We start from the raw sequence: 110,509 nt of genomic DNA, 5'->3' as shown, positions 1-110,509 counted from the left end.
CCCTGCACCTGGGAGTGCCGGTGCTGGAAATCGACCGTGCCCGGCGCCAGGTGATCACCGCCCAGGGCAGCGTCGCCTACGACACCCTGGTCCTGGCCACGGGTTCCTATCCCTTTGTACCGGACATCGACGGCGCCGAAGGCGACTCGCGCCTGGTCTACCGCACCCTCGAGGACCTCGATGCCATCCGGCGCGCCGCCAGCAATGCGCGGCGCGGTGTGGTGGTGGGGGGGGGGCTGCTGGGCCTGGAGGCGGCCAATGCCCTGAAAAGCCTCGGCCTGGAAGCCCATGTGGTGGAATTTGCCCCGCGCCTGATGCCGGTGCAACTGGACGAACTGGGTGGCCTGGCGCTGAAGTCGCAAATCGAACGGCTGGGCGTCGGCGTGCACCTGTCCCGCGCCACGCAATCGATCAGTGCCGGGGAGCAGTACCGCTACCGGATGAACTTTGCCAACGAAGAAAGCCTGGAGACCGACCTGATCGTGTTCTCCGCCGGGATCCGTGCCCAGGATGCCCTGGCTCGCCAATGCGCGCTGCACATCGGCCCGCGCGGTGGGGTGGTGATTGACGACCGGTGCCTGAGCAGCGACCCGCACATTTATGCCATTGGCGAGTGTGCCTCGTGGAATGGCAGCCTGTTCGGCCTGGTCGCGCCGGGCTACCAGATGGCCCGCAGTGTCGCGGCGCAGCTGTGCAATCAGGACGCTGAGCCCTTTATCGGCGCGGACATGTCGACCAAGCTCAAGCTGCTGGGCGTCGACGTCGGTTCCATCGGCGATGCCCATGCCCACACCCCGGGTGCGCGCAGCTTCCAGTTCATCGACGAAGCCAGCGCCAGCTACCGCCGGCTGGTGGTCGACGCCACCGGCAAGCAGGTGCTGGGGGCGGTGCTGGTGGGCGATAACAGCTACTACGACACCTTGCTGCAATACGCCCAGAACGGCATTGCCCTGCCGGCCGAACCGGCCAGCCTGATCCTGCCATCCTCGACCGGCGCGCCCACTCTGGGCCCGGGCGCCTTGCCCGAGTCGGCCATGGTCTGCTCGTGCCACAACGTCAGCAAGGGCGCGATCTGTTCGGCCATCGACGGAGGTTGCAGCGATCTGGCCCAGCTCAAGACGCAAACCAAGGCCTGCACCGGCTGTGGCGGTTGTGCCGGCCTGCTCAAGCAGGTGTTCGAGCACGAGTTGATCGCCCGTGGCGTCAGTGTCGACAAGAGCCTGTGCGAGCACTTCGCCTTCACCCGGCAGGAGCTATACGCCCTGGTGCGGGTTGAAGGGCTGCACAGCTTCGAAGAACTATTGGCCCGTCATGGCCGTGGGCACACCGGCTGTGATGTGTGCAAGCCGGCCGTGGGCTCGATCCTCGCCTCGTGCTGGAACCAGCCGATCATGGATGCCCCGCTGGTGCCGTTGCAGGACACCAACGACACCTTCATGGCCAACATGCAGAAAAACGGCACCTATTCGGTGGTGCCACGTATCGCCGGGGGCGAGATCAGCGCCGAGAAACTGATCGTGATCGGCCAGGTGGCGAAGAAGTACCAGCTGTACACCAAGATCACCGGTGGCCAGCGCATCGACCTGTTCGGCGCCCAGTTGCACCAGTTGCCGCAGATCTGGGGCGAGCTGATTGAAGCCGGATTTGAAACCGGGCATGCCTACGGCAAGTCGACCCGCACGGTGAAGTCCTGCGTCGGCAGTACCTGGTGCCGCTACGGGGTGCAGGACAGCGTGGCCATGGCCTTGGTGATCGAGGACCGCTACAAGGGCCTGCGCGCGCCGCACAAACTCAAGTTCGCGGTCTCCGGCTGCACCCGTGAGTGCGCCGAGGCCCAGAGCAAGGACGTCGGGGTGATTGCCACCGAGAAGGGCTGGAACCTGTACCTGTGTGGCAACGGCGGCATGCGCCCGCGGCACGCCGAGCTGTTTGCCACTGACCTGGATGACGCGACCCTGATCCGCTACATCGATCGCTTCCTGATGTTCTACATCCGCACCGCCGACAAATTGCAGCGTACCTCGGTCTGGCGCGAGAGCCTGGAAGGCGGTCTGGATTACCTCAAACAGGTGATCATTGACGACAGCCTGGGGCTGGGCGAGGAGCTGGAGTCGCAGATGCAACTGGTGGTCGATCGTTATGAGTGCGAGTGGGCCAACGCCCTCAAGGACCCGGACAAACTCAAGCGTTTCCGCACCTTCGTCAACGACGAACGTCCCGACCCGAGCATTCATTTTGTCGAGGAGCGTGGGCAACGCCGGCCGATCATGGCCGCCGAACTCAACCTTATTCCCGTCACCGAGGAGCTTGCCTGATGAACCTGTCCAATTCCCAGCGCGCCGACGCCCATTCCCCCCGCTGGCAGTCGGTGTGCAGCGAGCACGATCTGGTCTGCAACTCGGGGGTGGTGGTGTGGCTGGACGGCGCACAAGTGGCCCTGTTCTACCTGCCGCAGGCCGAGGGCAAGACGCTCTACGCCATCGACAACCACGATCCGCAATCGGGGGCCAATGTCATCGGTCGCGGGCTGGTGGGCAGTCTCAAAGGTCAACTGGTGGTGGCGTCGCCCCTGTACAAGCAGCACTTTCGACTCGAAGACGGGTGCTGCCTGGAGTATCCGCAGCAGCGTCTGCGCGTCTGGCCCGTGCGCCTTAACGATGGGCAAGTGCAAGTGGGCGTGGCCAACGAGCACTGACCTGTATGGGCCAATGGCTGTGGTTGGCTGGCAGACTCAGAAGCGTCCGTTGAGGGGGTACTCGACGGCCAGGCGAATCTGCTCGGTGTCGAGCTCTGCCTGGGCGGTATTGCCGCGGTGCAGGTTGTGCCGCAGTGACAGGGCCAGGTCCTTGGCCGGGCCGCTTTGCACCACATAGCGGGCTTCCAGGTCGCGCTCCCAATGCTTGCCGCCCGCGCCGTAACCCAGGTAGGCATAACCACCTGCCGGGTCGACGTGGCGCCCATCAATATTGCTACCGCGCACATAGGCGGCGCTGAGCACCAGGCCGGGCCAGCCGAACGCCTGCATGCCCAGGTCGTAACGAGCCTGCCAGGATTGTTCGTGGGGGGCGTTGAAATCCGACAGTTGCATGGCGTTGGTCAGGTAGATCGCGCCCCGGGTCACGTAGTCGAAGGGGGTGTCGCCATCGACCTTCTGGTAACCCAGGCTGAAGGTGTGGGCGCCATTGCGGTAACTGGAGAGCAGGCTCCAGGTGGTGTTGTCGATCGTGCCCGACCAGGCCTGGCCGGTGTCGAGGGTGCGGTACAGGTTGAGGTTCAGCGTCAGCGTCTGGTCGAGCCCCAGGGCATGGCTATAGGTGCTGCCCAGGTAATGCTGGCGCCAGTTGTCTTCGTAGCGCGCGCTGTACAGGCTGGTGGAGAGCCCTTCAATGCCGTCGAAGACCAGGCCGGCGAGGTCGAAGTTGTTGCCTTGCCTGGCGTTGGAGTAATTCACCACAAACCCCTGGTCGTGGCTGCTGGCATTGCGGTCGGTGCTTTCGTTGAAGTGGCCGCCGAGTATTTTGAACCCGGCGAACTCCTGGCTGTTGAGATAGAAGCCGGTGGCGGTTTCCGGCAGCAGGCGACTGTCGGATGAACTGAAGACCGGGGTCTTGACCCGTTGCTCACCGTAACTGAGGGTGGTCGAGGAGGCGCGCAGCTTGAGCGCCGCGCCGCCGCGGCCGAACTGATCCTTGGGATGACCGTCGTTGTCGAGCCCCAGCAACCGCGCCTTGCCGGCCCGACCGCCGCCGCTGTCCAGTTGCCAGGCGGCATAGGCATGGGCATCGACGCCCACCCCAACCAGACCCTGGGTAAACCCGGACTGCAGGCTGCCCATCAACCCGTATCCCCACTCCTGGGCGTTGCCGCTGCGTTCGTTGCGCGGCTTGTAGGCATTGCGTGCAGCGTTGTTGCGCGCGCCGTGCTGGTACTCGCGGTGATCCAGGACACTGCGGTTGAGCAGGCTCCAGCGGCTGTCCTCGACCAGCCCGCGAGACTGTTCCTGGGCCGAGCCGGCCAGCAGCGTGGTGGACTGCGCGGCCAGGGCGAAGGGCAGGGCGAGGCGCTTGAATCTGATCATGTATGGGGTCCTTGCATACACCTTGGGCAGGCTGACAACGCCTGCCTGTGCAACGGGGTTTTGAATGGGCTGTGTAATGTAATACTATTACATTAAATATCAAGCCCAATGGCTTGAGACAGGCCGTTTCCTCCCACCCTCTGCGTTGCGAACCCCTCCATGACAAATGCTGTTCTCCGACCCTCCGGCACTGGCCGGTTGCTTTCCATCGATGCCCTGCGGGGCTTGGTGATTCTGTTTATGTTGCTCGACCACGTGCGTGAAACGTTTCTGCTGCACCGCCAGGTCAGCGACCCCATGGACATTGCCACCACCGAACCCGCGCTGTTCCTGAGCCGCACCCTGGCCCATCTGTGTGCACCGATCTTTGTGCTGCTCACGGGCCTGTCCGCCTACCTGTATGGCGAAAAATACGCGGGCAAGGCCGATGTCTGCAGCTTCCTGTTCAAGCGCGGGTTGTTCCTGGTACTGCTGGAAATCACCCTGGTGAATTTCGCCTGGACCTTCCAGATCCCACCGACAGTGATCTACCTGCAGGTGATCTGGGCCATCGGCCTGAGCATGCTGGCCCTGTCGGCGCTGGTCTGGCTGCCACGCCCGCTGTTGCTGGGTTTGAGTGTGCTGATCATTGCCGGGCACAACCTGCTGGACGGCCTGCATTTCGCGCTGGAGTCGGCGCTGCATGTGCCTTGGGCGGTGTTGCATGACCGCGGCTGGATCGAGTTCTCCGACGGCCTGCGCCTGCGCACCTCCTACCCGGTGCTGCCGTGGATCGGCGTGATCGGCCTGGGATATGCCATCGGCCCCTGGTTCGCCCAGGCCAGCGACGCCGCCTGGCGCCAACGTGCACTCTTGATCGGCGGTATCGCCGGGCTGGTGGGCTTCGTCGGGTTGCGCTTGCTCAACGGCTACGGCGACAGACCCTGGGTCCAGGGTGACAGTGCCCTGCAGACGCTGATGAGCTTTTTCAACATCACCAAGTACCCGCCGTCCCTGCTGTTCATCACCCTGACCCTGAGCCTCGGCCTGCTGCTGTTGCGCGGCTTCGAATGGCGCCAGGGCAGTCGCTGGATTCTGGCATTGAGCGTGTTCGGCTCGGCACCGATGTTTTTCTATCTGCTGCACCTGTACGTTCTGAAGTTCGCCTACCTGTTGGCAGTGGTGTGCTTTGGCCTGAATCAGGGCAGCTACTACGGGTTTGATTCAGTGTGGGCGGTGTGGTTGGCGGCGGGGCTGTTGGCGTTGGCCTTGTACCTGCCGGTGCGCTGGTTCTCTCGGCTCAAGAGCCGCCGCCGTGACCTTGCCTGGCTCAAGTATTTCTAGGCGCAATCGCTGATTCTCTGCTTGGGGGCCGTCCGGGGCGTGCAAGTCTGCGGGCGGCTTCACAAGCCAGTACCTGTCAACTCTGACAGTAGACGCGTCCTGTCAATTGGCGCTTTCATAAAAGCGTTTGTAGCACGTGCTCCAACAATTGATTGCAGCGCCCGTACCCACGGGTGGTTGTGCAAGGACGAGTGTCTGTCAGTTCCTGTCTCTATGGCTGTCCAGCCATGTTGTGGTCATGCAGTGGAACCGCATTGGAAGACATTCCAATAACTACACCGGGCTAGGCTCGCCATACGGCGGCAGCCCAGGGTCAGGTGGTTCGCAACGCTCGATCAGCAGTTCTTGCGGGGCGACGAAGCGCTTGGCTGACGCATGAGGCCTGAGTCATGGAAAAGTCCGTCGGTGTGTGTCGCGTGCTGCTGAATTTGGGACTGGTCGCGTTGTGCGTGATCATCGGTGTGGTGTTTTTTCCCCTGTCGGCTGAGTCCGCGCCTGTTCCCCGCGAGTCCTGTTCGGCGCCGGCCTATGTCGCCAACACCGAGTACCAGCAGGGCCAGCAGGTGACTCACCACGAGCATGCGTACGAATGCTGGAAAGATGCCGAGGCCCCTTTGGGGGTTGGCAGTTGGGCCTGGTGTAAACAGCCGTCTTATGAACCGGGAAAACCCAATGATCACTGGTCTCATGCCTGGAAAGACCTGGGCGCGTGCGGTGGCTTCGAGGGCAATCAACTGACGCTGAGCTTCGCCACCCTGAGCGGCAAGGCGCCTCTGAAACCGGCGGTGCCTGGTGTGGCGCGGGCCGATCAAGTGTTGACCGGGGTGCTGCGCTGCAAGGCCGAGGACATCCCCATCAGTGTCAAGGCCAATGAAACCCTGCGCCTGGACCAGCTCAAGGCGTGTGACTATCAACTGGTGATGAATGTCGCCGACGGTTTCGTCCCGCTGAACACGCCGCGCATCGTTTCGTTCAAGCAGGACGCGGGCGAAGAACAGGTCGTGGAGGTCAAGTACCGGCCGCCGGTGGACGTCGCCAAGCTCAACGGCCTGCCCGGAATCAAGATCGAATTGTTTGCCCAGGGCCTGATTCAGCCTCGGCAGATGGCCATGGGCAAGAAGGTGCTCTATGTCGGCTCCAGCGCAATTCCGTCGTATGTCTATGACGGCAAGATTGCCGACATGATCTACGCCTTGCCACTGGATGCCGCCGGCCGACCGACCGCGATCCATGTGATCGCCAGTGGCCTGGAAGAACCCCATGGCGTGGCCTGGCGCGACGGTGATCTGTATTACTCGACCACGGGCGGACTGTATCGCCTGCGCGATGCCGATAACCACTACAAGGACCCCAGGCCTGAGCGAGTACTCGACTTCCCCGCCGATGACAAACTGTTTCCCCTGCCGCCCCTGGCCAGCGGTTCCAACACCCGTATCTGGCACATGAAACACCCGTTGCGCTTCAGCCCGGTGACTACGGACAAGTGGCTGTACACCGCCGTCGGCATTCCCTGCAACCTGTGCATGATCCCCGCCGATCAACGCTACGGCACGCTGTTGCGTTACTCGCTGGAGACCGGTGAGTCGCAAATCCTCGCCAGGGGCGTGCGCAATTCGGTGGGTTTTGACTTCAACCCCGATAACGGCAAGCTGTGGTTCAGTGACAACAATCGCCAGGGCTTTCCCAACCCCGATGAAGTCAACGTGATCAGCGACCCCGACTTGCACTTCGGCGTGCCCTATTTGTTCGGCAAGGGCACACCCGGTTTCACGCAGGAGGAGTACCAGAACCCCGGCGTGATCCAGCCACCGCTGGTGCCGGGCGCGATTGTCTCGGACAAGGCGCCAGCCCAGGTCAACCCGGCCGACTACGTGCCAGCGGCTTTCGAGTTGGGAACCAACACCGCGCCACTGGGGGTCAAGTTCTGGAGCGGCTATCCCGGCGCCAGTAATACCCGACGCCTGTTGGTGGCCGTGCACGGTGCCGGCTCAAGTGCAAACCCCGGCATGAATGTGCAGATGCTGACGATTCAGGACGCCAAGCAGGTGGTCAATCAGATCCCGCTGATCAATGGCTTTGTCCAGGATCCCGACCGCTTCGACGTGTATTGCCTGGACAATTCCTGCATTGGCCGGCCCGCCGAGTTTCTGGGCCTGGCCGACGGCAGCCTGTTGATCAGTGACGATGTGGCCGGGGTGATTTATCGCGTGCGCTATGACGCCAGCGGTTTGCCGCCCACCCAATTGACGTTGCGCCCGTCGTTGCCGCCAGCAGGCTACGAGCAAGAGATGATCAGTGGTTACCTGACCGCTGCGGATGGCAATCGCCGCCTGGTCCATGTGTCATGGAACCCGGCGAACAGCGCGGCCAGCCTGGTCCTCGACGGTCTGCCCTATGGTGAATATCAATTGCGCCTCAATGATGTGAGGGATTGGATTCCGCAAGTGCGAAACACCGTCTTTACCCTGTCGGCGAGCCACAAGAGCCAGGAGATAGTCCTTAATTACCGCGAGCGGCCGGTCCAGCTCGAGGTCGAGGTGACAATCAAGGCCCCGGCCAAGCCGGCTTCTGTGACGGATGCGCAATGGCACGTCAGCCTGGTCGACGAGGCCCGGCCTGATGGCGAAGCGCGGGTGATCCAGGTGCCGTGGGGCGCGAGCACCACGCAGATTTTCAACTATGGCAAGTACAAGGTGGTCTACCCGTTCTACGCCAAGGCCAAGCCTGAACCTGAACTGCAGTTGCTGGAAATTGATGAGTCCAGCGAGAACAGCCAGTTGCCGGCGGTGGTGTACCGTGCCGTGGACAACCTGGGCGAAACGGTCATGGCCCAGGCCTGCACCAAATGTCACGCGGTCGAGTACTTCGACAGCTTGCGCATGGCCCTGGCCTGGAGTGTCGCGGGGCAGGATGCGTTGGTCCGGCAGATCAAGAGCATGCCGGTGTCCGGGCATTGTGATACCACCTGCGCCACGGAAATCAGCAAGCATCTGTACAACGTGGTCTGGAAACCGTATCTGGACCCGGGCGAGTCTCACGGGGTACGGCAGGTGCGCCTGCTGACGCCCGATGAGTACGCTGCCAGCGTCAAGGATGTCCTGGCGGTCGAGATCAACCCCGAGAAGCTGCCGGCGGACAAGTCGGAGAAAGACTTCAAGTACCCGGGCGAGGCGAGCCTGGGCATTCTGCAGGTCGAAGACGTCAAGGCGTTCTACGACATGGCCTTGTGGGTAGCCGAGCGTGTGACGCCGGCGCGCTTGCTGACCCTGACCTCTTCCAAGGCGGGATCGGACCTGGTGACGTCGTTGGGCTACCAGTTGTTCCGGCGTCCGGTCAGTGATGCCGAGCGTGTGCGCTATCAAGCGCTGTTCGACGAGGAGGGCGCGCCGGGGCTGATCGCCGCGTTGCTGCTGTCGCCGAACTTCCTCTATCGCTTCGAACTGGGGTCGCCCCCCGCCGAGGGCGGTAACGTCTATCAACTGACCCCGTTCGAAGTCGCCACCGCACTCTCTTATGGCTTCCTCGGCACCACGCCGGATGTCGAACTGCTGGCCAAGGCGCAGCGTAACGAACTGCAGACCGAGCAACAGCTCGGTGCCGAGATCGAGCGCATGATGCGCACGGAGCGGGGCATCGAGCAGTTCAACCGGTTTGTCAGCTACTACGTCAAGACCAACCGTGGCGTGCAGGAAAAACCCGGGCTGAGTGGGCCGATGATTCAGCTCATGGCCCAGGAACAGTACCTGTTGAGTCGCAACCTGATGTTGAACAACGGCACTTTCGAGGAGATGTTCACCCCACGCTACACCTACCTCAACCAGGCCCTGGCCGCGCACTACGGGATCGGCGGCGTGTCGGGCAGCGAGATGCGCAAGGTCGCGGTCGATGACAAGCGCGGCGGGCTGCTGCACCTGGGAATGACCCAGGCTGCCACCTCGGACTACCAGGCCACGTCGCTGGTCAAGCGCGGCATCATGATTCGCGAACAGATGTTCTGCCGTGAGTTCGGCGCGCCAGTGGAGGCCGACCCTACCGATCCAACGTATCCGCCACGCGCCATCACGACCCGCGAGTACTGGGACTCGGTCAACGGTGAGCAGGCTTCCGGCGGACGTTGCTGGCAGTGCCACCAATACATGAACGACACCGGGTCCTCGATGGAGCACTACGACGCGGCCGGACGCTATCGACTCGAGGAGCAAGCCCACAACTACGCTCAGTACCCGCAGATGCTGCCGATCAAGGCGTCCGGTCCGTTCCTCATGGCTACCGGAACCGAACCGATCAACGATGTTCGCGACATCGCCAACATCGTTCCGCGCAACCCGGCTTCGCAGTTCTGCATGGCTGACAGTTACTTCCGGTTTGTCTTTGGCAACAAGTCCGACGCCTCGACATCGGGCACGGTCAAGGCGATCGCCGATGGTTTGAAATCGACGGGCTCGCTGGCCGAGATGCTCAAGGCATTGGGGACGTCCAAGGCGTTCATCTACAAGACCGAGAGGAATTGATCATGGATATTCTGAAAAGTCGGCGGCGTTTTCTGCAGGGTCTGGCGGCGGCGAGTGTCTATGGTCCGCTGAGCCAATTCGGCCTGGCGCGCATGGCGTTGGCCGGGCAAGCCGAGCAATCCAAGTTGAAGGTGGTGTTGGTGGTGGTGCCCGATGGCCTGGCGGTGGACTCCTACACCGGGGGCGGTTTTGGTGATGGGCGCGGGTTGTGGCATCCCACGGCACAGGGCATGGACACCACGACCTTTACCTTGAACGAAATCAGTGCAGAGCTTGAGGCCTATCGCAACCAATCGCTGTACTTGCGCGGGATAATCCTGGGGCCGGGAAACGTGGGTCATAGCGGTTGGAACTGGGTCTTGCGCGACAGCGGTTCGAGCCAGTCGTCGATCGATATCCTGTTGGGTCAGGCCTTGCCGGGCACCGAGCCCTCCCATCGCAGTCTGTTTGCCGGGCCGCATGCCGGTGTGGATGGCACGCCTTGGTTCGTCTCCTTCCAGGGCGGGGTCATTCGCACCCCTTACCGCGACCCGGTGTTGATGGCTGAGGCGTTGTTCAAGGAGCCTGTGCGGCTTGCCACAGGTCCGCAGCCCAGGAGCCGTGCGCTACTGGAAACGGCCCTGGCGGATATCCAGGAAATCAAGGGCAAGCTGTCCGGTGCCGAGCGACAGAAGCTCGATACTCATCTGGACTCCGTGGAACAGGTGATCAAGGACCTGGATATGACCCAACCGCCAGTGGGTGAATGCAAGCCAGTGACCCTGGAGCCGCTGGACTTCCGGTCCGCGCGGGACCGCACGCGTGTCCAGGCCAACCATCATCAGGTGGTCGCCACTGCCTTGAGCTGCGGGATCACCCGGGTTGCAACGATTCAGATCGGGCGTTCGGCGGAGTCGCTGAACATCATCGACGTCAGTACCTCCAGCAATCCCCATGATTGTGCCCATCGGTATTCCGGGGAGGCCTTCTGGAAGGGCACACGGCAATGGTATGCCCGTCAGGTCAAACTGTTCATGGATGAACTGGCGCGCTATCAGGACCCCCATGTACCCGGTGACAGCCTGCTCGACCATACCCTGGTGGTGCTGACCAGCGAGATGGCCGACGGTGCACCTGAACATATGATCGACATGCCCCTGGTGCTCATGGGGGGCGCGAGTGGGCTGCTTAAAAGTGGAGAGGGCGCCGGACGCTATTTCAACATCACCGCGCAGGCTGATCGACAGCATCATTCGGGAAACCCGGTCATTGGGAAGCACTTCGTCGATATGCAGCGGATCTGGGCAACCCTCGCCAAAGCCGCCGGAACCACTGTGCCCTATGGTGGCAATATCGAGCCGGTCACCGGGATTTTCAGCAACGTGTGAATGAGCGTCCGGCGGTTTTGAACGTGATTCAAACCGCCGGATAAGGCGCACGGGCGGGCATGAACCAGGGTTTTCATTCGGGGGGAATACCTGTACCTGCCGGTGCGCGGGTTCTCCCGCCCCGCCCGGCCTTCTCGATGGACCGTGGAAACTTCGGCTCATAACACAGCAGCAACGACACCCAGTGGGCGCAGGCATGGATGATGACTGCTCACATTCGGTTCTTGGTTGGTTCTGCGCAGGCCCTAACTTCAACTTGAAGTCAGATTGCCGAGCAAGTTGGAGGTGTATTCATCAAGGCGCCGTCCGTGATTCCAGGTCCATCTCCGCAGGCCATTGCACCTTAGGCGCCAGGCGTCGAGCGAGGTTGAATTGGACGTCCTCGTTGTTCCAATCGCGGGGAGGGTTGGGAAAGGTTGGCAGGGCCTGTGGGCCTTGCTGCATAAAAAGTTGGGCCATGGCCCAGTACATCTCACCTTCCTGGAGCCCATGAGCGAAATGAAAGCGCTCGATCACCTTGTTGGTACCTGGCTTCACTACGGCCAGGGTGACGGTTTGGATCAGGCCACCGGTACCCATGGGGCCATAGATGCTGCAGGCTTCAGCTCGTAGGTCGTCCCAGTCGTAGACTTCGGCGCGTACACCCCAGGTAGTGCGGCTGAAAGGATGAAGTCCGTCGTGGTGGAAGCGATAGACGTAGACTTTGCGACGTAGACGGTTGAAGCGGATGGGTTCATCGCGTGGGGCTTCGGTGTCCAATCGCCAGAAGTAGATTCCTCCCCATAGGCCGACAGTAAGCGCAATGAGAAAGGCTATGCATATTATGAGAGGAGGAAATGCCTTCACCACTACAATAAAGCCGAGCAGGAGTAGCGGAGCAACGAGGGCCGCTAGGAAACAAACTCCAGCTACCCAAATACCCACGCCACGAACTCTCATGGTGGAGCAAGCAAGGTCAAGGTACACATCGCTAATGTAATTCGGAGGGTTTGTAAGTGCCGGGGGATAGGGTTCCGTGTCCGGTGCCTGATTGGGTCCTGGCAGGTCATGTTTCCAGCATGGGGCTGGTTCGTCGAGTAGCGGTTCTGTGAATAGCATCAAGGCGCCGTCCGTGATTCCAGGTCCATCTCCGCAGGCCATTGCACCTTGGGCGCCAGGCGTCGAGCGAGGTTAAATTGGACGTTCTCGTTGTTCCAATCGCGGGGCGGGTTGGGAAAGGTCGGCAGGGCGTGTGGACCTTGCTGCATGAAAAGTTGAGCCATGGCCCAGTAGGTCTCGCCCTGCTGGATGCCATGGGCGAAATGAAAGCGCTCGATCACCTTGTTGGTACCTGGCTTTACTACGGCAAGGGTGACGGTTTGGATCAGGCCGCCAGTGCCCATGGGGCCATAGATGCTGCAGGCTTCGGCCCGCAGGTCGTCCCAATCATAGACTTCGGCCCGTACACCCCAGGTAGTGCGGCTGAAAGGATGAAGTCCGTCGTGGTGGAAGCGATAGACGTAGACTTTGCGACGTAGACGGTTGAAACGGATGGGTTCGTCGCGTGGGGCCTCGGTGTCCATTCGCCAGTAATATACTCCTAACCATAAAGGAACGATAAATGCGATTAAACCGACCAAGTTAATAGTTGGCGTGGATATGCCCCGTCCTGCTAATGCTGCAACAATCATAATCATTAGGGCCAGAACAGAAGCAATAAAAAAAACAACCGCGCCCCACACACTAACGCCCCTCATTCTGAATGTTGCTCGCGGCAGTTCAAGATAGATCTCGTCTACGTGATTGGGAGAGTATGGAAGTACAGGCGGATATCGGCCAGTGTCGTGGTGGTGGTCATTCCGTTGCTGTTCTGGGCATGGGCGGTACGTGGCCGTTACCGGCGCTTGCAACAAGAGCGTCAGCACGAGGCCGCGGTGCAGTGCGATCCGTGCCTGGACTTGCGCACCGAGGTCGGGCCGGCCTTCGACATCGTGTATCGCCCGCTGCTCGAGACCCAGGAGGGCGAGGGCAGTGGCCTGCAACTGGCGCCGCTGCTCACCGCCAAGGGCTTCAAGGACTACTTCGAGCCGGGTACGCAGAACATCATCGACCTGGCAATGATTGACCAGTGGGTGCTCGGCGAGCGCCAGCGGCTGGACTACTCGGAAGAAGACCGCAAGGTACTGACTCAGCGCCTGCGCGCCCTGTACAGCGCCGATTACGTGGACAGCTGGCGGCGGGCGTTGAACCAGTTTGCGGTCACCGACTTCCAGGACCTCAGCCATGGCGTGGCGGTGCTGGAGCAAGTCACCGGCCCGGCCGCGCCGCTGCGGCGGCTGCTGGAAACCCTGCGTGACAACACCGTGATCTATCCTGCCTTGCCGTTGGTGGACGGGCAGCCAGCCACCACCCTGGAGCCGGTGTCGGATGCGCAGCAACAGGCCGCCGGTATTCGCCGGGCTTTCGTCAGCCTGGCGGAGCTGATCACCCCCCAGGGCGAGCGACCGTCCTACTACGAAGAAGCCCTGCGCTCCGTCACCGCGGTGTATGACTATGCCAAGGCGGTCCACGATAATCCGGACCCTGGCAAGGCGGCCCTGAAAACCGTGCTCAGCCGCTTTGCCCTGGACGGTGCCGACCCGATCGCCAACTTGCAGCGCGTCGCGGTAGGCCTGCCTGAACCGTTGAATCAGCAGGTCAGAAAACTCGCTGATCAAACTTCCCAAGTGCTGGTGATTGCCGCCCTGCGGGAGTTGGAGAAACGCTGGGACAGCGACATCTACAGCTTCTACCAAGAGCGCCTGGCCGGTCGCTACCCGTTCAAGGCCAGTGGTGAAGATGCTTCGCTGGAAGACTTCGAAGCCTTCTTCGGTCCGCAAGGAAGGCTGCAACAGTTCCACGATCAGTACTTGAAGGTGTTCCTCAAGGACAATCTGGACGCCCTCTACTCTGACAGCCACGGCGGCTACCTGGTGCGGCGCGACGTGCTGGAGCAACTGCAAAAATCCGAGCGTATCCGCGACACCTTCTTCAACCATCGCGGCCATCTCGCGGTGCAACTGACCGTCGAGCCCCTGGCCTTGAGTGCCACGCGCCTGAGCAGCCTACTCAGCGTCGACGGCCAACTGATCCCCTATCAGCACGGCGCTCCCCAGCGTACTGGCCTGGTCTGGCCGAACAACCTGGGCAGCGTCAGTGGCAGCCAACTGACCCTCGTCCACAGCACCGGCAATACCGCCAGCCTGAGCTATCGCGGGCCCTGGTCGCTGTTTCGCCTGCTCAGTCGGGGCCACCTCAACGCACGCACCGACACCAGCGTGGACCTGACCTTCGCCATTGCCGATGGACTGATGCGTTATCGCATCGGGGCCCAGAAGGCCAACAACCCGATCACCCAGCGCAGCTTCGAAGGGTTCGCCTTGCCCAGGACGCTGCTCGAAGCGCGTCGGGACAACAAACCCGCCGACAAACTCAGCCAGCGCTGAGCCAGGAGGCCTAAACGTTACACCTGTGCAGAAGAAAAAGCCGGTTGTCGCAGAATTACCTTTACGTTAACGTAAGCCTGCGTAACACCCGGCTCGGGTCCTGATGTTCGTTGTGCGCCTGAGTCTTTCGCTCACCGTGGTCATCGATCAAGGACGTCCCATGTCTTCTGGCATCAGTCATTTCCCGGTTCCCCATACCCTCGAGCAACTCCCCGCCGACCTGCGCGAGCGTATCCTCGCGGTGCAGGACAAGGCCGGTTTTGTCCCTAACGTGTTCCTGATGCTGGCCCACCGGCCGGCGGAGTTTCGCGCGTTTTTTGCCTACCACGATGCCTTGATGGACCGTGAGTCCGAGAGCCTGACGGCGGCAGAGAAGGAGATGATCGTGGTCGCCACCAGCGCGCGCCACGGTTGCCTGTATTGCGTGGTGGCCCATGGCGCGATCCTGCGCATCTACAGCAAGGACCCGCTGTTGGCCGATCAACTGGCGATCAACCACCGCACTGCGCCGATTGGCGAGCGCCAGCGGTTGATGCTCGATTTTGCCTTCCACCTGGGCGCCGCTGGCGGCGCGCTCGACGATGCCTGGCGCGAGCGCCTGCAGGCGGTGGGCTTCAGTGACGAGGACATTTGGGACATCGGCGCGGTGACGGCCTTTTTCAGTCTCTCCAACCGCCTGGTGTCCTTGGCCGGCACGCCGCCCAACCCGGAGTTCTACCTGATGGGCCGTGTGCCAAGAGCTGCGAAATGAACGGCGTGCAAGGCCTTTATAAACGCGTTTATACGGCCTCGATCAGCCCGCCGATGCCCGTGCTTGAGCCACTGGCCAGTATTTGTTGCAGCTCTGATACATTTGCTCACAAGTTGTTTCTGTAGTCCCTGTAGGACTTTTGTATATTCCATAACGTTTACGTAAGCGTAAACAGGAAGTACAGTGTGCCAGCAGCGCCATAACCAATAAAAACAATCAAGGTTAGAGGGCTCCACATGTCACCAGAGTTTGTCTTGGAAACACGCGGCCTGACCAAGGAGTTTCGCGGTTTTACCGCCGTAGACTCGGTTGATCTGCGTGTGCAGAAGGGCCACATCCACGCCTTGATCGGTCCCAACGGGGCCGGTAAAACCACCGTGTTTAATCTGCTCACCAAGTTTCTCCCGCCGACCCGCGGCGAGATCCTCTACCTGGGCCAACCCATCACCCGCCTCAAGCCCAACGAGATTGCGCGCCTGGGCCTGGTGCGCTCGTTCCAGATATCCGCCGTGTTCGGCCACATGAGTGTGGTGGAAAACGTGCGCGTGGCTCTGCAGCGCAAGCGTGGCGATTCCTACCATTTCTGGAAGCCAGAAAGCAGCCTCGATTCCCTCAATGAGCGAGCCATGCAGATGCTCGACGAGGTGGGCCTGCTCGACTACGCCCACACCCAGACCATCGAACTGCCTTACGGCCGTAAACGCGCGCTGGAACTGGCGACCACCCTGGCGCTGGACCCCAGTGTGCTGTTGCTCGATGAACCGACCCAGGGCATGGGGCACGAGGATGTGAACATGGTGATTGAGCTGGTGCGGCGCGCAGCGGTGGGGCGCACGGTGTTGATGGTCGAGCACAACCTGAGCGTGGTCAGTGAGCTGTCCGACCGCATTACCGTGCTGGCCCGTGGCGCGATTCTGGCCGAGGGCGACTACGCCAGTGTCTCCGCCAACCCGCAGGTGCGCGAGGCATACCTGGGCAGTGAAGCGGTGGTTGAGGGAGCGCAAGCATGAACGCGCTGCACAGCCCTGAATTCGAACAACTGCGGGTCAATGACCTGCATGCCTTCTACGGCGAGTCGCACATCCTGCACGGTATCGACCTGCAAGTGCGCCGTGGCGAGTTGGTCACGCTGCTGGGGCGCAACGGCTCCGGCCGCTCGACCACGCTGCGGGCGATCATGAACATGGTCGGTCGCCGTACCGGCTCCATCGTGGTCAACGGCACCGAGACCATCGGCCTGCCGGCCCACCTGATCCCGCGCCTGGGCGTCGGCTTCTGCCCGGAGGAGCGGGGCATTTTCGCCAGTCTCAATGTCGAGGAAAACCTGCTGTTGCCGCCGACCGTGCGCAGCGACGGCATGAGCCTCGATGAAATCTACGAGATGTTCCCCAACCTGTATGAGCGCCGATTCAGCCAGGGCACGCGCCTGTCTGGCGGCGAACAGCAGATGCTGGCCATGGCGCGCATCCTGCGCACCGGCGCCAACCTGTTGCTGTTGGACGAGATCACCGAAGGCCTGGCCCCGGTGATCGTGCAGAAGCTCGCCGAGGTGTTGATCAAGCTCAAGCACAAGGGCCTGACCATTGTCCTGGTGGAACAGAATTTCCGTTTTGCTGCGCCGTTGGCTGACCGCCATTACTTGATGGAGCACGGTCAGATCGTCGAGCAGATCAGTGCCGCTGAACTGGACGCCAAACAGGAACTGCTGCACCGCTGCCTGGGCGTCTGAACCCGTTTTACCCCGCGCATCACGCAGGTCGCCGAGTCTTGAGGCTCGACGGCACGGGGCCGCTTTGCCTGGAACAATAAAAATAACTTCGGACAGTGGGTGAACTACATGAAGGTTTTTCAGCACACAGCAAGCGCCATCCTGATTTCCAGCCTGATTGCCGGTGCGGCGCAGGCGCAGATCAGTGACGACGAAATTCGCATCGGCTACCTGGCGGACATGTCGGGCACCTATCGCGACCTGTCCGGCCCCGGTGGCCTGGAAGCCCTGAACATGGCCATCGAGGATTTCGGTGGGCAGGTCAACGGCAAGAAGATCGTGGTGTTCAGCGCCGATGACCTGAACAAGCCGGACGTCGGCGCCAACACCGTGCGCCAGTGGGTCGATGAGCGCAACGTCGACATGGTCACCGGCATGGTGGCGTCCTCGGTGGTACTGGCCGCCAGCAAGGTGGTCGAGCAGTCCGGCAAGCTGGCGCTGATTTCCGGCGCCGCGGCGTCGAGCCTGACCAACGAGTACTGTTCGCCGAACCACATCCACTGGACCTATGACTCCTACGCGCTGGCCAACGGTACGGCCAAGTCGGTGCTGGCCGAAGGCGGCAAGAAGTGGTTCATCCTCACCGCCGACTATGCCTTCGGCCATGCAATGGAAGCGGACATCACCAAGGTGGTCGAAGCCGATGGCGGCCAGGTGGTCGGCAAAGTGCGCCACCCGTTCCCCAGCAGCGACTTTTCTTCCTACATCCTCCAGGCCCAGGGCTCCGGTGCGGACGTGATCGCCTTCGCCAACGCCGGCTCCGACACCGTCAACTCGCTGATGACCGCCAGCCAGTTCGGCGTGGCCCAGTCCGGGCAGAAACTGGCCGGCATGGTGGTGTTTCTCAACGATATCCATGCCATGGGGCTGGATGTCACCAAGGGCCTGATGCTGACCACCGGCTGGTATTGGGACATGAACGACGAGAGCCGTGCCTGGGCCCAGCGCTACCACAAACGCTTCGGCAAAATGCCGGGCATGGTGCCGGCGGGCATCTATTCGGCAACCACCAACTACCTCAACGCGATCAAGGCCACCGGCAGCGACGAAGCCCAGGCCGTGCGTGCGCAGATGATGGCGACGCCGGTCAACGACATGTTCGCCAAGAACGGCAAGGTCCGCGCCGATGGCCGCATGGTCCACGACATGTACCTGGCCCAGGTCAAGACCCCGGCCGAGTCCAAGGGTGAGTGGGACCTGTACAAAATCGTGCGCACTATTCCTGGCGCCGAGGCCTACCGCCCGGAATCCGAAAGCAAGTGCAAGCTGCTGACCAAAGGCTGATCGCGGCGCTGCAAACGCTTGTTGCCCGGCTGCTGGCAGCCGGGTGTCACGGATTTCCTGCGAGTGGTGAATCATGACTTTGATTTTTGGTATCCCCCTGAGCGTCATGTCCGGGCAGTTGCTCCTGGGCCTGATCAACGGTGCGTTCTACGCCTTGCTCAGCCTTGGCCTGGCGATCATTTTTGGTCTGCTGCGCATCATCAACTTCGCCCACGGCGCGCAATACATGCTCGGCGCTTTCGCCGCGGTGATGGGGCTCAACTACCTGGGCGTCAACTACTGGATGGCGCTGGTGCTGGCGCCGCTGCTGGTGGGTGTGGTCGGAGTGCTCATCGAGCGCTTTCTGCTGCGGCGCATCGCCGGTGAGGACCACCTCTACGGCCTGCTCCTGACCTTCGGCCTGGCGCTGATCTTCGAAGGTTCTTTCGTCAAGCTGTTCGGGGTGTCCGGTTCGTCCTACCCGATGCCGGAGCAACTCAAGGGCGGCTACAACCTGGGCTTCATGTTCCTGCCGACCTACCGCGCCTGGGTGATCGTCGCGGCGCTGGCGGTGTGCCTGGTGACCTGGTTCATGATCGAGCGCACGCGTTTGGGTTCCTACCTGCGCGCTGGCACCGAGAACCCCAAGCTGATGCAGGCGTTCGGGATCAACGTGCCGCTGCTGATCACCCTGACCTATGGCTACGGCGCGGCCCTGGCGGCGTTTGCCGGGGTGCTGGCGGCGCCGATCTACTCGGTGACCCCGACCATGGGCGCCAACCTGTTGATCGTGGTGTTTGCCGTGGTGGTGATCGGCGGGATGGGCTCAATCATGGGCGCCATCGTCACGGGTCTGGCCATGGGCCTGATCGAAGGGCTGACCAAGGTGTTTTATCCCGAGGCGGCCAACACCGTGGTGTTCCTGGTGATGGTACTGGTACTGCTGGTGCGTCCGGCAGGACTGTTCGGTAAGGAGGCGTGAAGATGACGAGTCTGCAGATCAAGACGGGCGCTGCGCGCCTGCAACCCCAGGCAGTGCTGGAACGACAGCAGGCGGCCACGCGCCGCAAGCGCTGGTTCTACCTGGCCCTGTTCGCCGTGGCACTGGTGGCGCCGATGGCGATCTACCCGGTGTTCCTGATGAAGCTGCTGTGTTTTGCCCTGTTCGCCTGTGCCTTCAACCTGCTGCTGGGCTATGCCGGCCTGCTGTCCTTCGGGCATGCGGCGTTTCTCGCCACGGGGGGGTATGTCACCGGCTTTTTGCTCAGCCACTACAGTGGCCTGGGCACCGAACTGGGGATTCTCGCCGGCACCCTGACCTCGGCGGTGCTGGGGCTGCTGTTCGGTCTGCTGGCGATCCGCCGACAGGGGATCTACTTCGCAATGATCACCCTGGCGTTGGCCCAGCTGGTGTTCTTCATCTACGTCCAGGCGCCGTTCACCGGCGGTGAGAATGGCCTGCACGGGGTGCCGCGCGGCCAGTTGTTCGGGCTGTTTGACCTGAACAACAACCTGACCCTGTACTACTTCGTGCTGGCGGTGTTCGTGTTCGGCTACGCGGTGATCCAGCGCACCATTCACTCGCCCTACGGCCAGGTGCTCAAGGCGATCCGCGAGAACGAGCCACGGGCGATTTCCCTGGGCTACAACGTCGATGCCCACAAGCTATTGGCGTTCGTCATCTCGGCGGCGTTGACCGGCCTGGCGGGCTCGACCAAGACCGTGGTGTTCCAGTTGGCGTCGTTGACCGATGCCCACTGGCACATGTCCGGCGAGGTGATCCTGATGACTTTGCTGGGGGGTGTCGGCACGGTACTCGGACCGTTGGTGGGCGCCACGGTGGTGGTGACCCTGCAAAGCTATCTGTCCAACGGCCCGCTGGGGGAATGGGTACACGTGATCCTGGGGCTGATTTTTGTCATCTGCGTGCTGTTGTTCCGGGTCGGCATTGTCGGCTGGGTACTCAAGCTCAGCCGCCGCAACTTCTAATCGTCGATTCGCTGCGATTGCTGTCTGGAGCCCGCGCAGGGTTGCGCGGGTGCGCTTCACAACAACAATAAAAAAGAGAGCCTTATGTACGTCAAACGTTCTGTCCGTATTGTTCAGTTGTCTGGTATCGCCGGGGTCATCGGGGTGTGCGCGCCGGCGTCGGCGGCCTTTGTCGACGACAGCAAGGCCAGTGTGGAAACCCGCAACTTCTACATGAACCGGGATTTCCGCCAATCCGGCGCTGCGCAAAGCAAAGGCGAGGAGTGGGCCCAGGGGTTCATCCTGCGTATGGAGTCGGGGTACACCGAGGGGCCGGTGGGGGTCGGGATCGATGCCCTCGGGCAGTTGGGGATCAAGCTTGATTCCAGCCCGGATCGCGCTGGTGTCACCGGGCTGCTGCCCCAGGGGCCGGTCTCCAAACGGGCCCCGGATGACTACAGCGAGCTGGGCCTGACTGGCAAACTCAAAGTCTCGCAAACCACCCTCAAGCTCGGCACCCTGATGCCCAAGTTGCCGGTGCTGGTACCCAACGAATCGCGCTTGTTGCCCCAGACCTTCCAGGGCGGGCAGTTGAACTCGCTGGATCTGGAGAACCTGTCGTTCAACGCCGGCCGCCTGACCCAGGTCAGCCAGCGCAACTCCAGCAACCGTGAAGACATGACGTTGATGAAGGGGCCGCGGCGCAACATCGTCACCAGTGCCAACCCCTTGACTGACCAGTTCGACTTCATCGGCGGCGACTACAAATGGAACAGCGCGCTGACCACCGGGTACCACTATGCGCACCTGGACGATCTGTACAAACAGCACTACCTGACGCTGACCCACACCTTGCCGGTGACCGAAGGACAGTCGTTGAAGTCCGACCTGCGCTGGTCCAGCGCCACCGATGACGGCAACAGCAACGTCGACAACCGCATGCTGGGGGCCATGTTCACCTACTCGCTGGGGGCCCATGCGTTTGGCATCTCCTATCAGGACATGAGTGGCGACACCGGCTTTGCCAACGTCAACGGCACCGACCCTTACCTGGTCAACCTGCTGCAGATCAACGACTTCGCCAACCAGGACGAACAGTCGTGGCAGGCGCGTTATGACTTCAACTTCGCCGGCCTTGGCATTCCCGGGCTGACTTTCATGACCCGTTACGTCAAGGGTGATGAAATCAACCTGGGCGCCGCCCCAGGACAAGGCAAGGAGTGGGAGCGCAACACCGACATCGGTTATGTGATCCAGAGTGGCGCACTGAAGAACGTCGGGCTCAAATGGCGTAATGCGACCTACCGGTCCAGCTTCGCCAGCGACATCGATGAGAACCGTTTGATCGTCAGCTATACCTTGGCGCTTTGGTAGCAGAGGCTAGCTGTGCCTGCAGGGCCTTGCGTACATTTGGCCCTGTAGGAGGTTCATGCTTGGATTTGTGGGTGGATCCGTTGCTGCGGTAGTGGCGGGTTAGGGTTCCGCCCTGACGTACGGCCCCTCGCTACGGTATCCATCCGGGGGCATCGCCTCCGGTTTGCTTCGCTGCACCTGCTCTCGATGCATGCGGCTTCGCCGCACGGCGCTACGCGCCTCCCCCCGGATGAATACCTTCGCTCAGCCTGCCGATGGGGCTTACCGGCCGGCCTGCTTTCCCTGACTGGAATATTTCTGTGGGATGTCTTTGTGGGAGCGGGCTTGCCCGCGATGGTCTTCCAGGCACCGCATATATCCAGGCAATACGCGTCATTGTTGACGCCCATCGCGAGCAAGCCGCAAGCGGGCGCCGCAAGCGGGCGCCCGCTCCCACATTAATCCAGGTTGTTCGCAGATTGTCCGTACACCCGCCAAACCTGTGGAGCCGTCAGGCGACGTTGGCTTGCAGCGGCGCGTTGTCGGCCAGGATGCGTTCGATGGCGCCGACCAGCAAGCTGTGCAGCAGGCGGTCGCGTTCCCGCGGGGGCAGGGGGTGTTGGCTCAGCCAGCCGGGGGCGCTGTTGAGCAGGGAGGCGATGGTGTGTCCGGCGGCCAGCAGGGCTTGGTCACCGAGTCGGATGGCCGGGCAGAGCATGCGCATCAGCTGTTGCTCGTAGCGTTGCTGTAGCTGACGGACGCGCACTTGCTGGTCGTCGTTCAGGCAACTGCTGTCGCGTTCCACCAGGCGAAAGTGCCAGGGCATGTCCTGATGCAGTTTCAGGTGCGCCTGGATCAGCGGCAACAGGCTGCCCTGGGAGGTGCGCGAGCGTCGTTCGATGCGGGTGAGGGTGGCCAGCAGTTCTTCGTAGAATTCTTCGATCAAATCCAGCAGCAGGTGCTGTTTGCTCGGGTAGTGGTGATACAGCGAACCTGGGGTAAGCCCCAGGTACGCCGCCAGTTCACGCATCCCGACCTGGCCAAAGCCCTTGCTGGCGAACAGCTCCAGGGCCTTGTCCCGGCTTTGGGCAAAGCGCGAGCAGCGCTCAGTCGTAGACATGAAAGCCGCGTCCGGTCTTGCGACCCAGGTAGCCGGCCGCGACCATTTCCTTGAGCAGCGGGGCCGGGCGGTACTTGCTGTCGTTGAAGCCGTCGTAGAAGGCTTGCATGATCGCCAGCAAGGTATCCAGGCCAATCAGGTCGGCCAGGGCCAGCGGGCCGATCGGCTGGTTGCAGCCCAGGCGCATGCCGGCGTCGATGTCTTCGGCACTGGCCAGGCCTTCCTGCAGTACCAGCACCGCTTCGTTGATCATCGGCACCAGGATCCGGTTGACCACAAACCCCGGGCGGTTGCCCGCGGTGATCGCGGTCTTGCCCAGGCGCTGGGCCATGTCCAGGGCCAGGGCGTGGGTCGCGTCGCTGGTCTGCAGGCCACGAATCACTTCGATCAACGCCATCACCGGCACCGGGTTGAAGAAATGCAGGCCGATGAACCGTTCTGGGTGACTGACGCTCGCCGCCAACTGGGTGATCGACAACGACGAGGTGTTGGAGGCAATCACGCACTCGGCACTCACCTGGGCTGCGGCTTGTTGCAGCAGGCGCAGTTTCAGCTCGAGGTTCTCGGTCGCGGCCTCGATCACCAGTTGCACGCCGTGCAGGCTGGCGTAGTCGGTGCTGGTGTTGATCTTGTCCAGGGCCGCGAGTTTCTGCTCCTGGCTCAGGCTGCCCTTGGCCACCTGGCGATCAAGGTTCTTGCCGACGGTGGCCAGGGCCTTTTGCAAGGCGCTCTGGGCGATGTCGATCAGGGTCACCTGGAAGCCGGCCACCGCGCAGACCTGCGCGATGCCGTTGCCCATGGTGCCGGCGCCAATCACGCCGATGTGTTGCAGAGTCATGTGGGTATCCTTGCTCATACGCGTTCGAACAGCACGGCGATGCCTTGGCCGCCACCGATGCACATGGTTGCCAGGGCGTAACGGCCCTGCACGCGATGCAGTTCGTGAATGGCCTTGGTGGCGATGATCGCGCCGGTAGCGCCCACCGGGTGACCGAGGGAAATCCCGGAACCGTTAGGGTTGACCTTGGCGGGATCGAAGCCCAGCTCCTGGGCCACGGCGCAGGCCTGGGCGGCGAACGCTTCGTTGGACTCGATCACATCCAGGTCAGCCACGGTCAGGCCGGCGCGCTCAAGCACCAGGCGGGTGGCGGGAATCGGACCCAGGCCCATCATCGACGGCTCGACACCGGCGTGGGCGTAACCCACCAGGCGTGCCATCGGCTTGAGACCTTGCTCCTGCACCACTTTGCCGGTGGCCATGATCAGTGCACCGGCACCGTCGTTGAGGCCCGAGGCGTTGCCGGCGGTGACGCTGCCGTCTTTCTTGAATGCCGGCTTCATGCGTTCCAGCTGTTCGCTGCTGACGTCGCCGCGCACGTGTTCATCGGTGGCAAAGGTCACGGTGCCTTTGCGGGTGGCGATTTCGATCGGCACGATCTGCCCCTCGAAACGCCCTTCGGCGATGGCCCGGGCAGCGCGCTGCTGGCTGAGCAGGGCCAGTTGGTCCTGGGCCTGGCGGCTGATACCGAAATGCTCAGCGATGTTCTCCGCGGTGATGCCCATGTGGATCCCGGCGAACGGGTCGTGCAGGGCGCCGAGCATGTAGTCGATGCCCTGGATGTCGCCCATGCGCGCGCCCCAGCGTGCCTGCGGCAACAGGTAGGCGCCACGGCTCATGGATTCCACGCCACCGGCCATTGCCGCGCCGGCGTCACCGAGCATCAGGCTCTGGGCGGCGCTGACGATCGCCTGCAGGCCGGAACCGCACAGGCGGTTGACGTTGAAGGCCGGGGTTTCCTTGGGCAGGCCGGCGTTCATCGAGATCACCCGGGAGATGTAAGCGTCGCGGGCTTCAGTCGGGATCACATGGCCCATCACGGTGTGGCCGATGTGCTCGGGGGCCAGGCCCGAACGCTCGATGGCGGCGCGGCACACGGCGGTGCCCAGGTCGATCGGCGAGACGTCCTTGAGGGAACCACCAAAACCACCAATGGCGGAGCGAACGGCGCTGAGGACAAAAATATCGGAATGCTTCATGAATATTCCCTGGGTATCGTGGGCAGCGCGCGGCTCACGTAGTATGGGCGCGCTGGGGGAGGCTGGTTTATGGCGCTGAGTCTAGAGTCAGCCGCGCCACGGCGCCTATGCCAAAACTGCGCAAGGGTGGTGGCGTTTTTTGCCATGTTCAGATGATCGGGAGCCAGGGAAATACATGCGGGAGACGGATTCGGTAGCGGTGTACTTCGTGTACCCGATGATCCAGGCCTTGCGCGCGGACCCACAGCGTTTGCACGCGGTGTTGCGGCAAGTGGGGATCGATCCGCAACTGCTGGAGCAACCGGCGGCACGGGTTCCGGCCTCGGCGTTTGCCGCGTTGTGGCTGGCGCAGATCGGTGAGTTGCAGGACGAATTCTTTGGCCTCGATTCCCACGGCATGCCACCTGGCAGCTTCGCCCTGATCTGCCGGGCGCTGATCCAGGAGCCGACCCTGGAAAAAGCCATGCGCCAGTGCCTGGCCAACTTTGCCCTGTTTCTGCGGGACTTTCGCGGCACCCTGACCGTGCGCGGCAAACGCGCGGTGATCAGCCTGCAGACCCAGGCGCAAAGCGTTGAGCTGGCGCGTTTTGGGGAAGAGACCTTTCTGGTGCTGATGATCAGCCTGCTGTGCTGGCTGGGCGGACGACGGATTGCCATCGACCGCGCCGACTTCCAGCACCCGCGTCTGTCCCTGGCGGACGATGCCTTGCTCTGGGGCGCCAACCTGACCTTTGGCGCGGCACGCACGCAAATCGAGTTCGACAGCCGCTTCCTGCAACTGCCGGTGACCCAGGACCTGGCGTCGCTCAAGGCCTTTTTGCGCAGTGCCCCGCAATGGCTGGTGATCCGCTTTCGCAATCAGCACGGCTTGGCGGCGCAGGTTCACCAGCGGCTGCGCAACAGTGATTACAGCCAGTGGCCGACCCTGGAAGCCTTTGCTCGCGAGCAGCACCTGAGCCCCAGCACTGTGCGGCGCAAGCTCGAGCGCGAAGGCTGTGCGTTCCAGGAGATCAAGGACGAAGTGCGCCGCGCGGTGGCGATTGAGCAATTGCGCCGCACCCAGGCCAGCGTCACCACGATTGCCGAGCAGATCGGCTTCCAGGAGCCCAGCGCCTTTCACCGCGCGTTCAAGAAGTGGACGGGGGAAAGCCCGGGGCGTTATCGGGCACGGTTCCAGGGCGCGCAGGCGTTGCCGACGGTGGATGGGCACGACCGGTGATCGTCTGGGCTGAGTAATCCAGCATGCCCGGGGTGTTGTTCAACTATCGTTGAAAGTCGCCGAGACCGGGGAGTGCCAGTGATGAATGTCGAACTGTCCGACGGGGTGGTCACCCTGCTAGTGCGCCACACCATCAAGAAGGGCCAGGACCAGGCCTACGAGCACTGGTTGCGCCGCACCATCGCCATGGCGCGCAGTTACCCCGGGCACCTGGGGATCGACGTGATGCGCGGCCATCGCCAGGGCCTGGCGCAGTTCACCAGCGTCCTGCGCTTTGCCAGCACCGAGCAACTGCAGCACTGGCTCGACTCCACGGACCGTCGCAGCCTGGTCGCAGAAGCACAGCCGATGCTTGCCGATGGCGACCAGACCGAAATCAACGCCGATCGCGAGTTCTGGTTCACTCCGGTCGAGGCCGGTGCGCCGGCGCCGCCACCGCGCTGGAAGCAGGCGTGCGTGACCTTTCTGGTGATCCTGCCGCTGAGTTTCCTGGTGCCGATGCTGTTCAAGCCGCTGTTCAATCGTGTGCCGTGGTTGGGCGGTCATGTGCAGGCCAACGTGCTGATCACCGCAAGCATCGTGTTGCTGGTGGTCTACGTCTTCATGCCGCGGGTGACGCGGCTGTTCAGCAAATGGCTGCAAGCCCCCAGCGCCTGACACGCGGCGGTTGTTTGCCTATTCCATCGACCCAGGACGCCTGTGATGAATAACGTGATTGCCGATCTGATTCTGCACAACGGTCGCCTGCACACAGTGGATCGGGCAAAGCCCCGGGCCAGCGCGGTGGCGATCAAGGACGGGCGCTTTGTGGTGGTGGGTAACGACGCCCAGGCCATGGCCCTGCGCGGCGCGGGCACCCAGGTGATCGACCTGCTGGGACGCACGGTGATCCCCGGGCTCAACGACTCGCACTTGCACTTGATCCGCGGCGGCCTGAACTACAACCTGGAATTACGGTGGGAAGGGGTGCCGTCGCTGGTGGATGCCTTGCGCCTGCTCAAGGACCAGGCCGAACGCACACCGGCCCCGCAGTGGGTGCGGGTGGTGGGCGGCTGGAACGAATTCCAGTTCGCCGAAAAACGCCTGCCGACCCTCGACGAACTGAACAAGGCCGCCCCCGATACGCCGGTGTTTGTCCTGCACCTCTATGACCGCGCCTTGCTCAACCGCGCGGCCCTGCGGGTGGTGGGCTACGACCGTCATACGCCGAACCCGCCCGGTGGCGAGATCGTGCATGACGCCAATGGCGAGCCGACGGGGATGCTGGTGGCACGGCCCAATGCGATGATCCTCTATTCGACCCTGGCCAAGGGACCGAAGCTGCCGCTGGAGTACCAGCTCAACTCGACCCGCCAATTCATGCGTGAACTCAATCGCCTCGGGGTCACCAGCGTGATCGATGCCGGCGGTGGTTTCCAGAACTACCCGGACGACTACGCGGTGATCAACGCGTTGGCGGCCAAGGACCAACTGACGATCCGCATCGCCTACAACCTGTTCACCCAGAAACCCAAGGAAGAGCTCAACGACTTCAAGCACTGGACCGGCAGCGTTGCCCTGCACCAGGGTGATGATTACCTGCGCCACAACGGCGCCGGGGAAATGCTGGTGTTCTCAGCGGCGGATTTCGAAGACTTCCTCGAACCGCGCCCGGACCTGCCCTTGACCATGGAACAGGAACTGGAGCCAGTGGTGCGACACCTGGTGGAGCAGCGCTGGCCGTTTCGCCTGCACGCCACTTATGACGAATCGATATCGCGCATGCTCGACGTGTTCGAGAAGGTCGACCGGGATATCCCGTTCAATGGCTTGCCGTGGTTCTTCGATCACGCCGAAACCATCAGCCCGAACAACATCGAGCGGGTGAGGGCGCTTGGCGGAGGTATCGCGATCCAGGATCGAATGGCGTTCCAGGGCGAGTACTTCGTCGAACGCTACGGCGCCAAGGCGGCCGAGCTGACCCCACCGATCCAGCGCATGCTCGCCGAGGGCGTGCCGGTGGGGGCTGGCACCGATGCCACGCGGGTGTCGAGCTACAACCCCTGGACCTCGCTGTACTGGATGGTCAGTGGGCGCACCGTGGGCGGGCTGGCGCTGTATCCGCAGGGGCTGCCCCGGGACACCGCGCTGCAGCTGTTCACCCACGGCAGCGCCTGGTTCTCCTCGGAGCAGGGCAAGAAAGGGCAGATCAAGGTCGGGCAACTGGCGGACCTGGTGGCGCTGTCGGCGGACTATTTCAGTGTCGAAGATGAGGCGATCAAGTGGATCGAGTCGCTGCTGACGGTGGTTGGCGGCAAGGTGGTACACGCGGCGGGGGATTTTCAGCGGCTGGCGCCGCCGACTTTGCCGGTGGCCCCGGACTGGTCGCCGGTGGTCAAGGTTCCGGGGCATTGGCGTCCCGCTGCGCCGTTGCAGACCCAGGTGCACCAGTGCAGCGGGCCCTGTGGCGTGCATGGCCACGGTCACCAGCGCGCGCGTCTGTCGAACGTCCCGGTGAGCGACTTCCAGGGATTCTGGGGGGCCTTCGGTTGTTCGTGCTTTGCCTTTTGAGGTGAGGGCAGCGATTGCGTCGATGAAAATTATGCTGTAGTTTTTCATGAAATTATAAAAGCATAATTTCATGGTGTTCGAATGTTTCAGCAATCCAAGCAGCACGTCGACAGCTACTACGCCCACAGTTGCGCCGATCGATTGCTGGAACGTCCGGTGTTTTCGGGCGAGCAGGACACCGAGGTGGTGATCATCGGTGCCGGTTTCAGCGGCCTGCACACCGCGTTGCGCCTGGCTCTGGCCGGCAAGCGCGTAACGGTGCTGGAAGCCAGTCGGGTGGCCTGGGCTGCGTCCGGACGCAACGGCGGCCAGGCGATTCTCGGCTGGTCCTGTGACATGCCACCCCTGGAGGCGGCGCTCGGCCATGAGCGCGCACGCCGCCTGTGGGACAGCATGCGCTGGGCCGCCCGGGAGTTGCGTGAACTGCCGGCGCGCCACGGCTTTGATTGCGATTATCGCCCCGGGCATTTGTGGACTTCCGTCATGCCGCGGCGGGTCAGTCTGTTGACCGAGTGGCAGCATGAGGCCAGCCACAAATGGGGCCACGATGGCCTGCAATTCATCCCCCGCGAACAGTTGCCGGAATGGGTCGCCAGCGAGCGTTACCAGGCCGGGCTGTTCGATCCCGAAGGCGGGCACCTCAACCCATTGAAACTGGCCCTGGGCCTGGCCGCCGCCATCGAAAGCGCAGGCGGGCGTATCTACGAGCAATCCAAGGCCCTGAGCTACCACTCAGTGGGTGACCGGTACGTGGTCGAGACCGAGCAGGGCCGCCTGCGCGCCGATGTGCTGGTGCTGGCCTGCAATGCCTACCTCGATCAGCTCGACCCGCAGTTGGCCAGTTGTGTGTTACCGGTGGGCACCTACCAGGTCGCCACCGCGCCGCTGGCGCCCGCCCTGGCCAGAGCATTGCTGCCCAGTAATGTGTGCGTCACCGACAACCAATTCGTACTCGATTACTTCCGCCGTACCCCGGACCACCGCCTGCTGTTCGGTGGCGGCTGCACCTACCTGGGCGGCATGCCCCGGGACATTGGCGCGGCAACCCGGCCGTTCCTCGAGCGGGTGTTCCCGCAACTGCAAGGCGTCGAGCTGGAGTACGCCTGGGGCGGGCACATCGACCTGACGCTCAAGCGCACCCCAGACATCGGCCGCCGCGGCGATCTCTACTGGCTGCAGGGCTACTCGGGACACGGTGTGTTGCCGACCCTGGCCGCCGCGCGCGCGGTATCGGCGGCCATCCTCGGCCAGACCGACGAGTTGGCCCTGTACCAGGGCCTGCAAAACGAGCGCTTTCCCGGCGGCAAATACCTGGCCGCGCCGCTGGAAGCCATCGGCAAGGCCTGGTACCGACTGCGCGACAGCATTTGATCAATCCTCTTCCGGAATTTCAGGCATGAACAAGCAAGAAGAAATTGCCGCGCTGGCGATCCTGATCCACGACCTGCGCAAGCACAAGAAATTCACCCTCAAGGAACTGGCGGACAAGATCGAGCGCTCCGTGGGCTTCCTTTCGCAAGTCGAGCGCGGCCTGTCCCGCCCGACCGTGGCCGACCTGACGGCGATCAGCGAGACCCTGGGTGTGCCGACCACCTATTTCTACAGCCTGCCCAAACCCAAGGTCCTGCCGTGGGTCACCCGGCCGGATGAGCGCCGCACCCTGTACTACGCCAACGGCATCACCGACATCCTGGTCTCGCCGAAAATGCGCGCCAGCTTCTCGATGCTCGAAAGCCGCCTGGAGGCCGGGGCCAACAGCGGTGAGCGGCATTTGAGCGACAGCTCGGAGCAGGGCGGCTACGTGCTCGAAGGCGAGCTGACCCTGTGGCTGGACGAGGACGACGAGCCCGTCACCCTGCTGGCCGGCGACAGTTTTCAGCTCGACAGCCACACCCGCTGCCGTTACGGCAACCTCACTGACCAACTCACGCGTGTGCTGTGGGTTTACACCTGATCACTACAACGGGAACTTTGAAGATGGACGCTGCCTGCTCTGATCTGTTGGCCGAAGTACGGGCTTTTCGCCAACGCTACCCTGAGGTGCGGTATGTCGACCTCATCTCCCTGGACATTCCGGGGCACTTCTACGGGAAGCGCTATCCGATCGACATGCTGGAAAAAGTCGCCGCCGGCACGGCCTTAAAGTTGCCGCAGAACTGCGTGCTGCTGGGTGTGCAGGGTGGCTTGTTCAAGATCGGCGACTACTGCTTCCACGACGGCGACCCGGATGCTGTGCGGCGCCTGGTACCGGGCACACTCAAGCCGGTGACCTGGGAGTCCCAACCCCTGGGGCAGATGCTGATCACCTCCGACGGCACCGCCAAGCCCATCGAATTCGAACCCCGGGAAGTCCTGGCCCAAGTGCTGCAGCGCCTGCGCGGCAAAGGCATTCACCCGGTGGTGGCCTTCGAGCTGGAGTTCTACCTGTTCGACAAGCAACTGCGTGATGGTCTGCCGCAGTTCCCCCGCGATGGCCTGACCGACGACACCGACGATCAACCGAACATGCACATCGAGCGCCTGTCGCGGTTTTCCCCGGTGCTCGACGAAATGGTCGAAGCGGCTCGCATCCAGGGCATCGACACCACCGTGATCACCGCCGAACTGGGCCCGGGCCAGTTCGAAATCAACTTCGGCCACCTCAACGACGGCCTGCAAGCCGCCGACTGGGCCGCTCTGTTCTGTCGCAGCACCCGGGGCGTGGCCCTCAAGCACGGCTATCGCGCCAGCTTCATGGCCAAGCCGTACCTGCAGCACCCCGGCAGCGGCATGCATGTGCACGTCAGCCTGTACGACGGCGCCGGCCAGAACCTGCTGGCGGCCAACCAGCAACAGGCCCTGCGCCACGCCGTCGCCGGCTGCCTGGAACTGCTGCCGCACTGCATGCCGATCTTCGCCCCCAACCAGAACGCCTACCGCCGCCTGGGCGGCACCGTCAACGCCGCCACCCGCGCCAGCTGGGGTTTCGAAGATCGCGACGCCTGTGTACGGATCCCCGAATCCGACGCAAAAAACCTGCGCATCGAACACCGCCTGGCTGGCGCCGACGCCAACCCGTACCTGGTCCTGGCCGCGATCCTGGTCGGCCTGGAGCAGGGCCTGGACACCGGCCGCGAACCCATCCCGCCCCTCAACGAAGACCGCAACAGCGGCATCGACTTCCCCCTGGACATGCTCGAGGCCGTACGCCAGATGCAACACCAGCCACAACTGCGCGAAGGGCTGGGCGCCGAGTTCGTCGACGTCTACTGCGAAAACAAACGCCAGGACCACTTGGCCTTCCAACAGGAAATAAGCGCACGGGAATACCGCTGGTATCTATAATCACCCCCTGGCCCGGCTCACCCTGGGCCAGGGAATTGAAAACCTTGAGATTTTTTTACTTTGCGTCCTTGACAGGACATCGGAAGCAGTCCAGAATTGCGTCCATTCCCGCTTAGGGGACGAGAAAAACCCTTTAGATTTCAAAGGGTTGGAAGTAGATGAAAATCTAGTTTCCCTCTCCAGTTTGTTTGCGTTTGGTGTTGTTTTTCAGGCATCCGACGTTTGAGGCCGAGTAGCAAAATGGTTATGCAGTGGATTGCAAATCCACCTACGCCGGTTCGATTCCGACCTCGGCCTCCACTATTGAAAACCCCGTAGCTCAATGAGTTACGGGTTTTTTTTTGGTTCTTCACGGATTACCGGGAAAGACGCTCTTGATCTTCATGAAAAAGAACTCGCTATCCCGGTAACCGTACGCCATTCGCTTGATGACCTTTATTCGATTATTTATTCCTTCCAACTGACCGGTGTGCATCGGCCAGCGAACCCGGCTGACGATGCCCCGCCAGTAAGTCTTTAGCCGTTTGGCGAACTGGATCAGTGCCGGTATTTCGCTTTCATGCGCATGGCGCAGCCATTGCTTCCAGGCCGATCGCCAACCCCAAGCGGTGCTCGGCGTCCAAAGCGTTTTGAGTTCAGTCTTCATCAAATAGACCTTCATCAACGCGTGGTTGGCCGCCAGCAGATCCTCCAAGCGGACCTGTTGCTCCGGTGTTTTCAGGTTCTGCGGGTTGCGCAGGAGCAGCCAACGCGCCTGCTTGATGACCTGTCGGGCCGGCTTGTCATGACGCAGTCGATTGGCTTCGTCGACACGAACCCGATCAATCACCTCTCGGCCATACTTGGCCACCACATGGAAGAGGTCGTAGACCACTCGCGCGTTGGGACAGTGCTGACGAACCTCCAGGTCAAAAGCGGTGTTCATGTCCATTGCCACCGCTTCGATTCGGGCGCATCCCTCTGGCCCCAGCTCTTCGAAAAACGGCCTGACCGCCGCCCGGCTGCGGCCTTCGCCGATCCACAGCACTCGTCGTGTATCCGCATCCAGCACCGTTCGGTTGCTGGAGCGTCGTGCCTTGCAAGCGGCATTGAGCGATCTGCCGAAGGCGCAACCACGGCGTCTGGTGATGGACGAGTTCGCCCTGTTCAAGGGCCATCGTTACGCCAGTGTGGTGTCCCAATGCAGCCCAAACATCTGCGCCACGTGCAGCGTGGGAAGGCGCTCACAGGCTTGAATGACCGCCTCTGCCAGACGCCGCGTCATGCGGGCATAGCGATCCAGCCAACTGACGGCCTCCATGCGTTTACCACAGTCGCGGCAACCAACGCGTCGGAGCAAAACGCTCAGGCGCACCGCACGACCGAGAATGGGCAAATCACGAATGACTCGCTCGCAATACTCATGCGTGGTTGAACAGGGTTTTTGGCACCCGCCACAGGAAGGGAATCGGGTGGCGTGGGGTGTCAGATCGATCTGGAGGGCGTCACCATCAGGCTTGATCGTGACGACAGAAAAGCCCTCCCAAAAAGGAAGGAAAGTATTAATATCGCGCATAAGAACGCCGGTTTGTTAGATGTGTTTGCTCGCACGAACATCATCAATCAAATCGGCGTTCTTGTTTCTGTGTTTCCCGGGATTCCGTGAAGAACCTTTTTTTTGCCTACAGGAAAGTGAAGTGTTCCGCAGTTTTGGGGGGGTGTTCCGCAACTGTGCACGCTAGGAGCGCCAGTGGTCAGGGTGATGACAGGCTGTAGTCGACCCATAGCTGCCCCTCGGGAAAGGCAGCAATCGGCCGATTCTGTTGAAAAAGTCGACCCGGGCTGACGATCCAAGCATTGAGCGGTGAAAACGTCATTTCTGCACACTGCTACGTGAAATCTGAGTCCTGTACCCTCTGCTCAAAACACGGATCTCAATCTCAGACGCGTACTTCTCTGTCGTGAAAACCGAAACCGACTTTTTCAACAGAATCGGCCAGAAGTGATCGTTCAACGTTTCAGAATTGGGCCGAAAGCGGCTATGAATCGGCTAGCCGCTCGAATCGAAGGTAACCATGGGAATCAGTCCCGACGCGCACGAAGCCTGCTTGCTCATACATGAACCGGGCAGGGTTATCGGGGCGTACGCTTAAACCCAGATGGGTAAAGCCACTTTGCTTGGCTGTAGTCGCATAAGCGTTCAGTAGTGCTCGACCAATACCGTTGCGCCTGCAACCCCGGCTGACGTTGATAGTGCAAAGCTGCGCGTACCCCTGCTCTGGCATCCATAACGAGTAACCCGCGAACTGCTCTTCATGAATTGCCACCGTCAAACGATCAAAGTTCTCTACCCAACGAGTGAGATGTCGCTCTAACTGCAGTCGCCATGCGTCTTCGTGATCAGGCTCCCAGCATCGTATGTAGTCCTGCTCGCCCCGGTATATCGAAGGAATATCGGTCACGCAGGCTTGCCTTAGTATGAGCGTCATCCTGATGCCTCATGGGTGATGAATTAGGAAAACTACCAAATCGCTCAGCTTCAGCCAACGGCGACATGAGCCAGACTTCCGGCATCACTCCTCCAGTAAGACCGGTTGAAACCCCTGCGCTCAACTCAGGCTGAACGCTGAGCGATTGTCAGCAGAACCCCGAAGCTCACGAGTAGGCCGCCAAAAATTCGATCAATCCATTGTCGTGACGCCACTAATTTCTCGCGCACCGTCCCGGCCGAGAAACACAGGGCGATGAGGCTGAACCACACCGCGTGGGCGCCCGCGATGAACAGTCCATACGCGACTTGCACTGTCACGGCGGTGTCCGGTCGTACCACACCCATGAACAAGCTAACGATGAAGATCGACGTTTTCGGGTTCAGCGCGTTTGTGAGAAATCCCGTACGTAGAGCTGCCAGGTCCGATAAAGCAGGTGACGGTGCGTCTAGCTGTTCAATCGCCGGTTTGGAGCGAAGCATTTTGATGCCTAGGTAGACGAGGTATGCAGCGCCGGCCAGCTTGAGCGCATTGAACAACCAAGGCGATTGTTGAAGCACCAACCCCAGTCCGAGCAGCGTATAGCAGACGTGGACAAGTACCCCAAATCCAATTCCCACCGCGGTGAGGACGCCCGCCCGTCGAGACAGCAGTAATCCGTTGCGAGACACCATGGCGAAATCCGGCCCGGGACTGATGCAGGCAAGTAGTGTAATGGTGATTACTGCTATCCATTCGCTCATGGGGTACCCTTCACATTGGTGCTGTTAAAAGCCAATGTTTACAGATTCTGTGCTCTGGTAATAACGATGATTTCTGAAGGAAATAGTGACTACAACTCACCAATCTCTGAAGCTCGGACACCTTCACTGCTCGCGTTGCGTTGCTTCGAATCGGCAGGAAGGTTCGAAAATTTCGCCCGTGCGGCTGAAGAACTGCATCTGACACCCGGCGCCATAAGCCGGGCAGTGCGCTTGCTTGAAGAGGATCTGGGGGTTGAACTGTTCGAGCGGCGCAGCCGAAGGGTCTTTTTAACGGACGCCGGAAGACGCCTGGCCAAAGCCGTGAGTGAAGGGCTTGGAGTGATGAGCCAGGCAGTGCGCGAGATACGCAGCGATGCCCGTCGTGCTCGTCAGCTTGTCCTATCCTGCGAGCCAACGCTGTTGATGCGGTGGTTGATCCCTCGTTGGAGCGACTTCCAAACACTTCATCGAGGGCCAGGCATTCATTTAGTGGCCGGCGGCGGCAGCTTTTCGTTCGACCATGGCATCGATTTGGCCATTCGGCGGGACGATTTTCCTCGTCCCCCTGGCTATCATGCGCAGAGCCTGTTCCCGGAAAAGGTCGGCCCTGTATGCCGGCCAGATATGGCCGATCAATGGTTCAGCAAAAACAGGAAATTTCTGCGTTCCACGGCACCACTGCTTGAGACGACCAGCCGACCTATGGCTTGGCAGGAGTGGGCTTGTGCAAAAGGGCTGCCCACGCCTTCCATGGAAGTGCAAACTTTTGAACACTTTTACTTCAGCATCCAAGCGGCTGTCGCAGGCCTCGGAGTGGCCATTGGTCCATGGCACTTAGTGCGCGACGATATCCAGAGCGGTGTATTGGTCGCGCCATTGGGATTTGTTGAAGATGGCTCACGCTACTGCCTGCTATCTCCCACCGCACCCAAGCCAGGCAGCTTGGAAATGGATTTACTTGATTGGTTGCGGGCGGTGGGCTGAGGTAGCGGCCTTCGTTGCGGCTTACTCCCAGGTTACATCCCGCCGATCTCTCTGTAGGGTGTAACTCAGTTGCAGTTCCGCCTGATCACGTCATATCGCCCAACGGGGACTTGGTAACATTGACTTTCATGGCCGTAAGGTCTGCCTGGTTTCCTAAGTGATTGATTCTGGTTTTGTTTTAGGGTTAAATCAGCGCCTGCTTTAGCATTTCCCATGCCCCGATGGTGAAATTGGTAGACACATCAGACTTAAAATCTGCCGCCGCAGGGCGTGCCGGTTCGATTCCGGCTCGGGGCACCATTTTCGCTTCTCAGGCCTTACCAAGCCTTCTCAAAAAGCCCCGCTGGCATTGGCCTCCGGGGCTTTTTTGTTCTCAGCTCTTCTCAACTACTCTCACCCCTTCTCATTATTTTTAGTACATTCATCAGCACATCTGAATTCGACTGCTCATGGTGATGTACTAATGCCCCTCACTGACACAGCCGTCAGGCAAACAAAGCCCAAAGACAAAGACTACAGCCTCAGCGATACCGCGGGTCTGTCTTTGTTCGTCGCAGCCAAAGGCACGAAAGCGTGGCACTTCCGTTTCTCATGGCACGGACAGCAGCCGCGGATATCCCTGGGCACCTATCCAGAAATCTCCCTGAAAGAGGCTCGCGAGCGTCGAGACGAGGCCAGATCCCTTATTGCCAGGGGTGTCGACCCTCGATCTCAGCGCCGCGAAGAAAAACGTGCCGCCAGTACCGGTGCCGTCAAAACATTCGAGGTAGTGGCCAAAGAGTGGTACGACTTCAAGCTACCTCGATGGGCCAAGGCCAAGAAGGGCGCTGCCGTGCAGGCTCAGCTCTATTTGGACAAAGACCTAGTTCCAGCACTGGGCAAACTCCCCATTGCAGACGTGAGGCGTGCCGACGTACTTGCGGCCCTGAGGGTTGTCGAGAAGCGGGGAGCGCTCAACGTAGCTCGAAAATGCAGGACCTGGCTCAACGAAATATTCCGCTTTGGCATCGCTTCTGATTATCTGGAGACCAATCCTGCGGCGGATCTGGATATCGTGGCCGCTAAAGAGCCGCCAGAAAAGCATAACCCCATGCTTAGGCAGAAGGAGCTTAAAGAGTTTTTAGAGGCGCTGAATGGTGCTGATGTCACGGAATACACAAAGAGCGCCATCCGGATATTGCTGCTAACAGCAGTGCGCACAGGCGAGCTGCGCAACGCAATGTGGTCACAGTTCGACCTTGATGGAGCGCTTTGGACCATTCCAGCATCAAGCGTGAAGCAATTGCAAAAGGTAATCAGGGCGAAAGGAGGGGATAACGTACCGCCTTATCTGGTGCCGCTATCGCGACAGGCGGTTGCTGAGGTGCGCAAGGTGCATGAGTTGACCGGCCGCTATAAATTGCTGATCGCAGGCCGGAGTGATCCGAGCAAGCCAATCAGTGACGGCACGGTCAACGTTGCATTACGACGAATGGGATATGAAGGCAGACTGACCGGGCACGGTATCCGTGCCACGATTTCAACGGCCTTGAACGAGATGGGTTACAACGAGGACTGGATCGAGGCGCAGCTTTCGCATGCGGGTTCAAGCAAGATCAGAAAGACATACAACCACGCAGAATACGTGGAGCAGCGGCGGGGAATGATGCAGGATTGGGCCGACTATCTGGACGGACTGATGACGGCCTAGGCCTATTGCGCCCTTTGACGGGTAGCAGCCCGGCTTGCTGCCCATGCCTCGACTTCCGAACGAATCCAGGCCACGGCCTGCTCTCCAACCTTGGCCTGGCGTGGAAACTTTCCCCCGACGGCCATCCGGTAAATGGTCGCCGTGCTGAGACCCGAGATGCGGCGGACCTCCGGCAAGCGGATGTATTCGATAAACTCATCGGTATGTGCGGTATTCATTTGATGCTCCATGCCGCGCGTGGCGGCAGAAGGTGGTGGATTAGATGGCCATCTCGGCCTGGGGCTCTCGTTGCCAGATGGGCGAACTGTTGTGCGATTCGATGCGGTCAGCGATGACGTTGGCGCGCTGGCCGGCGGTCGGTGGGGCATACATGCCGAAACGGCTGATGCTCCCGCCGTTCACTGCTGCGTTCGTGGAGTCGGCGGAGGCGAATGGCAGATGCTGGAAGATCGCAGGGTCGAGCATTCGCAGGCCGTGAAGCCTGCAAGCTGGGCGGCCTTGGTCGTCGCAGATTGCGTCCATCGCGGCGCCCATCCGCTTCCACCATGATCCAGTGCCCGGTGTAGCCCATTGCCCAGAACTGCCCAGGGCAACCGTTCGCCAACACCTCGCCAGCCGCTGCAACCGCTCAAGCGATTCGTGCAAGTGCCAGACAGGCACGCCGCGAAGCTCCTCTGGCCACTGCCGAACAAGGTCGTCGTTGGCCTTTTCGTCGCCGTCGATGACGTCCGGAATAAGCGCCCAAGTGAATCCAGGGTGACGGTGCCAGTCTTCGACCCAGCGTGTATAGCCTTCGACGTCTACCTGGCCGCCTTTCTTCCACACTGTGAATGCGCCGTTATCGAAAACAAACGATTTGCATACATCGGCGACAATCCCGAGATCGTCCTTGCGTGGGAACGGCACCAGCGCGTGCCGGCCGACCAGGAACTTAGCGGCGTCCTCGCGCTTACCGCCGACAGGCGTGCCGTGGTAATGAATCATCCGCTGAGCCTCACTGTTTCGATCTCGACGCCCTGGTGTGTGGCAATGATCGTCTGATCACCACCCAGTGCTTCGGACAGGCGATCGGCGATCTGTTCGTGGCAGCCTTTTTTGATGATCGCGGTCGCGGCCTTGATGTGCTCGACGTAGATCATCGCCGGCGACCGAACTTCAAGCCGATAGATGATCAGTTCGCCGTCCGACGGGCAGACGGCTGCGAAGGTGTGTCGGTAGGTATTCATCACCGCGGCCCCTTGTAGCAGTACACGTAGGCGAACCAGGCGAGGGCGATCATGGCGTCACCTCGCCGGACTTTTCAGTCAGCTTCCATTTGGTGTTGTTGCTCTGGATGTGATCGGCCTCGAGCAAGCCGTCGCGCTTCATCCTCTCCAGTTCACGGCGAATCTCGGGAGTGTCACGAGCGCCGGAGACATGGAACTTGAACCACCAGGTGGGAAACCAGCCGGAACCACCGGTGTCGTTCTTTCGCATGTACTGGATGATTCGCTCTCGCAAGGTCGCGGCAGTTTCTTCAGGCATGACTTCGTCCTTGCCGCTATAGCGGCTGACTTTGAAGGGGGAGGGAGTTACAGAGGGGAGATGAGATTTATAGCTGTAGGCTTGCCGATGCGATACCGTATCGGCAGGCGTTTCGAGTCAGTGAGTTGCCTCATGTTATTATAGGGTGGAGGTCCCTGAGGACTTGCAACATACCTTCTTCTTCAGCTACTGGTACGTTTCAACGGGTAGATCTACACCAGCGGATAGTTCCGCAAGAGCATTTGCAATCGTGGAAGTAGCTAGACCAGCGAAAAACAAAGCGTGGGGGTGATCTGGATTATTTCTGTCTTCCGTTACTATCCCAAGAACATGACCGCTACGAGCAATGATGGGTCCTCCACTATTTCCAGGACGCGCAATTGCTGAGTATAAAAATGCCTCCTGTTGTTGATAGTCTAAAATTCTCTCATTGACTACTTCTCCACCCTGTAGAATCAGCGGTGCCTCGCTAGCCATAGGGACGGGAGGATAACCAAGCAAATATAGCTGCTCGCCGATGACCGGATCTCGGAAGCCGATTGCTTTACTGTCGTTCAGGCATGGCTCCTCAAGTTCAATAATTCCCACATCCACGAGAGGATGGACGTAAGTTTGCTTCACTCTGCATGCCTTTCCTTGAAAAGTCTGTTCGGTTCGAACAGTCATCCCGTTAATAACATGAGCACAAGTAAGAATGTGTCGGTCTGAAATGACAAAGCCTGTACCGCCGTGCTCGGCTGCGTTGTTATCGCCAATGATATGTACTGTGAACTTTCCGAAATACCCATACAGAAAGTCAGCTCCTAATGCTGGTGTTAGCCACGCGTAGCCTTTCCGCTCTCTGGAAGTTAGCTCTTTCATGGAGTAATAGAGTTTTGGTGCCAAAACGAAATTGCCGTGACCTACAACTACTAATAGTCCTTCTCTCTCCATTGCCTCTAGCAATGCTGTGATCTGCGACAAAGACTTGAACGCTTCATTTAATACCTCGGTTTTTTCAAGGTACTCAATAAATTGAATTACTGATAGAGGTCTCGTAGTTTTCGAGGGATCTGGGTTTTCGCCCAAAATACGTAGGTTTTCTTCATATTTTGTTGGAGAAAAAAAGGCAAATGCTTGTATAGCAAGTGAGGCCCTTTCGTGCGCAGGTAGAGGTTGAAGACGACTATATCGGGAGTCAGAAGTTGACGTCATATGAGTGACCCTTTGCAGTTCATTTCTAGTGCAGTAGATGAGGCTACGATAGCCACGATTTTTTCAACGTGCCACCGATAGCTTTCGCAAGTGACTCCTGATTTTCAGAATTGAAAGCTCAGGCAACACTCCACGTTGGTGATCTACGCTGCGACCGCGTGACGCGCAGCCACTCGCCATGGGTCATTGGCTCGTGCCAGTGCAGCCATTGGCGGCGGGCTGACGCTGTTTCCGCACATGTGAACTTGCTGGGTCTTGGTGAACGGCTTGCCGTCGGCGCCGTGGCTGATGATGTAGTCGGCGGGAAAGCCCTGGGCCTTGTACAGCTCGGTGGGTTGCAGCATCCGCAGGCAGATGTCGACGATCACGTACGGCGTGCCCTTGATCGTAACGGTGACCAGACCCAGCCGATCCTTGGTGGTGATGGTTGGCGCTGGCTCGCCGGCAGCGCTCACGTTCTCGGTGCCGTAGTAGCTGATCAGAAAGGCCGCGACCCGCAGTGCGCCGGCTTCAACCTCTGGCGAGAGCTGTAGCTCGACCAGCGAGCTCTTGCCGCCGCCACTTGCAGTGATGGTTGGTGCCGGTTCGTTCACTGCCTGGCCGACGCTTGCGCCGAACTGGCGCTCCATGAACGCGGTGACCAGACCGTGGTGGGTGCCGCCGGCGCTGATGGTGTGCAGCGGATCCGCTGCGTCCCGGGCATCACAGTTGCCGCGCAGGTGCACCAGGTTGGCGGTCACCAGCTGCTGCTGGCTGCCGGTGTTGGTCACCGTGGTCATCGGGTCTTCGATGCTCTTGGCAGCCGTGGTGTTGAACCCGCCATTCATCTGGGCCATGAACACCGTTGAGATGCCCATGGCGTGCGCGGCGCCGGCCGGGCGCTGGTAGTTACCGCCACTGGTGATGGTCGGCAGCGGCTCGTCGAGCGCCTTGCCTTCGTCCGAAAACCGGAATTTCACCAGGTGCGCCGCGGCGATAGAGTGTCCGCCACTTGCCGTCACAGTGCCGAGCGGATCGCCGGCAAACTTACTGCCATTGCCCCACCGCTGCACGCCGCCCGGTTTACCTTCGCCGTGCGCCGCGGTGACCATTACAGGGCTGATGAGGGTCAGCTCGCCGCGATTGGCGCAGGTCACCGTCGGCAGCGGGACGTGTGGATCGTTGACGCGGTCACTGCCCTGGTGAGTGGCCGGCGCGATAATAGGGCTAGCCATGGCGAACGAGCCGCCACGTGGCCAAGAGGTCACGGTGCGTAGCGGGTCCTGCGCTGACTGGACGCTCTCACCGGACCAGTTCGCGATCGGCACAATGAATGGATCAGCGGCATCGATGACGAACTTCTTCATGCCCTTGGCGATCCGGCGGAGGGTGGCCGGTGCCAGCGGCTTTGGCCGGTCGAAGATGCTTTTGCTCGGGATTGTCCAGTCGATGCACTCGGCCGCGGTGCGCCACTTCTTCTGTCCCTTGGCCGGGTGCTTAGCGTGGGTCGGTTCAGGCCACACGATGCGCTGGCCGTCGCAGCGGGCGATCATGAACAGGCGTTCACGGCTGGTCGGCGCTCCGAAGTCGCAGGCCTTGATCACACGCCACTCGACGACATAGCCAAGGTGCTGGAGCTCGGCCACGAACACGGCCCAGGTCTGCCCGCGGCGTTTTGGGTCGGGCACCAGGAACTGCTGGTGCACCGGTACAACTTCGCCGGGTTCAGCTATGGCGCCGCCCAGCTTCATAACCCGTCCAGTTGCCTTGCAGCGTTTGGCGATCAGCGGCCCCACTGGAGGATCTGCTTCACGTTCTCCAGGCTGATCACCCGGGGTCGCTTCATGCCTGCCCACTTCAGGCCGATCCACGACAGGTTGCGAATCTCGCGCTTGCGCGGCTGGCCGCCGGCTGCCTGGCTGTGGTGCGTGCAGTCCGGAGACATGTGGAACCAGCCAACCGCCTTGCCACCGCACTCGGTGTCCGGATCACCTTCGAACACGTCGGTGGTGTAGTGCACAGCACCAGGGTGATTCACTGTGTGCATGCTGATCGCCTGAGGGCTGTGGTTCTTCGCGACATTCACCGCGCGGCCCAGGCCCATTTCCAGTCCGGTACCGGCACCGCCACCACCGCAGAAGAAGTCGACAACGATCTCATCGTCCTGAGTGCTGAAGCCGAGTCCGTATTGAGTTTTGAAGTCGAAGGGGTGTTTCTTCTGTTGTGCGGACATAGGGGATCCTCGCCGGCTGGCGTGATTCGTTGAAGTGGGGTATTTGTGTTCTGCCCGGCATGACGCCGGATCAAGGAGCTACAAATGAATCAAGAAGCCCGAATTGACGCCCTGGAGCACTTGTTGGTTGCATTAGTGCTTGAGGCACAGAGGAACGGAACCGATCTGCACCACCTGCTTGCAAGCGTCAGAGGATCGATCATGGGTAGCAACGGCCCTGGTGGGCCAAAGGAGAAGGCTGCGGCTGCCGAAGCTTTGAAAAACTTCGAACACATACTCGGCTGATCACTCATCAAGGCCAATACGCAGCTCTTCTCGCTTATAGGCCAGCTCCAATTTCCGCGACACGTTTTCTGGTATCACGTATTCGTGTCGCGGCGGATCAAGCATCGGCAGGCACTTTTGAGGCCCTAACTCATGCAGCCGGTGAATCATCAGCGTGATGGCCTCGCCCTGTTCCTCGATGCCGCTCCAGGCCATCAGCTCAGCCAGGGCCTGTCGGGTCCCAGTCATGCAATGCAGCCTGATTTCTTCCTCGCCGCGAGTCTTTCGCCTCGCCGCAGTCTTTGCCGATCGTTCTTTCTGTGCGACAGCCATGGGATACCTCTTCAATGCCGCTGGCCGGCAATGCCAGCCAGGTTTGTCGTTTGCGTTGCTGGATGCGGGCTATGCGGCGCATGAAGTGCTGCCTTGATGAGCCTTGGGGTAGTCGATGCCGTGGGCCTTGATGATCCGCTCGAAGGCCTTGTTGCCGATGGCCAGCCTGCCGCAGCACTGGCGGCGGGTGATGCCCAGCTCGAGGAACGCTCTGATCCGTTCGGCAAGCCTCGTGTCCCGGGCTGCAACCTGCTCGAGTCGCGCCGAATCATTGGCGCCGCTACGGGTAGGCGTTTTGTAGGTGAAGCCGTTGTCCTGCGACAGGGTGAGCAGCTTGCGCCGGTTGATCCCGGTCAGCTGTTGCACCTCGGACTGGGTCATCGTCAGCGCCAGCCCCCTGATACGCTCGACCAGGTCGGCCCTTTCCTTGTCGCGTGCCGCCCGCTCGATATCGCGCTGGGTCATCCGGCCGAATTTGTTCGGGTTCGCGGCGCGTCGCTTTGGTGCTACCCGCTTGCTCGGTTCCGGCTCATGCCGGATCGGTGGAGGGGCGTACTTGAACGGGGCCAGCTCCTGAATAGTCCCTCCCGTACTCAAGAAGGCCTCGACATTGCTGGCCAGCTCGGCGCTACGCGGCGCGTTCATTTGGATCATGCTGAGTTCGTGGCTGACGATCATGCTGCCGCCTGCACCAGCCTCACGCCGGCCATGCTGAAGTTTTGACCCTGATCAGCAACCATCGCATCGAGCGCTTCCCAGTTGACGGTCAGTACAGAGATAGGCGCCTGCCCATAGGCCACGGCTTTGACCAGATCCAGCAGGTCGAATACTTCGGCCTGAAGGTTCACCGCCTGGTGCGCTGGCGCGGTCACCGACTTGGGTGCCGACTGTGCCACCGGTGCGGACTTGATCGGGGCCGGCGTCACAACTGGCGCAGGCTCAGTGACAGGCTCGACCACCTGCTTCGCCTTGGCTTCGTCCTCGATCCTTTGCAGCTCCTCCTTGCGGATCTGCTCGCGCTGGGCTTCGGCTTTCTCTTCCTCGGCTTTCTGGTGCTCAGCAATCCGAACCTTGATCAGCGCGACCAGGTCGTCGTTGGCTTTCATGACCAACTGCTGGGCATCGACGAACAGGAAGGCGTGGTCGGCAGCCAGGGTGCGCAGGCTTTCGAGGTTGAGGCGAATGCCGTCGGCCATCTGGCTAGCGTCGATCTTCGCCCGGGCCAGTTCGGTATCAACGGCATCCTGCAGGCTGGCGATGGTGCGCTTGTTCTTCATGGCGCCGGCGAAGTCGGCGGTCACCGCCGGCAGGGTCACTTTGCCCAGGGTCTTGTTGATCGCCGTGATGTGATCAGTCAGTGCCTGCTCGGCCTTCTGCTTGATGTTGGTCTTCACCAGCAGCTCTTGAGCCTTCACCAGCTTGTCGACCTTCAGGCGAGTTTCCCGGGCGTGCTTGCTGATGCGGTCCAGCGAGCAGAAGAGTTCGTCGATGGTCTGGGTTTGTGACAGCGCCTGCTTCTTCGCTGCCGTCACTGCGTCCTCAACGTCTCCGCACCACTTCACAGCCTTTTTCGCGTCCGCGAAGTCCTGGTCGGTGGTCAGCGTGGTTTTCACCGAATCGATGACCGCCAGAGCCGACTCCTCAAACACTTTCAGATTGCTGGCGGTAACCATGCCGGTCAGTTCAATGCGCAGCGTTGGCAGCTCGTCCGGGGCCTTGCCGACAACGATAGACGGGGCATCTGCCAATTCGTGGCCGGCGAGATCCGCCTCGAACTGTTTCCAGCCTTCGACCAACTGCGCGGCGCGGCCGGCAACCGGGCGATATTCCATGCTGACGAAGTTCTCGGCGGTGCCGTCGGAGCACACGAAGATCACACGTTCGGCGCCGCTCACCAGAAGCTGCTGCTCGAGTTGCCAGTAGTAGTGCGGAGCCAGGTCTTCCGCCTTCACCTGGGCGACCAGCGTTTCGTTCCAGAGCTTGTGCTCGAACAGCGTCTCACCGAGCATCGTCGCGCCATCCATCGAGGCAAGCAGGTTGCCCTGGGTACCTACGACCGGATAAAGCTCTTCGCCGATCATCGCTTCCACCAGCGGCCGGGCCAGTGCCTCAGTGGCGTGCCCTCTGTCGAAGATGTGCTGCTGCGCCGGGGTCACGTCAGGAGCAATGCCGGTCTTTTTCAGCGTCAGCAGGTCAGTGCGAGTCTGGTACTTCGAGACCCCCATCATTGCCGGCGCTTCGGATGCGGTGAAGTGCTGGCCGCGCAGGGCGTGCCACTCGGCTGATCCCTGGGCTACGTTATGGATGATCATGCTGCTTCTCCTTCGAGTGGTTTCAGCTGGTTGATGGCGTCGATTTGCTCGGCGGTAAGCGTGTATTTGCTGCTGACGGTGGCGATCAGGTGCTCAGGCGATGACTTGCCGTCTTCGATCGCCTTGCGCCACTTCGGCAGATTCTCGGCCAGCTTCTCATCCGGATATGCTTCAAGCTTGGTCGGCGCAGCGATCTTGGCTACGCTGGCGAGCGGCTGGCCGTTATCCCGCTCTTTCGGCATGTCCTGCAGTTCTTCGGCGACCGGCATGCCGCGCAGCACATCAGGGAACACGTCACGCAGGGCGAAGGCACGGGCGCGCATCTGGCGCATGCGTTTTGGGTGTTGCGTCCATGGGCCAGCCTTACCGACGAGGCCGGCAGTCTTGGCGTCATCCATGGTGTAGATCCGCACCTGCTCGTTCTCGCCGCGGCGCTTCACTCGGCAAGTGGCTGTGTGGCCGTCGTCTTCCTCGTACACGTATTCGCAAAGAGGCGAGCCGCGCACTAGGGCAATAACTGCATCACCCCAGAGCGCCGGGCGCCCGTTAATGACCGCGATGTTCTGCATCGCTTGCAGTGGCTGCAGTCCCAATTCCAAACCCCACTGGATTGCCACCAGGATGTTGCCCGGGTTGCCGAGGAACTCCTTCGGCACAATGGTCGACTTGGCCAGGATCTCAGCGAACTGCATGGCCTCGCTCAGCGACGAAGGGGTAAGGCTGAAGCTTTGCTTGACGGTTAGATCAGACACGGGGATTCCTTCCGCCATGCAGGCGGCGTATGAGTTCGAGTTATTGGGTGAGCTGACCGGAGTAGGCGCTTGCCAGCATCCAGGCAGTGAAGAGGAGAAGGGTGATGGCTGAGCCGCGCCAGAAGCAGTAGCGCTTGGCGCGCTGGTAGGAGGTCATGGCATGCACCATTGGCTTCCGCAGTAGTAGCGACCATCATCAAAGTTGGGAGGTCCAGACTTGCGACCGCAACCACACTGAACCTCTTCCTCGACCTCTTCTTCCTCTTCGGCTTCGGGCTGGTCTGCGCGCTGGCAGTTCGTGCCGCCGCAATGCGGGCATTCGGTATGGGTTAAGTGGCTGAGCGGGCCGACCCAGCGAATTCCTGCCTGGTTGCAGTTGCCGCAAATCATGCTCATGCCTTCACCTCATAGGCGACGGTCCACTCACCGCACATGCAGGCCCGGCCGCTCCAAGCATGCACGTTCGGGATGCCCGCATCGTGAGCCAGCGAAAGGGCGCCCAGCCACTTGGTGTGGGTGAAGGCCAGGATCATGCGGTCGGCGGGCAGATCTTCGAGCTGCTCGTCGATCAGTGTTTTAACCGGTGGCGTACTCATGCGAACTCCTTGCGCTGCCTGCAATGCTTCAGCAGACGCTGGCAGTAGTGGCTGAACTCTTCGAGGGTGATCAACTGGTCGGTCATCAGGTTGGTGATGATCTGCTGGACCAGAATGCTGTTGCCGGGCGGGCAATCGGGATGCTCAAGCCCGGCCAGGGCCTCATCGATGAGGATGTACGGACTCATAGCTCTTCGTCCTCTGCCTGGGCAATCAGTGCATCACCGACAAGGGGCCGAAGTAGGCCCTCTGCAATTTCACCGAGTACGCCCAGCGGGTGGTCGCTGGGGCCGAGCAGTTCGGCGGCGGCAGCCTTGTCATATCGCCCACTCATGGCGGCGATTACCAGGTAACCAAGTGAGGCGGTTACGATCTCGCAATCTTCAAGCCTACCGTTGACGTGCTCATCGACAGCCATGGCGAATTGGTGCGATGTCACTGCTTTGGCGGGACGGGCTCGCCCTTGAAAAGCTACATTCCCGCCGAACCGAACCAATTGCTCGGTCGCGTTGTACAGCCATTCAGCCCGAGCCACTTCCTGCGAGCTCTCGCTCACCATCGGAGGCAACTGCGCGTCGTGCATGGCCTGACAGATATTCAGTGCTGCGTTCATGGTCGCCTCCAGATCGGCGTGTGTTAAACCAACAAAACTCGGCTGCACTCATCCATTCCGCTGGTTGCCGTTGGGCGCGGAGGGGAGTGCATGCGGGTGGTGTCGGGGAGGGGGGGATGCAGGCGGGGAGCGCTTCCTCCCGTGCGTCGAGTCTGGCCAGCTATGCCCTCGGACTCGCCTGCGGTACATCGTCGTCTTTTCGGTTGGCCTACCGGTTTCCCAGTTGATGCGCGGTGACATCGACGACCTACTGTCCGCTGCCTGTCAGGGTATTGGGCGCAGTCTTCAGGCTTGCTGCGCCACGCAGGTGGATCAGTCAGCTATTACATGATGGTCATCCTCCTATGGTTCGCTCACTGGGAAGGCAGTGGCCACCTATCAAGCTGTGATTGCAGGGGGCCGCGTTGCGCGGTGCAGAATCGTCCGCATCGGGGTGTGATCTGGTCGGAGGTGCGGTCTCTTCAACAGCCCGCCGTTCAACTCGCAGCGCTACAAAGGCTCACCGCCAGGGGCTGCCTGATCGCTGGCTTCATCCTCGGTCTGCTGTGACAACTGCAGACCAGATCACACTCCGATGCGGCCTGGTGCTGGGGAGTACCAGGCGCTCGGTGCCGCTTTGCCGGCAAGTCAGTCCTTCACCTCAGTGAGGTGAACTCCATTCGTAATCTGTTGTTCACTCGGCTGTTTTTTCATCCTGAATACGCTGGTAGATCTCTTCGCGATGCACCGCTACATCTTTCGGTGCAGCAATTCCCAGCTTCACCTGTTGCCCTTGGACGCTCAGCACTGTGATGCTGATGTCGTCATTAATGCAGATGGTTTCTCCTGCCTTGCGGGTAAGTATCAACATGGTCCTGCTCCTTGGTTAGCTTCCTAAATGGCCCGCCTTTCAGGCCATTTAGTGAAACTCTCTGCCCCTATCGGTAGCTGCCAGCCAGTCTAGACGACAGCTGTTGATCGGGCTTGAATCGAGACCGAGCTGATGGCATCCGTCTGCACACTCGCTAAACGTGCAGAGGTGATGCTTCAGCCTTCGCAAGACCATTGGTGATGGTTTGCGTGTTCCTCGCTGCAGAACGGCAGGCTCTGCTGCCGAACGTACTTCTTCTTTCGCACCTGGTCGTAGGCCCGATCGATGATGGTTTTGTAAACCACCGGGTCGGCGGGTTCTCCGCAGCGGGTGCATTTCGTTTGCGCTGAAGCTGATTGGTCCATGGCGGTTACTCCGGTTGATTTCCCGTCAACCCCTCGTGATAAGGGTTGTCGGTGAAATCTCACTCCTCGCACGCTTCCACATGCCTGCAAAGGGCCCATAACGAAACGGCCACACAAACCAGAAGCACAACTACAGCGCTGATACAGGTGATTGGTAGCCATCCCATGGGGAACTCCTCGGTGTGTTTTCCCAATGCACCCGGGTAACCAGGTGCATCAGTGAAAAGGCCCATCACACCAAAACGTTGTTGTCGTACTGCCGGGCGCCTGTGTCGCAGTGGCTATGCCCTTGGGCAATGGCGTCGTAGTGGTAAAACAGCGAACCAGTAGCGCGGCACTCTCCACTGTCTTCGTCGGTGATCACCACCGCCGTGATGCGAGTGTTGCGTGCGCTGCTGGTGAAGTGAGCGCTGTATTGACCCAGACGGGCGATGGTCTTTCCGTTTTCTTGAGTGCTGGTGAAATTGAACATTGCATCGCCCTCCAGGGCTCGGTTGTCATCCCAAGCAGCCCTCGCGAGAAGGCTGCTCAGTGATGCTGTCCAGTTGAACCTCCGAGACATCCTCGGTAGTTCGTTTCTCCACCACGCGCATCGCCCGATTCATATCTCTGGCCAGGTCACACATTTCGTGTCCGGTGTTCTTCCTGGCTGGCTTGCGTGGTTTCGCGTACTCACATGAGGGAGCACGGCAGCTATCCAGAGGCTGCATGGGCGGCGGTTTAGCTTCTTCCGACCCAGGTAGTGGCCTGGGTACGTCGCGGTGGTCACGTCAGACTGTTAAAGAGCGGCGGGCCTGTTGAGGCCCTTCGCAGTCCCTGTAGCGCTGCGATGGGTGAACAATACCGCCGGTATTGTGTATTGGTCAATACCTCCGGTCATATTATTTTCGGCGCTCCAAAAAAAGCCCGCACAGCGGCGGGCAAAGAGGGATGGGTGAATTCAGTCTTCCTTGGGTACCGTCCAGAAAATATGCACTGCACCACCATCGCGATGGGCAATGGTCACGTTATCGTTCTCGGCGATCTCTTCCAGGATGCGATCCCAGTCCTCGGGCGAATCGTTAGCCGCTCGCTCCAATAGGGCAGACTTTGATGCTTGGGATCGAGGGGTGTTGATGATCTTGTGGATCCGCATGCCGAGCAGCTCGTAAGAGGTTGGGGGTTTTGGTGCTTGCTTTGCCTTTGCCATCACAGTGCTCCTTTGCTGTATGTACATACAGTATTTTAGCAAGTCGGGATTGGCAACAGCTAGCGGAGTACATTTGTACTCTTGCGATGGGCGAGCAACAAAAAGCCCGCTCAGTGGCGGGCAGCGGAGAACCGTAATGTAAAAACCTTCTGCTAATCTGAATAGGTCCTTCAGCGGTCCCGGTTTGGGGTGCCCAACATGCACAAACTCACAAGAGCGATCACTTCCGGGTGGTCGAATCTCATTGTCTGGTGTAATCGCTCTTTCATTACGGCGATTGCTATCGCGCTCGTTGCGGCGAGCGCGTATGCGGAGGAGGTCATCTGGATTGGGCGACCCACGACAGGGGATTACATGGCCCAGAGTATGAATAGGGCCATTGAGCAGTTTGCAGAGTTGCGTCAAGAGATGACGAAGTTCGAGGCTGATATAGAGCAGGCTCGACGCGCCTATTTTGCTGCTTCAGCATCAGATCGCTCCGCTAGTGGGGAAAAATTTGGCGAATTGCTGTTTCAGAAAGATTTGCTGATTGCTTGGCCTCAAGTGGCCAGTGACGGTGATCCGGGCAAAGCAATGAGCAACCTTATCGCCCTTGCGAGCAAGTCAAATTCTCCGGATGGTGGAATTCCTCCTAGTGCCAGGGAAGCTTTCACCAAGTGGCTCAATGCCTTGCGCTTTAGGGTTGGTGGAGGGCTTGGCATGACCCCGGATCCGATCGCGACCGCGGCGGCTCTTCAGAACAGTGCCAGCCTGAAAGAGTACGAGGCGTACCGACGACTTCGAGATCAGGCAGAATGGGATGAGTGGGAGGCTCATCGCAACGGTGGGAATCGTAGGTTGCTCGCAAGCCATGTTGTCGATCCAAGAACCTATTTTGGTCAAAGCTCGAAGCAGAAAGGCTTTGACCATTTTGTGGCTCAGATAGAAAACAAAGTATTGCAGTGCGAGTACGCAGGTCGCCAAGTGGATGGGTTGATCTTCCATTTTTGGGAGGGGCAGCCGCCTGAAAATATCGCTTTTTTGATTGCTATGAATCCCCAGGGTTTCAATAGGCTGGTGGATCACGCGGTTAGCGAATGCCCGCCGGATAGCAAGAAAGCGATGGCTATAGCGTCGTCTCCTGTTTCAGTTGCAGTTACACCGCGAATTGCTGCGGAGGCCTCTATCAAAGCGTTGTACCTTCCCGGGGTGCTGAGTCCTGCCCAAGAGGAGCAGATGATTCGTGCACAGCTACAGAAGTTTGAGCGTCAGACGGAGCGGATGGAAAGGGGTGCAAAGCTGCTGGCGTGTGAGCAGGAGTTGATTCAAGGCGTCAATGCGGCAAAACAGTCCGAAGACCAAAAAAATGGGATTAAGGAGACCCAGGCCAAGTACCAAAAATGCAAAGCTGCTTTACGATCTGCTGGCTGATGCCTAAATACTGAAAAACGAATTTTGAAAATCTAATCATCGAGCAACAAAAAGCCCACACATGGCGGGGCATAGTGGGCTGTTTGTATTGCAGTGTGCACCGATCCCTCGGCGCGATCGATTTTAGAACAACCCTTGGGCGGCCACCAGATCTCTGTTAGTCCTCTCCGTCAGTCCGTTCTTCCGGCTTCCATCTGGCAATCAAGTCGACTAACAACTCTGCAATGGCGTCACTGTTTTCTGACAGCACTTCAAGATGCTCGCTGACTCGATGGTATGTCTCCGTAGAGCCGCGCTGATCGATCCAAATACCTATTTCTTCGATAGCAGAGCCCAAGGCATTGATGTTCTGGTTCAGGCGGCTGAGCAGTGCAGGAGTTGGATCGTCGGGGAGCTCGGACATAGCGTTTCCTCTGGTTGATGAGGAAAGCGTAGCAGGAGCAAAAAATACTTCAGCGCAGGTCTCTGGCGGGTAGTGCTTTGGTAGACCACTTGTCGCGGCCCCATGGAACGGTCCCAGCAACTTCCTACAATAAAAATGCCTGGGTGATGGTTGTCGACCAGGTTAACCATCAGCCGTCCAGGAGATTCAAATGCGCAAGAAGATTATTGCAGCCGTAATTCTGGCTGCAGCGGCTCATATGCCATATTCGCTCGCTGAGTCGCCAGCTGATTACCCAAATGTTGGCGATGAAGGACTCGCCTTTTCCATTCAGGCAAAGCAGGGCAGCTCTTGGGTTCCAATGAAAAGTCAACTGAACAGCGCTGCCAGGGCATGCATCTTTGGAAACCCGAGGTGCTACCTCAAGAAAGGAGTGGCCTGCGAACCCTTTGCAATGAAGATTGAAGGGCCTGGCGGGGTTCGGGAGTTGAAATGCATGGGATCTCGCACTGATCATGGGGATGCCGACAAGGAGGATATCCAGCGCGCATTTAACCGCGCACAGTATGAGGCGAAGGGCTCCAGCGCACCGATGGTTGGTAAATAGTACTGGCGCGTCGTGAATGGCAGACATGAAAAAGCCCGGCGCTGGGCCGGCTTCACACGATCAAATTACAGGCAACAAAAAGCCCGCTCAATGGCGGGCAATCTGTCGAAGGGGCGCTGATCTGTCAGCTGATCTCAGTGTAGCCATGGATTCTGGATAGGGAAGGGCAGACACGAAAAGCCCGTCCAGACGTATAGACCCGATGAGTTCAGTGAAGCACAGGAGAAAAGAGAACCCTGGCAGTCTCGTCCAGCCGCTTCTCGATCTCAATCAGCTCAGCCTCTTTGACGAGAATCGAGCTTTTATATATGCAGACCATGAGTCGCAGCAGCTCAAAATCTGACATTTCAGCAAGATCATCTTTCAGGTCGGGGCGTTGGCTGAGTAGCAGCGCTCGCATCTCTTCTACGGTTTTCGGCTTGTCCATGCGTAATGCCTCCATAGCTCAACCCGATTTTAGTCCACGGGAGCTTGGAGTAATTGCCGCTGATCGCCAGGCTGCGGATTCCACGACACTTGGACACTCAGCCCACGATCATTTGGACACTCATTCCACGCTCACTTGGACAGGCAGTCGGAGCGCAGCGACGCAGGTTCGCATTGTTAGTCTGAAGTCCCGGTTGCAGTCAATTTCGTTGCGCGCTTGCGCATCGATTCGCCCTTCAGTTCGATGCGGTAAGCGTTGTGCACCAGCCGGTCGAGGATCGCATCGCCCAAGGTCGGATCACCGATCAGCGCATGCCATTTATCCACCGGCATCTGGCTGGTCACCAGCGTCGAGCGGTTTCCGTAACGGTCGTCCAGCAGTTCCAGCATGTCGCGCCGCTGCGCGGCGGTAAACGGTGCAAGGCCCCAGTCGTCCAGGATCAGCAGATCGGTCTTGGCATAACCCGCCATGAGTTTGGCGAAGCGACCGTCGCCGTGGGCCAGGCCCAGTTCTTCCATCAAGCGAGGCAGACGCAGATAACGCACGCTGTAACCGTCCCGGCAAGCCTTATGGGCCAGCGCGCAGGCGAGCCACGTTTTGCCTACGCCTGTCGGGCCGCCGATGATCAGGTTCAGGCCGTCACGCAGCCATTGGCCGCTACCGAGTTGCAGGATCAGGGCCTTGTCCAGGCCGCGTGGGCTGCGGTAATCGATATCTTCCAAGCAGGCGTTGTGGCGTAGTCTCGCGGATTTGAGGCGAGTGGTCAGCCGAGCATCTTCACGCTCGGTCAGTTCGCGGTCGACCATCAGGCCAAGGCGTTCGTTGAAGCTGAGATCGCTGATGTCGGGCGTTGCGTGTTGCTCGCTCAGCGCTTTGATCATGCCGTGCAGCCGCAGGGTTTGCAGCTTGTCCAGAGTCGGGTTGGGTAGCATCTTGATGCTCCTTTTCAGGTCAGTGGTAGTAGTCGGGGCCACGCAGGTTGATGTGCTCTTCGGGCAGCAGTGGCAGGTTTTGCTGGGTCAGCGGCAGCCGTTCCAAGCCTTGGCGCAGGATCGATTCGAGGCTTTTGTAACTGCATGCGCCCAGCGCCAGCGCACGCTGGCAAGCGGCTTCCAGCCGCTCTTCGCCGTGCTGTCTGCTCAGGCGCAGGATGCCCAGGCAGGCGCGGAAACCGTGCTGCGGATGGATTCGGCGTTCGAGGATGTGGGCGATGACGCCAGCCGTGTTCGGGCCGGTCTGCTCGGCCCAGCGGATCAGCCGTTGCGGTGTCCACTCGGCATGTTCGCGGTGGCTCTTGGGCATGTGCTCGGTTTGGGTGGTGTGGCGGCCTTTATGTGCCGAGCGCAGATGGCTGGCCACGCGCTGATTGGCGTGGAAGCATTCAACGGTCTGCGCCGTCAGCCGCACTTCGAGTTGGTGCTTCACCAGCTGATACGGCACCGAGTAGTAATGGCCGTCGACCTCGACGTGGTAGTCGATGTGTACTCGTACCTTTTTCCATTCGGCGTAGACGTACGGGTGTTCCGGCAGCGGTTGCAGCGCGGGTTGGTCGATGGTCTCGAAGACCGACCGGCGTGAGCCGGGCAGCTTCTTGAAGGGTTTCTGATTGAGTCGATCCAGCAGCAGTCCAATTGCCGTGTTGAGTTCGCCCAGCGAGAAGAACTGGCGGTTGCGCAGCACTGCCAGGATCCAGCGCTCGACCACTTGCACGCCGACTTCGACCTTGGCTTTGTCCCGAGGCTTGCGGGATCTGGCAGGCAATACGGCCACGCCGTAATGCTCGGCCAGGTCGCGGTAACTGGGATTGATGTCAGGCTCGTAACGATGCGCTTTGGTAACGCCGCTGCGCAGATTGTCCGGTACCAGGATCTGCGATGTACCGCCGAAAAAGGCGAAGCAGCGCACGTGCGAGCCCAGCCAGTCGGGCAGTTTCTGCGACCAAGTGGCCTCGGCAAAGGTGTAGCTGGACGCGCCGAGGACGGCGACGAAGATCTGCGTTTGGCGGATCTCGCCGGTTCGCCGATCAATGACTGGCACGGTCTGGCCAGCGTAATCGACAAACAGCTTTTCGCCGGCACGGTGTTCCTGGCGCATGACCACGTCGACCTTGGCGGCCCAGAGGCGGTAATGCTCGCAGAACCAGCTGTACTGGAAGCCTTGCGGATGGCTGAGTCGATACTCTTGCCAAAGCAGGGCCAGGGTGACGCCGGGACGGCGCAGTTCGGCATGGACATGAGCCCAGTCCGGCATCGGACGTTGATCGCTGGGAACCGTCGGCGCTGGCGGGAACAGACAGCGTTCCAGTTCGGCATCCGACAACGCCGTCGGCCAGGTCAGCCCGCAAGCGTTGAAGCGATGCAGGTAGTTGCCGGCGCTGCCACTGCTGATGCGAAGGCTGGTGGCGATCTTGCGCACGGACAGGCCGGCGTCGAACTTTAGGCGTAGTACCTCTCGGATTTTACGCATGGATATACGCTCCACGACGACCTCTTCGCTTCGAGAAAAGAGGTCGATGGTAGTGAATAATCCTGCGTCGCTGCCTGCCTGAGCATGGGCTGGGTCAGTGGAAAATCACTGTCCAAATGCTCGTGGAATGAGTGTCCAAGTCAGCGTGGAATCACTGTCCAAGTGTTCGTGGAATGGGTGTCCAACTGCGCGTGGAATCCGCACGCCAGGCTAGAGGAAAGAGGTGGCGCTAGATACGAAAAGCCCGGCGCCAAATTACTCGTCTGCTAGTGGAAGAACGAAAGCCCTGTAAAGCGCTAACGCCCAACCAATACCGGTCCATCCAGCAAGGAGGTTCAGCTTGAAGATCGATATACGGACCTGCTTGGGGTAGCCGATTGCACAGATCGATGGGTAGAAATACAACGCTAAAGCGCTGGAGAAGAACAGAGCGTTGGCGGCTAAGGCGACCTCGTTGTCGCCAGCTCTACCTAAGTAGCTCAATGCGCATAATGGAATCAGAATGCCCAGACCGAAAATCTCCATCAGCCCCCCTATGCATAGATGCACTAATACCTGTAGTGGCTCAATGGCATCACTATACATGGACATTTGGAGCATCGGGAAGCGTGAAAAGCTATCGGCACGACAGAGAGAAACAAGAAGCCCGGCGCTGGGCCGGCTTCACACTATCAAATTACAGGCAAAGAAAAGCCCGCGACGGGGGGTAGCGGGCTTAAAGGTATGTTCATTAGGAGCTGAGATCACCATAAACTTTGAGTTGTGAAAGATATGTGAAATTTCAGTCAGTATATTTTGCCAGCGTTGTCAGTCATCAGCGCGAGGCTGCTCCATCGTTTTCAGGAGTGAATCCCTCAACCCTGGCAGTCTCGACCTCTTCGGGCCATCGAAGCTCCTGTCGCCTGGAGTCGGAGCTTGGCGATCCGGTGACCTTCGCATGAACGTAGGTTACCTCCCGGTTCACTACAATGGCCGCATAGGTCACGCACGCGCAGGCACCCAAGAAAGCAGTGATCTTGATGAGCTTACTTGTGGTGGGCTTCATGCGCTCCCCTCCAGACGGATGCGAGGAACGATCCTAGCTGGTAAGGACAGAAACAAGAAGCCCGGCGCTGGGCCGGGCTTTGTCTTCAGTCTACGTTGCGCTGGAAATTCATAGGCAGCTGAGCCATCGCTTTTCGGTGCTCAAGGACCTTAATAACGGTGTACTCAGTTTTGAACTGTTCGCCAGCCAAGGATTGAACCCTGCGCAGCCTCACCTTCAAAATGTCGCCTTTTGTGAAGCTGGTAGCGCTTGCTGCGACCTGAGAGACAAACGACTCATCAAGCATGTCAGCATAAAAAACGCTCGCCCCATCATTGAATCTCCATTTATTTCCTTCCTGAAAGGAGATGCTCACGATCTGAAGATTTACCTCGAACTCGTCATCCGATAGAGGCTCTGATTCTGGCTCAGGAGTTTTGAAATACGGACGTTCCGCCTTCGTTATTTCGATGAACCTGTCGGTCTGCTTCAAATCTGTAACCGCAAACGTGTCTATGCCATCCGCCTCAAGAGGCTTGAGAACGCCTTCCAAAGCCAGTCGCACGCGAAACTGCCGATACAGTGCAAGTACCTTTTCCTCGGTCTCGATCGCCGCATCATCCATAACCACGCGAACTAGGCCATTGTCGAGCAGGACAACCTGATTGATTCGACGGCCACGGATTTTTTTGATTAGCCAGAGTAAGCCCGCGCCACCGGCGATCAGTTTTCCGCCGTTATCCTGAACAAGACCAATCCACTCAAGAAGCTCCTTAGCATTGGCGACAGACTCGTTAGAAAAGAGATTGTGCGCGTGTTGAAGAAGGGACTGTATAACCTCAAGCTCGATGCCGAAGCACCCAGTCTTGAATGTGGCTTTTACCTGAACAGCAATTTGCGCACGGCCATCATTGATGACTGAATTCGCTTCCTCAAGTAGCGAGCCAAGGGCTAGAAGAGCGGGTGCAAGCTCGCGAACGTCCATCTCGCTGTTGGCGAGGGCCGGCCCATCGTAGAGTACGTTAAAGGATGCTTTGCTCATGTCTTCCATTGTTGCTTCCGTGCGTGATTCTGTCTATTTAAGCCTGAGGTCGCCGGTCTGAAACACTTGCTTCGCGGAGCCTTAACCCGGCCAATCAGATGATCCATAAGCCCTGGTTGAAGGGTCGGTATTCATCTTTTCAGTGGGGCAGGCAAGGCGAGTAGGCGCTCAAGGTGGGGAATCGCCTTTGCATCCTTTTCCTTGAAGTATGAGACGGCTTTTCGTGGAAGCCAAACTGTATGGAAGTGGTTTCTGAAGTCTGCCAGCACGTCGTTCGGGTAAAGCTTTGGGTAAACAATTCGCCCATCTTCGAAAACGTGCTTGTATGTCGGCAGCGCATCGGTATCAATCCCTTTTTCGTCGCGCAGCCACTTGCAAAACATCCGGCCTTCCGAGATGTCTGGCAGCATCCGATCCGGAAGGGTGTAGCCCGAGTCCTCCATGGGAGCAATGAGCACCAGGGCCATTTCGTTCAGCATCGAGAAGTGGGTATATGGCACCTGCTCGCGATTCGCCAAATATCGGCGAAGATGGTATGGAAGAAGATTTTCTGACTTTCCTTTTCCCCCTAGCCATTCGCGCACCCATTGCGATACGGCCACAGCAAACCTAGGTGAGCACCACTGGCCAAGGTTTATCGCAACATCGGGATGAACCCATGTGCCGCGATTTTCGTTCGCGCCGTTCATTATGGTGAAAACAAGTTGGTCCATGGGAATTCCCATGGACCTCGAAAGCTCAGCCATGAACTCGCCAGTTACCCGAAGACGGGCGTAGTCTGCAAAGGCCTTACCCGATGCATTACACATAGACGTCGCGTTCACATAACCATCTGATGCTCGCTGATGGATGAGCGCGCCTTCCACTCGCCTCGGTATTAGCTCTAGCTGAGTCATTCCATGTATCTCCCCAAAGCGCCCAACGGGCAAAACCTCAGCATACCTGCTGACGGCCCAACATTCATTTATTCAACGGCGTGCAGCATTCTTTGGTTACCGCTTGAGTTTCACAATCTTGCAAGCTCTTCCCGCACAATCCTCCCCACCTTCACTTCCTCCGCATACCCCGCCAGCCGATCCTCACCATCATGAAACACGGTGCACATCCTCAGCACAGCCTGGGCGTCTGCCTCATTGCCGGCCAGGCTCAGCCGCTCAGCGATTCGCAGCAGCTCGACGGCGGACCATTTCAGGTCGGAGGCAACACCCTGGAGGTCGCGCTTCAGGTCTTGGTTGGGCTTGGTGAGGGTCATGGTCAACTCCTATAAGTCTCCACCGCGCCAAACCACTCGACCAATAATCCGATGCTCATTGATCTCACTGCGGGACAGGACCTGGTCAGGAAATGTGTCCTTATCCTCGTTGTCGCTACGGATGATCCAGTTGCCCAGGGCCGCTTGAATCAAGCGCTTCACGATGACGCCCTTGTCAGCGCTCGACAGCACATAAATGTGTCCGCTTGTTGGCTCGATCCGTGATTCGTCTACCAGCAGCACGTCATGGTCGCTTACCGTCGGCCACATGCTGTCGCCGTCGGCATAGATAACCTTCAGGCTCTTGGGATTCAGCCCTTTAACGCGTAGCCATTCTTTTTTGAAAGCCAGGGTGCTTCGAATCTCGACGTGCGGATTATCGTGCCCGCCCCCCGCGGCCGCGCGAGCCGTGTACTGAGGGATAAACGCATAACGCTCATCGGTTGGCTCGTGAATATCTTCGCCGGCAGGGAGGGGCGTATTTGCGGCCTCTTTTGACGTGAGAGTCGATGGAGGTACATCTCGACCTCCATCCAGCGAGGACGCCATCTTCTGCACTTGAGTAGCCAGGGTAGGGCTGATCTCTGATACCGGAACCTGAAGCATTCTGGCGAAGACTGTTGCTGCCTTGATGCTCAGAGCAGTTCGCCCGTTCATGAAGTGGCTGACAGCCCCCTGGGTGACGCCGTCACCAAGTTCGGCGGCAATCTTTTCCTGGGTGAGCTTGAGGGCGCCGCGCTTCTCTTGAAAGATCGCCTTGAGCCGCTCGCTGTCTTGCAGCTGCCAATCAGAGAGAGGAAGCCTTCGGGAGTCTTTTTTCATCAGCGGATCATATTACCTGCGGTATTTGCTTAACCAATATCGCCGGTATTGACTATCAACAATACCGGCGGTCATACTTGGCGTGAAAATCTATGTAGAGGACGACGCCATGCGCCGTATCCCGCTTACCGAATTTGCAAAAGAGCACGGCCATACGAAAGCCGCGCAGTTGCTCGGCTGTACGCAAGGCGCCTTGAGTAAGGCGATCCGAGTAGGCCGCGATGTGTACGTGACCCTCGAGGATGATGGCAGCCTGTCGGCCCAAGAGCAGCGTCCGTTCCCCTCCCAAAAATCTGCCGCTTAACCCAATTTCAACAGCCAGGAGCACGACCCGTATGTACATGGACCCCAATCAAAAGCGCGCCATTCCGGTGAAGGTTCGTTTCGAACCTGTGCTGGATCGGATCCTGCGCAAGGCCGCCACAAAAACCCGCATGCAGCACGCGACCTACCTCTACGAAATCATCGAGTGGGCCGTTGCCAACGGCGTGATCGAAGAGCTCATGCAGGACAAACAAGAAGATATCGCGGGCTGAAGGGCCTATGGAGGCCTAAATGCATTTCGACATCGACAGGCTGTCGCCGGAAGCCCGACGGCAGGTGTTGGCGCTTATGGAGGCCAACGGACTGACCCTTGGAGAAAGCCTTAACCAGATCTTGGAAGAGGCGGTATCCGATGGAGCAACTTCAGCAGTAGGGCGGAGGAAGGCAAAAGTCCTCCAGCTAGTGGTGACCCCAAAAAGGGCCTCTTGCAGGGACTCTTCAGGGTAGGTGAGAGGGCCTCTGCCAAATCCGAGACGAAAAAAAGCCGGGGTAGTGACCCGGCTCTCTTAAAACGCTTGTGGAGCAAATCATGCACCATCAAACCGAATCGATCAATACCCCCGCCAATGTCGCGACACGTTTTGTAGATCCTGAAAACGTGTCGCGCGCTACCTTGCCTACACCTTTCAGTTTTCACGGTCTGTTGATCCGCGTCATTGGCGGCGGATCTGGCGAGCCTTGGTTCATCGCCAAGGACGTTGCCGATGCGCTTGGCTATGCCAACACGTCGAAAGCGATCAATGCCCACTGCAAAGCGGTGAGCACCTGCCATACCGAAATGGGAGGGCAGGTCAGGGCTGTGCAGATCATCCCTGAGCGCGACCTTTATCGTCTGGTTATGAAATCCAAGCTACCTGCTGCTGAGCAGTTCGAAGAGTGGGTGGTTGGCCAGGTGCTACCGAGTATCCGCAAGACGGGTACGTTCGCCGCCAAGCCAACGAACAACGCCAAGATCGTCGGCGAATTAGCCATCCTCGAATGCTTCGACCGCCTGCTCAAGCCTGCACCGTCCAGCAAAATGATGATGCTTGCCCAGATCGCCGCGAATAACGGCCTGGATGCCAAGTTCCTCCCTGGCTATGCCGTGGACGCCGCTCCAGACGCCGCTGGCGGTTCTTCGATGCCAACTAAGGCCGTTACCGCCCTGATCAAAGAGCATGGCATCAGCAGCACGGCGCCCGGCTTCAACCGCGCTTTGGCCGCCCACGGCTTCCTCAAGGTACTGCAGCGCAAGAACTCCAAGCAGGAGACGGTCGACTTCTGGTCTGTGACTGAAAAGGGTCTCAAGTACGGCAAGAACCTGACCAGCCCTCAATGCCCCCGCGAAACACAGCCTCACTGGTATGTCGATCGCTTCCTCGAACTGGCCGACCTGATCGGCAAAGGAGCCAGGTAATGGCCCGTGCACGCAATATCAAACCCGGCCTGTTCAGCAACGAAGTTATTGCTGAGCTACCTCCATTCGATCGGCTGTTGTTCATTGGCCTGTGGTGCCTGGCTGACAGGGAAGGGCGACTGGAGGATAGGCCCAAACGCATCAAGATTGAGCTGTTCCCTTGCGACACGTATGACGTCGCCGAAGGGCTTGCCAACCTGATCGCTCACGGCTTCATCCAGCGCTACGAAGTGGCTGGGCAATCCATTATTGAGATCCCTGCCTTCCAGAAGCACCAGCGGCCTCACGGGACGGAAAAGGACAGCACTCTTCCTGACAGAGACGGCTTTTTGTCTGTGAATGACCGCAAGAAGAATGGCGTTGTCACGGGCACGAAAAGGCTAGTTCACGTTAATTCACCACAAAATAACGTTAACCAACCGTTAGATAACAGTGAACATCCGTTAGATAACGCCCTGATACCTGATTCACTGATACCTGAAGAACACAACACACTACGCGCGGAGCCTGAAGTTTCGGCTGACCCAAAGTCACCAACCGAGATGACCCTCGATTGGGTGCCTGACCAGAAGCTGCTGAAGGCCTATGCCATGCGCATGGCAATGCCCGTCGGCTCCTTCACAAACGAAGCCACCGCAGCGTTCGTCTGCCATTACTCGGCGTCCGGCCGCATCGAGACTCAAGCGGCCTGGGTGAGCCTGCTGGTGAAGTGGGTTAAGCGCGACACCGCGTCGACCAACAACGTCCACCAGTTGCCAGTGCGCCGACAATCCGCAGAGCCTGACTTCGAAAGCAACGCCTGGGCTCAGAACCTTGTGGTGAGCCCATGAAGCCTGCCAACCAACTGATGGCGACCATGGGCAACCTGCCGCCAGCCAATCACGCCCAGCCGCTCCACGTGACGCCGCAGACAGCCGAAGTGGTGAACGACCTGTTCCGTCGCCTGCGCGGGATATTCCCGGCCTGGCGCCAAGCGTGGCCGTCTACCGAAGCGCTGGACGCCGCCAAGTCCGAGTGGATCAAGGAGTTCGCCGCCGAGGGCATCCGGACCCTGGAACAGATCGAGTTCGGTATCCAGAAGTGTCGGAAGTCAAAAAAGCCTTTCGCGCCGAGTGTTGGTGAATTCATCGCCATGTGCACTCCAAGCCCTGAGGACTTCGGCATGCCGACAGCGGCCGGCGCGTGGGTGGAAGCTCTGATGGGCGTCTACAGCCACGAAGCGGTGAAGCTCGCCGCCGAGGCTACTGGCCTGTTCGACCTGCGCGCCGCGAAGCAGGAAGACAAGGGTCTGCGAGCCCGGTTCGACCGCAATTACGAGGTGATCCTGCGCCGAGCCCAGGCCGGGCAACCGCTGGGCGGCAAGATCGCCGCCGGCATCGAACACGACAGCGGGAAGAGCGAGTTGGAGCTAGCTGAGGAGTTCGCCAATCAGCGGCAGGTCCGCCTGCTGGAGGTCCAGGCGATCCCATGCAGCGGCTCGGCAGCACGGGCGCAGCTGCTGGCCAGGTTCGGCAAGAAGACTACGGAGCAGCGGACATGACTGACAACACCGAGCTGAAGCGGGTGGCCGAGTCTGCGAATGCAGTGAAAAGCGACGTCAACATCACTATGGCGGCGGGTACCACCCAGGAAGAAGTGAAAGCGGTACAGGACTTCCTGCAGCTTGCCATGCCGAAAACGATTCTAGCCCTGATCACCGAGAACGAGAACTTGGTTGCTTGGAGGGAGGGTTTACTCAAAGAGCGAGCAGCGCACATCCGTCAGCGCGATCAACTCAAGGCCGAGAACGACCGACTGATCGCAGAAAACAAGCAGTTGATCCTGCTGGAGTGCTACGGAGGCACGGCCCAAGCAGCGATAAATCTTCTCGCCGAGCGCGACCAGTTCAAGGCCGAGAACGAGGAGCTGCGCGAAGCCAACGACAAGTTTTCCCGTCGTAACGGAATGCTTGAGGAGAACGTGCAGGCCATGACTGAAACGCACGTGCTCTACACCTGGCTGCGCAAGAAGGTCGACCAGCCGGGCAATGACTTCGTGGCTGTTCAGATGAACATCGGGCACGACTGGGTTCCGGTGCACGATCTTGATCGCGATCTGCGCTCGATGATCGAGAGGGAAGAGCCATGACTGACAAGATCAGCGTCAACTGCCAGGCCAGGCTCTCCGAGGCCATTACCTGCCTGACCACGATGTTCCGCGATAAGAAGTTTGTCGTGGTCTCTCTGCGTCCGGGTAAGGACCGCACGCTCGACCAGAACGCCCTGTGGTTTGCGATGTACGACCGTATCGCCAAATCCACGGAGATGGGTGACGTGGAAGACGTACGCCGGTACTGCAAGCTCCACATCGGCGTGCCGCTCATGCGTGGCGAAGATCCTGAGTTCCGTCAGGGCTGGGCGGAATCGTTCGTGCACTTGGACTACGAGGTAAAGCTGCGCCTGATGGGCCCGTGCGCGATGTTCGGGCCGGACGGCTTCCCCGTGACCCGCTTGTTCAATCGTGCCCAGGGCTGCATGTACACCGACCGGATCGTCGACGAGTTCGGGCCGAAGGGTGTGCACTTTGCCGATCTGCTGAGCGAGGTGGCGGCATGATCCCCAAGCAACCACGTTCGAAGACATGCAAGAACCCAGCGTGCAGGGCCTCATTCGTCCCGCAGCGCCTCGGGCAGGCGGTGTGCAACTACACCTGCGGCCTTGCCATCAAGGACGTGAACCAGGAGAAGGCACGCAAGTCGCTGGACCAGGTTGAGCGCCGGGAGATCAAGGTCCGCAAGGAGAAGCTGAAGAACCGGGCGGATCACCTGAAGGACACGCAGCAGGCCTTCAACGCCTGGGTGCGTGAACGTGACGCCGAGCTTCCATGCATCAGCTGCGGCCGGCACCACCAGGGCAAGTATGACGCTGGCCATTACCGCACCGTCGGTAGCAACCCTGCACTGCGCTTCGAGCCGCTGAATTGCCATCGCCAGTGCTCGCCGTGCAACACCCAGCTGTCCGGCAACATCGTGAACTACCGCATAGCACTGGTGACGCGGATCGGCGCCGAGGCCGTGGATTGGCTGGAAGGCCCTCATGAGGCCAAAAAGTACACCGTCGAAGAGTTGAAGGCGATGACCGCCGACTACCGGGCGAAGACCAGAGACTTGAAAAAGGGAGCAGCAGCATGAAACTGATCAACGCAAGGCAGGTATGGACCGAAGCTCAGCACGAATCGAACGCGTCGATCAGCGCTGTGGCAATCGAGCAGGGCGCCGCGGCGCCGGTCAAGAGTGCGCGCATACGTCGTCATGAGGCGGTGTTCGCCGCCCTGGGCGATGACAAGGAGGAGCGCATCCAAGTGGTGCGGCAGAAGATCAGCATCAGTGAGACTCGCCGCACGCCAATTGGCCGGTCAACCGCTCGCGCCGCGCACCTGGCCACGATCGGGAAGGTTCTGCGGGCAATCGACACATTGCCATTCCAGGTGCAGCAGTTCGGTCACTACCTGTACCACCCGGCGATGAACATGCGGCATCTGCTGAATGCGGTGCTGCTGGTAACCGCGAAGGCTCAACTGACTGACCTTACCTCGGCCAAGCGGGTGAAAGCTCAGTACTTGGTTACGCTGGCCCTGCAGTCGTACAAAGGCGAAGTGCATGGAGCGGCCGAGTGGGGGCCGGCCCGGGTGGCGTCAGAGATGCACGCCTTCTTCGGGGTCGCGATCGATCCGAAGAACTGGACCCGAGACTGGCTCGACCTCTGGGAATCCCTGAAAGAAGTCGTTAAGGAAGTGGATATTCAGGCTCAACAGCCTGTATGGCAGGTTATCCACGCGGAGAAAGATCAAGAGGCGGCATAATAATATTGACATGACGGCGTTTTCAAGGTACTTTTCCCATAGTGCACAAGTAACGCGAAACGCACACCAAACCCTGAACCCGGCCATTGCGCCGGGTTTTTCTTGCTAAAGCTTTCCATGCTTCAGTCGACAACCCGGCGTTGAGTACGAAAACGCCGGAGATAAAAAATGGGATTTTTTGATAAGGTCAAGGAGCTCGCTCTCAAGGCTAAATGTGGAGTAGGCATGCACGCTGGCGAGTATTCAAAGGCAGCCAACGGGCCGGCCTGTTTACTCGAAAAGACTTGCCCTGACTGCTTTGAGCATGTTACGAAGCATAAGCACGAGCATGGTGCGTTCTCATACAAAAACCATCATACATGCACGATGATCCGCAATTGTGTTCACTGCGGGCATGAAGATTCCAAGCTAAAGCATGAAGACTTTGTGGAAATGGGCAGAGATGATTTCTGTAAGGTCCAAGAGAAATGCATCAGATGTGGCTTTAGTCAGGTCAAGAAAGAAGACCACTACATGACTGAAGTGTCCCGAAATGACACCCACAAAACCCTTTCATGCATCCGATGCAATAAGAGAGAGACAAAGACGTTAGATCGCTACTAACGGTCAAAAGAATCTAAAACCCCGCCATTGAGTGGGGTTTTTTTCGCCTCCAGTTTCCCCGCGTCCCTTGACGCGGTAGATCGTCTCGCCCGAAGAGGGTCTCATTCAGGCCTCTGCATATGCAGGGGCCTTTCTGTTTCGGGCAATGCCCAGGCCTACGCAGGCCATTTTTATTCCTAACTCCCTGACGGGGAGGAACTGAGATGTCAAACATGCCAGACAAACCAGACACCTGGGCGATGGCGCTTGCGTGGTTGAGCCAGCATTCGCCAATCCTCTATGCGGCTGCGTTGTCCTGCGCGATGGCTGTTCTGCGAATCACCTACGGCGGCGGCACGCGGCGCCAGATGATCGTGGAGGGCGCTATCTGTGGTGGCTTGGCCCTGACGATCATCAGCGGGCTTGAGTTCTTCCAGCTACCCCAGAGCATGGCGACCTTCGTCGGCGGATGGGTTGGCTTTCTGGGTGTGGAGAAGATCCGCTCCATTGCTGACCGGGTTACGGACTTCAAGCTACCTGGTCGCAGGGCTGATTAATCCGCGACACGTTTCGCGAGTCAGCAAATCGTGTCGCGACATTGGAGAGAGCATGAGTAACGTCACTCGCCTGCATCACGCCCTGCCGCTCAGTCCTGCCATCAACAAGGCGGTCACCGAGCTGGATAGCGCCATCGCCAAAGCGATTGACGCTGCCAAGGCTGCCGGCCTACCTCAGGGGTTGGTCGTATCCCTTCTGCATGGGCACGCCCAGCTGCAGACAAACATCATGGTGAGTTGAATGACCGTCAAGGTGCTGGAGTTCAAGCGCCCCGATGAGCCGCACTCAGCCGGAGAGGCCATCTGCACCCACTGCAAGCATGAATGGGTGGCAGTGGCGCCGGCGGGCCAGCGGAATCTGGAGTGTCCGTCCTGCGGTTCAGCCAGGGGAGTATTCAAGTGGCCCTTTGGTCCATCTGTAGGGGATGAGGGCTACAAGTGCAATTGCGGCTGCGAGGACTTCTTCATCATGCGGCGCGGCTTGCAGGCCAGCGGCACAGTGTTCTGCCGTGGATGTGGTACAGAAGCCACCGGCTGGTTTGAGTGAGGCGTGCTGCAGGTGAGTGCAGCATGCCAAGCCAAGCTTTCCAGCCTCTTAACCTAGCTCTCTTTCTAGGGCCTCCTGATAGCAAACAAGGTCTGAGGATCGTTGATTGGCCTCGTATGCCGCTTGGTAATGGTCGGCGCTTTCATCGCAGGCGTAGTTCGAGTTTCCGCCGAGTTCCCGCTCCAATGCCTTTTGATAGCACACAAGGTCACTAGCTCGCATCGTCGATTGATAGCGGTCTTGGTATGACTGGGCGCTATCGGAGCAGGAGCCATAAGGCGTATTGGCTGCAAAGGATGTAGTGCATGCAAGGCCGAGTGCGCAAATAGCAAGAAGGGATTTGAGCGGGGTCATCCGTGAATCTCCGAGTAGGTATTTCTTACCATTACCGGCATTCGGCCACTATTTCAAGTTCAAGGTGAGAAATGGACAGGCCATACCCTCCGGCGTCACTGCTTGAGCTGTCCGAACTATCCGACTTCGGTATCCGCCTGACTCCAGCGCCTGAAGTTTGGGAGTGGCTTCAAGCCGAGATCCTCGCTGACTCCGGCAGCATTCACAACGAAGACCATGCTCACCTACTGGATGCAGACATCCGGGTCATGTGGGCGTCGTCGAGCTTCGAGAAGCAGGGCCGCACAGTCCTGGGCCAGGCCGAGCAAGTGGCATTTCGTGCGGGTGGTTGGCAGAAAGCCCGGATGGAACAGCAGATGCGTGATTGGTTCGGCGATGTGCCGGCTTTCATCATCACCTTGGCTGCCGACTACTGCGCCCAGTGCAGCGACATTGAGTTCTGCGCCCTGATCGAGCACGAGCTGTATCACCTGGCTCATGCGACCGATAAGTACGGTCAACCAGCATTCACCCAAGACGGGGCCCCGAAGATCAAGCTGCAAGGCCACGACGTCGAAGAGTTCGTCGGTGTGGTCCGCCGCTATGGTGCGAGCCCTGACGTTCAAGCTTTGGTGAATGCTGCAAACAGTCCTGCTGAGGTGGGGAAATTGAACATTGCGAGGGCCTGCGGAACCTGTCTGCTCAGATCGGCCTGACCCCTGACAGACCCCTGACGGAATTCAACCTATGGCAGCCCTGAGCAACGAGGTGAAAGCCTTCATCGTTCAGGCCTTGGCCTGTTTCGATACCCCCACGCAAGTAGCGTCCTCCGTCCGAGAAGAGTTTGGCATTGAGGTCACTCGCCAGAAGTGTGAGGCACATGACCCAACCAAGTATGCCGGGCGAGACCTGGCTAAGCGCTGGGTGGTCCTGTTCGAAGACACTCGGAAGCGATTCCGCGAAGAAACGGCTGAGATTCCAATCGCCAACCGTGCCTATCGTTTGCGCGCACTTGGACGGATGGCCGTGAAGGCCGAGAACTCAAAGAACATGGCGCTGACTGCCCAGCTACTGGAGCAGGCCGCCAAAGAGGTGGGCGATGTGTACGTGAATCGCCGCCTTGAACCTGAAAAGCCCCTTGGCTCCCAGGTGGATCAGCAGCACGCCGTTGCTGAGTACACCTTGGAGCCTGATGAGAATGTCCCCGTTACCCCGTACCTTTGATCCACCGGTGAAGCTGACGCCCAAGCAGGCGAACATTTACTGCTGGGGCTTCCAGCCTGAGGCCCGCTTCCGTGATGCGGTGTGTGGTCGCCGGTTTGGCAAGACGTTCCTGGGCAAGGCCGAGATGCGCCGCGCTGCCCGGCTGGCTGCGGAGTGGGGCGTGAGCGTTGAAGACGAGATCTGGTACGGCGCACCGACTTTCAAGCAGGCCAAACGGGTGTTCTGGCGTCGCCTGAAGCAGGCTATCCCCGAAGCATGGCGTGCACACCGCCCGAACGAGACGGAATGCTCAATCACCCTCAAGTCCGGCCACGTCATGCGCGTGGTGGGGCTCGACAACTACGACAACCTGCGGGGCTCTGGTCTGTTCTTCGTCCTGGTGGATGAATGGGCAGACTGCCCGTGGGCTGCGTGGGAAGAAGTGCTGCGGCCGATGCTATCGACTTGTCAGTACCAGATTCCAGGCGTTGGTATGCGCAAGGGCGGGCATGCGTTGCGAATCGGCACGCCCAAGGGCTTCAACCACTGCTACGACACTTATCTGGACGGTAAACCAGGCGGCGAGCCAGACCACAAGAGCTGGCAGTACACGTCATTGCAGGGCGGCAATGTTCCTCCTGAAGAGCTTGAAGCGGCTCGCCGGAAAATGGACCCGCGCACCTTCCGGCAAGAGTACGAAGCTGGCTTTGAGAACTACGCGGGCGTCGTCTACTACACGTTCAATCGTGAGACGAACCGGACAAGCGAGACGATTAAGCGCGGTGAGGCGCTGCACATCGGCATGGACTTCAACGTCATGAAGATGGCCGCCGTGGTGCATGTCATACGTGACGAGCTGCCATTGGCCCTCAGCGAGTTCTCCGAGGTGCGCGACACGCCGGAGATGATCGAGAAGATCAAGCTTCGCTTCCCTGATCACAGCATCGCGATCTACCCGGATGCAAGCGGCCAGAACACCAGCAGCAAGAGCGCGAGCGAGTCCGACCTGTCACTGCTCCGGAAGGCCGGCTTCACCGTGGCGGTGGACTCGACCAACCCGGCGGTGAAAGACCGGGTCAACGCCATGTGCGCGATGTTCGCCAACACGTACGGCGAACACCGTTACCTGGTCAACGTCGATCAATGCCCGAAGTACACGCAGTGCCTGGAACGCCAGATCTACACGGACAAGGGCGAGCCCGACAAGAAAGCCGGTTATGACCACCTGGTGGACGCCCCCGGCTACTTCATTGCCAAGCGCTACCCGATCAAAACACGCACAGGCGGAACACGCCGAATTGGAGGCTTGGCCTGATGCCAGTGCAATCGACAAACCCCGACTACGAGGCGCACATCGCCGAGTGGGAAATGATGGACGACGCGCTCGAGGGGGAGTGCGCCGTAAAGCGAAACGAGCGTAACCTGCCCAAGCCGAGCGGCATGGTCGAAGCTGAAAAGCTCGACGCCGCCGGCAACAAGTATCTGTACCAGAACTACACTGATCGGGCTCAGTACGAGCACTGGGTGCGGGATTCGCTGCGATCGATGATGGGCCTGGTCTCGCGACTGATCCCGGAGATCGAACTGCCCACCGGCCTTAAGGGGCTGGAAGACAACGCAACGGCGGACGGCTTCGGCCTGAAGCAATTGTTCTTCCGCGTGGTGCGCCAGGCGATTTCCCATGGCCGGGTGCCGCTGGTGGTGAACATCGACGAGAGTGGCGACCCGTACTTCTCGACGTACGCCACCCGCAACGCCATCAACTGGGACACCGCTGATCAAGGCGGCCGGCAGGACCTGGTCCTCTCGGTGTTTCGCGAGTTTAGGAAAAAGGGCGGCGATCGCTACAGTCATGACTGCGACACGGTGTTCCGCGAATTCTTCATGCAAGGCAACGTCTGCTACACGTCGGTGCGGAATGAGGGTGGCGAACTCGTAGAAGAAGAGAAGCCGCTGGGCTCCACAGGAACGGACAACCGTCTGGTCAAGGGGCTGCCATACCTGCCGGTGATCTACTGCGGATCTACCGACAACTCGCCGGACGTGGACGAGGTGCCGCTGCTGACAATGGCGCGGGCCGCGCTGAAGTCCTACCAACTGAGCGCTGACTACTTCACAGCCCTACACCAGACCAGCCACCCGCAGCCGTGGGTTGCTGGGATGGACGAGACGGTTGAGCTCAGCGTCACCGGACCATCCGCAGCCTGGGATCTGGGGCCGAAGGGCAGTTGTGGCTATCTGGAATTCCAGGGCGCCGGCATCGAAGCCGTTCGCACGGCCATGGAAGACCAGAAGAACGCCGCGCTTGAGGCTGGCGCCAAGGTGATGGACGTAGGTGGCACTGAGTCAGGGGAGGCCCGAAAAACCCGCCAGAACGATCAGCACGCGACGCTGCATAGCATCGTGGTCACGGTTGCAGAAGCGTTGGAGCAGGGGCTGCGTTATGCCGCTGAGTGGAAAGGCTACGACCCCGCGCAGGTCGTGTTCACGGTCAATCCAGAGTTCATAATCCCGGCGGTTGACGCCCAGGTACTGGCAGAACTGCAGAAAGCGGTCATGGCTGGCACTGTAAGCGCCGATACCTACTGGATGTACCTCACCACCGGCAAGCTGCCAGAGCGAGCCTACGACGAAGAGATCAAGGTGATGACTATTGAGGGGCAGGCCGGTCGACGGGGTGTAGGCCTAGAGGATTAACGCATGGGCAGCGACCAGATCAGCGAGACAATCCGCAATGCGGTCCTGCTCGAAAGCCTCAAGTCCAGCGAGGTCGAAAAGTTCGCGCCATTCCTCCGGCAGATCGATCGCTCATTGCGTGAGCAACTTGGCAAGTCGGAACTGACCGAGTTCAAGCGCGCTCGGCTCGACGCCATGCTCAAACAGGTGGATGAGGCGCTGGACAGCGTCTTTACCCACTACACCGATCAACTGCAACTGGATCTGATGGATGTTGCGGTCTGGCAGGCAAGCGCTGAGGCGGCTGTGATCGGCGCTGCGGTGCCGAGCTATGCCGCGACCATCCCAGCGCTCGCAACGCTCAAGACGGCAGCCTTCAGGTCGCCCCTCGGCATCAAGGGGGCGGATGGCGGGAAGCTGCTGACACCTTTCATCGAAGACTGGAGCAAGTCCGAGCGATCCAGGGTCACTGGTGCGATACGGCAGGGATGGTTCGAGGGAAAGACCAACTCCGAGATCATCCGCACCCTGCGCGGCACCAAGGACATGAAGTACACGGACGGCTTGCTGGCCATTACCAGCCGCAACGCCGATGCCGTGACGCGCACCGCGATTCAGCACGTCGCTGGACAGGCGCGGAATCAGTTCGCCAAACAGAACAGCGACATCCTAAGGGGCGTGCAGATCATCGCCACGCTGGATGGCCGCACTACAGCGTATTGCCGAGCGGCAGACGGTACCGAATACGCACTGGACGAGGGGCCGCGGCCTCCGTTCCATATTCGCTGCCGGACCAGCTTCATTCTGCTGCTCAAGGATGCGCCGTCACTGGGAGTACTGGCTGACCGATCGAGCATGAACGGTCAGGTCAAGGCCGATACCAGCTATTACGAGTGGATCAAGACGCAGCCAGCCGCCTTTCAGGACACGGTCATCGGCAAGGCCAGGGCCAAGCTGTTCCGCGATGGTGGCATGACGCCTGAGCAGTTCTCTGACCTGCAGATCGGCAACAACTTCAAACCGCGCACGCTTAATCAGCTTCGGCAGATGGTGCCTGAGGCGTTCAAGCGGGCGGGACTCAACTAATCCGCGACACGAAATGACGCTGCGCAAAACGTGTCGCAACAAATTCAAGCCTCGCCAAGTGCGGGGCTTTTTTACGCTCGCAAGGCGAGCCGACCAAACCCAAGGGGTGTACCAAGTGGCAGACGAAAATCAGATTGATCTTGAAGACCCGGTGGTTCAGACCGCCATTGCAGCAGCTGTTGAGGCTGCAACCCAGGGTCTCAAGAACAAAAACACCGAGCTGCTTGGCTCGCTCCGGACCGCCAAAACTGAACTGGACGGTTTCAAGACCCAGTTCGAAGGCCTGGACATCAACGCGGTCAAGGCCTTGCTCACCAAGGTCGGCCAGGATGAGGAAACCCGTTTGCTGGCCGAGGGCAAGCTCGACGAGGTTATCACCAAGCGTACCGAGCGCCTGCGCACCGACTACGACGCCAAACTGGCTGCCGAGAAGGGCCGCGCCGATAAGGCTGAGGCCTTCGCTGCCAAGTACAGCGACAAGGTGCTGGCCGATTCCATCCGCGCTGCCGCCATCAAGGCCGGCGCGCTGCCAGAGGCTGCCGAGGACATCATCCTGCGCGCCCGGGGCACTTTTAAACTCAGCGAAGACGGCGAGGCGATCGCCACCGACCGTGACGGCGAGGTCGTTTACGGGAAGGACGGGAAAACCCCGCTTTCGCCGCTCGAATGGGCGGAATCGCTGCGTGAAACAGCTACACACCTGTGGCCAAGGGCTCAGGGCGCCGGACAGGTCGGCGATCAAGGTGGCAAGGCCACGAAAAAGTGGGGCGAGTACACGGAGACCGAGCGCGCTGCCATCGCCCGTGACAACCCCGAGCTCTTCAAGAAAATCCAGGCCACCAAAGGAACCTAATCCATGGCAACTACCCAACTGACCGACATCTTCGTCGGCGATTACTACGCCTCCCTGGCGCCGGTTAACAGCCCGGAAAAGACAGCTGTTTACGAGTCGGGCATTGTGACCCGCTCGCCTGTGCTGGACGCAATTGCCTCCGGCAGCCAGGGTACCGCTGAGATCAGCTACTGGCAGGATCTCAACGCTGATGAAGCGCCGAACATCAGCAACGATGACCCGAACGACCAGGGCGAAGTCGGCAAGGTCACCCAGGACAGCATGCGTGCCCGCGTCCTCTACCTCAACAAAGGCTACGGTGTCACGGACCTGACCGCTGAGCTGGCGAACACCGAGCCTCAGCAACAGATCCGCAACCGCTTTGGCACCTACTGGACCCGCCAGTGGCAGCGTTACACCTTGGGCGCGGCTCGCGGCATCATCGCCTCGAACATTGCGAACAACGGCGGTGATATGGTCATCGACGCAGGCCCGACCATCAGCGCGAACGCCTTCCAGGATGCAGCGTTCACCGCCGGCGACGCAGCCGACCAGTTCGGCGCGATCGGCGTGCATTCGGTGGTGATGAACCAGATGGTCAAGCAGGACCTTATCGAGTACCTGCGTGACTCCGAAGGCAAGATCATCCTGGCTACCTACCTGGGTAAACCGGTGTTCATGGACGATGCACTGGTGTACGGCGCAGGCAAGTACCTGTCCGTGTTCTTCGGCCAGGGCGCTTTCGGCTACGGCGAAGGTACGCCGAAGATGCCGGTAGAGCTGGAGCGTAAGCCGGGCGGCGGTAACGGCGGCGGCGCCGAGGTTCTGTGGGAGCGGAAGACCTACATCCTCCAGCCTGCCGGCTTCAGCTGGAAGGGGGCCGAGGCACAAAACCTTAGCCCGACCGCAACCCAGTACGCCGCTGCCGCGAACTGGCAGCGCGTGTTCAGCCGCAAGCAGGTCCCATTCGCTGCTGTCATCAGCGGGACTACCACGCCGTAATTCGGCCCACACAGCCTGGCGTCTGTGCGGCGCTGGGAGCTTTTGAGGTGACTCATGAAAGTGATCTACACGGACAAGCCGGGCAATGAGCGCGGCGTCTGCTATCGCCTGCTGAGCGAATTCTTCGGTGTCATCGGCTCCGCCACCGATGTGGTCGTCGATGGCGACGCCCCGGATATCTTCGATGCCTACCAAACAGCCGGAATCAAGGTCTCCGATAGCAGGGAGAAGGAGGCCCCGGAAACCGACCCTTTGAAAATGAAGGTTCCCGAGCTGAAAGAGTGGCTGACCGCCAAAGGCATTGCCTTCGACGCGACCGCCAAGAAAGAAGACCTGCAGGCCCTGGTGCCGGCGGAATAAGGACAAGCACATGACCGATTTCATCACCGTCGCCGATGTTGACACCCAGCTCGGTCCTGACTGGGCCGGTACCGGTGATCCGGTCCTTGCTGTGACCATGGCCAATGCCTGGCTCATGGCCAAGATTAATCGCCCCGTTGCCGATCCGACGCCCGATGCCGTGAAGTTAGCCGGCGCACAGGTAGCGAAAGAGGCGGCGGCGGGCAATTTGTACAAAGCCACCCAGAAGGAAGTGCTGAGCAAGACGGTGTCCGCAACTTCGGGTACGTCGGTCAGCAAAACCTACGCGGAAGGCTCCACCGATTTGTCTGCCGGCGAGAACTTCGCGCTTGCTCTGCTCGTGCCGTGGACCAAGCGTTCCGGCGTGATGATGCTCAAAAGGATCTGACCATGGGCATGCGCGATGATATTCAGTCCGAACTGGCCGAAGCTTTCGATGACGATCTGGCCGATGCTGTAAGCCAGGTCACCGGAAGCTACACCGGGCCGGGCGTCTTCGATCCTTTGACCGAGACGACTACCGCAGAAACGATCGTCTACACCGGTCGCGGGGTTATCTCTGGCTTCAAGGTTGAGCGCATCGACGGCGCCAACATCAAGTCCGGGGACGCCCGCTGCGTCATTCTCAGCAATGAAATCAGCGCAGTTCCAGACGTTGGACACAGATTCAGCGCTGACGGAACGAACTACACCGTCCATTCGGTGAGCCCCGACCCTGCTGGGGCAACCTACCAACTTCATCTTCGGAGGGCGTGAGCATGGCTAGAGGATGGAACGTGCCGCCAAGTTTGTTCATGGGGGTGGTAGAGCAGGACTTATCGAAAAGGATCAGGACCATCGCGATTCAGCTGCTCAACGAGGTGACCATGCGAATGCCGGTTGATACCGGTCGGGCTCGAGCGAATACCATCGTGAGTATCGGCTCGCCGGTTTACCAGGTCCTGGATCGCTATGACAAGTCGGGCGGCAACACGATCATGGAGGGGGTAACCCGCCTGACAGGTCTTGAGCCCTATACCGTCGTCTACTTGCAGAACAATCTGCCCTACATCGAGAAACTGGAGGACGGCCACTCGAAACAAGCCCCTATAGGCATGTTCGGCGCGGCATTCAATAGCGTGGCGAGGTCCAATTAATGACCTTCGAACAGATCCGAGACATCGTCATCGTCCGCATGAAGCAGTGGACCGGCATCCCACCGGAAAACGTCGATTACCCAAACAACGAAGTGTTTGACTCGTCCGGGAAAGCCATATGGGCGCGCATGGCGAGCATCACAGGGCCATCCAGTGCGCCCGAGGTCGGCCTGACTGCGCATGTGCGCCAGACCGGCATCATCATCATTCAACTCTTCGTGCCGAACTACACCGGCACCCTGGCCATTACCAAGGCCGCTGACACGCTGGTCGAGCAGTTCCAGTTCTTCAGCCAAGACGGCTTCGACTGCTTTGCCGCGTCGGCAGCCACCCTTGGTGACGACGGGCTGGGCTGGTACCAGGTGAATATCCAAATTCCCTACCGGGCGCACTGAGCCCACCCACTCACCGCCAACAGGCGGTTTTTTTACGCCTATCGATAGGAGCAGCACCCCATGAGTTCAGGCGCCAAGAACAGAACGGCCTACGTCGAAGAGGTGACGCAGGGCGTGACTCCGGCCACAGGCTGGAAAGAACTGATCCGCACCTCGTATGGCTTGGGCCCGACCCAGAACACCGCCGAGAACAACGAGATTTCCCAGACCCGTATGTCGCAAGGCACGTCGGCGACCACCGTTGATGTCGCTGGTGAGATCGGTCAGAAGTGGCGCTATGGGGGCGCGATCGACGACTTCCTCGAGTCTTGCTTCGGCAGCCGCTGGGCTGGAAACGTCCTGACGATGGGTGATGAGCGCATCAGCTACTCCCTGGCATCGTTCGCCAGTGACGTTTTGGTGTCCTCGATCGCTCGCGGGGCCCAGGTCGCCAGCATGGCTTTCACCTTCGGTACTGATGACGACATCACCATCTCCACCAACCTGACGGCGATTGGCTGGGAAGGGAAGGTTGACGCTACCCCGTATTTCGCCAGCGCTGCGCCCGAGGCGAATGCCGACCGCTTCAACTTCAAGAACTTCACCAGTCTGACCCTGGACGGCGTTGAAGCCACACCGGAAAGTGGCACCTGCATCAGTGCCATGGACCTGACGTTCGACAACAACGTCCAAACCCAGCGCTGCATCAACAACGGCGCATTCGTTGGCAACGTCATCCCCACGATTTTCGGTGCTACCGGCTCGATCACCATCGCGTGGTCCGCTGCATCGTACGCACTGTGGATCAAGCAGCAGACCGGCGGCTCGATCGCGCTGAGCTTCACGCTTGAAAACGGCGACGGTCGTTACACCTTCAACTTGCCGGAGATGGAGGTGAACGGTGATTGGCCGGACGGCGCAGCCACCGACGTAATCGAGGTTCAGTTGAATGTGGCCGCGCGCCGCACGCCGCCGACCATCACCCGGGCGCCGTATGTGGCACCTACCAGCGTTGCGATCGCCCCAGCCACCGTGTCGATTGCCGTCGCTGCCACCCAGCAGTTGACCGCAACCGTCAGCCCTGCCGGAGCTAGCCAGGCGGTCACCTGGTCGATCAGCGATCCGACCAAGGCAACCATCTCACCGTCCGGTCTGGTCACTGGTATCGCCGCCGGCTCGGCCGTAGCGACTGCCACCAGCGTGTCCGATCCGACCAAGACGGTAACCCGCAACATCACCGTCACCGTTTAAATCTCACGACCGCCGCCCTGTAGTCGGGGCGGCCACAAGGATTCCGCATGGCCTTCATTCTGAAGAAGAAAGACCCGATGGACACACTGTCCACCCGATGGATTGAGCCGGCCCCGGGTCTGCGCCTGTTGGTTGGCTCCTCGGCGAGATCCGGTTACACCAGCGACTTTCGCCAGATTCAGCGCCACCTGGAATTTGCCTCGCGCCAGATGGGTGTTGGAACTGAAGAGTTCGACATCCTCAAGAAGTCCCCGCTGGAGATTCCAGACCCGGACATTCTGTTCGTTGAGCTGGCGTGCAAGCACCTGATCCTGGATTGGGAAGGCGTGGCCGAGGCGGAAGACCCAGGCACTCCGGCTCCATATACCGCTGAGCGGGGTGTCGTGCTGATCGAGCAGATGCCTGAGGTTTACTTCCTCGTCCTGCAGACCGCCAACGCCATTGCTCTACGTCAGAAGGAGCAGGTGGCCGACACAGTGGAAAAGCCCTTGCCGCCTACCGCTGGGCAGCCGAGTGGGCGGGCCCGGAAAACGACCGCAAAAGAAAAGTCCGCGAAAAGCTGAGAATCGATATTCCTGAACCGCCAGAGGCGGACGGGGTAACGGCTGACATTCTTCAGGCCTATTACGTCGTCAGCCGAGGTCGTCAGTATGTCGGCATGAACGGGGCGCCCGCACCTCTCTCTGTCGGAGCGCTGAACGATTACCTGGCAGCCTACGGTGAGCAATACGCCCGCGAAGAGTTCGACGCAGTGATCTTCGCTCTCGACGATGATTTTCGTGACCGATGGGCAGTGAAAAACAAGCCCGAAGAAAAATAGCTAAACGCTTGTCGGACCTGGTGGACGAAGAGCTAAACAAGACCAGCTTCGGCGGGTTTGTCAATTGTGGAGAACGTCATGTCTCAGCAGTCCAGCCGCTTGGATATCATCATTGATTCGCGGCAGGCTCAGCGTAATGGCGAGCAACTGCGGATTACGCTCAACAACCTGGTAGTGGTTGGCGACCAGACAGCTCGCGCTATGGATGGGGCTGGCACAGCAGCCAGAGCAGACTGGCGCTGCGTTCGCAGCCCTTGGCGCCAGTCGCGTGGTGAGCGAGATTATCCGACTGAGCGATGCTTTCAAGTCCATGCAGGGCTCTCTGGCGCTAGTTAGCTCGTCTAATTCGGTAGCGAGCGATTCTTTCCAGAAACTGCTGACGATGGCGAACAACACGGGCAGCTCGCTGGAGTCGACTGTTTCGCTGTATACCCGGCTGGCCAATGCCACCCGGGGCGCTGGCTACACCACGGAGCAATTGCTTGGCGTGACCGATGCTATCAACAAGGCATTCGTAATTTCCGGCGCCACCATGCAGGAGGCATCGAACGCCGCTATTCAGCTGTCGCAGGGCCTCGCTTCTGGCACGCTACGTGGTGAAGAACTGAACTCCGTCATGGAGCAGGGGCCGCGCATCACCCGTGCGCTGGCTGAGTACCTGGGCGTCACCAACGGCCAGATCCGCCAGATGGCGGCCGACGGCAAGATCACTGCCGAAGTGGTCACCAATGCATTGCTCAAGTCGCTGTCGTCACTGAATGGCGAGCTTGAGCGCATGCCGCGCCGGTTCGAGCAGGCATCTACGGCGCTCAAGAACAACTTCCTGGCCGCTGTCGGCCAGATCGACATCAATCCACTGATCAGTTCCGTCGATGCGCTGGCTGATTCTTTGGCAAAGCCAGAAGTCATCAGCGGCATTCAGTCCATCGCGACCGGCCTCGGCAATGTCGTTGCTGTGGGCGGCACCGGCCTGAAAACCGTGGTTGCCAATACCGATGCGCTGATGGCGATCACGGGGGCCTATGCTGTAAAGGTCGGAGTTGGTTTGGTCAGCTCGCTTGCGCTGGCGGCCAAGGCTCGCCTGGCTGACACCGCGGCGGCTCATCAGCAAACAATCGCCTCAAGGCAGGGCGAGGTTGCCGCAGTAGCCGAGGCTCTTGCACTTCAAAGCATCGTGGTCGCCTCGACCGAAGCTGGTCTTGCTCGCGCGATCTATGCTCGCAGCGAGGCAATGGCGGCTACGCAGTCTGAGCTTGCAAATGTTAGGCAGATGAAATCTGGTCTCGCCCTGGCTACGCAGGCGGAAGCTCTTTCGGTTGTGCAACTTCAGGCTACAGCATCCCAGCTGGCTTCGGATCGTCAGCTTGAAGTCTCAAGGATGCAGGCGCAGATCAATACAACAGGCCTCGCCGCATCTCACTCGAGGCTTGCCGAAATTAGGATTGCTGAGGCAGCTATCACTACTCAGCTTGCGGCTGCTGAAGTGCGACTGTCCGCCGCCCAGCTCGCCGCAACAGAAAGCGTGACTGCCGCTCAGGCAAGGCTGGCTGTAGCTCGACAGGCCGAACTGGCGACTGGCGCGGTAGTTGGGCAGCAGACGGTCGCGCTGAACGCAGCGCGAACTGAAGGTGCGGTAATTCTTGGGGCTCAGACGGCGGCCCAGAACGCGCTGAACGCAGCCGAGTCGCGCGGAGCAATGACTCGCACGGCTGGGGCAGCCGCCATGGCGGCACTGGGCGGGCCGATGGGGCTCGTAACGCTAGGACTTGCAGCATTGGCAGGCGGGGCGATCTACCTCGCCTCCAGCAACGATACCGCGACGAAATCGTTAATCGATCAAGGCCTGGCGCTGGATGATCAGGTCGAGAAGTTCAAGCGCCTGAATGCCGAGCAGCGGCAATTCCAGGCGTCTAGCTGGATGCGCGACCAGAAGAAGGAGGCCGAGGAGGCCGCCAAGGCCCTGGATCTGTATCAGGCCACGGCCAAAACCGGTCTGTCCATTACGGGCGCGACGGCTGGCGCGTCAATGCGACAATTCCAAAGCCTGTTCGATGAGGTAAGGAGTGGTCAGAAGCCACTTGCCGACCTGACCACCTGGCTTGGCGACAACACCAGGCTGTCCGCCGAATACAAAACCCAGCTGATTGGCCTGGCGAACACTTACGCCACCAGCAATGAGGCCTCTCAGCGCTATGGCGAACTGCTGGATCGCAGCAAGATCTCAGCAAATTCCGCCTCTGTTGCGGCAACCGGCTTGGCGAAATCGCAGGGCGCGGCGGGCGCCTCGGTAGAAAGCAGCGCGCAAGCCTGGTCAAAGTACATTGACCAACTGACCAAGACTCGCGACCTCGTGGGCGCCAACGCTGCGGCCGAAGCGGCATACACCGCCATCAAGATGGGCGCCAGCACTGCGCAGCAGGCCCAGGCCAAAGCCATCGCCGCCCAGACGGACCTGCTGAACAAGTACCAGGACGCAGTCAAGGAGAACAACAAGGCCGAGCAGGAGCGCCTGAAGGTTCTGTTGGTAGCGAGCTACACCGCCATGCAGGCCGCCGAGGATCTTGCAGCAGCCAAGAAAAAGGCTGACGCAGAAACGGCGAAATCTGCCGAGGACAGCTCGAAGCGTCAAATCACAGCTATAGAGAAGGTCGCTGCAGCCTCCTACGCATCACTGCTTACCAAGCCGGCTGCGCAGCAGAACCTTGGTGGCTATGGGCTGTTGACCAATGGCGGTACTGCACCGACCGCGCCGGTTGTTCCGCGCAAAACTCCGCAGCAGTTGGCAGATGAGGCTGCAGCCCAGATCGCTACCGGCACCACGCCAAACAAGCCCGCCAAAACCCCCAAGGGTCCAAGCGAGAAGGGTGCGTTGAACGCCGCATTGAGCGCCTTCGATGCTCTTTACAAAAAGGCAGACCCGGCAGCGCAGGCTGTTGGAGACCTGACTGAAGCACAGGAGAAGCTGCAGCTCGCGCTTTCGAAAGGGAAGATCACCCAGGAGCAATATGGTGTTGCGTTGGGCCAGGCATCGAGGGATTACGCCGCGGTCATCGCCAAGACGGGAGAGCTTTCCCAGGCCGAGCAATATCGGGCGCAGATCCTCAAGCAGCTGCAGAACCAGCAGGATGCCGCAAACGCAGCAGCCGCAGCGGTTGGCATGGGCTCCGAACGAGCAGGCCGTGAGCAGGAACGCCTGAAGCTGGAGAAGGATACCAACGACAAGCTGCTCGGGCTTCGCACGGAATTGGCGAACGCCCAAGGCGAAAAGCAGCGCCAGGCCCTGCAGGCGCAGATCGACATCACTAACGAGCTGTACCCTCAGCAAGTCGCCATCATGGAGAACGGCTGGGCTCAAGTGGATGCAGCACAAGCCAACTGGATGAACGGGATCACGGCCGGCTGGGACAACTATCAGGCTAAGGTCGCGGACGTGGCCTACCAGACCGAAATGATCATGACCGACTCGCTGGACGTGGTCACGTCAGGCTACGGAAGCGCATTCAGCAAGATGGCACTGGACGGACAATCCTTCGGGGAGGTGACTCGCGGCGTCTTTGACAGCCTAGCGCGGACGGTTCTCGATGGACTCGGCCAGATGGGCGCTCAGTGGCTTGTGCTGCAAGGCATAAAGTTGGCTTTCGGCCAGACCGAACAAGCGATGCATATCGCTCGTATGGCGGGAATCTCAACCGAGATGACAGCGGAGGTTACGAAGGAGGCCGTTGTTACTGAGGCCAAAATCGCTGGCACCGCAACTGCCGAGGGCATATCTCTTGCCTCCCTGGCAAAGACAACCATCGCAAACATAGCGGCAGCTGGAGAGACGCTTGCTGCATGGCTGCCTGCATCGCTGGTCGCTTCTATCGGCTCGTTCGGTGCAGCGGCAGTCGTCGGCGGCGGGGCGTTGCTCGCAGCCTTCGCGCTGATCAAGGGCTTCTCAGATGGTGGATACACAGGCCCAGGCGGCGTCAATCAGCCGGCGGGCATTGTCCACAAAGGCGAAGTGGTCTGGTCCCAGGCCGATATCAGCCGATTCGGCGGAGTAGCGGCAGTCGAGGCTATGCGCCGCGGCGATGCCATGCCTGCAGGGATCAGCGGACGCGGCTCCAAGTCGTCGTCCGGTGCTACTGGTTCCGGTAGCACCCGGGTCCAGCCGGCAGCAGCGCCCATTACCGTTCAACTGGTAGAGGATGCCAGCAAGGCCGGGAAGGTCGCCAGAACCCAGCTCACCGAAGGCGACGTCATTCGGATCTACGTCGCAAACATCTTCTCGGAAGGTGATGCGCACGACGCCAACCGGGCCAAGTACGGGCTCAGCTCGCAGGGAACATAGTCCCGAGATCAACAAACTACCGACATCAGGGGAATGGCATGAACGAGAAACAAGTTATCGATGTGGCCGTGAGTGATATTTTTGCCGAAGGCGGGAGGACAGACGAGCGTCAGTCACCGGGAGCTTTGCTTTCTTCTGAATGGTCTGACATCACCGCACTGGGCGGCGTCGAGGTAGACGACATTGGTCTGGTGTTCGGTTTTCCCAGAGGGCTGGCGGCGATTAGTCGGGATGGCCGGATTCTTCAAGCGAGTGCGGAGGTCGAGGTGCAGGCTCGCTCGGTCGACGGCGAAGGTCGTGATATCGGGGAGTGGAGACAGCTGCTGACAAAGCACTGGGTCATGGCCAGTCTCGGAGCATACGAGGAGCGCATTACTTTCGCACAGACAGGCTTGCATCGAATCAGAGCTCGCAGCTCTATCGCCGGTGGAAGCAGCGTGATCTGCGATATCACCGTCAAAAAGACCCGGCGCCAGCAAGCAGCTATGCGTCGGGCCGGCGCTTAGCCTTTATTAAGGCTTGTTATTGGCTGGGCTCTCCTCGTTGAGGTTTCGAATATCCATCAAAGCAATTTCCAACGCAGAGCCGAGCTTGAGCAAGGCGTCATGCAGAAGCATCTTGCTGCGATCGTCCGATACCGGTGTGTTTCCGAACTCATTCAACAGGGTTTTGAATTTCTGCAATTCATCCTTGGCGTGCTCATGTCTTCCAATCATTTCGATCTCCTAATGTCAGTTTTGGATTCCACTCCCGTCGGCTCCTACACCAGAGAGGGGAATCGAGGATAGGCCAGGAGGTATCACATTGCCATCAAGGCTGCGGGCTGAGCTCGCGGGGCCGCTGATCTCCGGAGCAACGCATGAGCAACCCCATCAACATCTGCTACGCCTCGGGCGGGCCAATGCCTACCAATACCGTCGAGGCGGCCTGCCCGATTTGGGCTGGCCCGATTCTGCTGTGCGATGGCTATGAAGATCGCGTATTCGGCACCGAAGATTCGCGGGTGCTCACCTTCACCGCTATGGCCCTGGAGCAGGGATTGCCCAGCCAAGATAACAGTGGATTCCAGAACATCCTGCTGGCCCTGGACAACACGTCAGGCGCCGTGCAGATCCAGATTGAGCAGGCCAAGGCCGCCAACGCACGGGTCACGATCACTTGTCGACGATACCTCGATAGCAATCCGTCATACCCGGCAGAGCGCTATCGAATGTCACTGCTGAGCCGGCAGTACGAGTCGGTCACGGCCACCTTGACCTGCGGCCTGTACGACCTGCTCGGCACCGGACACCCGCGTGAGCGGCTAACCCCATCTGTCGCGCCTGGATTGATTTACGTATGAGTCTGCTCAGCAGGTACCTATCAGTCCCCTACAAGGACGGCGCACGCGGGCCTTTGGCCTTCGATTGTTACGGCTTGGTTATTGCCGTGCGGTATGAGGTCTTCGGGCTTCCGTTGCTGCCGTCGCTGGGCGCCGTGGGTAGATCAAGGCTGCGCGAAAACACCAAGGCTTACCGAGCGCTAAGCGCGGGAATGGACGAGTGCCAGCCCGAGCCTGGAGCAATTGCCTCGGCATTCGCTGGCGACTTCCTTGAGCACGTCGGCGTAGTCGTGCACCTGGACGGGCAATTGAAGGTGCTCGACACCAATCCAGGCGGCCCCCGTATTCGCCCTGTACGCGACTTCGAGTCGTGCTATCAACGAGTGGTTTACTACCGATGATTGAGTTCTTTCCGAATAAGCTGGCCGGCTGCCAACCGCTTGCCACGTTCACGACTGATCGTCGCATGTCGCTGGAAGAGTGGGTAATCGGCCAGCTTGAAGATGGCGTGGTATACACCCGCGGCGACGAGCAGCCGATCAGCATCGCTCTCAACGACGAAATGATCCCTCCCGCGCTGTGGCACAAGCTCAAGTTCAAACCGGCTGATCATGTACAGATTTGGCGCGAGCCGAAAGGCACCGACCCGTTCACGATCACCGCGCTGCTTTTCAAGGGTGTGAAGGCTGTCGGCAAGATGCTGATGCCCAAGATGCCCGGAATGCCATCGACGGCAGGCACTGTCCAGGGCGACCCCATCGACGAGGCGAGCGCCAAGGGCAACAAGGTCAAGCTGGGCGACCCGATTCGCCAGCTGGCCGGGCGGCAGAAGCTGTTCCCGTCCTACCTGGCCGAGCCGCGCACCTGGTTCTCCGCTCCGCGCGAGCAGTGGACCGAAATGCTGCTTTACGTCTCGGCGGGCGACGTGGACTTCTCGATCGGTGACGTGAAGATCGGCGAGACTCCTATCATCTCGCTGGGCTCTGACGCCATCTGCAATATCTACCCGCCTGGCGCAGATGTGTCGGGCAATACCGCCTCGATGCTTTGGTACAACGTAGACGAGGTTGGGGCTAGCTCCAGTGGTGGTGCTGGCTTGGATATGACCGTCGCCAGCACTATCACGGCGACGGCCACCGCGTCCGCCTATCAATTCAACGGCAACTCGATCTCGATCCCGCTGGGCGCTGGCACCTTTCCATCTAACTGGGAGGCCGGCCTGATCATTCGCGTCCTGGCCCCATACGAATACACCGTCGTTGATGGCGGCGCCGGTCGTGACATTGTGCGCGGCCCACTGGAAATGCTCGACCCAGTTCCAGCCATGCTAATCGAGACGCAAGGGGCGAACGCCGGCCTGTATGTGGTTAGCTCCTACACTCCGTATTCGCCGGCCGTGCCGCCAACTGCTGGCGCGCCGTCGACCGTGTTGGGCTCCAGCATCCCTGCGCGCTATGACTACGATGTGACGCCTCTGACCTTCACCGTTTCGCTCGGCTCCACCCATTATTCGGTCGCACTGAACACGGCAACGACTGATCTGTCCGGGCTGGTATCAGCCATCAACACCGCCAAAGGTGGCGCACCGTTCGTTGCCAGCGCTTCGGCGGGCAAAGTCCTGCTGACGCAAACTGGTGCCAATACCGGCCAGGCCCTGGTCTCGTCTGGCGGCGCAGACGTGCTCGGCTCAAGCCCGGTCAACACCACCGGAACGGCGGCTACCTCGGGCACGCCTGAGCAACTGGCAGAAATGACCCTGAACTACGACGGTGGACAGCCGGCATCTGGTCTAGCGCTCGGTACTGGTCTTGCAACCATTGGCCCTCGCGGGCTTCGTTATCGAATCACAGCCTTCAGTGCATCGCTCATCACGGTCGAGCGCCTAACTTCCAGCGGATCGACCGACACAGGATGGCCTGGGTTCAACCTGATGGAGACGGTCAACGGCCTGATCACGCTGGACCCGTCGAACCTGGAGGGCGGCTATCGCGGTCCATTCAGCTGTGCGCCAAAGGGCGAGCTGGTCACTGAGTTGGAATGGACGGTGTACCACCCTAACGGCCTGTGCGGCATTGGTCGCGAGGGCCAGATTTATGAGATCCGTTCATTCCATACGCTTGAGTTCCGTGATGGCGACGTGGCCGGTGCTTGGACTGCTATTGATAAAGAGCATTGGGGGGGATCGCGAGATGCCCAGGGCTTCACGTATCGAGCAACCCTGCCTTACCCGATGAGAAACCCCGAGGCGCGGATCAAGAAGCGATTCGTTAGCCAACCCGGTCGCGTTGATCAGGAGAAGCAGGACGATATCAGCTGGTACGGCCTGCGCAGCCTTCGCCAAGTCCGCCCGTCTGCCTACCCGGGCATGACGACTATCGCCCTGCAAATCCGTGGCGGTGATCGGTTGTCGGCTCAGTCGGAAAGTCAGGTAAACCTGATCGCGACTCGCGTCCTACCGCTGCGCTATATGGGTGTCTGGCTTCCGCCTGAGCCTACGCGCGAGATCGTACCGTGGTGCCTGCACGTCCTGAAGTCGCTCGGCTACGAGGATGAGGATATAGATCTGCCTGAATGGGATCGGCTGCATGCTGTTTTCTATGGCGCTGGCCAGACCTACGACCAAGTCATTGACGACAGCAGCACCGCCAAAGATCGCCTAAACGATGCGCTGGCTTGTGGCTTTGCCGAGCTGACCATCAAGAATGGCCTGGTTAGCCTGGTGCGCGATGAGCCGCGGGCAGCATTTGAAATCACCTACGGGCCAAAGACCCAGACCTACTCACCGCAGAACATGACGAAGATGCTCAAGATTGAGGGTCCGCTTCCGTCGATCAATGACTTCGATGGCGTGGATATTGAGTATTACTCGAACCTGACGTGGGCCTGGGAAACCGTTCCGTGTCGCTGGCCGGGCGACGCAGGCCTGAAGGTTGAAAAGGTCAAACTTCCAGGCGTCGGTGATCGTAATCACGCCTATCAGTTCGGCATGCGTCGGCGCGGACACCAGCTGTTCCGCCACGACACCTACTCATGGGAAACCGAACTCGCCGGCATGAACTCGGGTTACTTGAGCTTCTGCGCCGTTGCCAGCGATACGCCTGGGTTGTGCCAAAGCGCGCAGCTTCTAAGCGTTCAGTCGGTCCCTGGAGGCTTTTTGCTTGAGTCGTCAGAGCCGATCAACTGGTCTTCCCCTGAACCCTATAAGGCCGGCATCAGCCGTCAGGACGGATCTCTTTCTGGCCCGTTGCCAGCCAGCAAGGTCGATGACCATCACTTCAGGGTTGCTGACCTGGACTTTACGCCAGATACCAGCATGAGCCTTGAGCTTCCCCAGCTGCTCGTCGGGCCGGCAAGCAAATGGGCCTATCCGGTATTGGTCACCAGTTCATCACCCGCAGGTCTAAACGTGGCACTTAAGGGCATGCCCTACGACGCGCGCGTTTACACCTACGACAACGCAACGGCACCGGCATAGGGACGGAACACGATGCTTTCATATCCAGAAGGCCTGCCGCTTCCGCTTAGGGAGGGTTACGGATTCAAGCCGGCCAGTCCAATTGTCCGAACGCAACTGGCGAACGGGAGGGCTCTCCAGCGGCGAAGATTCAGAAACGTCCCGACCTTGGTTTCGGTTTCCTGGCTCCTAAATGACGAGCAAGCCAAGTTGTTTGAAGGGTGGTGCAAGTGGGGGATCGACTACGCCGATTGGTTCCTGTGTCCGCTCAAGACCCCGCTGGGGCTTTCTCCCGTCAGGGCTAGATTCACGGACATCTACGAGGGGCCGGCTCTATTCGGAGTCAGCATGTGGCGATTCACGGCCACCCTGGAGCTGTTCGAACTGCCAGTCCTGAATGAAGCCGAACTCACTGACCTGCTGGCGGGAATGGATATCAGCGTCATGAATGCTCAACTGCGTAGCTTGCTGGAGCGCTGGTACACCAAGTCCTGGCCCGGCGCGGCATAACCGCTCAATTCGCTGATCACTTTCAATTCTACAGCCCACCACTGAGTGGGCTTTTTTTCGCCTGGAGTAAATATGAGCGGACCATCGGATCTCGCCCGGCTTGCCGTGACAATCGATACAGCGAACGAACTGCTGCTGTCCGAGCAAATCAAAATGATGGACGTTGGCGGCGTGATGAGGCCGACCCTCGCTATGGTTATGACCAACCTGGCAACGCTGCTGGGCGGGGCGATGCCCTACACGACCGTAGAGCAGGGGTTGACTAGAACCGCACCGGGAACGAATTTCAGTGTCCTCTCCAGTGCCGCCGACGAGTATGTGACGGTCTATCGTAATGAGGCAGGGGTGCCCCAAGAACTCGACACATACCCGAACGCTACTGCACTGACGGCAATGCGCGAACTGATCGACTTTAACAGTGGTGGGGATGGTACCGTCGCCTGCTCATTCCTGGATGCCAACCGCTTCACCCTGTTGAAGCTCATGGCAGATGGCGCGCTGGATATGCTGGGCGCGAAGCTGCGCAATGCGGGTGACGGCATGGAGCTCACGGACTCAAACGGGTTCATGATCGCTCGATTGGGCGCCGCCGGGGGAGGTGTCAACGGCCTGTTCACCAAACCTACTGAGCACCCTGGGATCGAGTTTGTTGACGGCCATGGTTTTGTGATCGGTGGACTCAACAGCGCCAGGGCGTTTTTTGGTCCGTCGTCAGGGCCAGCGGCGCACGCATTGCCGCCGTTCGCGTTGCTCGATCAGCAGCTGAGGACCGACATCAAGCAAATCATTGAGTACGGTCAATCGCTGGCTAGAGGCGTCCAGGCGCTGCCGGCTATCTCCCTGACTCAGCCTTTTCAAAACGTCATGCTGGCAAGCGGCGTCAAGGTGCGCGCGGGGGAGGGGACGTACGATCCGTCTGCTTTTGCTCCTCTGGTTGAAAGCACCGGTACCAGCGAAGGTGAAACGCCTGTGACCGGCATTTGCAACGGTGTCACTCGCCGCGCAGTGGCGGCAGGTGAGGCTGTAGATCGCTGGGTTATGGCTGGCATGTCGCCTGGCCGCTCCGGTCGATCGGTGGAGCAGCTGTCGCCGCTGCCGATGGGTATCAGCAACGACTTCGAAAACATGGTGCAGAGCATCGCCGACTGCAAGCGCTTGGCCGACCTTGAGGGCAAGTCGTACTCCGTCTGGGCCTATTCCTGGACGCAGGGAGAAAGCAACTACATCAGCGCTCAGTTCGACGACTCGCCTTACCAGTACATGCAATATCAGCTGTACCTGTTCGACACGCTGACGGAAAAAATCGTTGGGATTACCGAGCAGAAGTTTCGCCCTTACCTGTTCTCGTACCAGGTGGGCGCTCACCGTCGCTACAGCCGCGATGATATGCCGATCGCCCTGACCCAGTGGCGCATCAGTCGCCAGCGTGATGACGTGGTCCTTGCCGTTCCGGTCTACATGTTCCCGGTAGCGTCGGACAACCTGCACTTGACCAATGAAGCGAGCTGGTTGTTGGGCGAGTACAAGAGCCGTGCGATTTACGAAACCATGATTCGGCGCGGTGGCAAGTGGCGCCCTCTGGAGCCCACCGCCGTGGATTGGAGTGATGAGCACGTCGACATTCAGTTCCACGTTCCGCGCGGTGAGTTGGTGCTGGACGCTGAGTTGGCCGCGCTCACGCCGAACTTTGGCTTTGACATTCGAGAGGGTGGGGTCGTGGTACCAGACCTGATCGCTGGCGTGACCATCAATGCGCCAGGTTCAGTTCGTCTCGCATTGTCACGACCGGCCGCCGCCGATGCGATGTTGAGTTATGCGCGAGGCCGTCCTGGCGACGCGGCACATTCCGGTCCTGTATCCGGTGCGCGGGGAAACTTGCGTGACACTCACGGCCTTTACGACACCGCGGTATCGCCCCTGGGCAACACCTTTGCCCTTCACAATCCTTGCGTGATGTTTCAGTACGACCGCAAGGCTGGTTTCTAAAAAGAGGATTTATTGATGAGTGGTGTTCAAGTAGTAGCCAAAGGCGTTGATGCCGAACAATACGCAACCGAGTATGCCGCCCCGGTTCGACGCGGCCTGGAAGGGATTTTTTTTCTGAATACCTCGCTGGAGAAGTGCGCCCGCAACTACGCCCCGGGTAAGTTGCAAGGCAGCATTGTTGGCAATCCAGCACCCTTCCCTGGATATGTCAGCCTGAAAGGAGCCACGAACTACATTCAGACGCAGATCCCGGAAACCACCGAGCTGACCATGCTGGTTATTGCCCGGCAAGTCTCCGACCCGGCAAACCCAGCGGGGATTGCCATGTTTTGCGGTTCATACCTAAGCGGAGCCCTGAGTGGCGTCAGCATGTATTGCCCGATCGTTATGGGTGATCGCCTCTCTGGTACGGCTGGCTTTGGTGTAGACGAAGCCGGTAACAGCAACGTCGTGACCTCTATCACCCCGGTCAATCTGGCGGCATTTGGCCTGTATTCGGTCACCATCTCGGCAGCTGGTGTTACGACCAAGTCGCACACTGCGAACCTGACCAACACCAACACGCAGCTTGTCCCTCGTCGTCTAGCGCCACGAACCATTCGAATTGGCTCGGGCTACCTGAGTTCACACAACGGGGTGAACGATGTTGCCGTGTTCCAGCATCACAGCGTGGCACTGACCGCCGACGAGTTGGCGAAGACCGTCGCCGACCTCCGTGCCTACGCGGCACGCAAGGGCATCATTGTCTGAACCAACGCCCCGTTTCAACGCGGCCGCCTTGAGCGGTTTTTTTGTGCCCGAAATTTGATAGCCCGCCGAGTGCGGTTTTTTTTGGCTTGGAGAAAAGTGATGGCAAGACTTTCAGAGAGCAGGGCAGGGAGCCGCAACGCACTCGCCTTCCTCGATATGCTGGCTTGGGCAGAGGGTACCGGCACATCGCCGGCCACGGCCATGAATGGCTACGACGTGATCGTCACCGGCATCGACGGGAAGCCCGAGGTGTTCAAGGACTTCAGCGATCACCCCTTTGCTAGGGGGCGGAGGTCCAAGGTCATCAACAGCAAGGGCCTGACCTCGAACGCCTCCGGCCGCTACCAGCAGATGCTCAAGGACTGGCCACATTATCGGGCGGTGCTCAAGCTGCCGGACTTCAGCCCGATCAGCCAGGATCTGCTGGCCCTGCAGCACATCCGCGAGTGTCGGGCGCTGCCCGACGTGCATGCCGGCCGGATCGAAACCGCAATCAAGAAGTGCCGGAACATCTGGGCCAGCTTGCCCGGGGCAGGGTATGACCAGCGCGAGCACCGGCTCGAGGATTTGATCAAGCAGTTCCGGCTGGCCGGCGGGACGCTGTCCTAGGGAGGTAGCCATGGAGTCATTTACCGCCCCGCTGGATATCCGTTACGACGCGCACGCAAGCAAGATCCTCGGTGCCGATCACTGGCGAGTCATCACGCCGTTCCGCTACTACCTGGGCGAAAAGTACAGCGAGCAATGGGTCACTGTGCCGGCGGGCTATCTCACCGATGGGGCCAGCGTGCCGCAGTTGCTGTGGAACCTGATCCCGCCATGGGGTAGCTATGGCCAGGCGGCCGTTGTGCACGACCTGCTGTGCGAATACCTGGCGATCGTGGTCGCAGGCGAGTTGGTGAGCATCACGCGTGAACGCTGCGATGAGATTTTCTATGAATCGATGGGCGTGCTCGGCGTACCCAAATGGAAGCGTTGGGTGATCTACCGGGGCGTCAGTGCGTATCGAAAGCTTGCTCGCGTTGAAAAGCCTTCGACCATCCCATTGAAGCGAAAGATTGAGGCGGCCTGGCCGCCTGAACAGAAGTGAAAAGAGCGGCCGAAATGGATGCGTCAACATCCAAGTCGACCACTGTCCCTGCAGACTGTCCCTGCAAGTCCAGCCAAGGCTCCTGCTTCGTGCACAAAGCGGAGCGAGCCTAGTACCTGTTTATCCATACAGTAAAGGTCTTGCAATTTATGTCGAATCCCATCATTCCTTGGATGGGCGGTAAACGCCGCCTGGCCGACCGCCTGATACCTCTTTTTCCACCACACGAATGCTACGTCGAAGTCTTTGCCGGCGGTGCCGCGCTGTACTTCATGCGGCCCCAGGCGGCACCTGTCGAAGTCCTTAACGACATCAATGGCGACCTGGTGACGCTGTATCGCGTTGTACAAAACCACCTCGAGGAGTTTGTGCGCCAGTTCAAATGGGCGCTGAGTTCGCGCCAGGTGTTCGAGTGGCAGAAGATGACCCGCCCTGAAACCCTCACCGACATCCAGCGCGCCGCCCGATTTTTCTACCTGCAGCACCATGCTTTCGCGGGCAAGGTCTCCGGGCAGACCTTCGGTACCGCTACCACCACTCCGTCGATCAACCTGCTGCGCATCGAGGAAAACCTCTCGGCCGCTTGGCAACGCCTGTCCGGTACCTACGTCGAAAACCTGCCCTGGCTGGAATGCGCCGAGCGCTACGATCGAGCGCATACCTTCCATTATATGGACCCGCCTTACTGGCAGACCGCAGGGTATGGCGTCGACTTTCCGTTTGAAAACTACGAACGCATGACCGACTTCATGCGCCGTTGCAAGGGTAGGGTGATGGTCAGCATTAACGACCACCCGGACATCCGACGGGTGTTTGAGGGCTTTCATTTCGAGACGCTGGATATTCGCTACACCACGACTAACCAGCGGCAGGGTAAGGCCGAGGTCACTGGTGAACTGGTGATCATGAACTGGGAGCCAGCGGCGTTGGGAGGACTATTTTGAGATGACAGACTAGGGTAAGCGTTCCGAGACAACACATTGCAAATCCCAGCATTCCGGTGGTTGGTACCGACTGCTTAAGCGGTTGAGTTCACCGGGAATGCTGGGCTCACTATGGCCAACGAATTTCTTGAATTTGTTAGGCTTTTACATACACCCATGCCGTCAACCCGGAGACAAGCCCCACTGCAACACGCTTGTAGTCGGAAACCTCGTAGGCATCCGCTGCACGTAGCTCTTGTGGGGTGATCTGGAAGACCATGCCTGAAACAGTTTCCTCAGGGTTTGCACTAGGGATGACAATCGGATGGTGTGTTTTCCCGCTAGTGGCAAGCACCTCTGGATCAGTAATTTCAACGTAGGACTCTTTGTAGCCGGCCATGTGATCAGGCTGCCCAACTAGCTCTCGGCCAAAGTTGGCTACCTGAACGGCCTTGTCCTGCAAGGTGCCATAAGAAAAAAGCAAAACTTTAAAATCCTGATGCAACGTCATATTCCTTCCTTTAAGTTATCCATCACAAAGGCAAAACTTTAGCTTGGTTAGGAAGCTAAATCCGGCGTCCAGCGGTGCGGCAGAAGCAGGCTTATATCAGTCGCACGATGTGTTGGCAAACGAGTCAGAACGTCCTTCAAATACGCATACGGATCATGCCCATTCATGCGAGCTGACTGGATCAAACTCATGATCGCCGCCGCCCGCTTGCCGCTGCGCAGCGACCCGGCAAACAACCAGTTTGAACGACCAAGTGCACAAGGTCGGATCTGGTTTTCCACCTGATTGTTGTCGGTGGGCACAGCCCTATCGTCCAGGTAGCGCGTCAGCGCTACCCAGCGTTTCAGGCTGTAATCTAGGGCTTTGGCCGTGGCCGATCCGTTGGGCACCAAGTCGCGCTGGGCCAACATCCAGTCATGCAGCGTATTGATTAGGTGAGTTCGCCGGACGCTTACAGACGAGGTTGCCTGCTGTCCGTCGTTACTGGCAGAAATCGGCCAAAAGCTGCCGTTTGAGAACTCAAATCAATCCCGAGACTGTTTACGTGTGGTTATCATGGCTTTCCTAGGACTTGAAATACTGACGTGCCCCCGCTAAACCTATAGGTCGTACGTAAGAGGGGGTGCAAAATGTCCGATCGATTCATCGTGGTAAACGCAAGACCAATGGAACACGGGCAAGTCCGCGCTAGCGCACTTTCGATGAATCGCGTAGCTCGCGGATATCTCATCCTTGATAGGCATCAAGGCGAAAGACTTCCAGAGTGCTACGTGAGTCGTAGCGAAGCCCAAGAAGAATGCGATAGAAGAAATGAGACTTAGCGCCGAAGCTGCACGCAGCCACGCTCAATGAAGGAGCCGAGCGCCTTGGTCATTTGTGCTCCATGGCATGGCCATTTGTTTCCAACCTTCGATCGCGGTGCTGTCTTCTGGCCGAACTCTTCCTGTCGCCACCGTCTGCTTTGGGTCGATTCTGTTGAAAAAGTCGGCCATGGTTTCCACGGTAGAGAAGTATGCGCTTGAGATTGAAATCTTCACGTTGAGCAGAGGATTCGCGGCTCAGATTTCGCATAGCGACGCGCAAAAAGGCATGTTGAGCAGTCAGTACGTGGGCAGTCTGGAAGTACCGACTTTTTCAACAGAATCGGCCGTTTTCTGCCTCTCGCGAAGGGCTTCATTCGACCCAAAAGCCCGAAAAACACAAGTCCCAACGAAACCTGTGGCAATTCATCCAACAGGCCTGCCTTGCCACGCCAAGGCAGGTAGTCGGCCGGTGCGTTGGACTAGCGCCTAAGTATGTGGCCGATGGTTGTTGTGGCTGTAGGGCCAAGAGGATGTCGCTGTATCTGCCAGTGCACCGTGTGATGGGGAAGCCAGTTCCTCCAGATGGTTGATGACGTCGTCCGGTTTGAGCACCAGTACGTCGCTGTCCAGAGTGTCCAGAATCATCTCGGCGGTGTTGCCGATCAATGCGCCGGACAATCCGGTGCGCGCCACGTTGCCGATCACTGTGAGCACTGCTTCGAGCTTGTGCGCGATGTGCGGGATCAGCATATCGGCAGGACCTTCTTCGATATGCAGGCGGTCGTCGCTGACGTCGAATTCGGCCTGGAGTGTCTTGCACAGTTCGCGATACAGCCCCTGAATGCTTTCTTTGAGTTGGAATATGGAGTCGGCCGCCGACAGCATGGGATAGGGATGTGCGCTCAACATGTGCAGCGTGCCACCTGCCAGTGTGGCGATGTCATAGCCGTGGCTGACGATGCCGGAATGCAGGACGCGATGTTCCATATCATTGCTGCCGGCATCTATCGCCGCAAGGATGGTGCCACCTACCCAGGGCTTTGGTGATTTCACGATAAGCACCGGGCTGGGGCAGTATCGCAGTAACTTCCAGTCCTCTGGGGTGAGCAGGGCCTTCATCAGCGGGGTGTCGGGCAGGTGCTGCTTGATCACCAGGCCGCAGCCCTCCGCTTGCTGGGCGGTGATGATGGTCTTATGTGAACTCCCATGCCAGGCCTGCTGGGTGCTGACGCTATACCCCTCTTCTGCCAGGATGCCTTGCATGTCGTTCAAGTAGGAGCTGTGCTGCTGTCCCTTGTCGCAGGCCAGCAGGTGTAGGTGCGATTGGGTAGCGCTGGCAATCATTTTGGCTCTGTTCAACGTCAGGTCGTTGGACTGCTTCGAATCCACCACCACCAAGGTGTTGCGAATGGTGTGCATGAGCGTCTTCCTGTGCGTGAGTACAGTTTTTTTTGGGGCGGTGGCTCGGGCGTTCTAGGCCTATGCCTCCTCGGAGATGTACGCGTTCGGTCACCTCTTATCCGCCTGTCAACCGGAAGCTCACTTACCGACATCATGCACGCGACAGCTAAAATCGAATTCCTGCCTGCCCAGTTCGATTGTTGACGCTCGGTTCGAGCTGGCAGTCATTGCCGGCCCGGCTGCTGCTCGCTCATGCAACTGTGTAAGATAAGCACTGGCGCTGTTCTACCATTGCATCTATATTGTTTTGTAACGCGACCGATACACTTAGTACCGACTAAACTGCGTTCTTCCTGATGGTTGCGCTACTGGAAAGAAGCGCGTGAACGTGACCGCGTTCAATTCCAAGCCTGCACCTATTCCTCTGCGCATTTATTACGCGCAGAGGAATACCTCCTGCCTTGGTGGAATAAATCGAGTTGATCCATTGTGGGCGATTCTGCCCTCTCAACTCGGTTTGTAAGTATGACGGCTATTTTGCTTAAAGCTTAGTTAGTTGTTCGGTTGAGTTAGTAGATTTTCACCTAAGAGCCCTCTGTACCAACCCTATTCGATCTGACGACAATCTGCTGTTCTCGCTGGCTGGACGGCTGATGCCGGTCCGGTATAAGCACAACTTGAGCTTGTCTGATCGACAGTTTTTGGCCGTTTCCTGCCCGACGCGGAGGGCAGGAAACGGCTAGAAGCCGCTGTAAGGATTGATCTGGGTTGGTGAAGGTGTTGCCGACACGGGTGAAAATAAAAATGTGGGGCAGTCAGGTCCTGCCCTCCGTAACCGGATGCGACAGCTTGTTGATTTTTCTCAAAGTTAGAGGCTCAAGATATCGTCTAGTATCTCAAGCTAACCAGAGAGTGGTGGCTGTAATGCTAGAAGTGAACCCGTGTACGCTGCCATGTCCAAATTGCGGCGCTGATCTTCAGCCTGCCGTGCATCGGTTCGTCTCCTTTAAAGATTTATTTAGATGGAAGTGTTTCGAGTGCGGCCTGGATGTCACGGGTGATGAGATGCTTCAACTTTTTGACTCCCTTGAGTATCAGCTCAGGCAATTCAGACCAGGGGAATAGACACATCATGTATTGCTGCTACCTATTTCAATCCCCCCTCAAGAGAACTCATCGAGCTGTCGCGATCATTTTCAGTGACAACAATTTCAGGTTGCGACACATAGCTGCCAATAGCGAGAGGCAGCTACTGGCTGTGGATTCAACCGGTCGACGCAACAGATTGTCCATCACTAGGGTTCCCTGATGCCGCCGAACAATCGTAGCTGGATCAAACTCGATCTTGAACGATCCTTGAGCACTCACATCGCGTCATTTGGGTGTCATGAGCACGGCCAGTGTCAGCTTGATGAACTCTTCGTTACGGTCGATCGTGTCCAGGGCGCCGCGGACGTTTTCGGCGACGTCTGCCGATCCGCGGGCCTCCACCCAGTTCGATAACTCCATGATGGCCGCCTCGAGGGCGAGTTGGTTCTCGTTGATCTTGAACAGCAGGGAAGGGAGTAGGTCTGAATTTGGCATCGCGAATCCTCCGTGGAGTTTGCAGCGTAGCATCAGCAAATCCTGCATCAAGGGGGTTTAGGTTGGTCTGCAGGACGTCGAAGAGGATGATAAAGTCATCCAAAGATGCCGCGCTCAGCAACCCAGCAGCGTCTAAATAGTACAGCAGCTAGTACATCGAGTTTTACTGTTCATCGATTTTTCCAACAAAATATAGTGTTTTAGGCCTCAATTAGATTCCGGCTCGGGGCACCAATAGTATGGTTTCAGATGTTCCCGTAAACAGCTGAGGCCTAGAGAAACCGGCTCTATAGCCGGTTTTTTGTGTCTGAATATCCCCGTATTTTCCTGCACAGCCCCACGATTTAGGTATGCGTTCAGCACTCCAACGAGACCCTGGCGCAGCACCTGGGATTTGTTTCGGGGGATTCTTTTGGTCATTGGTTTCGGCGCATCACCGGCAGCAATCCAGGCAAGGTGCGTAGCGCTTTGCAGGTAGCGAGCGCCTAAGTGCTGCCTCTGGCCCCATGAAGCTGCGCCCCTGAAGGGCGCGCTCACTTCGCAGTCGCGTGCTCGACTCCCTTGAACGCTCAACGTTCAAAAAACGAGGAGCGTATGGTTCATCCGGCGATGTACAGCCCCCCGTTCACGTGCAGTACTTCGCCGGTCATGAAGCTTGAGCCATTGCTGCACAGAAAGGCGATCACCGAGGCGATTTCGCTCGGGTGACCCAGGCGTTTGAGCGGCGTCTGCTCCAGCGAATCGTTGCCGCGAGTCGGGATCAGGTGCTGGGTCATCGGGGTTTCGATGATCCCGGGAGACACCGCGTTTACCCGGGTCTGCGGCCCCAACTCCCGAGCCAGGGCGCGGGTCAGGCTCAGTAGTCCGCCCTTGGAGGTGCCGTAGTGGGCGTTGGAAAACGCGCCGCGGTGTGCGGCCACTGAGGTCAGGTTGACGATTGCGCTGTTGCTGCGCAATGCCGGGATCGCCCGGCGACACAGGTAAAATACGCCGTCGAGGTTGATGCCCAGGGTCTGGCGCCATTGTTCATCGGTCATTTCGCGAATCGGCTGTGACTGGTACAGGCCGGCCGACGGCACCAGGAAGTCAATGCCACTGAAGCGCTCGACGGCCAGCTGCACGGCCGTGCTCGAGTCATCGGGGTCGGCCGCGTTCATTCGCAAGGTGGCGATGCGCTCGCCGCTGGGATCAAGTTGCTGTGCGAATGCCACCAGCCCGTCGCCGTCCAGGTCGGTGAGAACCAGCGAGGCGCCGTACTGATAGAACAGTTTCGCCACTTCACGGCCAATACCACCGTTGGCGCCAGTCAGCAGGAGGACGCGGTTGTTGAAGTCGTACAAAAAAGGCGTTTTCACCAGTCAATGATCAGGCCGTTTGGGCAGATCGAATTTTTCAACAGAATAGGTAGAAAGCAGCCCTTCTCGAAGGGCTGCTTTGAGTCGACTGCTGTCCTTACTGGGTCGGCCTGAGCAACTCATTGCCGCGATGACAGCCGCTGATGCAACACACCCTGTTGACTGAACAATGTCAATTGATCGTCATCCACAGCCAGCAGCGCAGAAAGGTTCAAGCGGTCTTCACGAATCGCGGTACTGAAATGCTTCAGGTCAGCATCTGCGACGCTGACCAGCCCACCATTGCCAACCACCACCACGCGGCCATCGGCCAACTGGGTCACGGCGGTGATCGCCTCCTGGCTGCCGCTGTCCAGCTCGCGCCAGGAATCGCCGCGGTCTTCGCTGAGCAGCACGCGCCCGCTCATGCCAGCCAGTAGTACGCGGCCGTCGCGCAATGTGATGCCGCTCCATAACGAGCCACTGACGCCGGTATCCAACGCCTCCCATGTCACACCGTTGTCGCGCGAGCGGTAGGCGTTGCCGCCCTCCGCGGCGATGAACAGGCTGCCATCCGGTGCGCAGAAGATGTGATTGAGGTGATAGTCATCATCGTTCGCTCCCAGGCTCAGGCGTTGCCAGCTCTGGCCACCGTCCTGGGTTTCGCTGGCGTAGCCATAGGCACCGGTGACTATGCCGTGGCGGGTGTTCTCGAACCAGACGGAAAGCAGTACGGGGTTGCCTTCCAGGCGCTGCTGCAGAGTCCAGCTCTCGCCAGCATCGCGGGTGTGCAACAGCACGCCGCCATGACCGACCGCCCAACCATTTTGCGCGTCGGCGAAACTAACCGCAGTCAACAGCGTATCGACAGGAACCGCCCTGGCTTGCCGCCAGTCCTGCCCCCCCTCGGAGAGCGCCACGACGCCATAATCGCCCACCGCGACTAGGCGCTCACCGGCCTGGCTCACCGCCACCAGCGGGGCGTGTTGTGCTTGGGTCTGGCGCATGGCGGGAGTCCGTTCAGCGGCATGGCTGTAGAGGACCATGTTGGCGCCTGCCAGCAAGGCGCAAACCAGCAGCAAACGCACGGGAGTGAAGTCTCTCTTGGGCATTTCGTGTCCTCCAATCAGTGCGCAACCAGAGGCGCGCAAACTGGCCCCCGACGCGGAATCAGCACATCCAGCATCACTGCGATGGCCGGTAACAGGGTGATCGCCATCAGCATGTTGACCATGAACATGAAGGTCAGCAGTAGCCCCATGTCAGCCTGGAACTTCAGCGCCGAGAACGACCAGGTAGCCACACCGATGGACAGGGTGATGGCCGTGAAGATGGTCGCCACGCCGACCTCGCGCAGCGCCAGCTTGAAGGCGCTGGCGATGTCCAGCCCCTCGGCCAGGTGCAACTGCAGACGGTTATAGATGTAGAAGGCGTAATCCACGCCGATGCCGACCGCGAGCACCATCACCGGCAAAGTGGCGACAGTCAGGCCAATATCCAGCGCCTTCATGAAGCAGTAACCGAGAAAGGTGGCCAAGGTCAGCGGCAGGCAGCAGGCGACCATCGCTCGCCAGTCGCGGTAAACCAGAAAGACCAGCAGCACGATGGTCAGGTAGACGTAGAGCATCATCGGCAGCTCGGAGCTTTCGACGATCTCGTTGGTGGCCGCCTGCACCCCGGCATTGCCACTGGCGAGGCGCACGTTCACCCCCACCATTGGGTGCTCGGCGCGGTATTGCTGCACGGCCTCCACCACGGTTTTCAGGGTGCTGGCCTTGTGGTCGGCCAGATACAGGTTGATCGGCAGCAAGTTGCAGTCGGCGTTGTACAGCCGCAGTCCCTCGGGTACCTGGCGCACCGCCTCACCGAGTGACAGCTCATCCGCCGGTAGTGCCACCCATTTCGGATTGCCCTCGTTGACTCCGGAGGCCGTGAGCTTGGTCAGTACAGGCAACGACTGCGCCGAGAGCACACCCGGCACATTGGCCAGGTACCAGGTCAGGCGGTCGATGTAGGCCATCACCTCGTGCTGATAGCAGCTGTTCTGCGGCGTTTCCACCGCGACGGTGAAGAGATCCAGGCCGAGACCGAAATGGCTGACGACGCTTTCCACGTCTTTGTTGTAGCGCGAGTCGATATGCAGCTCCGGCGCGCCCGGCAGGACATGGCCAACATGCCGACCCTGACTCTGCCACACGGCGGCGACCAGCAGCACCAGACACAGCACCGCTCCGATTGCCGCATTACGCGTCTCGGCTATGCGCCCGAGCTTGAGCATGGCGCCGTCACGCCCGCGGCGAAGTCGATCGACGCGTGTCACATAGGCCTGATCGAAGCGGAAATAGCTGGCCAGCACCGGCAGCATGATCAGGTTGGTGACTATCTTGTAGGCCACCCCAACCGAGGCGGTGATCGCCAGCTCGCGAATCATTGGGATTGGCACCAGCACCAGCGTAGCGAAGCCGACGAACGCGGTGATCAGCGCCAGCGTGCCGGGAATCAGCAATCCGGAGAAGCTGCGGCGCGCGGCGGTCATGCCATCGGCGCCGGCGCAGACTTCCTTGGAAATGAAGTTGACCTGCTGCACGCCATGGGACACGCCGATGGCGAACACCAGGAAAGGCACCAGGATCGCCAGCGGGTCGAGGCCGAAGCCGAGCAGCGTGATGGTGCCGAACTGCCAGACCACTGACACCAGCGAACAGCACAGCGGCAGGAAGGTCAACGCCCAGGAGCGGGTGTACCAATAGACTGCCAGTACGGTGAGCAGGAACGCCAGGGCGAAGAAACCCATCACCGACGTGGCGCCAGCGCCGATGTCGCCCATCTGCTTGGCGAAACCGATGATCTGCACCTCGTATTGGTCGTCGCCGTACTTGGCCCGCACTTCGTCCTCCAGGCGCTGGCTGAACTCAAGGTAGTTCAGGCGTTGGCCGGTCTGTGGGTCAGGATCGGCCAGCTCGGCCAACACCATGGCCCCGGAGTAGTCGTTGGCCACCAGGCTACCGACGAAGCCGCCGATCAGGGTGCGCTCACGAATGCCGGCTATGGCCTGGTCGTTCAGGGTGGCAACGGTGACGTCGCCCCCCACCACATCCTCGGCCTTCATGCCCTCTTCGGTAATCTGTACCGCGCGGGTGTTCGGGGTCCACAGCGAGGTCACCGTGCGGCGGTCGATGCCGGGCATGAAGAACAGGGTCTGGGTCAGGTCGTTGAGCTTGGTCAGTGCCTCCTTGTTCCAGATATCGCCGTGCTTGGCGTGCAGCACCACGATGATGCGATTGGCGCCGAACAGCACGTCGCGGTACTGGTTGAAGGTCTTGATGAACTCGTGTTGCTGCGGCAGCTGCTTGTCGAAGCCGGCAGACATGCGCAGTTGCGCGGCGAAGCCAGCCATCACCAGGGTAACCAGGGCCAGCACGCCGAGGGTGGCAAGACGATGACGGAAGAAGAAGCGCTCGAGGCCGAGCACCAGGGAAGTCAGCATGGTTACGCCTTCCTGAAATTACCAAGCGAACGGAGCAGGGCGGGACTGGCCCGCCTTGCGCCGGCGGTCAGAACGAGTAGGAAATGTTGCCGCTGATGAAATCGCGGTCAGTCATCAGGTTGTTGTCGCCGCCGCCCCAGTACTGCACCCACTGCAGGCCACCCTTCCAACGGTCGCGGTAGTTGAACAGCAAGGCGCTGGTCAGCGACTTGCGGCCCTCGACGAACGGCGATGCGTTCGGCGTGGTGCCATTGACGTCGTGGTAGAAGTCCAGCTGCGGCGTGAGGGTGATACCGCTACCGAACGCATTCGGGTAGTTGATGCCCATCTCGGCGACGTATCCCCAGGAGGTTTTGTCCGGCAGCGAATAGTCCGGGAGGAGGTACGGCGTCTCGCCCGAGGTATCCAGATCCGGATAATGGGTGACGACCGCCTCGGTCAGCAGGAAGCCATCGGAGGCGCCCAGGCTCCTGGGAATGAAGCCCAGCGGGTCGCTGGCCGAGAAGCTGTAGACGGCATTCACATGTGCCTGCCATTTCTTCTCTTCGACATAGCCCTTGCTGACGCCGTTGTCGTACACGCTGAATTCATTGAACCGGCCGGTGAAGGCCGCGCCAAAGGGCACTAGGGGGTCGATGCTGACGCTGTCGTTGGGCCGGTAGGACAGCTCCGCGCCGACCGCCACCGGTCCGACCATGGTGTTCATCGACAGGCCGAACAGATTCTTGTCTTCGCCATAGTTGATGAAGTAGTTGTCGACCAGCAGGGTATCGGGGGAGCGGGTGGCCGTGTAGCCGACGAAGGGCAACTTGTCATGGTAACGCTGGTAAAACACGCCGAACTCGGTCTCGATCTCTTCCGCCGTCCAACGCAGGGCGATGCCGTACTGACCACTGTTTTTCGCTTCACGCTTGCCGGCGTAGGGAATCGCCAGTCCCGTGGCGAACATCTGCTCGTCGCTCAGGCCGCTGATGTTTGGCGCGCCACAGCGTCCAGTGGGCGTCAGGTCGGCGCAGGTCAGGCCAAGCAAGGGGCTGAAGATATTGTTGACGAAGCTGGTCGAGAGGTAGATCGGCAGATTGCCTTCACCCACCACATCGCTCCCCGAGTAGTAGGTGCCCACCGGGTCGATGCCATAGGCGTTCCACTTGAACTGGTAGTAGGCCTCAACGCTGAGGGTCTCGCTCAGCCCGAGGTTGAACGAAGCCATAGGTGCCGGGATGAACACCTCCTTCAATTGGGTGCCGGGGGTGTGGTAGTTCGCAAGGTTGATGGCGTTGATCTGGTTGATGCCACCGGTCACGAAGATTTCCTCGCCCCAGCTGATCACCTGGTTGCCGACCTTGACCTTGGCTGGCATCTCACCCAGGTCGAAACTCTTCGCCACCCAGAGGTCGAGCAGCTCCAGGCGCTCGGTGGCTTCCCGCTTGGCGTCGTCATCCAGTTCGGTATTTCGGGTGTCATCCATCTTGAAGTCTTTCGCCCAGGCGACCCGGCCGAGTGCGCTCCAACCCTCACCGAGTTTCAGGCTCAACTCATGGTTGCCCTTGATCACGTGCGAGAAGACATCGTGCTTGTTGTAGTTGAGGTTGCCATCGTCAGCATTGCTGTAGCTGATATCGGCGTTGGCGTAGCCATTCCCTTTGCTCAGATTGTAGAAGCGCCCGGTCTGAGTCTGGGTGCCGTTGTTACAGCCACCGCTGTCGCCGCCGAGGATATGGCAGTCCTGCGGCTCCAGGCGCTGAGCGAAGCCATAGGACAGACTCGAATCCAGGCTGCCGGATATCCCCGCGTCCGAGCCGAAGCGAAACGCATGGCTCGGCGCGCTCCAGACCAGGCTGCAGGCCGCCATCATCAGCAGGGTCAGGTTGTTTTTGACACGCGGGAAGCCCGGCGCGGCAAGGGCCGCGCCTTTATTTTTGTTATGCATGAGCTTTTCCTCAGGTCGGACTTAACGTTCGCCGCGGCGACGCAGTTCGTCGGAGTTGAACATCTTGTCGTTGACCCGTCCTTCGAGGCCTGCGGTCAGGTCGAGCACCTTGCCTTCCTGGGTAAAGCCGTCGGCGATGTAGCGACGGGCAATCAGGTCATAGCTGACGTACTCGATGGAGGTGCATGCCTGGATCTGTGGATTGGCCCAGACGCTGCCTTCCTGGGCACGCCAAAGGTTGCCCTTGGCGTCGAACATATCGACATGCAGCAATGCCCAGCTGTCCTCGTCGAAGTAGAACACCCGCTTGGCCAGGGAGTGACGCTTGTCAGCTTTCACCGTTGCCTCCACCACCCAGACCCGGTGCTGCTCGTAACGCTGCACGTCACGATTGAGGTAGTCCTGACCGATCAACTGCTCATAGCGGTTCGACTTATCGACCAATTTGTAAGAGTTGTACGCAACAATCATTTCCTTTTTGCCGACCAGCTTGTAGTCGTAGCGATCGAGCGCACCGGTGTACATATTGATCTGGTCAACGTAGTAGAGGCTGTCGGAGCCAGCAATCGGGTTGTCGTAGGCAAAGGAGGGGGCACGCCGCACGCGGCGTTGGCCAGGGAAGTAGATCCAGGCATCCTGCGGCTTATCCAATTGTGCATGCACCAGGTACATCTCGCCCGCCCGGGACGAGGGTGAAAGCAGGTCATACATCAGCTTGGCTTCGATATTGCCGGTATCTGCCGGGGCTTTTACGGCCGGGTCGTTATAGGGGTAGAACTCGTAGGATTTTTGCTCGACCTGTGTCAGCGTCCCCCCTTTGTCCCGCATCAGAAACGCGGCATCGAATTGCCGACCCTTGGCGATGTAGCGCAATTTGTAGTTCCACATCGCCTCGACACCGCTGGCCGGTAGCGGAAACGGAATCGCTTCGCCGGCCGCGGCTTCCAACTGCCAACCGTCAGCGCCAACCTTGCTCTGTGCGGCGAATTGTTTGGTGCGCTGCGCCACGGCGTCCGGGAAGGTGCAACTGCGATGGGTCGGATAAACGTCCACGCGGTAGCCGGGATAGGCCTTGATCAGTTCAATCTGTCCGGCGGGCAACTTTGCCTGATGTTGAGCGAGATTCTGTGCATTGACGCTGAAAAGCACCTTGTCAGCCCCATAGGGGTCACCATGGCCGGGCTCCCAGCCAGCCGGGGCACGGGCCAGGCCTCCCTCCCAGGCCGGGATGCTGCCATCCACGGTGCCAGCCCGCTCCGCGCCGAAGGGGGTGAGTTTTTTGCCGAGTTGTTCCAGTTCAGCTGAAGTGGCCGCCTGTGCCGTGCTCAGGCCCCAGCATGCAAGCAGGGCGCTAAACAGCAAAGTCCGTTTGAACATGCTATTCACGAGGTGTCTCCTATTATTGTTAGAGGTCGGAGCGCAGGGCTGGGCGGCGTTCGCACAGCTTTCCAGCGGCGCCAGTGAATCAGATAAACAGGGTTCGATTGGCTATCAGATAGTCGCGCAAGGCCATGGGAGGTCGACCGGTCAACTGCGCAAAGCTGTCGGTGACAGGAATGTCGAGGTAATCGCGGGTTTCATGCCGGAAGTAGGTCATGAGCAAATCGAAGGCCTCTCCGGTGGCGGTGCGCAGGGGCTGGTCATCGTCCACCATCGTGACCGGCTCACCGATCACTTCGCCCAGTAGCTCGGCGAGCTGGGTAAAGTCGATGCGCTCAGTGCCGGTAAGCAGATACTCGTGACCCACATGGAGAGCGGCATCGCTTGCGAGGATCCTGGCGGCGGCTGCGGCAACGTCGCACTCAGACAACCACAGGCGTGATGCATGGGTGGCCTGCGGCATGGCCAGGCGCCGGTGTTGTTTAATCTCGGCAGCCAGGAACCAGGGCACATTGAACATCAGCCAACTGGCAACATTGAGGTAGGTCATGGGTAAGCCACTGGCATTAAACAGTGGTTTGGCGACAACCGAGAGGTTGGCCCCACATCGGGTGGCCAGGATGTCCGGCTCCAATTGATCAGCCGTCAGCCCTGGCGGGAGGGAGATCAAGCGCAGTACCTGGGCAACACAGCCGGCTTCCTGAATGGCGTTAATCAGGTTGGGGGTGACAATATTTTCGTCGGTGTAAAAATCCGGCGAGACAATAAACACCTTGTCTACGTCGGTAAAGGCGGCGGGCAGACTACCGGGGTCGTACCAGTCGGCCTTAAGTACTTGAGCCTGTGGATGCAGGGCACGCAGTAAATCGCAGCCGGCGTCGCGGCTGCTGGTCAGACGTAAGTTTATAGATGGGTATTTTACCGCCAGCGCTTGAGCGGTCAGTCCACCAATATTTCCCGTGGCACCCAGAATGAGCACTCTGCTTGTTTTGTTCACAGTCAATAAGTCCTGATGATTGATTAAATATTCAGCCTTGCCGGTAACGATGGAATGACCACTGACGCCCGCGCAAGTTGTAGTGGTGCATCAAGTCTCAATGCGCATTGCAACGCGTTGGTTCGATTATTTGTGTGGTTGTGGCGCAGGCGTTAGCCAAAAATCGCAGTGTTTACGATGTTTGAATTATTGCCGGGCGCACTTAACCGATGTTTCGGCGACACGTGTTGCGCGCGTGCAGAATTAGCGCCGGCCAGTGAGTGCTCCAGCGCTCATCTTCATTGATAAATAGCTATGTATTCGAAAGGGGCATTACTGGGCGAAAGGTTAGTGCGCTGGAATAGCGGGCTGGTTAGTCAGGAACAACATCACGTTAACTGGCATAACGTCGGCGCGTCTCGGATGGCAGATCGCCGAACAGGCGCTTGTAATCTGCGCTGAAATGCGACGGATGCCAAAAACCCCAGCGCGCAGCAATATCCAGCACGGAACTCTGTGGGCCGCCAGACTTGATGTCCTGCCGCACATAGTTGAGTCGCAATGCGCGTAAGTAAGCCACTGCGGTCATGCCCAGGACGTCCTGGAATGCATATTCCAGCGTGCGTGAGCCAACTCCCAGGTAGTGACAAAGCCTGGCAATGGTGAAGCTCTCACCCTGGGGATCGTGAAACAGATATTCACGCGCTCGCGCAACCAGGGCATAGCGATGTTTGGGCATGGCGAATGCGCACAGTTTGTCGCCGTTGCCGAGCAGCTTGAGCACCTGTGTGTAAATCGATTCGGTCAGCGAGTCCTGTGCATGCTGGTACTGCAAGGCGCCAGGATTGTTCAGCAAAACGGTCAGCACGGTTTGCAGGAATGTTTGCAGCTGAGCCGCCTGATCTGGCATGACTTTTAGAAAGGCCGTTTTATCAAGGCTGCGAGCGACATCGGCATCTTTGATTTGATCGACATAGGCAGTGAAGACGTCAGTATCGAAGCTCAGGGTCAGCAAGTCGCTTGAATGTGCTGTGTAGTAGGTAAAGGTTTCATCCTCGGTAAAGCAGACGATTTCCCGGTGATTGACTTCGGTGCCACTGAACAGGGCAGGTTGGGACAACGACAGCGGCAGGGCAATGGAGCGCGAATTAGCTTTGGTGGCGAACTTAACGCACATGCGCTGGGAGGTGATTTCGCGAAACAGTTGCATGCCGGCAAAGCTCACCAGGCTGCAGCGCCCGGCAAAGAAGCCGTTGCTCAACTGCTGGACCTCACTGGACCAGCCAGGCAGGGTCGCGCCATAGTCATCAACGTCATGCAGTTCTGCAACGCTGACGACGACGGGATCAGTCGCGATCAATGGAGTAGGGGAGTAAAGGCCGCCGCTGGTATTCACTGGCAATCTCCTTGGACAACATATGATTCCTGGCGGTTACTCCGCCGAGCACTAGGCGCCTTTATCCCATGCGGCGCGTATCACCACTACTCCTGTAATCGCCCATCGTGCTGAAAGTGCACTGACGATCGGTCTCGCGCAGCCTAAGCGATTGGCAGTGCCAGCGTTAGCCAATAAACGCAATTTACTCAATGCGGATATTGGGTAACACCTGGCTGGGTGTTGATCTGACACTACGGCCATCAGGTTATTCCCGTTGGCCGATCTGGCCAATGACCTGCGCTGGCGCTGCTTGAGCCAGCCCATAGGCTGCAGTGGCGGTGGGTAATCAAAGTACTCCCCGAAAAAACAAAAAGGACAGCGGCAATGTCTAGCAGAGATATGATGATTTACACGGCTGTTTCGTCCCTGGTGTGGGTCGGGTTTTATTACGGATACCGCTTTCTCAAGTTGAAAAACGATATGTTGGGCTACGAGTGGTTCTTTCTGGCCGTGTCTGCAACCAACGTGATTTTAGATAAGGCCGGTGTCTTTGAGTTTTCCGCCTATGTCTGGCATTACCTGGATACGTTTTCAAAATTATTTGGTGTTACCGTTATTGGTGCCATCGGATTAATGAAAGTGACGCATAACTTTGAATTGTCCAAAGGTAAGGAAATTCTGGTTTTTGTCGTCGCGCTTGTTCTCAGTTATGGCTTTGAAACGCTGGACTTCATGCGGGCGGCATTACCGGTCGCCTCGATGTTGGCAGCCGTACTCTTTTTAATCTTCTGCGGTTGTATCGTACAGCAGGCATTTAAATACAAGCTGATCTTGCACGGCTGGTTGATGGTCGTACTTATCGTCCTGAATCTGTTTGTCGCCGCTATCCAGGACTTCATGGTTCTGCCCAATGAAGACACCGCGGTGTTTTTCAATAAGTGGGTGATTGAAACCCTTGCCTGGTCGTTGATTTTTACAGAGATTTTCTATGTGTATCGCGCCCTGGCGCGCAAGAAGGGAATGGCATAGACCCACCGTCATACACAGTGAGAAAACCCCGATCGAAGCCAACTTCAATAGCTTATGGGTAGGTAATGTCGATATGTTCAAACGTTTAGCGTGCTATTTCATGCTGGGCACTTCGCTGCAACTGCCCTTGGCACTGGCTGATATCCCGGTGGAGCAGGCCAGGGTCGAAACGCTGGCAGCCCATGACGGTCAGCATTGGTTCTGGGTATGGGGCAATCGAGCGCCGACGCAGCTCGATGGTCGAGCCTTTTTGTTCGATGACAGCGGCAAGATGCTGGGCCAGCTTGATACCGGCTTCTGGTTCAACAGCCTGCTGCCTGCACAGTCACGTAATGAGTTGTTTTCCGTCGAAACCTATTTCAGCCGCGGCACCCGTGGCACCCGCAGCGATATGGTGACGGTCTATGACCCACAGACCCTCGCGCCCAAACGGGAAATCCCGATTCCGTCCAAGCGCATCAACGCCCTGGGCAATACGGGTTTGAGTGTGTTGTCGGACGACGAGCGTTTTCTCCTGGTGCTCAATTTTACCCCGGCGCAGTCCATCAGTATCGTCGATCTGGATGCCGATCGTTTTGTCAGCGAGGTGGAGACACCCGGCTGCGCCTCGATCTATCCGGCCGGCAAGCGTGACTTCTATGCCATCTGCGGCGACGGCGGATTTCTTCACCTGCGCCTGGGAGAACAAGGTCAGGTACTGATCCAGCAGCGCAGCAAACCGTTATTCGATCCGCTCAAGGACCTGCTGTCGACTGCGGCTTCGCGGATAGGTGACACCTGGTATTTCGTTTCTCGCGAAAGTCAGGTGTATGCCATTCAGATGGGCCCGGATCAGTTGCGCGTGTCCCGGCAGTGGTCGTTGCTTAGCGGGGATGAGCGAAAGGACGACTGGCGCATGAGCGGCATTCAGCACACCGCCGTACATGCAGCGAGCGGCCGATTGTTCGTGTTGATGCACCAAGGCGGGCCAGACACCTTCCAGGAGCCGGGCACCGAAGTCTGGGTCTTCGATGCGAACCAGGGCAAAAAAATCCAGACCATCAAACTGGCTGAGCAGAGCATCTCTATCGGCGTCAGTCCCGGCGTCCAGCCACGTCTTTACAGCGTGGACTGGGTGCTGCAGATGCCCTGGCTGGCCAGTGCCTGGATTTATTTAACCGAGGGCCAGGATGGTGTGCTGCGTCGTCTGCAGCAGGACATCAATCTTTACGATGTCGAGAGCGGCGCGCACCTGCGCACCATTACCGGGCTGCCTTATGGATACCTGAACATGGTGCTGCCATGGTGATCGACCTGCTTGGCGAACCGGTCTGGTTGACCGCCATCAGTGTCGGCATGGCCCTGCTGCTGGGGGCTGCGGGCTGGCACAAATTACGCGACAGGCATGGGTTCACGGCGGTGTTGCAGAGCTATGACGTGCTGGCGCAAGGGCTGGTTCGTCCTGTCGCCTTGCTGTTGCCTTGGCTTGAGATAGTCACCGCCGGCGGGTTGTTGGCTTTCCGGCAGCCCTTCGTTGTGTGGCCCGCGGCGGCGTTGTTGCTGACCTATGCGCTTGCAATGGCGCTGAGCCTGTTGCAGGGCCGGCGCATTGCCGACTGCGGATGCCAGGCAGGCGCCCGCCGCCAGGTAGTCAGTTGGCCATTGGTATGGCGCAACCTGATTCTCATGCTCCTCACCCTGAATCTGCTGCTGCCGCCAAGCGGCCGCACCCTGGTTTTCTACGATTGGCTGGTGATTGGCTGCGTGGTGCTTAGCGGCAGTGCCTTCTACGTTCTGGCCAATACCCTGATTGCCAACCAAAACTCTGCCCGAGAACTCTCCCTATGATCGAAGCACTGGTTGTTGCCATTAGCCTTTCCTGGTTGGCCATCATCGGTTTGTTGGTGGCGGTGCTGGCCCTGACCCGGCAAATTGGTCTGCTGCACGAACGCATCCGCCCGGTAGGGGCGCTGTCGCTGGGCAAGGTGATCAAGGTCGGGGATGAGGCGCCAGTCTTCAATCTGCCGAGCCTGACCGGCGGTGCATTGAGCCTGGCTGGCGTCGATGCTGGCGGACTCTCCACACTGCTGTTCTTCCTTTCGCCGACGTGCCCGGTGTGCAAGACCTTGCTGCCGGTGCTCAAGTCGGCCCAGGTAAAGGAGCGAGCCTGGCTACGCGTGATCCTGGCCAGTGATGGTGACGAAGCCGAACAGTTGTCCTTCATTCGGCGTGAAGGGCTGAATGAGTTTCCGTATTTGCTCTCTCCCGAGGTTGGCATGGCTTACCAGATCGCCAAGCTGCCCTATGGGGTGTTGATTGATGCCCAGGGCAAGGTGACCGCACACGGCCTGATCAATACCCGCGAACATCTGGACAGCCTGTTCGAGGCGAAAAGCCTCGGCTACGCCACGGTT

General features: G+C 59.4%; 112 protein-coding genes, 2 tRNA genes and 2 pseudogenes (2 of these 116 only partly in view). 67 read left to right on the top strand and 49 right to left on the bottom strand.

Annotated features, from left to right (window positions below; all coding sequences use genetic code 11):
- Together nirB and nirD are read left to right on the top strand one after the other, a co-directional pair.
- Nucleotides 1–2,315, top strand: partial view of a nitrite reductase large subunit NirB gene (gene nirB, locus Q1W70_RS26365; protein WP_302098389.1) — the 3' portion only. 247 nt of this gene lie to the left of the window's left edge; the window shows 2,315 of its 2,562 coding nt (coding positions 248–2,562); its start codon lies beyond the left edge, outside the window; it ends in the stop codon at nt 2,313–2,315.
- The gene (gene nirD, locus Q1W70_RS26360) at nt 2,315–2,695 is read left to right on the top strand and encodes a nitrite reductase small subunit NirD (RefSeq protein WP_166589453.1); all 381 of its coding nucleotides are present in this window, start codon (nt 2,315–2,317) and stop codon (nt 2,693–2,695) included. The genes nirB and nirD overlap by 1 nt, the downstream gene beginning before the upstream one ends.
- 36 nt (nt 2,696–2,731) lie before the next feature.
- Here nirD and Q1W70_RS26355 read toward each other — a convergent pair whose 3' ends face one another.
- The gene (locus Q1W70_RS26355; protein ID WP_182344374.1) at nt 2,732–4,078 is read right to left on the bottom strand and encodes an OprD family porin; all 1,347 of its coding nucleotides are present in this window, start codon (nt 4,076–4,078) and stop codon (nt 2,732–2,734) included.
- 159 nt (nt 4,079–4,237) lie between these two features.
- Between Q1W70_RS26355 and Q1W70_RS26350 the strand changes: the two genes are divergently transcribed.
- The 3 genes from Q1W70_RS26350 to Q1W70_RS26340 all read left to right on the top strand — a co-directional run bounded on the left by Q1W70_RS26350 (nt 4,238) and on the right by Q1W70_RS26340 (nt 11,279).
- Nucleotides 4,238–5,401, top strand: coding sequence for an acetyltransferase domain-containing protein (locus Q1W70_RS26350; protein ID WP_302098387.1), 1,164 nt, complete (start codon nt 4,238–4,240; stop codon nt 5,399–5,401).
- Nucleotides 5,402–5,790: 389 nt separating this feature from the next.
- Nucleotides 5,791–9,912: a DUF1592 domain-containing protein gene (locus Q1W70_RS26345; protein ID WP_302098386.1), complete on the top strand. Its 4,122-nt coding sequence runs from the start codon at nt 5,791–5,793 to the stop codon at nt 9,910–9,912.
- Between the two features lie 2 nt (nt 9,913–9,914).
- Nucleotides 9,915–11,279: a DUF1552 domain-containing protein gene (locus Q1W70_RS26340; RefSeq protein ID WP_166589449.1), complete on the top strand. Its 1,365-nt coding sequence runs from the start codon at nt 9,915–9,917 to the stop codon at nt 11,277–11,279.
- A 294-nt stretch (nt 11,280–11,573) separates the two neighbouring features.
- Here Q1W70_RS26340 and Q1W70_RS26335 read toward each other — a convergent pair whose 3' ends face one another.
- Nucleotides 11,574–12,218 (bottom strand): DUF6708 domain-containing protein, encoded by a 645-nt coding sequence (locus Q1W70_RS26335; RefSeq protein ID WP_367186793.1) that lies wholly within the window; start codon nt 12,216–12,218, stop codon nt 11,574–11,576.
- A 158-nt stretch (nt 12,219–12,376) separates the two neighbouring features.
- Nucleotides 12,377–12,898 carry a DUF6708 domain-containing protein gene (locus Q1W70_RS26330; protein WP_436799889.1) on the bottom strand — a complete coding sequence of 174 codons (522 nt, stop codon included), beginning with the start codon at nt 12,896–12,898 and terminating at the stop codon, nt 12,377–12,379.
- 309 nt (nt 12,899–13,207) lie between these two features.
- Here Q1W70_RS26330 and Q1W70_RS26325 point away from each other — a divergent pair.
- The 8 genes and pseudogenes from Q1W70_RS26325 to Q1W70_RS26290 all read left to right on the top strand — a co-directional run.
- A pseudogene (locus tag Q1W70_RS26325) lies at nt 13,208–14,743 on the top strand (ImcF-related family protein); the annotation flags it as partial.
- A 160-nt stretch (nt 14,744–14,903) separates the two neighbouring features.
- The gene (locus Q1W70_RS26320; protein ID WP_166589447.1) at nt 14,904–15,494 is read left to right on the top strand and encodes a peroxidase-related enzyme; all 591 of its coding nucleotides are present in this window, start codon (nt 14,904–14,906) and stop codon (nt 15,492–15,494) included.
- A gap of 236 nt (nt 15,495–15,730) precedes the next feature.
- Nucleotides 15,731–16,504, top strand: a complete 774-nt coding sequence (locus Q1W70_RS26315) for an ABC transporter ATP-binding protein (RefSeq protein WP_166589446.1) — start codon at nt 15,731–15,733, stop codon at nt 16,502–16,504.
- The gene (locus Q1W70_RS26310) at nt 16,501–17,223 is read left to right on the top strand and encodes an ABC transporter ATP-binding protein (protein ID WP_166589445.1); all 723 of its coding nucleotides are present in this window, start codon (nt 16,501–16,503) and stop codon (nt 17,221–17,223) included. Before Q1W70_RS26315 ends, Q1W70_RS26310 begins: the two co-directional genes overlap by 4 nt.
- A gap of 108 nt (nt 17,224–17,331) precedes the next feature.
- Nucleotides 17,332–18,546, top strand: a complete 1,215-nt coding sequence (locus Q1W70_RS26305) for an ABC transporter substrate-binding protein (protein ID WP_185818661.1) — start codon at nt 17,332–17,334, stop codon at nt 18,544–18,546.
- A 73-nt stretch (nt 18,547–18,619) separates the two neighbouring features.
- Nucleotides 18,620–19,507, top strand: a complete 888-nt coding sequence (locus Q1W70_RS26300) for a branched-chain amino acid ABC transporter permease (protein ID WP_166589443.1) — start codon at nt 18,620–18,622, stop codon at nt 19,505–19,507.
- 2 nt (nt 19,508–19,509) lie between these two features.
- Nucleotides 19,510–20,514, top strand: coding sequence for a branched-chain amino acid ABC transporter permease (locus Q1W70_RS26295; RefSeq protein ID WP_166589442.1), 1,005 nt, complete (start codon nt 19,510–19,512; stop codon nt 20,512–20,514).
- 84 nt (nt 20,515–20,598) lie between these two features.
- A complete protein-coding gene (locus Q1W70_RS26290) occupies nt 20,599–21,867 on the top strand; it encodes an OprD family porin (RefSeq protein WP_166589441.1) in 1,269 nt (422 codons plus the stop codon).
- Between the two features lie 490 nt (nt 21,868–22,357).
- On the opposite strand, the gene Q1W70_RS26285 is transcribed toward Q1W70_RS26290, so the two are convergent.
- From Q1W70_RS26285 to Q1W70_RS26275, 3 genes are read right to left on the bottom strand one after another with little or no spacing between them, the layout of a single operon-like run.
- Nucleotides 22,358–22,966: a TetR/AcrR family transcriptional regulator gene (locus Q1W70_RS26285; protein ID WP_166589440.1), complete on the bottom strand. Its 609-nt coding sequence runs from the start codon at nt 22,964–22,966 to the stop codon at nt 22,358–22,360.
- A complete protein-coding gene (locus Q1W70_RS26280; protein ID WP_166589439.1) occupies nt 22,953–23,804 on the bottom strand; it encodes a 3-hydroxybutyryl-CoA dehydrogenase in 852 nt (283 codons plus the stop codon). The genes Q1W70_RS26285 and Q1W70_RS26280 overlap by 14 nt, the downstream gene beginning before the upstream one ends.
- A gap of 14 nt (nt 23,805–23,818) precedes the next feature.
- Nucleotides 23,819–25,003, bottom strand: a complete 1,185-nt coding sequence (locus tag Q1W70_RS26275; protein ID WP_182344390.1) for an acetyl-CoA C-acyltransferase family protein — start codon at nt 25,001–25,003, stop codon at nt 23,819–23,821.
- 175 nt (nt 25,004–25,178) lie between these two features.
- On the opposite strand from Q1W70_RS26275, the gene Q1W70_RS26270 reads away from it, so the two are divergent.
- The 7 genes from Q1W70_RS26270 (at nt 25,179) to Q1W70_RS26240 (ending at nt 32,396) form a co-directional block, all read left to right on the top strand.
- The gene (locus Q1W70_RS26270; protein ID WP_182344392.1) at nt 25,179–26,222 is read left to right on the top strand and encodes an AraC family transcriptional regulator; all 1,044 of its coding nucleotides are present in this window, start codon (nt 25,179–25,181) and stop codon (nt 26,220–26,222) included.
- An 81-nt stretch (nt 26,223–26,303) separates the two neighbouring features.
- Entirely contained in the window at nt 26,304–26,879 is a 576-nt protein-coding gene (locus Q1W70_RS26265) for an antibiotic biosynthesis monooxygenase (protein WP_166589436.1), read from the top strand.
- A gap of 54 nt (nt 26,880–26,933) precedes the next feature.
- On the top strand, nt 26,934–28,772 hold the full coding sequence (locus Q1W70_RS26260; protein ID WP_302098914.1) for an amidohydrolase: 1,839 nt from the start codon (nt 26,934–26,936) through the stop codon (nt 28,770–28,772).
- An 81-nt stretch (nt 28,773–28,853) separates the two neighbouring features.
- Entirely contained in the window at nt 28,854–30,143 is a 1,290-nt protein-coding gene (locus tag Q1W70_RS26255; protein WP_302098382.1) for an NAD(P)/FAD-dependent oxidoreductase, read from the top strand.
- A 25-nt stretch (nt 30,144–30,168) separates the two neighbouring features.
- Entirely contained in the window at nt 30,169–30,726 is a 558-nt protein-coding gene (locus Q1W70_RS26250; protein WP_166589434.1) for a helix-turn-helix domain-containing protein, read from the top strand.
- A gap of 23 nt (nt 30,727–30,749) precedes the next feature.
- A complete protein-coding gene (locus Q1W70_RS26245; protein ID WP_166589433.1) occupies nt 30,750–32,096 on the top strand; it encodes a glutamine synthetase family protein in 1,347 nt (448 codons plus the stop codon).
- A gap of 226 nt (nt 32,097–32,322) precedes the next feature.
- Nucleotides 32,323–32,396: transfer RNA gene (locus Q1W70_RS26240), tRNA-Cys, on the top strand.
- 49 nt (nt 32,397–32,445) lie between these two features.
- Here Q1W70_RS26240 and Q1W70_RS26235 read toward each other — a convergent pair.
- From Q1W70_RS26235 to Q1W70_RS26220, 3 genes and pseudogenes are all read right to left on the bottom strand, one after another.
- Nucleotides 32,446–33,651, bottom strand: a pseudogene (locus Q1W70_RS26235) (ISL3 family transposase).
- A 463-nt stretch (nt 33,652–34,114) separates the two neighbouring features.
- A complete protein-coding gene (locus Q1W70_RS26225) occupies nt 34,115–34,537 on the bottom strand; it encodes a GNAT family N-acetyltransferase (protein ID WP_302098379.1) in 423 nt (140 codons plus the stop codon).
- Nucleotides 34,538–34,689: 152 nt separating this feature from the next.
- Nucleotides 34,690–35,307, bottom strand: a complete 618-nt coding sequence (locus Q1W70_RS26220) for a LysE family translocator (protein WP_166589431.1) — start codon at nt 35,305–35,307, stop codon at nt 34,690–34,692.
- A gap of 66 nt (nt 35,308–35,373) precedes the next feature.
- Between Q1W70_RS26220 and Q1W70_RS26215 the strand changes: the two genes are divergently transcribed.
- From Q1W70_RS26215 to Q1W70_RS26205, 3 genes are all read left to right on the top strand, one after another.
- Nucleotides 35,374–36,291: a LysR family transcriptional regulator gene (locus Q1W70_RS26215; protein ID WP_302098377.1), complete on the top strand. Its 918-nt coding sequence runs from the start codon at nt 35,374–35,376 to the stop codon at nt 36,289–36,291.
- Nucleotides 36,292–36,506: 215 nt separating this feature from the next.
- A tRNA-Leu gene (locus Q1W70_RS26210) sits at nt 36,507–36,591 on the top strand.
- A 163-nt stretch (nt 36,592–36,754) separates the two neighbouring features.
- Nucleotides 36,755–37,981, top strand: coding sequence for a tyrosine-type recombinase/integrase (locus tag Q1W70_RS26205; protein ID WP_302098376.1), 1,227 nt, complete (start codon nt 36,755–36,757; stop codon nt 37,979–37,981).
- 2 nt (nt 37,982–37,983) lie between these two features.
- On the opposite strand, the gene Q1W70_RS26200 is transcribed toward Q1W70_RS26205, so the two are convergent.
- From Q1W70_RS26200 to Q1W70_RS27400, 7 genes are all read right to left on the bottom strand, one after another.
- Nucleotides 37,984–38,199: a helix-turn-helix transcriptional regulator gene (locus tag Q1W70_RS26200; protein ID WP_302098375.1), complete on the bottom strand. Its 216-nt coding sequence runs from the start codon at nt 38,197–38,199 to the stop codon at nt 37,984–37,986.
- A gap of 40 nt (nt 38,200–38,239) precedes the next feature.
- Nucleotides 38,240–38,965, bottom strand: a complete 726-nt coding sequence (locus Q1W70_RS26195) for a hypothetical protein (protein WP_302098374.1) — start codon at nt 38,963–38,965, stop codon at nt 38,240–38,242.
- Nucleotides 38,962–39,207: a hypothetical protein gene (locus tag Q1W70_RS26190; protein ID WP_302098373.1), complete on the bottom strand. Its 246-nt coding sequence runs from the start codon at nt 39,205–39,207 to the stop codon at nt 38,962–38,964. The genes Q1W70_RS26195 and Q1W70_RS26190 overlap by 4 nt, the downstream gene beginning before the upstream one ends.
- 49 nt (nt 39,208–39,256) lie before the next feature.
- The gene (locus Q1W70_RS26185; RefSeq protein ID WP_302098372.1) at nt 39,257–39,505 is read right to left on the bottom strand and encodes an OTU domain-containing protein; all 249 of its coding nucleotides are present in this window, start codon (nt 39,503–39,505) and stop codon (nt 39,257–39,259) included.
- A 186-nt stretch (nt 39,506–39,691) separates the two neighbouring features.
- Nucleotides 39,692–40,699 carry a S1 family peptidase gene (locus tag Q1W70_RS26180; RefSeq protein ID WP_302098371.1) on the bottom strand — a complete coding sequence of 336 codons (1,008 nt, stop codon included), beginning with the start codon at nt 40,697–40,699 and terminating at the stop codon, nt 39,692–39,694.
- A gap of 143 nt (nt 40,700–40,842) precedes the next feature.
- Entirely contained in the window at nt 40,843–42,429 is a 1,587-nt protein-coding gene (locus Q1W70_RS26175; protein ID WP_436799870.1) for a DNA cytosine methyltransferase, read from the bottom strand.
- A 32-nt stretch (nt 42,430–42,461) separates the two neighbouring features.
- Nucleotides 42,462–42,911, bottom strand: coding sequence for a DNA cytosine methyltransferase (locus Q1W70_RS27400; RefSeq protein WP_436799869.1), 450 nt, complete (start codon nt 42,909–42,911; stop codon nt 42,462–42,464).
- 84 nt (nt 42,912–42,995) lie between these two features.
- On the opposite strand from Q1W70_RS27400, the gene Q1W70_RS26170 reads away from it, so the two are divergent.
- Nucleotides 42,996–43,196 (top strand): hypothetical protein, encoded by a 201-nt coding sequence (locus tag Q1W70_RS26170; protein ID WP_302098370.1) that lies wholly within the window; start codon nt 42,996–42,998, stop codon nt 43,194–43,196.
- On the opposite strand, the gene Q1W70_RS26165 is transcribed toward Q1W70_RS26170, so the two are convergent.
- The 12 genes from Q1W70_RS26165 to Q1W70_RS26110 form a co-directional block, all read right to left on the bottom strand.
- Nucleotides 43,197–43,508, bottom strand: coding sequence for a hypothetical protein (locus Q1W70_RS26165; RefSeq protein WP_302098369.1), 312 nt, complete (start codon nt 43,506–43,508; stop codon nt 43,197–43,199).
- 69 nt (nt 43,509–43,577) lie between these two features.
- Nucleotides 43,578–44,186 carry a hypothetical protein gene (locus Q1W70_RS26160; protein WP_302098368.1) on the bottom strand — a complete coding sequence of 203 codons (609 nt, stop codon included), beginning with the start codon at nt 44,184–44,186 and terminating at the stop codon, nt 43,578–43,580.
- The gene (locus Q1W70_RS26155) at nt 44,183–45,820 is read right to left on the bottom strand and encodes a YqaJ viral recombinase family protein (RefSeq protein WP_302098367.1); all 1,638 of its coding nucleotides are present in this window, start codon (nt 45,818–45,820) and stop codon (nt 44,183–44,185) included. The genes Q1W70_RS26160 and Q1W70_RS26155 overlap by 4 nt, the downstream gene beginning before the upstream one ends.
- Nucleotides 45,817–46,572, bottom strand: coding sequence for a recombinase RecT (locus Q1W70_RS26150; RefSeq protein WP_302098366.1), 756 nt, complete (start codon nt 46,570–46,572; stop codon nt 45,817–45,819). The genes Q1W70_RS26155 and Q1W70_RS26150 overlap by 4 nt, the downstream gene beginning before the upstream one ends.
- Before the next feature lie 153 nt (nt 46,573–46,725).
- Nucleotides 46,726–46,968, bottom strand: coding sequence for a hypothetical protein (locus tag Q1W70_RS26145; protein WP_302098365.1), 243 nt, complete (start codon nt 46,966–46,968; stop codon nt 46,726–46,728).
- Nucleotides 46,965–47,168: a hypothetical protein gene (locus Q1W70_RS26140; RefSeq protein WP_302098364.1), complete on the bottom strand. Its 204-nt coding sequence runs from the start codon at nt 47,166–47,168 to the stop codon at nt 46,965–46,967. The genes Q1W70_RS26145 and Q1W70_RS26140 overlap by 4 nt, the downstream gene beginning before the upstream one ends.
- The gene (locus Q1W70_RS26135) at nt 47,165–47,356 is read right to left on the bottom strand and encodes a hypothetical protein (RefSeq protein ID WP_302098363.1); all 192 of its coding nucleotides are present in this window, start codon (nt 47,354–47,356) and stop codon (nt 47,165–47,167) included. Before Q1W70_RS26135 ends, Q1W70_RS26140 begins: the two co-directional genes overlap by 4 nt.
- Nucleotides 47,353–47,781, bottom strand: coding sequence for a hypothetical protein (locus tag Q1W70_RS26130; RefSeq protein WP_302098362.1), 429 nt, complete (start codon nt 47,779–47,781; stop codon nt 47,353–47,355). Before Q1W70_RS26130 ends, Q1W70_RS26135 begins: the two co-directional genes overlap by 4 nt.
- A gap of 673 nt (nt 47,782–48,454) precedes the next feature.
- Nucleotides 48,455–48,631, bottom strand: coding sequence for a carbon storage regulator CsrA (gene csrA, locus Q1W70_RS26125; protein ID WP_302098361.1), 177 nt, complete (start codon nt 48,629–48,631; stop codon nt 48,455–48,457).
- 176 nt (nt 48,632–48,807) lie between these two features.
- Nucleotides 48,808–48,996, bottom strand: a complete 189-nt coding sequence (locus tag Q1W70_RS26120) for a hypothetical protein (RefSeq protein ID WP_302098360.1) — start codon at nt 48,994–48,996, stop codon at nt 48,808–48,810.
- 232 nt (nt 48,997–49,228) lie between these two features.
- Complete coding sequence (locus Q1W70_RS26115) at nt 49,229–49,468, bottom strand: hypothetical protein (protein ID WP_302098359.1); 240 nt, start codon at nt 49,466–49,468, stop codon at nt 49,229–49,231.
- Nucleotides 49,469–49,936: 468 nt separating this feature from the next.
- Nucleotides 49,937–50,185 (bottom strand): DUF1654 domain-containing protein, encoded by a 249-nt coding sequence (locus tag Q1W70_RS26110; RefSeq protein ID WP_302098358.1) that lies wholly within the window; start codon nt 50,183–50,185, stop codon nt 49,937–49,939.
- A 354-nt stretch (nt 50,186–50,539) separates the two neighbouring features.
- Here Q1W70_RS26110 and Q1W70_RS26105 point away from each other — a divergent pair, with 354 nt between their 5' ends.
- The gene (locus Q1W70_RS26105) at nt 50,540–51,595 is read left to right on the top strand and encodes a hypothetical protein (protein ID WP_302098357.1); all 1,056 of its coding nucleotides are present in this window, start codon (nt 50,540–50,542) and stop codon (nt 51,593–51,595) included.
- Between the two features lie 157 nt (nt 51,596–51,752).
- Here Q1W70_RS26105 and Q1W70_RS26100 read toward each other — a convergent pair whose 3' ends face one another.
- Nucleotides 51,753–51,998 carry a hypothetical protein gene (locus Q1W70_RS26100; RefSeq protein WP_166589410.1) on the bottom strand — a complete coding sequence of 82 codons (246 nt, stop codon included), beginning with the start codon at nt 51,996–51,998 and terminating at the stop codon, nt 51,753–51,755.
- Nucleotides 51,999–52,188: 190 nt separating this feature from the next.
- Between Q1W70_RS26100 and Q1W70_RS26095 the strand changes: the two genes are divergently transcribed.
- The gene (locus tag Q1W70_RS26095) at nt 52,189–52,584 is read left to right on the top strand and encodes a hypothetical protein (protein WP_166589409.1); all 396 of its coding nucleotides are present in this window, start codon (nt 52,189–52,191) and stop codon (nt 52,582–52,584) included.
- A gap of 208 nt (nt 52,585–52,792) precedes the next feature.
- Here Q1W70_RS26095 and Q1W70_RS26090 read toward each other — a convergent pair whose 3' ends face one another.
- From Q1W70_RS26090 to Q1W70_RS26055, 8 genes are all read right to left on the bottom strand, one after another.
- Nucleotides 52,793–53,011: a hypothetical protein gene (locus Q1W70_RS26090; protein WP_302098355.1), complete on the bottom strand. Its 219-nt coding sequence runs from the start codon at nt 53,009–53,011 to the stop codon at nt 52,793–52,795.
- A 176-nt stretch (nt 53,012–53,187) separates the two neighbouring features.
- Nucleotides 53,188–53,943: an IS21-like element ISPsy14 family helper ATPase IstB gene (gene istB / locus Q1W70_RS26085; RefSeq protein ID WP_057704534.1), complete on the bottom strand. Its 756-nt coding sequence runs from the start codon at nt 53,941–53,943 to the stop codon at nt 53,188–53,190.
- A gap of 19 nt (nt 53,944–53,962) precedes the next feature.
- A complete protein-coding gene (gene istA / locus Q1W70_RS26080) occupies nt 53,963–55,477 on the bottom strand; it encodes an IS21 family transposase (RefSeq protein WP_302098119.1) in 1,515 nt (504 codons plus the stop codon).
- A 255-nt stretch (nt 55,478–55,732) separates the two neighbouring features.
- Complete coding sequence (locus Q1W70_RS26075; RefSeq protein WP_302098354.1) at nt 55,733–56,002, bottom strand: superinfection immunity protein; 270 nt, start codon at nt 56,000–56,002, stop codon at nt 55,733–55,735.
- A gap of 605 nt (nt 56,003–56,607) precedes the next feature.
- Nucleotides 56,608–57,552, bottom strand: coding sequence for an LAPAL motif-containing putative phage structural protein (locus Q1W70_RS26070; protein WP_302098353.1), 945 nt, complete (start codon nt 57,550–57,552; stop codon nt 56,608–56,610).
- A gap of 122 nt (nt 57,553–57,674) precedes the next feature.
- Nucleotides 57,675–58,439, bottom strand: a complete 765-nt coding sequence (locus Q1W70_RS26065; protein WP_302098352.1) for a KilA-N domain-containing protein — start codon at nt 58,437–58,439, stop codon at nt 57,675–57,677.
- A 110-nt stretch (nt 58,440–58,549) separates the two neighbouring features.
- On the bottom strand, nt 58,550–58,795 hold the full coding sequence (locus Q1W70_RS26060) for a hypothetical protein (RefSeq protein WP_302098350.1): 246 nt from the start codon (nt 58,793–58,795) through the stop codon (nt 58,550–58,552).
- A 9-nt stretch (nt 58,796–58,804) separates the two neighbouring features.
- Nucleotides 58,805–59,617 carry a LexA family transcriptional regulator gene (locus Q1W70_RS26055; protein WP_302098349.1) on the bottom strand — a complete coding sequence of 271 codons (813 nt, stop codon included), beginning with the start codon at nt 59,615–59,617 and terminating at the stop codon, nt 58,805–58,807.
- Between the two features lie 109 nt (nt 59,618–59,726).
- On the opposite strand from Q1W70_RS26055, the gene Q1W70_RS26050 reads away from it, so the two are divergent.
- From Q1W70_RS26050 to Q1W70_RS25915, 28 genes are all read left to right on the top strand, one after another.
- Entirely contained in the window at nt 59,727–59,921 is a 195-nt protein-coding gene (locus Q1W70_RS26050) for a Cro/CI family transcriptional regulator (RefSeq protein WP_028236757.1), read from the top strand.
- Between the two features lie 31 nt (nt 59,922–59,952).
- Nucleotides 59,953–60,153 carry a hypothetical protein gene (locus Q1W70_RS26045; protein WP_039012569.1) on the top strand — a complete coding sequence of 67 codons (201 nt, stop codon included), beginning with the start codon at nt 59,953–59,955 and terminating at the stop codon, nt 60,151–60,153.
- 317 nt (nt 60,154–60,470) lie between these two features.
- Nucleotides 60,471–61,337: a BRO-N domain-containing protein gene (locus Q1W70_RS26040; RefSeq protein WP_302098348.1), complete on the top strand. Its 867-nt coding sequence runs from the start codon at nt 60,471–60,473 to the stop codon at nt 61,335–61,337.
- Nucleotides 61,337–62,167, top strand: a complete 831-nt coding sequence (locus Q1W70_RS26035) for a DnaT-like ssDNA-binding domain-containing protein (protein ID WP_302098347.1) — start codon at nt 61,337–61,339, stop codon at nt 62,165–62,167. Before Q1W70_RS26040 ends, Q1W70_RS26035 begins: the two co-directional genes overlap by 1 nt.
- Entirely contained in the window at nt 62,164–62,877 is a 714-nt protein-coding gene (locus tag Q1W70_RS26030) for a replication protein P (protein ID WP_302098346.1), read from the top strand. The genes Q1W70_RS26035 and Q1W70_RS26030 overlap by 4 nt, the downstream gene beginning before the upstream one ends.
- Nucleotides 62,874–63,464 (top strand): MreC domain-containing protein, encoded by a 591-nt coding sequence (locus Q1W70_RS26025; RefSeq protein WP_302098345.1) that lies wholly within the window; start codon nt 62,874–62,876, stop codon nt 63,462–63,464. The genes Q1W70_RS26030 and Q1W70_RS26025 overlap by 4 nt, the downstream gene beginning before the upstream one ends.
- Nucleotides 63,461–63,931, top strand: a complete 471-nt coding sequence (locus Q1W70_RS26020; protein ID WP_302098344.1) for a NinB/YbcN family protein — start codon at nt 63,461–63,463, stop codon at nt 63,929–63,931. The genes Q1W70_RS26025 and Q1W70_RS26020 overlap by 4 nt, the downstream gene beginning before the upstream one ends.
- Nucleotides 63,928–64,506: a recombination protein NinG gene (locus tag Q1W70_RS26015; protein WP_302098343.1), complete on the top strand. Its 579-nt coding sequence runs from the start codon at nt 63,928–63,930 to the stop codon at nt 64,504–64,506. Before Q1W70_RS26020 ends, Q1W70_RS26015 begins: the two co-directional genes overlap by 4 nt.
- Complete coding sequence (locus Q1W70_RS26010; RefSeq protein WP_302098342.1) at nt 64,503–65,177, top strand: bacteriophage antitermination protein Q; 675 nt, start codon at nt 64,503–64,505, stop codon at nt 65,175–65,177. The genes Q1W70_RS26015 and Q1W70_RS26010 overlap by 4 nt, the downstream gene beginning before the upstream one ends.
- 806 nt (nt 65,178–65,983) lie before the next feature.
- Nucleotides 65,984–66,316, top strand: a complete 333-nt coding sequence (locus Q1W70_RS26005; RefSeq protein WP_166589397.1) for a phage holin, lambda family — start codon at nt 65,984–65,986, stop codon at nt 66,314–66,316.
- Between the two features lie 52 nt (nt 66,317–66,368).
- Nucleotides 66,369–66,557 carry a hypothetical protein gene (locus Q1W70_RS26000; RefSeq protein ID WP_095169212.1) on the top strand — a complete coding sequence of 63 codons (189 nt, stop codon included), beginning with the start codon at nt 66,369–66,371 and terminating at the stop codon, nt 66,555–66,557.
- Complete coding sequence (locus Q1W70_RS25995) at nt 66,558–66,863, top strand: hypothetical protein (protein WP_302098340.1); 306 nt, start codon at nt 66,558–66,560, stop codon at nt 66,861–66,863.
- A 425-nt stretch (nt 66,864–67,288) separates the two neighbouring features.
- Entirely contained in the window at nt 67,289–67,912 is a 624-nt protein-coding gene (locus Q1W70_RS25990; RefSeq protein ID WP_302098339.1) for a putative metallopeptidase, read from the top strand.
- A 31-nt stretch (nt 67,913–67,943) separates the two neighbouring features.
- Nucleotides 67,944–68,420: a DUF2280 domain-containing protein gene (locus tag Q1W70_RS25985; RefSeq protein ID WP_302098338.1), complete on the top strand. Its 477-nt coding sequence runs from the start codon at nt 67,944–67,946 to the stop codon at nt 68,418–68,420.
- Nucleotides 68,395–69,714 carry a phage terminase large subunit family protein gene (locus tag Q1W70_RS25980; protein ID WP_302098337.1) on the top strand — a complete coding sequence of 440 codons (1,320 nt, stop codon included), beginning with the start codon at nt 68,395–68,397 and terminating at the stop codon, nt 69,712–69,714. Before Q1W70_RS25985 ends, Q1W70_RS25980 begins: the two co-directional genes overlap by 26 nt.
- Entirely contained in the window at nt 69,714–71,096 is a 1,383-nt protein-coding gene (locus Q1W70_RS25975) for a DUF4055 domain-containing protein (protein WP_302098336.1), read from the top strand. The genes Q1W70_RS25980 and Q1W70_RS25975 overlap by 1 nt, the downstream gene beginning before the upstream one ends.
- Before the next feature lie 3 nt (nt 71,097–71,099).
- The gene (locus Q1W70_RS25970) at nt 71,100–72,161 is read left to right on the top strand and encodes a phage minor head protein (RefSeq protein ID WP_302098335.1); all 1,062 of its coding nucleotides are present in this window, start codon (nt 71,100–71,102) and stop codon (nt 72,159–72,161) included.
- Nucleotides 72,162–72,276: 115 nt separating this feature from the next.
- Nucleotides 72,277–73,014 (top strand): hypothetical protein, encoded by a 738-nt coding sequence (locus tag Q1W70_RS25965; protein WP_302098334.1) that lies wholly within the window; start codon nt 72,277–72,279, stop codon nt 73,012–73,014.
- A 3-nt stretch (nt 73,015–73,017) separates the two neighbouring features.
- Complete coding sequence (locus Q1W70_RS25960) at nt 73,018–73,995, top strand: major capsid protein (RefSeq protein WP_302098333.1); 978 nt, start codon at nt 73,018–73,020, stop codon at nt 73,993–73,995.
- A 54-nt stretch (nt 73,996–74,049) separates the two neighbouring features.
- Nucleotides 74,050–74,355 carry a HeH/LEM domain-containing protein gene (locus Q1W70_RS25955; RefSeq protein WP_302098332.1) on the top strand — a complete coding sequence of 102 codons (306 nt, stop codon included), beginning with the start codon at nt 74,050–74,052 and terminating at the stop codon, nt 74,353–74,355.
- Between the two features lie 10 nt (nt 74,356–74,365).
- The gene (locus tag Q1W70_RS25950; RefSeq protein WP_302098331.1) at nt 74,366–74,743 is read left to right on the top strand and encodes a hypothetical protein; all 378 of its coding nucleotides are present in this window, start codon (nt 74,366–74,368) and stop codon (nt 74,741–74,743) included.
- 2 nt (nt 74,744–74,745) lie between these two features.
- Entirely contained in the window at nt 74,746–75,111 is a 366-nt protein-coding gene (locus Q1W70_RS25945; RefSeq protein WP_302098330.1) for a glutamate 5-kinase, read from the top strand.
- Between the two features lie 2 nt (nt 75,112–75,113).
- Nucleotides 75,114–75,491, top strand: a complete 378-nt coding sequence (locus Q1W70_RS25940) for an HK97 gp10 family phage protein (RefSeq protein ID WP_302098329.1) — start codon at nt 75,114–75,116, stop codon at nt 75,489–75,491.
- The gene (locus Q1W70_RS25935; RefSeq protein ID WP_302098328.1) at nt 75,491–75,886 is read left to right on the top strand and encodes a phage tail terminator-like protein; all 396 of its coding nucleotides are present in this window, start codon (nt 75,491–75,493) and stop codon (nt 75,884–75,886) included. Before Q1W70_RS25940 ends, Q1W70_RS25935 begins: the two co-directional genes overlap by 1 nt.
- A gap of 60 nt (nt 75,887–75,946) precedes the next feature.
- Nucleotides 75,947–77,116 (top strand): phage tail tube protein, encoded by a 1,170-nt coding sequence (locus Q1W70_RS25930; protein ID WP_302098326.1) that lies wholly within the window; start codon nt 75,947–75,949, stop codon nt 77,114–77,116.
- A 47-nt stretch (nt 77,117–77,163) separates the two neighbouring features.
- Complete coding sequence (locus Q1W70_RS25925; protein ID WP_095169198.1) at nt 77,164–77,679, top strand: phage-derived protein YdaY family protein; 516 nt, start codon at nt 77,164–77,166, stop codon at nt 77,677–77,679.
- Nucleotides 77,680–78,141: 462 nt separating this feature from the next.
- Nucleotides 78,142–82,269 (top strand): tape measure protein, encoded by a 4,128-nt coding sequence (locus Q1W70_RS25920; protein ID WP_302098325.1) that lies wholly within the window; start codon nt 78,142–78,144, stop codon nt 82,267–82,269.
- Nucleotides 82,270–82,307: 38 nt separating this feature from the next.
- Nucleotides 82,308–82,775: a hypothetical protein gene (locus Q1W70_RS25915; protein WP_302098324.1), complete on the top strand. Its 468-nt coding sequence runs from the start codon at nt 82,308–82,310 to the stop codon at nt 82,773–82,775.
- 6 nt (nt 82,776–82,781) lie between these two features.
- Here Q1W70_RS25915 and Q1W70_RS25910 read toward each other — a convergent pair whose 3' ends face one another.
- Nucleotides 82,782–82,985, bottom strand: coding sequence for a hypothetical protein (locus Q1W70_RS25910; protein WP_302098323.1), 204 nt, complete (start codon nt 82,983–82,985; stop codon nt 82,782–82,784).
- Between the two features lie 143 nt (nt 82,986–83,128).
- Between Q1W70_RS25910 and Q1W70_RS25905 the strand changes: the two genes are divergently transcribed.
- The 9 genes from Q1W70_RS25905 (at nt 83,129) to Q1W70_RS25865 (ending at nt 92,324) form a co-directional block, all read left to right on the top strand.
- Complete coding sequence (locus tag Q1W70_RS25905; protein ID WP_302098322.1) at nt 83,129–83,611, top strand: DUF1833 family protein; 483 nt, start codon at nt 83,129–83,131, stop codon at nt 83,609–83,611.
- A 2-nt stretch (nt 83,612–83,613) separates the two neighbouring features.
- The gene (locus Q1W70_RS25900; RefSeq protein WP_302098913.1) at nt 83,614–83,991 is read left to right on the top strand and encodes a hypothetical protein; all 378 of its coding nucleotides are present in this window, start codon (nt 83,614–83,616) and stop codon (nt 83,989–83,991) included.
- On the top strand, nt 83,988–87,065 hold the full coding sequence (locus Q1W70_RS25895; protein WP_302098321.1) for a host specificity factor TipJ family phage tail protein: 3,078 nt from the start codon (nt 83,988–83,990) through the stop codon (nt 87,063–87,065). Before Q1W70_RS25900 ends, Q1W70_RS25895 begins: the two co-directional genes overlap by 4 nt.
- Nucleotides 87,066–87,392: 327 nt before the next feature.
- Nucleotides 87,393–87,554, top strand: coding sequence for a hypothetical protein (locus tag Q1W70_RS25890; RefSeq protein ID WP_302098320.1), 162 nt, complete (start codon nt 87,393–87,395; stop codon nt 87,552–87,554).
- Between the two features lie 72 nt (nt 87,555–87,626).
- Nucleotides 87,627–89,540 (top strand): hypothetical protein, encoded by a 1,914-nt coding sequence (locus tag Q1W70_RS25885; protein ID WP_302098319.1) that lies wholly within the window; start codon nt 87,627–87,629, stop codon nt 89,538–89,540.
- Between the two features lie 15 nt (nt 89,541–89,555).
- Complete coding sequence (locus tag Q1W70_RS25880; RefSeq protein WP_302098318.1) at nt 89,556–90,290, top strand: hypothetical protein; 735 nt, start codon at nt 89,556–89,558, stop codon at nt 90,288–90,290.
- A 99-nt stretch (nt 90,291–90,389) separates the two neighbouring features.
- Nucleotides 90,390–90,899 (top strand): glycoside hydrolase family 24 protein, encoded by a 510-nt coding sequence (locus tag Q1W70_RS25875; protein WP_302098316.1) that lies wholly within the window; start codon nt 90,390–90,392, stop codon nt 90,897–90,899.
- A gap of 10 nt (nt 90,900–90,909) precedes the next feature.
- Nucleotides 90,910–91,380: a DUF1353 domain-containing protein gene (locus Q1W70_RS25870; RefSeq protein WP_302098314.1), complete on the top strand. Its 471-nt coding sequence runs from the start codon at nt 90,910–90,912 to the stop codon at nt 91,378–91,380.
- Between the two features lie 149 nt (nt 91,381–91,529).
- Nucleotides 91,530–92,324 carry a DNA adenine methylase gene (locus tag Q1W70_RS25865; protein WP_302098313.1) on the top strand — a complete coding sequence of 265 codons (795 nt, stop codon included), beginning with the start codon at nt 91,530–91,532 and terminating at the stop codon, nt 92,322–92,324.
- Nucleotides 92,325–92,460: 136 nt separating this feature from the next.
- Here the strand turns inward: Q1W70_RS25865 and Q1W70_RS25860 are convergent, their stop codons facing one another.
- From Q1W70_RS25860 to Q1W70_RS25810, 11 genes are all read right to left on the bottom strand, one after another.
- Nucleotides 92,461–92,814 carry a gamma-glutamylcyclotransferase family protein gene (locus Q1W70_RS25860; protein ID WP_198849503.1) on the bottom strand — a complete coding sequence of 118 codons (354 nt, stop codon included), beginning with the start codon at nt 92,812–92,814 and terminating at the stop codon, nt 92,461–92,463.
- 47 nt (nt 92,815–92,861) lie between these two features.
- Nucleotides 92,862–93,308, bottom strand: coding sequence for an IS66 family transposase (locus tag Q1W70_RS25855; RefSeq protein ID WP_302098912.1), 447 nt, complete (start codon nt 93,306–93,308; stop codon nt 92,862–92,864).
- 795 nt (nt 93,309–94,103) lie between these two features.
- Nucleotides 94,104–95,036, bottom strand: coding sequence for a universal stress protein (locus Q1W70_RS25850; RefSeq protein ID WP_302098309.1), 933 nt, complete (start codon nt 95,034–95,036; stop codon nt 94,104–94,106).
- A 1,356-nt stretch (nt 95,037–96,392) separates the two neighbouring features.
- A complete protein-coding gene (locus Q1W70_RS25845) occupies nt 96,393–96,602 on the bottom strand; it encodes a hypothetical protein (protein WP_302098308.1) in 210 nt (69 codons plus the stop codon).
- Nucleotides 96,603–97,201: 599 nt separating this feature from the next.
- Nucleotides 97,202–97,957 carry an SDR family NAD(P)-dependent oxidoreductase gene (locus Q1W70_RS25840; protein WP_265537605.1) on the bottom strand — a complete coding sequence of 252 codons (756 nt, stop codon included), beginning with the start codon at nt 97,955–97,957 and terminating at the stop codon, nt 97,202–97,204.
- A 119-nt stretch (nt 97,958–98,076) separates the two neighbouring features.
- On the bottom strand, nt 98,077–99,048 hold the full coding sequence (locus Q1W70_RS25835) for a WD40/YVTN/BNR-like repeat-containing protein (RefSeq protein ID WP_166589355.1): 972 nt from the start codon (nt 99,046–99,048) through the stop codon (nt 98,077–98,079).
- Between the two features lie 14 nt (nt 99,049–99,062).
- Nucleotides 99,063–101,423, bottom strand: coding sequence for an efflux RND transporter permease subunit (locus tag Q1W70_RS25830; protein ID WP_302098307.1), 2,361 nt, complete (start codon nt 101,421–101,423; stop codon nt 99,063–99,065).
- 67 nt (nt 101,424–101,490) lie between these two features.
- The gene (locus tag Q1W70_RS25825; protein WP_166589353.1) at nt 101,491–103,353 is read right to left on the bottom strand and encodes a DUF1302 domain-containing protein; all 1,863 of its coding nucleotides are present in this window, start codon (nt 103,351–103,353) and stop codon (nt 101,491–101,493) included.
- Between the two features lie 21 nt (nt 103,354–103,374).
- Nucleotides 103,375–104,730: a DUF1329 domain-containing protein gene (locus Q1W70_RS25820; protein WP_159996671.1), complete on the bottom strand. Its 1,356-nt coding sequence runs from the start codon at nt 104,728–104,730 to the stop codon at nt 103,375–103,377.
- An 88-nt stretch (nt 104,731–104,818) separates the two neighbouring features.
- Complete coding sequence (locus tag Q1W70_RS25815) at nt 104,819–105,730, bottom strand: NmrA family NAD(P)-binding protein (RefSeq protein ID WP_302098306.1); 912 nt, start codon at nt 105,728–105,730, stop codon at nt 104,819–104,821.
- A gap of 373 nt (nt 105,731–106,103) precedes the next feature.
- Nucleotides 106,104–107,105 carry a helix-turn-helix domain-containing protein gene (locus Q1W70_RS25810; protein WP_166589350.1) on the bottom strand — a complete coding sequence of 334 codons (1,002 nt, stop codon included), beginning with the start codon at nt 107,103–107,105 and terminating at the stop codon, nt 106,104–106,106.
- 366 nt (nt 107,106–107,471) lie between these two features.
- Here Q1W70_RS25810 and Q1W70_RS25805 point away from each other — a divergent pair, with 366 nt between their 5' ends.
- The 4 genes in view from Q1W70_RS25805 to mauD are tightly spaced (each overlapping or abutting the next) and all read left to right on the top strand, a layout consistent with a single transcriptional unit that may run on beyond the window.
- Nucleotides 107,472–108,116, top strand: coding sequence for a hypothetical protein (locus Q1W70_RS25805; RefSeq protein WP_166589349.1), 645 nt, complete (start codon nt 107,472–107,474; stop codon nt 108,114–108,116).
- Complete coding sequence (locus tag Q1W70_RS25800) at nt 108,076–109,404, top strand: amine dehydrogenase large subunit (protein WP_232534605.1); 1,329 nt, start codon at nt 108,076–108,078, stop codon at nt 109,402–109,404. The genes Q1W70_RS25805 and Q1W70_RS25800 overlap by 41 nt, the downstream gene beginning before the upstream one ends.
- Nucleotides 109,398–109,943 (top strand): MauE/DoxX family redox-associated membrane protein, encoded by a 546-nt coding sequence (locus Q1W70_RS25795; protein WP_166589348.1) that lies wholly within the window; start codon nt 109,398–109,400, stop codon nt 109,941–109,943. The genes Q1W70_RS25800 and Q1W70_RS25795 overlap by 7 nt, the downstream gene beginning before the upstream one ends.
- Nucleotides 109,940–110,509, top strand: the 5' portion of a protein-coding gene (gene mauD / locus Q1W70_RS25790; RefSeq protein WP_166589347.1) for a methylamine dehydrogenase accessory protein MauD. The gene runs 27 nt beyond the window's last position; the window shows 570 of its 597 coding nt (coding positions 1–570); it begins with the start codon at nt 109,940–109,942; the stop codon falls past the right edge of the window. The genes Q1W70_RS25795 and mauD overlap by 4 nt, the downstream gene beginning before the upstream one ends.

This window comes from Pseudomonas kielensis, assembly GCF_030505375.1.
Classification (GTDB): Bacteria; Pseudomonadota; Gammaproteobacteria; order Pseudomonadales; family Pseudomonadaceae; genus Aquipseudomonas; species Aquipseudomonas kielensis.
This window is presented reverse-complemented; position numbering and strand designations above follow the sequence as displayed.

Excerpts from the sequence above, each read along its gene's own strand:
- nirD (WP_166589453.1), top strand. The coding sequence starts at position 2,315 with ATGAACCTGTCCAATTCCCAGCGCGCCGACGCCCATTCCCCCCGCTGG.
- Q1W70_RS26355 (WP_182344374.1), bottom strand. The coding sequence starts at position 4,078 with ATGATCAGATTCAAGCGCCTCGCCCTGCCCTTCGCCCTGGCCGCGCAG.
- Q1W70_RS26350 (WP_302098387.1), top strand. The coding sequence starts at position 4,238 with ATGACAAATGCTGTTCTCCGACCCTCCGGCACTGGCCGGTTGCTTTCC.
- Q1W70_RS26345 (WP_302098386.1), top strand. The coding sequence starts at position 5,791 with ATGGAAAAGTCCGTCGGTGTGTGTCGCGTGCTGCTGAATTTGGGACTG.
- Q1W70_RS26340 (WP_166589449.1), top strand. The coding sequence starts at position 9,915 with ATGGATATTCTGAAAAGTCGGCGGCGTTTTCTGCAGGGTCTGGCGGCG.
- Q1W70_RS26335 (WP_367186793.1), bottom strand. The coding sequence starts at position 12,218 with ATGAGAGTTCGTGGCGTGGGTATTTGGGTAGCTGGAGTTTGTTTCCTA.
- Q1W70_RS26320 (WP_166589447.1), top strand. The coding sequence starts at position 14,904 with ATGTCTTCTGGCATCAGTCATTTCCCGGTTCCCCATACCCTCGAGCAA.
- Q1W70_RS26315 (WP_166589446.1), top strand. The coding sequence starts at position 15,731 with ATGTCACCAGAGTTTGTCTTGGAAACACGCGGCCTGACCAAGGAGTTT.
- Q1W70_RS26310 (WP_166589445.1), top strand. The coding sequence starts at position 16,501 with ATGAACGCGCTGCACAGCCCTGAATTCGAACAACTGCGGGTCAATGAC.
- Q1W70_RS26305 (WP_185818661.1), top strand. The coding sequence starts at position 17,332 with ATGAAGGTTTTTCAGCACACAGCAAGCGCCATCCTGATTTCCAGCCTG.
- Q1W70_RS26300 (WP_166589443.1), top strand. The coding sequence starts at position 18,620 with ATGACTTTGATTTTTGGTATCCCCCTGAGCGTCATGTCCGGGCAGTTG.
- Q1W70_RS26295 (WP_166589442.1), top strand. The coding sequence starts at position 19,510 with ATGACGAGTCTGCAGATCAAGACGGGCGCTGCGCGCCTGCAACCCCAG.
- Q1W70_RS26290 (WP_166589441.1), top strand. The coding sequence starts at position 20,599 with ATGTACGTCAAACGTTCTGTCCGTATTGTTCAGTTGTCTGGTATCGCC.
- Q1W70_RS26285 (WP_166589440.1), bottom strand. The coding sequence starts at position 22,966 with ATGTCTACGACTGAGCGCTGCTCGCGCTTTGCCCAAAGCCGGGACAAG.
- Q1W70_RS26280 (WP_166589439.1), bottom strand. The coding sequence starts at position 23,804 with ATGACTCTGCAACACATCGGCGTGATTGGCGCCGGCACCATGGGCAAC.
- Q1W70_RS26275 (WP_182344390.1), bottom strand. The coding sequence starts at position 25,003 with ATGAAGCATTCCGATATTTTTGTCCTCAGCGCCGTTCGCTCCGCCATT.
- Q1W70_RS26270 (WP_182344392.1), top strand. The coding sequence starts at position 25,179 with ATGCGGGAGACGGATTCGGTAGCGGTGTACTTCGTGTACCCGATGATC.
- Q1W70_RS26265 (WP_166589436.1), top strand. The coding sequence starts at position 26,304 with ATGAATGTCGAACTGTCCGACGGGGTGGTCACCCTGCTAGTGCGCCAC.
- Q1W70_RS26255 (WP_302098382.1), top strand. The coding sequence starts at position 28,854 with ATGTTTCAGCAATCCAAGCAGCACGTCGACAGCTACTACGCCCACAGT.
- Q1W70_RS26250 (WP_166589434.1), top strand. The coding sequence starts at position 30,169 with ATGAACAAGCAAGAAGAAATTGCCGCGCTGGCGATCCTGATCCACGAC.
- Q1W70_RS26245 (WP_166589433.1), top strand. The coding sequence starts at position 30,750 with ATGGACGCTGCCTGCTCTGATCTGTTGGCCGAAGTACGGGCTTTTCGC.
- Q1W70_RS26220 (WP_166589431.1), bottom strand. The coding sequence starts at position 35,307 with ATGAGCGAATGGATAGCAGTAATCACCATTACACTACTTGCCTGCATC.
- Q1W70_RS26215 (WP_302098377.1), top strand. The coding sequence starts at position 35,374 with ATGATTTCTGAAGGAAATAGTGACTACAACTCACCAATCTCTGAAGCT.
- Q1W70_RS26205 (WP_302098376.1), top strand. The coding sequence starts at position 36,755 with ATGCCCCTCACTGACACAGCCGTCAGGCAAACAAAGCCCAAAGACAAA.
- Q1W70_RS26200 (WP_302098375.1), bottom strand. The coding sequence starts at position 38,199 with ATGAATACCGCACATACCGATGAGTTTATCGAATACATCCGCTTGCCG.
- Q1W70_RS26195 (WP_302098374.1), bottom strand. The coding sequence starts at position 38,965 with ATGATTCATTACCACGGCACGCCTGTCGGCGGTAAGCGCGAGGACGCC.
- Q1W70_RS26190 (WP_302098373.1), bottom strand. The coding sequence starts at position 39,207 with ATGAATACCTACCGACACACCTTCGCAGCCGTCTGCCCGTCGGACGGC.
- Q1W70_RS26185 (WP_302098372.1), bottom strand. The coding sequence starts at position 39,505 with ATGCCTGAAGAAACTGCCGCGACCTTGCGAGAGCGAATCATCCAGTAC.
- Q1W70_RS26180 (WP_302098371.1), bottom strand. The coding sequence starts at position 40,699 with ATGACGTCAACTTCTGACTCCCGATATAGTCGTCTTCAACCTCTACCT.
- Q1W70_RS26175 (WP_436799870.1), bottom strand. The coding sequence starts at position 42,429 with ATGAAGCTGGGCGGCGCCATAGCTGAACCCGGCGAAGTTGTACCGGTG.
- Q1W70_RS27400 (WP_436799869.1), bottom strand. The coding sequence starts at position 42,911 with ATGTCCGCACAACAGAAGAAACACCCCTTCGACTTCAAAACTCAATAC.
- Q1W70_RS26170 (WP_302098370.1), top strand. The coding sequence starts at position 42,996 with ATGAATCAAGAAGCCCGAATTGACGCCCTGGAGCACTTGTTGGTTGCA.
- Q1W70_RS26165 (WP_302098369.1), bottom strand. The coding sequence starts at position 43,508 with ATGGCTGTCGCACAGAAAGAACGATCGGCAAAGACTGCGGCGAGGCGA.
- Q1W70_RS26160 (WP_302098368.1), bottom strand. The coding sequence starts at position 44,186 with ATGATCGTCAGCCACGAACTCAGCATGATCCAAATGAACGCGCCGCGT.
- Q1W70_RS26155 (WP_302098367.1), bottom strand. The coding sequence starts at position 45,820 with ATGATCATCCATAACGTAGCCCAGGGATCAGCCGAGTGGCACGCCCTG.
- Q1W70_RS26145 (WP_302098365.1), bottom strand. The coding sequence starts at position 46,968 with ATGAGCATGATTTGCGGCAACTGCAACCAGGCAGGAATTCGCTGGGTC.
- Q1W70_RS26140 (WP_302098364.1), bottom strand. The coding sequence starts at position 47,168 with ATGAGTACGCCACCGGTTAAAACACTGATCGACGAGCAGCTCGAAGAT.
- Q1W70_RS26135 (WP_302098363.1), bottom strand. The coding sequence starts at position 47,356 with ATGAGTCCGTACATCCTCATCGATGAGGCCCTGGCCGGGCTTGAGCAT.
- Q1W70_RS26130 (WP_302098362.1), bottom strand. The coding sequence starts at position 47,781 with ATGAACGCAGCACTGAATATCTGTCAGGCCATGCACGACGCGCAGTTG.
- csrA (WP_302098361.1), bottom strand. The coding sequence starts at position 48,631 with ATGTTGATACTTACCCGCAAGGCAGGAGAAACCATCTGCATTAATGAC.
- Q1W70_RS26120 (WP_302098360.1), bottom strand. The coding sequence starts at position 48,996 with ATGGACCAATCAGCTTCAGCGCAAACGAAATGCACCCGCTGCGGAGAA.
- Q1W70_RS26115 (WP_302098359.1), bottom strand. The coding sequence starts at position 49,468 with ATGTTCAATTTCACCAGCACTCAAGAAAACGGAAAGACCATCGCCCGT.
- Q1W70_RS26110 (WP_302098358.1), bottom strand. The coding sequence starts at position 50,185 with ATGGCAAAGGCAAAGCAAGCACCAAAACCCCCAACCTCTTACGAGCTG.
- Q1W70_RS26105 (WP_302098357.1), top strand. The coding sequence starts at position 50,540 with ATGGCCCAGAGTATGAATAGGGCCATTGAGCAGTTTGCAGAGTTGCGT.
- Q1W70_RS26100 (WP_166589410.1), bottom strand. The coding sequence starts at position 51,998 with ATGTCCGAGCTCCCCGACGATCCAACTCCTGCACTGCTCAGCCGCCTG.
- Q1W70_RS26095 (WP_166589409.1), top strand. The coding sequence starts at position 52,189 with ATGCGCAAGAAGATTATTGCAGCCGTAATTCTGGCTGCAGCGGCTCAT.
- Q1W70_RS26090 (WP_302098355.1), bottom strand. The coding sequence starts at position 53,011 with ATGGACAAGCCGAAAACCGTAGAAGAGATGCGAGCGCTGCTACTCAGC.
- istB (WP_057704534.1), bottom strand. The coding sequence starts at position 53,943 with ATGCTACCCAACCCGACTCTGGACAAGCTGCAAACCCTGCGGCTGCAC.
- istA (WP_302098119.1), bottom strand. The coding sequence starts at position 55,477 with ATGCGTAAAATCCGAGAGGTACTACGCCTAAAGTTCGACGCCGGCCTG.
- Q1W70_RS26075 (WP_302098354.1), bottom strand. The coding sequence starts at position 56,002 with ATGGAGATTTTCGGTCTGGGCATTCTGATTCCATTATGCGCATTGAGC.
- Q1W70_RS26070 (WP_302098353.1), bottom strand. The coding sequence starts at position 57,552 with ATGGAAGACATGAGCAAAGCATCCTTTAACGTACTCTACGATGGGCCG.
- Q1W70_RS26065 (WP_302098352.1), bottom strand. The coding sequence starts at position 58,439 with ATGACTCAGCTAGAGCTAATACCGAGGCGAGTGGAAGGCGCGCTCATC.
- Q1W70_RS26060 (WP_302098350.1), bottom strand. The coding sequence starts at position 58,795 with ATGACCCTCACCAAGCCCAACCAAGACCTGAAGCGCGACCTCCAGGGT.
- Q1W70_RS26055 (WP_302098349.1), bottom strand. The coding sequence starts at position 59,617 with ATGAAAAAAGACTCCCGAAGGCTTCCTCTCTCTGATTGGCAGCTGCAA.
- Q1W70_RS26050 (WP_028236757.1), top strand. The coding sequence starts at position 59,727 with ATGCGCCGTATCCCGCTTACCGAATTTGCAAAAGAGCACGGCCATACG.
- Q1W70_RS26045 (WP_039012569.1), top strand. The coding sequence starts at position 59,953 with ATGTACATGGACCCCAATCAAAAGCGCGCCATTCCGGTGAAGGTTCGT.
- Q1W70_RS26040 (WP_302098348.1), top strand. The coding sequence starts at position 60,471 with ATGCACCATCAAACCGAATCGATCAATACCCCCGCCAATGTCGCGACA.
- Q1W70_RS26035 (WP_302098347.1), top strand. The coding sequence starts at position 61,337 with ATGGCCCGTGCACGCAATATCAAACCCGGCCTGTTCAGCAACGAAGTT.
- Q1W70_RS26030 (WP_302098346.1), top strand. The coding sequence starts at position 62,164 with ATGAAGCCTGCCAACCAACTGATGGCGACCATGGGCAACCTGCCGCCA.
- Q1W70_RS26025 (WP_302098345.1), top strand. The coding sequence starts at position 62,874 with ATGACTGACAACACCGAGCTGAAGCGGGTGGCCGAGTCTGCGAATGCA.
- Q1W70_RS26020 (WP_302098344.1), top strand. The coding sequence starts at position 63,461 with ATGACTGACAAGATCAGCGTCAACTGCCAGGCCAGGCTCTCCGAGGCC.
- Q1W70_RS26015 (WP_302098343.1), top strand. The coding sequence starts at position 63,928 with ATGATCCCCAAGCAACCACGTTCGAAGACATGCAAGAACCCAGCGTGC.
- Q1W70_RS26010 (WP_302098342.1), top strand. The coding sequence starts at position 64,503 with ATGAAACTGATCAACGCAAGGCAGGTATGGACCGAAGCTCAGCACGAA.
- Q1W70_RS26005 (WP_166589397.1), top strand. The coding sequence starts at position 65,984 with ATGTCAAACATGCCAGACAAACCAGACACCTGGGCGATGGCGCTTGCG.
- Q1W70_RS26000 (WP_095169212.1), top strand. The coding sequence starts at position 66,369 with ATGAGTAACGTCACTCGCCTGCATCACGCCCTGCCGCTCAGTCCTGCC.
- Q1W70_RS25995 (WP_302098340.1), top strand. The coding sequence starts at position 66,558 with ATGACCGTCAAGGTGCTGGAGTTCAAGCGCCCCGATGAGCCGCACTCA.
- Q1W70_RS25990 (WP_302098339.1), top strand. The coding sequence starts at position 67,289 with ATGGACAGGCCATACCCTCCGGCGTCACTGCTTGAGCTGTCCGAACTA.
- Q1W70_RS25985 (WP_302098338.1), top strand. The coding sequence starts at position 67,944 with ATGGCAGCCCTGAGCAACGAGGTGAAAGCCTTCATCGTTCAGGCCTTG.
- Q1W70_RS25980 (WP_302098337.1), top strand. The coding sequence starts at position 68,395 with ATGTCCCCGTTACCCCGTACCTTTGATCCACCGGTGAAGCTGACGCCC.
- Q1W70_RS25975 (WP_302098336.1), top strand. The coding sequence starts at position 69,714 with ATGCCAGTGCAATCGACAAACCCCGACTACGAGGCGCACATCGCCGAG.
- Q1W70_RS25970 (WP_302098335.1), top strand. The coding sequence starts at position 71,100 with ATGGGCAGCGACCAGATCAGCGAGACAATCCGCAATGCGGTCCTGCTC.
- Q1W70_RS25960 (WP_302098333.1), top strand. The coding sequence starts at position 73,018 with ATGGCAACTACCCAACTGACCGACATCTTCGTCGGCGATTACTACGCC.
- Q1W70_RS25955 (WP_302098332.1), top strand. The coding sequence starts at position 74,050 with ATGAAAGTGATCTACACGGACAAGCCGGGCAATGAGCGCGGCGTCTGC.
- Q1W70_RS25950 (WP_302098331.1), top strand. The coding sequence starts at position 74,366 with ATGACCGATTTCATCACCGTCGCCGATGTTGACACCCAGCTCGGTCCT.
- Q1W70_RS25945 (WP_302098330.1), top strand. The coding sequence starts at position 74,746 with ATGGGCATGCGCGATGATATTCAGTCCGAACTGGCCGAAGCTTTCGAT.
- Q1W70_RS25940 (WP_302098329.1), top strand. The coding sequence starts at position 75,114 with ATGGCTAGAGGATGGAACGTGCCGCCAAGTTTGTTCATGGGGGTGGTA.
- Q1W70_RS25935 (WP_302098328.1), top strand. The coding sequence starts at position 75,491 with ATGACCTTCGAACAGATCCGAGACATCGTCATCGTCCGCATGAAGCAG.
- Q1W70_RS25930 (WP_302098326.1), top strand. The coding sequence starts at position 75,947 with ATGAGTTCAGGCGCCAAGAACAGAACGGCCTACGTCGAAGAGGTGACG.
- Q1W70_RS25925 (WP_095169198.1), top strand. The coding sequence starts at position 77,164 with ATGGCCTTCATTCTGAAGAAGAAAGACCCGATGGACACACTGTCCACC.
- Q1W70_RS25920 (WP_302098325.1), top strand. The coding sequence starts at position 78,142 with ATGGGGCTGGCACAGCAGCCAGAGCAGACTGGCGCTGCGTTCGCAGCC.
- Q1W70_RS25915 (WP_302098324.1), top strand. The coding sequence starts at position 82,308 with ATGAACGAGAAACAAGTTATCGATGTGGCCGTGAGTGATATTTTTGCC.
- Q1W70_RS25910 (WP_302098323.1), bottom strand. The coding sequence starts at position 82,985 with ATGATTGGAAGACATGAGCACGCCAAGGATGAATTGCAGAAATTCAAA.
- Q1W70_RS25905 (WP_302098322.1), top strand. The coding sequence starts at position 83,129 with ATGAGCAACCCCATCAACATCTGCTACGCCTCGGGCGGGCCAATGCCT.
- Q1W70_RS25895 (WP_302098321.1), top strand. The coding sequence starts at position 83,988 with ATGATTGAGTTCTTTCCGAATAAGCTGGCCGGCTGCCAACCGCTTGCC.
- Q1W70_RS25890 (WP_302098320.1), top strand. The coding sequence starts at position 87,393 with ATGTGGCGATTCACGGCCACCCTGGAGCTGTTCGAACTGCCAGTCCTG.
- Q1W70_RS25885 (WP_302098319.1), top strand. The coding sequence starts at position 87,627 with ATGAGCGGACCATCGGATCTCGCCCGGCTTGCCGTGACAATCGATACA.
- Q1W70_RS25880 (WP_302098318.1), top strand. The coding sequence starts at position 89,556 with ATGAGTGGTGTTCAAGTAGTAGCCAAAGGCGTTGATGCCGAACAATAC.
- Q1W70_RS25875 (WP_302098316.1), top strand. The coding sequence starts at position 90,390 with ATGGCAAGACTTTCAGAGAGCAGGGCAGGGAGCCGCAACGCACTCGCC.
- Q1W70_RS25870 (WP_302098314.1), top strand. The coding sequence starts at position 90,910 with ATGGAGTCATTTACCGCCCCGCTGGATATCCGTTACGACGCGCACGCA.
- Q1W70_RS25865 (WP_302098313.1), top strand. The coding sequence starts at position 91,530 with ATGTCGAATCCCATCATTCCTTGGATGGGCGGTAAACGCCGCCTGGCC.
- Q1W70_RS25860 (WP_198849503.1), bottom strand. The coding sequence starts at position 92,814 with ATGACGTTGCATCAGGATTTTAAAGTTTTGCTTTTTTCTTATGGCACC.
- Q1W70_RS25850 (WP_302098309.1), bottom strand. The coding sequence starts at position 95,036 with ATGCACACCATTCGCAACACCTTGGTGGTGGTGGATTCGAAGCAGTCC.
- Q1W70_RS25845 (WP_302098308.1), bottom strand. The coding sequence starts at position 96,602 with ATGCCAAATTCAGACCTACTCCCTTCCCTGCTGTTCAAGATCAACGAG.
- Q1W70_RS25835 (WP_166589355.1), bottom strand. The coding sequence starts at position 99,048 with ATGCCCAAGAGAGACTTCACTCCCGTGCGTTTGCTGCTGGTTTGCGCC.
- Q1W70_RS25830 (WP_302098307.1), bottom strand. The coding sequence starts at position 101,423 with ATGCTGACTTCCCTGGTGCTCGGCCTCGAGCGCTTCTTCTTCCGTCAT.
- Q1W70_RS25825 (WP_166589353.1), bottom strand. The coding sequence starts at position 103,353 with ATGCATAACAAAAATAAAGGCGCGGCCCTTGCCGCGCCGGGCTTCCCG.
- Q1W70_RS25820 (WP_159996671.1), bottom strand. The coding sequence starts at position 104,730 with ATGTTCAAACGGACTTTGCTGTTTAGCGCCCTGCTTGCATGCTGGGGC.
- Q1W70_RS25805 (WP_166589349.1), top strand. The coding sequence starts at position 107,472 with ATGTCTAGCAGAGATATGATGATTTACACGGCTGTTTCGTCCCTGGTG.
- Q1W70_RS25800 (WP_232534605.1), top strand. The coding sequence starts at position 108,076 with ATGTGTATCGCGCCCTGGCGCGCAAGAAGGGAATGGCATAGACCCACC.
- Q1W70_RS25795 (WP_166589348.1), top strand. The coding sequence starts at position 109,398 with ATGGTGATCGACCTGCTTGGCGAACCGGTCTGGTTGACCGCCATCAGT.